Origin of the sequence: Cellulosimicrobium sp. SJTW-1 (assembly GCF_047716875.1) — a bacterium.
In the GTDB taxonomy this organism is placed as follows: Bacteria; Actinomycetota; Actinomycetes; order Actinomycetales; family Cellulomonadaceae; genus Cellulosimicrobium; species Cellulosimicrobium funkei.
The window spans coordinates 569,524-684,286 of sequence record NZ_CP136680.1 but is presented as its reverse complement, the minus strand read 5'-3'; the positions used below and the strand labels follow the sequence as shown (position 1 = coordinate 684,286).

Genomic DNA, 114,763 nt, shown 5'->3' with positions numbered 1-114,763 from the left:
GCTGAAGTGACGCGCCGTCGCGAGGTCGTGCGTGATGTAGAGGACGCCGAGGTTCTCCTCGCGCTGCAGTCGCGCCAGCAGGTTGAGCACCCCGAGCCGGATCGACACGTCGAGCATCGACACGGGCTCGTCCGCGACGAGGAACCGGGAGCCGGGCGCGAGCGCTCGGGCGATCGCGACGCGCTGGCGCTGACCGCCCGACATCTCGTGCGGACGCTTCTCCGCGAACGTCCCCGGGGGCGTGAGGTTCACGCGGGTGAGGAGCTCGTCGACGGCCGCGTCGAGCTCGGCGGCCGTCTTCGCGAGCCCGTGGATCCGCAGCGGCCGCTCCAGGTGGTGGCGGATCGAGTGGAACGGGTTGAGCGACGCGAACGGGTCCTGGAACACCATCTGGACGTCGTGCCGGTACTCGGCCAGGCCACGGCCACGTCGGGCGGACGGGACGCCGTCGAGCAGGATGTCACCGGACGTCGGCGTCTCGAGCTTCGCGATCATCCGCGCGACTGTCGACTTCCCGGAGCCCGACTCACCCACGATGGCGATCGTCTTGCCCGGCTCGAGCGTGAACGACACGTCGTTCACCGCGCGCAGCCGCGACCGCTTCCACCCGTTGCGGATGACGAAGTCCTTGGTGAGGTTCCGGATCTCGAGCGTGCCCATCAGGCCACCCCTCCCGTGCTGTCGGCGGTGTCCTCGCCGGACCGGACGAACCCGCCCCGGTCGCCCGTCAGGCTCGGGAACGACCCGAGCAGGCGGCGCGTGTACTCGTGCGCGGGCGCGTTGTAGATCTCCTCGGCCGTGTTGAGCTCGACGATCTCGCCGCGGAGCATGACCGCGATCCGGTCGCTGATCTCCAGCAGCAGCGGCAGGTCGTGCGTGATGAAGACGACGGCGAAGTCGAACTGCTCGCGCAGCCGCATGATCTCGCGCAGGATGCCGCGCTGGACGACGACGTCGAGCGCCGTCGTCGGCTCGTCCATGATCATGACCTGCGGCTGGAGCGCGAGGGCCATCGCGATCATGACGCGCTGGCGCATGCCGCCGGAGAGCTCGTGCGCGTAGCTGTCGAGCCGGTTCGGGTCGACGCCGACGAGCTCCAGCAGCTCACGGCTGCGCTCGAGCTTGTCCTTCGCGGACATCCCCGGGCGGTGCGTCGCGAAGACGTCGAACAGCTGGGCCTTGATGCTGATCACGGGGTTGAGGGAGTTCATCGCCCCCTGGAAGACCATCGAGACCTTGTCCCAGCGGAACGCCCGCAGCGCGTCCCCGGACAGGGCGGCGACGTCGATGTCGTCGCCGTCCTTGTCGTGGAGGACGATCTCCCCGCTCGTGCGCAGCGCCGGCGGCTTGAGCAGCTGGTTGAGCCCGTACGCGAGGGTCGTCTTGCCGCAGCCGGACTCGCCCGCGAGGCCGAGGATCTCGCCTCGGTGCAGGGTCAGGGACACGTCCTTCACGGCCTGCACGACCGGGTTCACCTGGTACTCGATCGAGACGTTCCGCGCCGTGAGCACGGGGACCGCACCGGGCGGGGCCCCGAAGTCGCCCGCAGGCTTCGCGGTGAGGGTCGGTGCGCTCATGACTGGACCTTCTCGTCGTCGCGGGCGGGGGTGTCGGCCGCGGTGCCCGCCGTGCCGGCCTTGGCGGTGCTCGGCGCGGTCGCCGCCTGGAGCTTCGCGCGCTGCTTGCGCGCGAGGCGGACGTTCTTGACCGCGGCAGGGGCCGTCCGCAGCTTGGGGTTGATGATCTCGTCGATGCTGAAGTTGATGAGGGCGAGCCCGCAGCCGAACAGCGCGATGAGGAGGCCCGGCGGGACGAACCACCACCAGCGCCCGTACGCCATCGCGTTCTGCGTGCTGGCCTCGTTGAGGATGGTGCCCCACGTCACCGACCCGGACGGCCCGAGGCCGAGGTACGAGAGGCCGGCCTCGCTGAGGATCGCGAGGAGCACGGCGCCCAGGAAGTTCGCGGTGAGCAGCGGCAGGAGGTTCGGCAGGATCTCGACGAGGACGATGCGCGGCGCCTTCTCGCCCGCGACCTTGGCCGCGTAGACGTAGTCGCGGCTGCGCAGGGACCGGGCCTGTGCCCGTAGCACGATCGCCGCCCCCGCCCACCCGGTGATGCCGAGGATCAGGGCGACGAGGAAGAGCGAGCGGGACTCGAGGTAGGCGGAGATCACGATGATCAGGGGGAGCCCGGGGATCACGAGCATGATGTTCGTGACGAAGGACAGGATCTCGTTGGTCCAGCCCCCGACGTAGCCGGCGATGATGCCGAACAGGAGCGAGAGGACCATCGCGATCACGCCCGCGAGCAGTCCCACCGTGAGGGAGCCGAGGCCGCCGTGCGCGACCTGGGCGAAGATGTCGACGCCGATGTTGTTCGTGCCGAGCAGGTGCTCGGTGCTCGGCGGCAGGTACGCCGGGTTCGACGTCGCCCGCGGGCTCTGGCTGAACAGCGGCGCCACGACGGAGAAGAGCACGATCCCGAGCGTCAGCACGAGGCCGACGACGAGCTTGCCCGAACGGCGCGGGAGCATCGCCCGGATGCCGCGCTTCGGCGCGGTGCTCTTCGGGACGGGCTCGCCCGCGACGACGGCCTCGGGCGGGGCGATGGGCACGTCCGGCACGATGCCGGCGGTCCGGTTCTCGGGCGGCAGGCCGTCCACCACCACGGAGGCGGCAGGAGCGGCGTCGGCCGCGGGAGTCACGGTCTCGGCGTCACGGGTGGGGTCAGCCATTGTTCCGCGTCCTCGGGTCGATGATGCCGTTGATCAGGTCCATGAGGAAGTTCGCCGCGAGCACCACGACGGTGATCACGAGGAAGGCGCCCTGCATGAGCGCGTAGTCCTTCGCCTGGACCGCGGTGAAGAGCAGCTTGCCGATGCCGGGGTAGCTGAAGGCCTGCTCCATGACCACCGACCCGGCGACGACGAAGCCGAGCGCGATGCCGAAGCCCGTGACCGACGGCAGGACCGCGTTCCGCGTCGCGTACGTCAGCGCGACCCGGAAGGGGCGCAGGCCCTTGGCCTCGGCCGTCGTGACGTAGTCCTCGGCGATCGTCGAGACCATCATGTTGCGCATCCCGAGGAGCCAGCCGCCCATCGCCGACAGGATGATCGTCACGGCCGGGAGGGTGCCGTGGTAGATCACGCTGCCCACGAAGTCCCACGACCACTCGGGACCGCTGTCGAACTCGAAGATGTCGTACGCGCCCACGATGGGGAACCAGCCGAGCGACACCGAGAAGATCGAGATGAGGACCAGGGCGAGCCAGAAGTACGGCACCGCCTGGAGGAAGGTCGACGCGGGGATGATGTGGTCGACCCACGTACCGCGCTTCCACCCGACCCATGCGCCGAGGCCGACGCCGAGGAGGAACGCGATGATCGTCGCCAGCCCGACGAGGCCCACCGTCCAGGGGAGGGCCTCGCCGAGCAGCTGGCTGACGGGTGCCGGGAAGTACAGGACCGACGTACCGAGATCACCTGTGAAGATGTTCTTCCAGTACGTGAGGTACTGCTCCCACAGCGAGGCGTCGTCACTGCCGAAGAGGATGTCGACACTCTGGATGAGGCCCGGAGTCAGCTCACCGTTCTTCCGGAGCAGGGTGTCGAGGTAGATCTGCTTGGGATCACCGGGGATGGCCCGCGGGAGAAGGAAGTTGAGCGAGACGGCGGCCCAGAAGGTGACCACGTAGAACGCGATCCGCCGTGCGTAGTACCTCATTGAACCGACTCCTCGTTCACCCGAGCTCCTCTTCGGCAGTGCGACATCAGCTCGCGGGCTTGAGCTGGGAGAGGATCACGCCGTTGCTGATCGTGGCCCACGACGGCGGGAAGGCGTACATGTCGTCCTCCGACGGCCAGCCGGTGTAGTCCTTCGTGTTGACGAACGACATGGTCGGGTTCACGACGAGGGCGATGTAGGGGAGGTCGCGGGCGATCTCCTTCTGCACCGTGGCGTACGCGGCCTTCTTCGTGTCCTCGTCGTTGGTGCCGGCGGCGGTGGCCACGGCCTCGTCGACGAGCGGGTTCGAGTAGCGCGGGAAGTTGAAGCGGCCGGCCTCGATGGTCTCGCCCACCGGCGTCGTGTACTCGGTCGTGAGCCACTGGCGGTAGATGGCGAACGGGTCGTCGAGCGACGTGCCCGTGATGCCGCTGATCATCATCTGGTAGTTGCCGCTGGTCCGGGCGTCGGACATCTCCTGCTGCGTGATCTTCACGTGGTTGATCTGCACGCCCGCCTCGAGCGCCTGCTGCGCGATGAGGTCACCCGCCGCGTTGTGGTCGCTCCAGCCGTCGACCGAGATGAGGTCGACCGAGAGCTTCTGGCCGTCCTTCTCGAAGATGCCGTCAGCACCCTTGGTGTAGCCCGCCGCCTCGAGGACCTTGGCCGCCTCGGCCGGGTCGCCCTCCTGCGGGCTCTCCTTCTCGATCTCGGAGGAGATCCAGCGGTCGTCACGACCGACGAGCGCGAGCGACGGCGACGCGACGGCCGCGTGGCCCGAGAACGCCTTCTCGTTGATCTCGCCGCGGTCGACGAGCAGGTTGACCGCCTGGCGGACGGCGAGGTCCGTCTGCGGGCCCGCGCAGCCGAGCGCCGCGTTCGAGCACGACATGATCGTGGTCGGGTCCTGCGGGGTGTTGAGCAGCGAGACCTGGCCGCCGCCGGTGACCGTCTCCGGGTCCGCGATGAACATCGTGGTCCAGTCGATCTTGCCGGTGGCGAGGAGGTCCTGGGCGCTCTGGTTCTTGTCGAGCGCGAGGAAGCGGACCTTCCCGAGGCTCGGCTCGCCGCCCCAGTAGTCCTCGTTCGGGACGACGGTGTAGGTCGCGTTCGTGATGGTGTCGAGCGTGAACGGCCCGGTGCCCACCGGCTCGTCGTTCGTGAACGTGATGAGGTCCGACACCTCCTTGAAGAGGTGCTCGGGGACCATGAGCGTGGTGCCGAGGATCTGCACGGCGCTCGTGAACTGCGCGCCGTTGAACGTGAACTTGACGGTCGACTCGTCGACCTTCTCGATCGTGTTCAGGTAGTCGCGCTTCGCCGCGTCGTTGGTGTACGAGAAGATGACGTCCTCGACCGTGAAGTCCTCGCCGTCGGACCACTTCACGCCCTCGCGGATCTTGACGGTCAGCTCGGTGCCGTCCTCGCTCCACTCGTAGGACTCGCCCAGGCGGGGCGTCGGGTCGCCGGCCTCGGCGCGGTTGTAGAAAAACAGCGGCTCGTAGATGCCACCGTTCGTCACGTGCAGCGGGTTGGGCGCGTACGGGTTGAAGTTCGCGACCATGGGCGTCTGGGTGCCGGCCCAGACGTTGAGGACACGGGCCTCACCGCCGTTGCCCTCACCCTCGCCATCGCCCCCGCCGGTGCAGGCGCTCGCGAGCAGCGAGACGCCCGTCACGAGTGCCGCGGCCGTGAGCAGACGCTTGCGCGCCGTGCTTCGAATCATCTTCGGTCCTTTCGCATGGACGACGCGTCCTCACGTCGTACTTCGGCGCCCGCAGGCGTGTGGCAGGAACACTAACTAATAGCCACCGGCCCTCCTACGAATACGACAGGAAAGTTACCTAACTGAGACATCGATACCAGGATCGCGCCGCGACGGGCTCGGCCGGACCCCGTGGAACGGGGTCCGGCCGAGGTGCCGAGGACGGTCAGGAGGGGGTGGGGCGGCCCGTGGCCGGTCCCGGCGCAGCGGGTCGTGCGGGGCGCAGCGCGTCGCACGGGCGCAGCAGGCCGCGCTGGCGGGAGCGGTCGGGGACGGGGTCGGCGGCGGGACGGCGGCAGCGCCGGCGGCGAGCCGGGAGCGGGGTCAGCGAGCGGCGTCCAGCGCGGCACGCGCGGCCCGCGCGACCTCGGGGTCGGTGACCTCATAGCCGGCGTCGCCGCCGCCCCCCGGCCCGGCGTCGTCCGCGACGACGCGCTTGGCCGAGAGGTGCACGGCGTCGACGCCCGCGGCCACCAGGGCCCCGACGTCCTGCGGCCGCACTCCCCCGCCGGCCATGACCTGCACACGCCCGCCGAGCGCGTCGCGCGCGTGCGCCGCCATGGCGCGCAGCCGGTCGGTGCCGTCGATGCTGCGCGACGCACCGCCCGACGTGAGCACGCGCACGACCCCGGCCCCGGAGAGCGCGTCGAGCGCGGCGAGCGGGTCGGCGACGACGTCGACGGCGCGGTGGAACGTGACCTCGCGCCCGTCGGCGGAGTCCACGAGGGCGCGGACGGCGCCGACGTCGACCAGGCCGTCCGGGGTGAGCGCACCCACGACGACGCCGCGCGCCCCGGCCGCCACCGCGGCCCGGACGTCGCGCACCTGGACGTCGAGGTCGGTGGGCGTGAGGACGAAGCCGCCCGGGCGCGGGCGCACGAGCACGTGCACCTCGACGCGCGGCCCCGGACCGTCGGCCTCCGCCGCGGCGGCGACCGCGGCCTCGACGAGCCCGGCGCTGGGCGTGAGCCCGCCCGTCGCGCCGAGCCCGACGCACAGCTCGACCCGGTGCGCACGCACGGCCGCGGCCACGCGGACGCCGTCGGGGTCCTGGACCGCGAGCTCGAGGGCCACGTCGCGGGCCGCGGGCGCCGCGCCCCCCTCGGGGTGGGTGGTCGTCATGGCGCTCTCCCGTCGTCCGGTCCGGCGGCCGTCGCGTCGCGCGACCCGCACGACGGCGGCCGTCGGCCAGGGTAGACGACTCCGGGCGCGGGCCGGGCGCGGGAGCTCAGGCCGGCGTCGGCCGTCCCGTGGCGACGGCGGCGAGGCACGCGGACCGCAGGGTCGCGGCCACCTCGTCGGGGTCGCCGAGGTAGCCCGCGACCATGGCGCCGTCGCGCAGCATCATGAGCTGCGCCGCGGTCGCGTCGGCGTCCGTGACGCCGACCGCGGCGGCGAGGCGGGCGAACACGTCCCGCGTCCAGCGCCGGTGGCGGTCCACGACGACGCGCACCGGGTCCTGCGGGTCGGGTGTCTCCGCCGCGGCGTTGATGAACGGGCAGCCGCGGAAGCCCGGCACGCAGCTCACGGCGCCGATGGCGCCCGCGAGGGCGCTCAGGGCGTCGAGCGGCTCGGCGTCGCGGAGCGACTCGTCGACGACGGCACGGTCGCGTGCGGCCTGCGCCTCGAGGTAGGCGACGACGAGGTCGGACTTCGTGCGGAAGTGGCGGTAGAACGTCACCTTGGTGATGCCGACCTGCTCGATGACGCGGTCGGCGCTCGTCGCTCGGATGCCCTGGGCGTAGAAGAGCGCCGAGGCTGCCTCGAGGATGCGGCGGCGCGTGTCGGCCGCGGTGCCGCGGCCTGTCGCCCCGGGCGTCGGCGAGTCGTCGACCATGCCCCCTCCTTGTCTCCGCCCTTGCGCGCGGTCGGCCGCCAGTCTAGGTTCTCCGATGTAGACGTACTAGTAACTCTACTTCGATCCCGACTCTCGAGAGGCACCTCATGGCTGACACCCTCTACACCGCCGTGGCCACCGCGACCGGCGACGGTCGCGCCGGAGGCCGCGCCGTGTCCGACGACGGCCAGCTCGACGTCACGCTCGCCGTCCCGCGCCAGATGGGCGGCCCCGGTGGCGGGACGAACCCGGAGCAGCTGTTCGCGGCCGGGTGGTCGTCATGCTTCCACTCGGCGCTGAAGATGGTCGCGGCGCAGCGCAAGGTCCCCGTGGCCGACTCGGCCGTCGTCGCCGAGGTCGACCTCGTCCCGACCGGCGACGGCGGCTTCTCGCTCGGCGCGACGCTGCACGTCGAGCTCGGGGGCGGCGTCACCCAGGACGTCGCCGAGGAGCTCGCGGAGGCCGCGCACGCCGTCTGCCCGTACTCGCTCGCGACCCGGGGCAACATCCCGGTCACCGTCCGCACGACGGTCGCGTAGGGCACCCCTCGGCACGACCGCCGGGGCCGGCTGGCGGAGCGGTCCGCGGGTCGGCCCGGCGGTCAGTCCAGGCAGAACTCGTTGCCCTCGACGTCCTGCATGACGATGCAGGACTCGTTCTCCTCGTCGGCGACCATCACGCGCACGCACGTCGCGCCGAGCGCGACGAGCCGGTCGCGCTCGGCCTCGAGCGCGGCGAGACGCTCGGCACCCACGAGCCCGGTGCCGGCACGCACGTCGAGGTGCACGCGGTTCTTGACGACCTTGCCCTCGGGGACACGCTGGAAGTACAGGCGCGGACCGGCCCCGGTGGGGTCGCTGCACGCGGACCACTCGTCCCGCTCTGTGGCCGGGAGGGAGGCCTCGGCGTCGTCCCAGGTGCTGAAGCCCTCCGGGGGCGGCGCCGGGACGTAGCCCAGCACCTCGCACCAGAACCGGGCGACGCGCCGTGGCTGCGCGCAGTCGAACGTGACCTGGACCTGCCTGACCGCCGCCATCCGGCCACCCTAGGCGCCCGACCCTTCTCGGCCGGAGGGCTTTTCACGGGCGCACGACGGCCGCCGATGCCACCGCTCCGCGCGGGGCACCGACGGCCGTCGTCGTGCGGCTCGGGTCAGATGACGCCGAGCGCGAGGATCGCGTCGGCGACCTTGGTGAAGCCCGCGATGTTGGCGCCGAGCACGTAGTTGCCGGGCGTGCCGTACTCGTCGGCCGTCTCGACGCAGCGGTCGTGGATGCCCGCCATGATCTGCGCGAGGCGGTCCTCGGTGTACTCGAAGGACCACGCGTCGCGCGACGCGTTCTGCTGCATCTCGAGGGCCGACGTCGCGACGCCGCCCGCGTTGGCGGCCTTGCCCGGCGCGAAGAGGACGCCCGCCTCCTGGAGCAGCGCGACGGCGCTCGGCGTCGTGGGCATGTTGGCGCCCTCCGCGACCGCGACGACGCCGTTCGCGACGAGCTGCTTGGCCGCCGCCTCGTCGAGCTCGTTCTGCGTCGCGCACGGGAGCGCGACGTCGCACGGCACGTCCCAGATGGACCCGTCGGTGACGACGCGGGCCCCGGGACGGCGCGCGGCGTAGTCGGCGACGCGCCCGCGCTCGACCTCCTTGATCTGGCGCAGGAGCTCGAGGTCGACCCCGGCCTCGTCGACGACGTAGCCCGACGAGTCGGAGAACGCGACCACGTTCGCGCCGAGCTGCTGCGCCTTGGCCGTCGCGTAGATCGCGACGTTGCCCGAGCCCGAGACGACGACGCGGCGCCCGTCGAGCTCCTGCCCGCGCGTCTCCAGCATGTTCTGCGCGAAGAGGACCGTGCCGTAGCCCGTGGCCTCCGTGCGGACGAGCGAGCCGCCCCACGAGATGCCCTTGCCCGTGAGGACGCCGGACTCGTACCGGTTGGTGATGCGCTTGTACTGCCCGAAGAGGTAGCCGATCTCGCGGCCGCCCACGCCGATGTCGCCCGCGGGGACGTCCGTGTTCTCGCCGATGTGCCGGTAGAGCTCCGTCATGAACGACTGGCAGAACCGCATGACCTCGCCGTCGGACCGCCCGCGCGGGTCGAAGTCGGAGCCGCCCTTGCCGCCGCCGATGGGCATGCCCGTGAGCGAGTTCTTGAAGATCTGCTCGAAGCCGAGGAACTTCACGATGCCGAGGTAGACCGACGGGTGGAACCGCAGGCCGCCCTTGTACGGGCCGAGCGCCGAGTTGAACTCCACGCGGAAGCCGCGGTTGATCTGCACGCGCCCGGTGTCGTCCACCCACGGGACCCGGAAGATGATCTGGCGCTCCGGCTCGCACACGCGCTCGAGGACGGCGGCCTCGACGTAGCGCGGGTGCTTGCGCAGCACGGGGCCGAGCGAGTCGAAGACCTCGCGCACGGCCTGGTGGAACTCGGCCTCGCCGGGGTTGCGACGCAGGACCTCGTCGTAGACGGACTGCAGTCGGCTGTCCATGGGTACTCCTCGTCTGACGCGGGCGGAACTCCTGCTGACGGTACGCCTGTGCCAGAAGCTCCCGTCACACCGTCTCACTCCGCGCGCACCGGCACGGGCGGCCGCAGCGCAGGAGCGACCGCACGGGGCGGCACAGGAGTCACCGACGACGACACATCCGTCCACCCACTGAGAAACCCTACCGATCCGGTGCAGTTTCTCGGGGCGGTTGCTATACCCGTCCCCAGGTCACGAGCGCCAGCGCCAAGCCCCGGCTCGCTGGCTGGCAACCCCCTGTCACGGCGGGGTGCTCCGGGAGATGACCAGGCCGGGCCCGGCCTGCCCCGCCACCGGCGAGGACGGCCCGCACGGCAAGCGTGATCGACGACTACTGCGAGGTGCACATGACCCACCACCCCACCCACCCGACGGTGCTCGCCGTCTCGGGCAACCCGCGGCCCGGCTCGCGCACGCTCGGCGCCGCCGAGACGGTCGCGCGCCGCGTCGCCGACCTCCTCGGCGCGGACGACGTCGCCACGGTCGACCTGGCGTCGCTCGCCGGCGAGGTGCTCGCCGCCGACCATCCGGCGGCCGACGCCGCCCGTGAGCAGCTCGCCCGGGCGACCGTCGCCGTCGTGGCGACGCCGGTCTACAAGGCGTCCTACACCGGGCTGCTGAAGGCCTTCCTCGACCTCTACGGCCCCGACGGGCTCGCGGGCGTCGTCGTGGTCCCGCTCGTCGTGTCCGGGAACCCGGCGCACGCGCTCGTCGGGGAGGTGCACCTGCGGCCCGTGCTCGTCGAGCTCGGCGCCGTCGTCCCGACCCGGTCGCTCACGGTCACCGAGCCGCAGCTCGCGGACCTGGGACCGGTGGTGGACGCGTGGCTCGCGCGCGCGGGCGACGCCCTGCGCCGCGCCACGGCACCGCTCCCCCCGGCGGAGGACCGCCCGTCGGCCCGCACCGACGCAGCCGTCGCCGACGCGTTCGCGGGGGTGGCCCGATGACCGCCGAGCTCACCCACCTGGAGGCCCTCCTGGCCGAGCAGGACGAGCCCCAGCTCTCCCCCGACGAGTACAAGGCCGTGTTCCGCGGCCACCCCGCGGGCGTCGCCGTCGTCGCGCTCGAGCACGGCGACCGCCTCGTCGGCTTCACCGCGACGTCGGTCATCTCCGTCTCGGCCGCGCCCCCGCTGCTCGCGTTCTCGCTCGCGTCCACGTCGTCGTCGTGGCCCGCGGTCTCGACCGCGCGCACGCTGACCGTGAGCTTCCTCGCGGACCACCAGGACGACGTCTCGGCCCGGTTCGCGACGAGCGGCATCGACCGGTTCGCGGACGGCGGCTGGTCGCGCCTGCCGACGGGCGAGCCCGTGATCGACGGCGCGCTGTCGTGGGTGCGCGGGCGGGTCGTCCAGCGCACGCCGGTGGGCGACTCCTACCTCGTCTCGCTGCGCGCGCTCGCGTCGAGCGTCGGCACCGCGCCCGGGGCGCCCCGGGAGGCGGCGGCGTCGCCGCTCGTCTACCACGACCGCACCTACCACCGGATCGGCGACCACTCCGCGCTCTGAGCGCACGACGGGCGAGGGGCCCGACGGCGGAGGTCCCGCCGTCGGGCCCCTCGCCCGTCCCGTGCCGCCCCTCACGGGTGGTCCGTCACCAGCTCCAGCCGCGCGCGCTGAGCTCGAGCTCCTCGCGGAACCGCTCGTCGTCGCCGGTGCGGAAGCCCGCGCGCAGGGGCGCGTCCGCGACCGGGAGCCCCGTGAGCCGGCAGGCCTCGCGCAGCAGCGCGTCGTAGGCGCCCTGGACCGCGAGGTAGTGGTGGGCACGCGCGTAGACGTCCGGGTCGGCCTCGATGCGCCGGAGCTCCGCGGCGAGCGCGGTGAGCCGCACCTGGAGCGCGAGCGTCGTGAGCGGGTCCGGTGCCGCGGCGGCACGACGGCGCCCGCCCGCCCGGTGGCTCGGAGGTCGCCCGGCCCGGCGCAGCACCCACCACGCGGCGGCGGCCGTGCACGCCGTCGCGCACCAGATCATGAGCAGCCACGACATCGGAGCCGACCTCTGCGCGGGGAGACCCACAGGACCTCTCCAGTCTAGGTCTCCCCGGCCCCGCGAGGCAGGGTGGGCGGCCACCTGTCCTCGCCGCCGGCCCGCGCGGCGGGTCAGCCGTCGAGGAGGTCCGGCTGCGGGTGCCGCACGCCCTGGACGGCCGCGCGCGGGATCGCCGCGCCGATCGTCGCGACGTCGTCCGGCGTGAGCTCGACCGCGGCCGCCGCGACGTTCTGCTCCAGGTACGCGACGCGCTTCGTCCCCGGGATCGGGACGACGTCGTCGCCCTGCGCGAGGAGCCACGCGAGCGCGAGCTGCGCCGTCGTGACGCCGCGCTCCGCGGCGAGCTGCTCCAGGGAGCGCACGAGGCCGCGGTTGTGCTCGAACGCCTCGCCGGCGTACCGGGCGTGGGCGCGGCGCACGTCGTCCTCCGCGAAGCCGTCGGTGGCGTCCACGGTCCCGGTGAGGATGCCCCGGCCGAGCGGCGAGAAGGGCACGAAGCCGACCCCGAGCTCGCGCAGCGTCGGCAGCACCTCGTCCTCCGGGTCGCGCGTCCACAGCGAGTACTCGCTCTGCACGGCCGTCACGGGGTGCACGGCGTGCGCGCGGCGCACGGTCGCGGCGGACGGCTCCGAGAGACCGATGCCGCGGACCTTCCCGGCCTCCACGAGGCCGGCGAGCGCGCCGACCGTGTCCTCGATCGGCACCTGGGGGTCGACACGGTGCAGGTAGTACAGGTCGAGGCGGTCGGTGCCGAGGCGGCGCAGGCTCGCGTCGACCGCGGCACGGACGTACTCGGGGCGGCCGTCGACCGGACGCCCGTCGGGGTGGCCGCCCGCGGGCGGGAGCCCGAACTTCGACGCGAGGACGATCTCGTCCCGGTGCGGCCCGAGGACCCGGCCGAACAGCTCCTCGTTGCGGCCGTGACCGTAGACGTCGGCCGTGTCGAAGAGCGTCACACCGAGCTCGAGCGCGCGGCGCAGCACGGCCTCCGCCTCCGCGGCGTCCGCGGGGCCGTAGGCGTCGGTGACGGACATGCCGCCGAACCCGACGGCGGAGACGGCGAGCGCCGCCTCGCCGGTGCCGAGCGTGCGCGACGGGAGGGTGCCGGGGGCGGGGGTCCGGGAGGTGTCGGTCATGGCCCCAGCGGACCACCGCGCGCCGCCGGGGGCAAGGGCGGACGCCGTCCTCTCACCTGGCGAGAGGACGTGACGCGCCGTGCCGCGGGACGAGCCCCGCCGCAGGTCAGGCACGCCTCTCCTTGCTGGCGGGCGCGCGGAATGCGACCTAGTCTGGAATCGTTCAAGTGAACGGCACCGACGGAAGCCGGGTGACCGCCGCACGATTCCGGGCGACCCCCGAGAGAGCGAGGAGCACCATGTCCGCACCCACCATCCACCGCACGACGGCCCGCTTCGAGGCGTCGGAGAAGCTCCGCGCCCACCTGCAGCGCGTGCTCGTCGCGCTCGTCGACCTGCACGTCCAGGGCAAGCAGGCCCACTGGAACGTCACGGGCCGCGGGTTCCGCGACCTGCACCTCCAGCTCGACGACGTCGTGGACGCCGCGCGCGAGCACAGCGACACCGTCGCCGAGCGCATGCGCGCGCTCCAGGTCGTGCCCGACGGCCGCACCGAGACCGTCGCGACGACGACGGACCTCTCGCCGTACCCGGCCGGCCTCGTGTCGGTCGGCGACACCGTCGACGCGGTCGTCGAGCGCATCGCGCAGACGGTCGAGGTCGTCCGCGCCGTGCACGACGACGTGGACGCCGAGGACCCGACGAGCGCCGACATCCTGCACGAGATCATCGCGGACCTGGAGAAGCAGGCCTGGTTCCTCTCCTCGGAGAACCGCGAGGCCTGACCCGGCCCACCGCCGCGAGGTAGAACGGCCCGTCGCGAGGTAGAGCACGCCGTGTGCTACCTCGCGACGGGCCGTTCTACTTCGCGGTGCGCCCCTGGTGCGCGCGGCGGCCGGGGATGGCCGCGACGAGCTCCCGCGTGTACTCCTCCTGCGGGTCGAGCAGGATCTGCTCGGCCGCCCCCTGCTCGACGACGCGCCCGCGGTGCATGACGCCGACGTGGTCGGACACCTGCCGCACGACGGCGAGGTCGTGCGAGATGAACAGGTACGCGAGCCCGTGCTCGGCCTGGAGCCGCACGAGCAGCTCGAGGATCTGCGCCTGCACGGACACGTCGAGCGCCGAGACGGGCTCGTCGAGCACGACGAGCGCCGGGTTCAGGGCGAGCGCCCGCGCGATGGCGACGCGCTGGCGCTGCCCGCCCGAGAGCTCGCGCGGTCCTCGGCGGAGCACGTCGGGCGGGAGCGCGACGTCCTCGACGAGCGCACGCGCCCGGTCAGCCCGCTCGGACGGCGACCCGACCCGGTACGCCCGGAGCGGCTCGGTGACGATCTGCTCGACGGTGAACCGCGGGTCGAGCGACGCGTACGGGGACTGGTAGACCACCTGGAAGCCGCGGCGCAGCGACCGCAGCCGCTCGCCGCGCGCCGTCGTGATGTCCTCGCCGGCGAACTCCACCGTGCCCGCGGTGGGCCGCTCGAGCCGGAGAGCGAGGCGCGCCGTCGTGCTCTTGCCGGAGCCGGACTCCCCCACGAGCGCGTACGTCTCGCCGCGCCCGACCGCGAGGCTCACGCCGTCCACCGCGACGAGCGTCCGGTGCGCCGACCCGCGCGGCAGCGTGAACTCCTTGCGCAGGTCCCGCACCGCGAGGACGGGCGCGCTCGCGGTGTCCGGGCCGGCGGCGTCGGGCACCGCGATCCCCTGGTCGACGGCGCGGCTCGCGACCGCGGCGCGGCTCGCGTCGGCGCGCGGGACGACGCCGTCGTTCGGCGCCGTCTCCGGGGTGCCGCCTGCGACGAGGCGCGAGCTCGCGAGGCTCGGCGCCGCCGCGATGAGCTGCTGGGTGTACGGGTGGCGGGGGTCGTGCAGCACCTGGTCGGCCGTGCCCTCCTCGACGACGACCCCGTGCTCCAAGACGACGATGCGGTCGGCGCGGTCCGCCGCGACGCCGAGGTCGTGCGTGATGAGCAGGACGGCGGTGCCGAGGTCGCGCACGAGTCCGTCGAGGTGGTCGAGGATGCGGCGCTGGACCGTCACGTCGAGCGCGCTCGTGGGCTCGTCCGCGACGACGAGGCGCGGCCGGGCCGCGACTGCGATCGCGATGAGGACGCGCTGGCGCATCCCGCCGGAGAGCTGTGACGGGTACTGCCGCGCGCGGGCCTCCGGGTCGTCGATCCCGGCCTGACGCAGCAGCTCGACCGCGCGCTCGCGCGCCTCCTTGCGCCGCGCGAGGCCGTGGATGACGAGCACCTCCGCGACCTGGTCGCCCACGCGCGTCACGGGGTTGAGCGACACCGTCGGGTCCTGCGGCACGAGCCCGACGTCGCGGCCCCGCACCTGCTGCCACTCCTTCTCGGAGAGCCGCCCGACGTCGCGCCCACCGAGGCGGATGGTCCCTGCCATCACCTCGCCCCCGCGCGCGAGCAGGTGCAGGGCCGCGTGCGCCGTCGTGCTCTTGCCCGACCCGGACTCGCCCACGAGCGCGACGACCTCGCCCGCCCCGACCGCGAGGTCGACGCCGCGGACGGCGGCGTACGAGCCGCCGTCGCGCGTGCGGTAGGCGACCTCCAGACCGCGGATCTCGAGCGCGGGCGCCTCGCCCGACGTCGGGCCGGGACGCTCCTGGGTGGTCGGCGTCGTGGCGGTCATGCGTCCCCTCCGGTCCGTTCCAGGGCCCGTGCGATGCGGTTCGCCGACAGCACGACGGCGACGATCACGAGGCCCGGCATGGTCGTGAGCCACCACGCGGTGGCCAGGTAGTCGCGCCCGCCCGAGACGAGCGACCCCCACTCCGGCGCGGGCGGCGGCGTCCCGTAGCCGAGGAAGCTCAGGGCCGAGATGGCGAGCACGGCCGTGCCGAGCTCGAGCGCGACGAGCGCGAGCACCGGTCCCGTCGAGTTAGGCAGCACGTGCCGCCCCAGCACGCCGTACCAGCGCACCCCCGACGCGCGGGCCGTCTCGACGTACACCGACGTCGAGGTGCGCAGGACCTCGGCCCGCATGACCCGGGCGAACGTCGCGACGCTCGTGATGCCGACGGCGATCGCGACCTTGACCGTCCCGAACCCGAGCGCCGTGATGATCGCGAGCGAGAGCAGGATGCTGGGGATCGCGAGCAGCACGTCGACGAACCGGCCGACGACGTCGTCCACCCACCCGCGCAAGAATCCCGCGAGCAGGCCGAGCAGCGACCCGGCGACGAGCCCGACCGCGACCGCGATGACGGTCGCGCCGAGCGAGGCCGACGCGCCGTGGACGACGCGCGCGTACACGTCCCGCCCCAGGTGGTCGGTGCCGAACAGGTGCGCGCCCGACGGCGGCTGCAGCCGGTCCGCGGGCACGCCCGTCAGCGGGTCGTACGACGTGAAGAGCTGCGGGACGACCGCCCACGCCGTGACGAGCAGGACGACGAGCACCGCGACGACCAGCCCGGGACGCCGCACGGCGTACCGCGCCCCGCGCCGCCACCGGCCCGCCGTGCCCCGGGTCCGCACGCGGCCGTGCCGGAGGATCGCGCGCGCGTCCTCGCGGTCCTCGACCTCGATCTCCGCGGGCGTGCGTCCCTCGGGCGCGTCGGCGGGCGGGGCGTCGGGGGCGAGCGCGCCCGACGGCGGCACGTCCGCCACCGCGGCACGGTCCGCGACCCGGGCCTCGTCCCGGAGCACGATGCGCACTCCCGGCCTGGTGCTCATGCGGCCACCGCCTTCTGTCGAGCGTCGATCCGGGGGTCGAGCAGGGGGTAGAGCAGGTCGACCACGAGCGTGACGACCACGAACACGAGCGCCGAGAGGACGACGACCGCCTGCACCACGGGGATGTCCTGCGCGTCCACCGACGTCACCGTGAGCCGTCCCAGGCCCGCGCGCGAGAACACCGTCTCGGTGACGACCGTGCCGCCGAGCAGCCCGCCCACGACGACCCCCAGCACGGTCAGCGCGGGGATCGCGGCGTTGCGCAGCGCGTGACGGAAGTGCACGCGCGCGCGGCTCGCGCCCTTGGCGCGCGCCGTCTCCACGTACGGCTCGCCGAGCGTCCCGCGCAGGCTCCGCGCGAGCACCTGGGCGAGCGCGGCGCTCGCCGGCACGGCGAGCGTGATCGCCGGCAGCACGAGGCTGATCGCGCCCTGGTTGCCGATCGCGGGGAACAGCGGGAGCTGGAAGGAGAACCACTGCAGCAGGAGGAGGCCCAGCCAGAACGGCGGCAGGGCGACGCCGAGCGGAGGGAGCGACGCGAGCGCGTGGCGCAGCCAGGCCGCGCGCGGGAACGTGCTCGCGATCGCGATGCCGGCGCCCGCCACGACGGCGAGGACGAGCGCCGCGGCCGTGAGCCGGAGCGTCTCCGGGAGCGCCTGGAGCACGAGCTGCGTCGCGGGCGCCCCGGACGCGTACGACGTCCCGAAGTCGAGCCGCAGCGCGTGCCACAGCGCGTCGGCGTACTGCACGAGCACGGGCCGGTCGAGGCCGTACTGGGCGCGCAGGGCGTCGAGCAGCGCGGGGTCCACCTGGTCCGCCTCGCCACCGCCGCTCGCCATGAGCGCGGCCGGGTCGCTGGGCAGCAGGTAGAGGACGAAGAACGAGATGGTGAACGCCGCCCAGAGCACGAACAGGCCCTGCCCGGCGCGACGCAGGACGTACCGGCCCATGGTCGGCCTCCTTCCGTGGGGGATGCCCGCCTGCCCGACGCCGCGGCGTCGGGCAGGCGGACCCGGCGGGTCAGCCCTGGGTGACCCAGGCGTCGTAGAAGTCGAGGCGCGACGACGCCTCGAACGTCAGGCCGTGGACCGTGTCGGCGGCCGCGATGGTCGTCGAGAGCTCGTAGACCGGGATCGCGTGCCCCTTCTGCACGAGCAGTCGCGACGCCTCCGTGACGAGCTCCTGCCGCTCGGCCGGGTCGGTCGCCGCGGCCGACGCGTCGAGCAGGTCGTCGACCTCCTCGGCGTCGCGCTGGTTGATGTTGCGCGCGTTCGCCGAGAAGATCGTGCGCAGCACGTCCGGGTCGGAGCGCGTGAGGTTGTAGTAGTCGAAGTCGAAGTCGCCGCTCTCCTTGATGGCCTGCGACTCCGCGACGGTCACGTGCTGGAGCTGGAGGTCCACGCCGATCTGCGCGAGCTGCTGCTGGACGAGCTCGAGCGGCTCCGGCACCTGCCAGAACGTCACGGTCGTGGAGAGCTTCTGGCCGTCCTTCTCGCGCACGCCGTCGGCGCCCTCGACCCAGCCCGCGTCGTCGAGGATCTTCTTCGCGCCCTCGGGGTCGTAGGCGAGCTCGTCCGCGACGCTCTCGTAGAGCGGCGTCGAGTGCGACAGCACGCTCGTGGCCGGCTCGTCCTGCGCGCTGAGCACGGTGTCCGCGATCTGCTCGCGGTCGATGCCCTGGAGGATCGCCGTCCGCACGGCCTCGTCGCCCGCGAGCGGGCTCGACTCGTTGGGGAAGAGGTTGAACACGACGCCCGGGTTGGCGCGGTACTCGAGCCAGAACCCGTTCCCGTCGAACTGCGGGAGGTCGACGGTCGAGATCGCGGCCGTGGCGTCGATCTGCCCCGACTGCAGGCTGCCGCTGCGCACGCTCGCCTCGGGGATGACCTTGAACGTCACCGTGTCGAGGTAGGCCTCGCCCTGGTGGTCGCTCGCCTCCGAGCCCCACGCGTAGCCCGCGACCTTCTCAAGCACGATCTCCTGGTCCTGCGTGTACGACTTCACGGAGAACGGGCCGGAGCCGACGAACTTCCCGGCGCAGCGGTCCTCGACGCTCAGGTCGGCCGAGGACGGGGCGAGGAGGCCGAGCGAGAACGTCGACGTCGCCTGGAGGAACTGCGCGCTCGGCTCCGCGAAGTCCACCGTGAGGGTCTGCGGGTCGGTGACGGTCGTGCCCTCGTAGCCGACGAGGTACTGCGACCCGAGCGACGCCGTCGCGCCGAGCGCGACGATCGCGTCGAAGTTCGTCTTCACCGACTCCGCGTCGATCGGCGTGCCGTCGGCGTACGTCGCGTCGTCGCGCAGGTGGAACGTGTAGCTCGACGCGTCGTCGTTCACCTCCCAGCTCTCCGCGAGCCACGGCAGGATCTCGCCCGAATCCGGGTCCTGCGCCGTGAGCGACGCGACGGTCTGGCGGGCCGCCGCGATGGCGTCGTTGTTGCCGACCTGCTGCGGGTCGATGCAGTGCGAGTCGACCGTGAGGGCGAACGTCAGGTCGCCGCCCGCCACGGGCTCGCCGGACGGGCTGGGCGACCCGTCGCCGTCGGACGCGCCGGAGCCGCCGCCCGCGCACGCGCTGAGCAGGAGGCCCGTCGCGGCGGCCGCCGCGGCGACGGTCAGGGACCGGCGTCGGTGAGGTGTGGGGATCATGTCGTGCTGCTCTCCTCGTGTGCCGGCTGAGGACCGGCGGTCGTCCGGCGCCGGTGGTCGTCCGCGGCGGGCCCAGGGCCGGCGCGGCGGGGGGTGCCCACCGGGGTGCCGTGCTTACCGCGCCGCGGGAGCGGCGCGGTCAGGTCGTTCCCGGAGCACCCCGTCACGTCGAAGGGTTGCTGGTCAGCGAGCCGGGCCTACGTGCTGACGCTCGTCACCTGGGAGCAGGAAAGACAATCTCGACTGGTTGAGTCAAGTATCGAGACGGCCGTCCCGCCAGGCGGACGGTTGTTTCCGCCGAGACGACGCGAGTCGCGGCCGTCTCGCGTGTTACCGCGCCGGGAAGGGCGACTCGGGAGGTGGGGTGGCGCCACGGACCGGGCGCGCTCGGACGGGCGCCCGACCTGCGGCAGCACGGACCGCCGCGACGCCACCGACAGCGAAGCGCGCGCCACGGGCGTCGACAGCGACGTCGTCGACGCCCGGACGTGCGCCGGCACGCCGAGCACGACGCGCCACCGGAGCCGTCGCGATCAGGCCCGCCGACCGTAGCCGGCACGCGAGAGACCGAGAGAGCGAAACTCCTCAGGGACCGTCAAGATCTGATGCGGTGATTCTCGCCGTCACTTCTCCCCGGACCACGAGGAGCCAGTCGCGCAGCGGCATTCCCACGGCCTCGCGATAGAGCTCGGCATGAAGCCGGCCGTTGATCCACTCGACGACCTGCTCGTCGGAACGGTAGCGGTCCAGGGTGCTGTCGATCTCGTCGACGAGTCCGTCGTACCTGCTGGGGCCGACCAGGTCCAGGAAACGCGCCAGAGCACCTGCGGGACTCCCGTAGTCCTCTTCCCAGTCCTGGTGGAAGAACGAGCCGAAGAACGCGTCGAGCGAGTAGTGGGTCGTCATGGCGCACCTCGCGGAGGGGTCGTCGCGTCAAGGAAGGGCGGCGTGAGTGCGAGAGCCTGCGTCGAGACCGGAGCTGCGCCCGGGACGCGACGCTACACCGTCGGCCTCTTCAGCAGGGGTGTTCTCAGCCTGCCGCCGGGCCCGCAGCGCAGCCTCCTCCATCATCCGCGCCGCCCAGCTCGAGGAAGAGCGAACCGGCCGTGGCGTCGAGGATGCCTCGTCAGGCCGCCGTGAACCCCGCCGCGCGGCGGGCGTCGGCCGGGCTCCACAGGTCCGTCTTCACCTCGGCCTGCACGACGGGCACGACCTCCTCCGCGAACCGGCGCAGCACGTCCTCCTGCTGCGCCGCAGGGATCAGGTGGTTCACCGAGACGGACTGCAGGTCGTGGCGGTACGAGGCGTGGTAGTCGAGGATCTTCTCCGCCACGCGCTCCGGCGACCCCACGAGCGCGGGCCCGCGCTCGACGGCGTCCTCGACCGTCCGGAAGCTCGGTGCCTTCCCGACGGCGTCCGGCCCGTACCCCCGGCGCGCCGCCGCCGCGACCTGGCCCTCGTAGATCGGGCGGTACTGCTCGATCGCCTCCTCCGTCGTGTCCGCGAGGAACAGCCCGCCCGAGCCCGACCCGACGAACCCGTACGCCGGGTCGTGCCCGTGCGCCGCGTACTGCTCGCGGTAGCGGTCGATGAGCACCTGGTAGTTCTCGCGCGGCTGCAACGCGTTGGCGCTGACGATCGGGTCCCCGTACCGGGCCGCGAGGTCGACCGCGAAGCGCGACGTCGCCGACCCGTGCCAGATCCGGAACGGCCCGGCGAACGGCCGCGGCAGCGTCGTCGCGTGCTCCAGCGCGTGGCGGTGCCGCCCGCTCCAGCTGACGTCCTCCTCCGACAGCAGCAGGCGCAGCAGCTCGTAGTTCTCCTGGAGGTACTCGTACTGCTTGTCGAGGTCCAGCCCGAGCAGCGGGTACTGCAGCACCTCGTTGCCCTTGCCGATGACGATCTCCAGCCGCCCGCGGCTCAGTTGGTCGACCGTCGCGAGGTCCTCGGCGACGCGGATCGGGTCGAGCAGGGACAGCACCGTGACGCCCGTGCTCAGCAGGATGCGCGACGTCCGCGCCGCGACCGCGCCGAGGATCACCGTCGGCGCCGACGACAGCACCTCTCCCGCGTGCCGCTCCCCCACCGCGAACGAGTCGAACCCGAGCTCCTCCGCAAGCACCGCCGTCTCGACGACCCGGTTCAACCGGTCGGACGGCGCGACCGCCTCCCCGGTCACGGGGTGGGGCGGGTTGAACACGATGTCGAGTACCTGGAACCGCACGGTCCTGCTCCTTGCTGTCGGTGTCGTCGTTCGGGGCCCCGGTACCCGCGCGTTCGGCAGCTCCGGGGCGGGTTCGGCACGCGCAGGTGCCGAACTCGACCGGAGCCGCCGACCCGGGGCGAGGTTGCCGATCTGTCAGGCCGCGGCGGCATCGGCGGCGACGGCGTCGCGCTTCGCCACTTCCTCGCGGACGAGCGGGATGACGTAGCGACCGAAGTCGACCGCGTCGTCGAGCAGGTCGTAGCCGCGCGCGGAGATGACGCGGACGCCGAGGTCGTAGTACGCGAGCAGCGCCTCGGCGACCTGCTCGGGCGTGCCGACGAGCGCGTTGGAGTTGCCGGCGCCGCCGGTGGCCTTCGCGGTCGCGGTCCACAGCGCGGTGTCGAAGCGCTCGCCCTGGGCGGCGATCTCGAGCAGGCGCTGGGAACCCGCGTTCTCGGGCTTGTCGATCGGGTGCCGACGGCTGAGCTGGCCCCCCGCGGCGGTCTTGCGCGCTTCGATCCGGTCGAGGATGCGGTGCGCCTTCTCCCAGGCGAGCTCCTCGGTCGGCGCGACGATCGGCCGGAACGCGGCGTGGATGCGCGGCGGCGTCGTGCGGCCCGCGGCGGCGGCCTCGGCGTGCACGCGCGCGATCTGCTCGGCGGTGCGGTCGAGCGGCTCGCCCCAGACGGCGTAGATGTCGGCCTCGGCCGCGCCGACGCGGAACGCGGCGTCCGACGACCCGCCGAACGAGATGGTCGGGGTGCGGCCCTCGAACGGCTTGGCGTCGAGCACGAAGTCGTCGAAGTCGTAGAACGGCCCGTGGTGGTCGAACGGCTCGGCGCTCGACCAGGCCTGCTTGACGATCTGGATGTACTCGTGGGTGCGCGCGTACCGCTCGTCCTTGGTCAGCGTGTCGCCCTCGCGGCCCTGCTCGTGGTCGTTGCCGCCGGTGATGAAGTGCACGGAGAGCCGCCCGCCGGAGAGCTGGTCGAGCGTCGCGAACGTCTTGGCGGCGTACGTCGGGTAGGACACGTTGGGCCGGTGCGCGAGCAGCAGCTCGATCGACTGCAGGCGCGCGGCGGTGTAGGCGGCGAGCGCGGCGGGCTCGGGGCCGGAGGAGCCGTACGCGAAGAGGACGCGCGTCCAGCCGTTGTCCTCGTGCGCACGCACGAGGCGCTCGAGGTAGGCGGGGTCGAACGCGGCGGTCGTGCGCTCGGTGGTCTCCGAGGCGTCGTTGGTCGTGGCGATGCCGAGGAACTCGACGGGCATGAGGGTCTCCGTGGTGTCGGTGCGGGTGGTGCGGCGAGCGGTGGTGCGGGGGCCGGACGTGCGGGGCACGGTCCGGCCGCCGGCTCAGGGCCGGGCGGGCGCCGTCGGCTCCGGCGACGCCGCGGGCGCGGCGGGCTCCGGGGCGGCCCCGACCGGGTCGGACGCCGGGAGGCCGGCCTCCTTCCACGCGGGGAAGCCGCCGTCGACGTGGGACACGTGCGTGTACCCGCGGCGCGCGAGCGCCTCGGCCACCGGCCCGGAGCCGTTCGGCGACCCGCACACGACGACGACGGGCGTGTCGAGCGAGATCACCGGGGCGTCGGCGGGGCCGAACAGCGCGTCGAGGTCGTCGCGGTCGGCGAGCGTGGCGCCGGGGATCTCGCCGTGCGCGGCGCGACCGCCGGCCGAGCGCACGTCGATCAGCAGCGCGCCGTCGGCGACCTGGGCGGCGGCGTCGGTCGCGGCCCGCAGGGGCGGGGTCGTGGTCATGGGTGTCTCCTTCGCGGGGTGGTGGCGTCAGCGGGTGGTGGCGAGGGCGGGTGCGACGTCGGGGGTGGCGGTCGTCGTGTCGCCGACGGCCGGGGCGCCCGCGAACCAGTGCTCGGCGAGCAGCGCGAACGAGCGTCGGGCGTCGTCGGCGTCGTGGGTCGCGGTGGTGACGAGCAGCTCGTCCGCGCCGGTCGCGCGGCGCAGAGTCTCGAGCCGCCGCACGACGGTCTCGGGGTCGCCGACGATGCGCGTGTCGACGCGGTCGGCGACGAGCGCGCGCTCCGCCTCCGGGCGCTCCTCCCACGCGGGCGACGTGCCCGGCTCCGGGTAGGCGATCGCGCCGTCGGCGCCGCTGCGGATGGAGAGCACCCAGTCCGCGAACGGCGTCGCGAGCTCGCGGGCCCGCTCGACGGTGTCGGCGACGAGCACGTCGGCGGACACGACGACGTAGGGCTCGTCGAGCACGCCCGGCCGGAACGCCTCGCGGTACGCGGCGACGGTGTCGAGCGTCGCCGACGGCGCCACGTGGTAGTTCGCGGCGAGCGGCAGCCCGAGCTCGCCCGCGACGCGCGCGCTCTCGCCCGCGCTCGACGCGAGGACCCACAGGTCCCAGTCGGCGCCCTCGACGGGCGGGCTCACGTACGGCGTCCCGCGCTCGTCGCGGTAGGTCCCTGCGCGCAGCCCGAGCACGAGCTCGAGCTCGTCGCGGAAGCTCGCCGGGGTGCGCGACGCCCCGACGATCCGCTTCTGCGCGAGGATGCGCTCGCGCAGCACGGAGTCGTTCGCGTCGGCGGGCGGCGCGCCGGGCACGTACAGCCCGTCGACGACCCGCTGCCCGGTGGCCGACCGGGATCGCCGCGGCGCCCCGGCCCCCTTCTCCCCCGTCGGCGGCGTGAACGCGCGGCCGAGCCCGAGGTCGACGCGGCCCGGGTGGAGCGCGGCGATCGTCCCGAACTGCTCGGCGGCGACGAGCGGGCTCGTCGTGCTGAGCAGCACGGCACCGCTGCCGACGCGGATGCGCCCGGTCCGGGCCGCGACGGCGGCGGCGAGCACGGCGGGCGACGCCGAGCCGACGCCGGGCGACAGGTGGTGCTCGGCGTACCAGACGCGGTGGTAGCCGAGCCGGTCGAGGTCGCGCGCGAGCCCGACGGCGCGGCGCACCGCGTCCTGGCCCGTCGCCCCCTCGGGGACGATCGCGAGGTCGAGCACGGACAGCGGGACGCGGCCGGACGCCGGTCGCGGCCCGCCGGGGGTGGCGGTCGGGTGCGGGTGCTGGTGGGACATGGCTTCCTCTGGTGGGGTGCGGTGGCTCGGGGCGACGCGGTCGCGCCGGGGCCCGCCGGGCTACTTGGACGGGAACCCGAGCGCGGCGAGCGTGGTGCGCAGGTGGGCGCGCCCGCGCAGGGCGCCGGGGACACGCAGGCGGTCGACGACGCGGTCGCGCCAGCCGCCGTCGAGCCCCTCCTCGCGGTAGAAGGGCGCGATGCGCTCCTCGTACGCCGCGACGTGCTGCTCCTGCCCGGCGGCGCGGTAGCGCTCGGTGTGCAGGACGGCGGCCTGCGGCAGCCGCGGCTTGACCCGTTCCCCGCCCGCGGGGTCGGGGTGCCCGACGACGAGCCCGACGACCGCGACGACGCCCTCGGGCAGGCCGAGCTCGGCCGCGACCTGGGCGGGGTGGTTGCGCAGCGCGCCGATGTACACGGTGCCGAGACCGAGCGACTCCGCCGCCACGACGGCGTTCTGCGCGGCGAGCGCGGCGTCGAGGAACGCGACGACCGTCGTCTCGAGGTAGTCGGTCGCCTCGAGCCGGACGCCCTCGCGCTCGCCGAGAGCGCGGGCCCGCGCGACGTCGGCGAGCCAGACGAGCAGCAGCGGCGCGGTGCGCACGTGCTCCTGGTCGCCCGCGAGCGCCGCGAGCCGCGCCTTGCGCACGGGGTCGGTGACGGCGACGACGCTCCAGAGCTGGAGGTTCGACGACGTCGGGGCGGACTGCGCGGCGGCGACGAGCGTCGGCACGACGTGGTGGGGCAGCGGGTCGGTGCGGTAGCGGCGCACCGTCCGGTGGCCCAGCTGCGTCGCGAGGACGGTGCCGGGACGGTCCGCGGCGGGTGCCAGGCCCGCGGCCGCGCCGAGCGCGACGTCCTCGACCGCGGCGAGGTCGACGCCGTACCGCGCCGCGAGCGCGGCGCGGGCCCCGCCGGTGTCGTGCGTGGCGTGCGTCTCGGGGCCCGCGGACGGAGCCGGTGCGTCCCCGGCGGTGGGTGCGGGAGCGATCGTCATGAGGCGGTCCTCTCGGGGAGTGCGGCGAGGCGGGCGAGCGCGAACCGCGCGGCGGCGGTGCCGCCGTCGGGCAGGGCGCCGGGGGCGGTCGCGAGGTCGGCGAGCACGCGCCCGACGGCCGGGGCGAACTTGAAGCCGTGGCCGGAGAACCCGGCGCCGACGACGACCGGACCGCGGCGGTCGAGCACGAAGTCGTGGTCCGGCGTCGTGGTGTACGTGCAGCTCACGGGGACGTAGGCGTCGGGGTCGAGGCCGGGCAGCCAGGTCCGCACGTAGTCGCGCAGCGCGGCGAGCTGGCCCGGCTCCGGCCGGTAGGAGCGCCGGTCGGGGTCGACGACGGGGCCGACGCCGTGGAAGCCGACCTTGACGCCCTCGCCCGGGGTCGCGAGCCCGTAGACGCCGCTCGGCCACGCGGTGCCGGGACCGACGTCGTGCGTGAACGCGGGCCACCCCGCGGGCGACGTGCCGGGGGCGAGCGCGAAGTGGGCGGGCTGCTCCTGCGTGACGACGAGCGGGAGCTCCTGCCCGAGCAGGCCGCCCGCCGGGGAACCCAGCAGACCCGCGCTCCACGCCCCGACGGTCACGACGACGACCCGCGCGACGACGTCGGCGCCGTCGGTGACGACGCGCACGCCCTCGGGGACGCGCTCGACGTGCCGGACGGCGACCTCGTGCCGCACGTCGGCGCCCTGGGCGGCCGCCGCCCCCTGGAGGGCCGCGACGGCGCGGTCGGCGTGGAGCCGGCCGGCCGTCGCGACCTCGTGCAGCACCCGGCCCTCGAACCGCAGCCCCGGCCAGCGCTCGGCCGCGGCCGCGGGGTCGAGCCACTCGTGCTCGATCCCCCGGGCCGCGAACGCGGCGCCGATCGCGTCGGAGCGGCGCTCGGCCGCGCCGTCGCGACGCCCGTGGCTCACGCCGCCGGTGACGTCGAGGAGCTCGGTCCCGGTCTCGTCCTCGACCTCGCGCCACAGGCGGAGCGCCTCCTGCGCGAGGTCGAGGTACTCGGGCTCGGCGTACGTCGTGCGGTAGATGCGCGACGTCCCGTGCGAGGCGCCGTGCGCGTGCCCGGGCGCGAAGCGCTCGAGCAGCACGACGTCGCGTCCGCGCCGCGCGAGCTGCCACGCGGCGGCCGAGCCCATGACGCCGCCCCCGACCACGAGGTGGTCGACGTGCTGGGTGCTGGTGGTCATGCGCGGGTCACTCCGTCTTCGGCAGGCCGGGCGGGTTGGTCTGCGACTCCTCGACGGCCTCGGACTCCAGGCCCCACCGCTGGAGCACCTCGAGGTACGTGCCGTCCTCGATGGCGTGGTTGATCGCGGCCGTGACGGCCGGGGCCGCCTCGTTGCCCTTCTTCGTGGCGACGGCGATCTGCGCCGTGTCGGGCCATCCGCCGTTGAGCGTGCCGACGACCTTGAAGTCCTGCGGAGAGATCGCCGCCTGGTACGCAAGCGACGCGTTGGGGCCGACGTACGTCTCGATGCGCCCGGACTGGAGCGCGAGCAGGACGTCGGAGAACTGCTCGTAGTACTCGGGCCCCTGGACGGGCTCGAGGCCGTCCTCCTGGTTGAGGCGGTCCCACTCGAGCACGATCTTCTCCTGGTTCGTCCCGGAGCCGACGGCGACGACCTTGCCCGCGATGTCCTCGCGCTTCGTGACCGACGTGATGTCGGAGTCGGCGCCCACGAGCCAGCCGAGCTCGTCGTTGCGGTACGTGGAGAAGTCGATGGTCTCCTTGCGCTCCTCGGTCACCGTGACGTTGGAGATCACGGCGTCGACGTCGCCCGAGCCGAGCGCGAGCGGCCAGTCGGCCCAGGCCTTGACCTCGAGGCGCAGGTCCTTGCCGAGCGCGTCGGCGACGAGCTGCGCGATGTCGGTCTCGTTGCCGATGGGGGTCTCGTCGTCGTCGGCGAGGAAGCCGAGCGGCGGCGCCGCGCCCGCGGAGATCGCGACGACGAGCTCGTCCTTGTCCTTCCAGGCGTCCGGGAGGAGCGCGACGGCCTCGGCCGACTCGGTCGTGCGGATGCGGTCCTGGTCGGGGCTCGTGCTCACGTCGAGGGCGTCCGAGACGGACGTCGTGCTCTCCGTCGTGCCGTCGGAGGACGCCGCGCCCTCGTCCGCGGCGGCCGGGGCCTCGGTGCTCACCCCGGAGCAGGCCGCGAGCGCCAGCAGGGGCACGACGGCGAGGGCGGCGAGCGCGCGGGGGGCGCGGGCGCGGGTGGTCGTTGCGGTCACGGGTGTCCTACCTCTCGGGTGGTGCGTCGGGGTGACGCAGGGAGTGCGGGTGTGCGGGACGGCCGGGCGGCCGGTCGCGGGTCACGACGGCGGGCGTCGGTGGAGGGCGGTGGTTCAGAGGACCTTTTGGAGAAAGGCCCGGGTGCGGTCGTGGCGCGGGTGGTCGAGCACCTCGGCGGGCGTGCCCTGCTCCACGACGACGCCGTCGTCCATGAACACGACGGTGTCGGCGACCTCGCGAGCGAAGCCGATCTCGTGCGTCACGACGACGAGCGTCGTGCCGGTGCTCGCGACGTCCTTGATGACCTCGAGCACCTCCCCGACGAGCTCGGGGTCGAGCGCCGAGGTGGGCTCGTCGAACAGGAGCACCTTGGGCCGCAGCGCGAGCGCACGGGCGATGGCGACGCGCTGCTGCTGCCCGCCGGAGAGCTGGCGCGGCCGGGCGTCGGCCTTGTCCGCGAGCCCGACGCGCTCCAGCAGCGCGCGGGCCTCGGGCTCCACGTCCTCGCGGCGCCGGCGCTGCGCCGAGACCGGCGCCTCGACGACGTTCTCGAGCGCCGTGAGGTGCGGGAACAGGTTGAAGTTCTGGAAGACGAACCCGATCTGGGTGCGCTGGCCGAGGATCTCGCGCTCCTTGAGCTCGCGCAGGGTGTTGCCCTTGCGGCGATACCCGATGAGCTCGCCGTCGAGCGAGATGAACCCCTTGTCGACCTTCTCCAGGTGGTTGATCGCGCGCAGCAGCGTCGACTTCCCGGAGCCGGACGGGCCGAGCACGACCGTCACGGACCCGGGCGGCACGGTGAGCGACACGTCGCGCAGCACCTCGAGCGTGCCGAAGCTCTTGTGGACGCCGTGGATCTCGACGAGCCCGGCGGTCGCGACGTCGGCGGTCATGCCGCACCTCCCGACGTGCGCGCGGTGCGGGTCAGCACGCCCACCCGGGCGCGGGCCGCGTACGCGGGCGGGACGGCGTCGGGCACGGGGCGGCCGGAGAGCCGCGACGCCCAGACGAGCACGGTCCACCGCGCCTTCTGCAGCGGGGTCGGGGGCAGCGTGCGCACCGCGCCCTTCGCGTAGTGCCGCTCGACGTAGTACTGCACGACGGTGATGAGCGTGGTGAGCACGAGGTACCAGATCGACGCGACGATGAGCAGCGGCACGACGCGGCCGTTGCGGCCGTAGATGACGCTGACGATGTAGAACAGCTCGCCGTACGCCAGCACGTAGACGATCGACGTGCCCTTGAGCAGCCCGATCACCTCGTTGACGGCCGTCGGGATGATGGAGCGCATCGCCTGCGGCAGGATGATGCGGCTCACCTGGCGGCGCTTGGGGATGCCGAGCGACGCGGCGGCCTCCTGCTGCCCCTGGTCGACCGAGAGGATCCCGGCCCGCACGATCTCGGCCGAGTACGCGGCCTGCGACAGCCCGAGGCCGAGGATCGCGGCCCAGAACTTGTCGATCACGGACAGCGTGTCGAAGTACAGGAACTCGGGCCCGAAGGGGATGCCGACGCTCAGGTACGGGTACAGGTAGGCGAGGTTGTACCAGAGCAGCAGCTGCAGCAGCAGCGGCACGGACCGGAACACCCACGTGTACGTCCACGAGACCGACTGCAGGAGCGGCGAGCGCGACAGCCGCATGAGCGCGAGCACGGTGCCGAGCGCGAACCCGACGACCGACGCGACGAGCGTGAGCCGGATCGTCGCCCACGCGCCCTCGAGGATCGAGGGCCAGGTGAGGTACTGCGCGACGACGCCCCACTCCCAGCGGTCGTTCGTCACGAGCGAGCTGACGACCATGGCGAGCAGCACGGCCACGCCGGCCGTCGCGACCCAGCGGCCCGGGTGCCGGGCGGGGACGATGCGCAGGCTCTCGAGCGGCAGCGCGTCCTCGACACCGCCGCGCGGGTCGGCGGGGTGCCGGCCCGACGGCGGCTCGAGCTGCCGGGACTCGTCCTGCGGGAGCGACACGGTGCTCATGGCGCGACCTCCAACCACTTCTCGAACGCGAGCGGGCCGATCTCCTCGGGATCGGTCCCGGTGTCGAACAGGGGCGTGTAACCGGTCGCGAGGTACAGCCCGGCGGCCTCGGGCTGGCGCGGGCCCGTCGTGAGGTACACGCGCCGGTAGCCGCGCTCGACGGCGCGACGCTCGAGCTCGACGAGCACGAGGCGCGCCAGCCCGCGGCGCCGGTGCGCCGAGTGCGTCCAGATCCGCTTGAGCTCGGCGGTGCGCACGGCGGGCGTCCCGTCGGCGCGGCGCGCGGCCGGCCGGGCGAGGCGCGCCGGGTCGCCGAGCTCCGGCTCGGCCCGACGGCGGAACGCGCCGCCCGCGACGGGCTCGCCGTCCTCCAGCACCAGCACGAGCTCGCCGTGCGGCGCCGCGAAGTCCTGCGCGGGGTAGTGCTCCATCTCGGCGCGGAGCTCCTCGGCGCTGAGCACGCGCTGGTACCGCGTCCAGTACTCGTGGGAGAGCTCGTCGAGCAGCGGCCGCACGAGCGGGTCGTGCATCGCGACGGACCGGACCTCGCGCGTCCCCTGCCCGGCGGGGCGCGCGGCGACGGCGGTCACCGGGGTGCCCTCTCGCCCGCGGTGACGGCGAACGGCACGTGGTTGCCCTCGACCGGCGCCGGGCACGTGCCGAAGTCGCTGAACGCGTACGGCAGGTTGACGGCCCGGTTGAGGTCGAGGCGCACGCTGCCCGCAGTGCCGGGCACCGCGTCGGCATCCACGCGCAGGACCCGCCAGGGGGCGACGCCGTCCGCCTCGTCGCTGAAGAGCAGCGTCACCGCACCGCCCGGCGCGCCGGTGAGGGCGAGCGTAGCGCCGCGCCGGGTGCCGTCGCGCTCGACGACGAGGTCGACCTCGCCGACCGTGCGCACGTGGTGCACGAGGCCGGGCCGGGCGGCGCCGACGACGACGGGCCGCGGCGCGTCGTACCAGCGCACCGGCGCGTCGACGACCCAGGCGGGGTCGTAGACGAACGTCGGGACGCCGTCGAACGCCGTCCGGGCCGGGGCGAGCGGGTCGCGCACGCGGACGGCGTAGCGGCCCGTGCGGCGCACGACCTCCACCGCGACCTCGCGCGTCTCGCCGCCGTCGGACGGGTCGCCCGCGTCCCGGCCGTCCGGGAGGAACGTGCCCGCGAGCGTCGACCCGCCCTCCGCGACGACGACGGTCCCGACGGCGCTGCTCGTCGTCCGGACGGCGCCGCCCTCGTCCGCGCGGTGGTGCGCGCCGTCGGCGTCGGCCCACCAGAGCCCCGGGACACCCGGGAGGGCGGCGGGCTCGGCCGGGAGCGCGTGGTACGCGACGAGGCTCAGCCAGCCGTGCGGCGGGCGCAGCCCGTCCTCGCGGTCGGCGTGCCAGGCGGCCCACGCGGCGGCGTCGGGCGACGCGGACGCGACGGGGTCGGCGGGTGCGGTGGCCACGGCGCCCGTGGCGGTCGGCGTGCTCGTGCTCATGGGTCCTCCGAGGTCGGTGCGGGTGGTCGGTGCGGTGGTCGCCGCGGTGCCGGCGGCGGTCAGCCGACGAGCTCGGCGGGGTGCGCCGTCGTGGGCTCGCCGTCGCCGCGCGTCGCGCCGGGGCGGGCGAGGCCGAGGTGCTCGCGCAGGGTCGTGCCCGCGTACTCCGTGCGGAACGAGCCGCGCTCCTGGAGCAGCGGGACGACCTGGTCGAAGACGTCGTCGAGCCCGCCCGGCATGAGGTGGGGCACGAGGATGAAGCCGTCGGAGGCGTCCTCCTGCACGTGGCGGTCGATGTCGTCCGCGACCTGCTGCGGCGTGCCGACGAACCCGCCGCGCGACGTCACCTGGATGACGAGCTCGCGGATCGACCAGCCGTTCGCCTCGGCCTGCTCGCGCCACGCCGCGGCGATCGCCGCCGGGTCCTTCGCGTGCCGCACCCGGCCGCGCGTGATCGACAGGTTCTCGGTGTCGGGGTCGACGTCGGGCAGCGGGCCCTCGGGGTCGTACGCCTCGAGGTCGCGGCCCCAGACCTGCTCGAGGAACGCGATCGCCGTCGGGCCCGAGACCTGCTGGAGCCGGATCTCCCGGGCGCGCTCCTCCGCCTCGGCGGGCGTGTCGCCCAGCACGACGACGGTCGCGGGCAGGATCTTCAGGGAGTCGCGCTCGCGCCCGTGCGCCGCGAGCCGCCCCTTGACGTCCTCGTAGAACGCGCGCCCGGCGTCGAACGTCGAGTGCGCGGAGAACACGACGTCGGCGGTCGCGGCGGCGAAGTCGCGCCCGTCGGCCGAGTCGCCCGCCTGGAACAGGACGGGGTGGCCCTGCGGGCCGCGCGGCGTCTCGAACAGCCCGACGACGTCCGCGTACGTCCCGTGGTGCGCGACCGGCCGCACCGCGCCGGGCCTCAGGAACTCGCCCGCGATCCGGTCGGCCAGCACCGCGTCGTCGTCCCACGAGTCCCACAGGGCGCGCGCGACCTCGACGACCTCGGCCGCCCGCGCGTACCGCTCGGGGTAGGGCAGGTACCCGCCGCGGCGGAAGTTGGCGCCCGTGAAGGCGTCGGGGCTCGTCACGAGGTTCCACGCCGCGCGGCCCTCGGAGAGCAGGTCGAGCGTCGCGAACTGCTTCGCGAGCTCCCACGGCTCGTTGAACGTCGTGTTGATCGTGCCCGCGAGGCCGAGCCGCTCCGTGACGGCGGCGAGCGCGGCGAGGACGGGCAGCGTGTCGGGGCGGCCGACGACGTCGAGGTCGTGGATGCGGCCCTTGTGCTCGCGCAGGCGCAGGCCCTCGGCGAGGAAGAAGAAGTCGAGCCTCGCGTCCTCGGCGCGGCGCGCGAGGTGCTCGAACGACGCGAAGTCGATCTGGCTGCGCGAGCGGGGGTCGCTCCACACGGTGGTGTTGTTGACGCCTGGGAAGTGGGCGCCGAGGTGGATCTGCTTGCGGGGTCGGGTGCTCATGTCGTTCCGTCCGGGCTCAGGCGATCGCCGCGTAGCGGTTCGCGGGGTGCGGGAGGCCGAGCGTGTCGCGCAGCGTCGTGCCCGGGTACGCGGTGCGGAACAGGCCCACGCCCTGGAGCAGCGGCACGACCCCGTCCACGATCGCGTCGAGGTCCGTGCTCAGCGACGACGGCCGCAGCAGGAAGCCGTCGGCGGCGCCGGCGTGCGCCCACTCCTCGACCGTCGCCGCGAGGTCGCGCGCCGTGCCCACGTGCGTCAGCGAGTCGGTGTCCCACGAGACGCCCTCGAGGTCCTCGAGCAGGTCGAGGCGGGCCTGCGCGCTCGCCCGCGTGTCGCCGACGACGACGTAGGCGTCCACGAGGACCCGGAGCGTGTCGGGGTCGCGCCCGGCCTCCGCGGCGGCGTCGCGCACCTGCGCCCGCAGCGCGACCGCCTCGTCCCGCGTCGCCGCCCGGACCCGCACGACGTCGGCCCGCCGGGCCGCGAGGTCGAGCGACGCCGGCGTGCTCGCCCGCACGACGACGGGCGGCTGGCCCTGCGGCGGGCGCGGCGTGATCGACGGCCCCTTCACCGCGAACCGGATGCCCTCGTGGTCGACGTAGTGCAGCTTCTCGCGGTCCACGAACCGGCCCGTCGCGACGTCGCGGATCTCGGCGTCGTCCTCCCACGAGTCCCAGAGCCGCGTGACGACCTCGACCGCCTCGTCGGCCTCGGCGACGGCGTCGGGCTCGTCCTGGGCGCCCTTGCGCCCGAAGGCCGCGGCCTCGGCCGGGGTCGTGGACCACCCGACCTGCCATCCCGCGCGGCCGGAGCTCACGTGGTCGATCGTCGCGACCGCCTTGGAGACGTGGAACGGCTCGGTGTGCGTGGTGGTGACGGTCGGGACGAGGCCGATGCCCGCGCTGCGCGGCGCGAGCCGGGACGCGACGAGCGCGGCGTCGAGCCGGCCGCGCACGGACCCGTTGCGGCCGGGCTGGAGGGTGAAGGCGTCGTCGAGCGTGACGAGGTCGAGCAGGCCGCGCTGGGCCGTGGCCACGAGCTCGACGAGGCGCTTGGCGTCGAACAGGCGCTGGGCCTGGGAACCCACGGTCCGCCAGGCGGCGGGGTGCGCACCGGCGTCGGTGAGGTCGACGCCCAGGTGGACGGTGCGGGCGGGGCGGGGGTCGGGCATCGCGAGGATCCGTTCTGGGACAGGCGCCGGCGGCGCGCTCAGGGCGCGGCGGGGTGCCGGGGGTGGGCAGGGTCGTCCCGCCGCGGGACGGCAGGGCGGGGCCGGGGAGGCCGGAGGGAGGCCCGTCAGGGCGTGCGCGCGGGAGCGCGCGGCGTCAGGAGCGGGGCGTCGTCAGAGACAACAGGTGACGCGCACGGGGGCGCCGACCGGACAGGAGACGACGGCCGCAGCGCGGACCGGACAGGGGCACGTCGGCGCGTGCGCGGTGCTCACCGCGGTGCTCGACTCTCGCCGGTCCATCGTCCGTCTCCTTCGTGCCCGTCTCCGGGCGCCGCGTGTTGCCCCGCACCGCGCAGGTCGCGCGACGCGGGACCTGGTCCTCACCCGGGGCACCCCGCCACGCGGGAGGGTTGCCGTCCGACGAGCCGGGGCTTCGCGTCGGAGCTCATGACCATGTCCTGTGCCGGGGTCCGTGGACCTCGGTTGCCGGGAACCTACGAGCGGTCGGAGAGGGTGTCAACGCACCGCCGGGACCTTCCCACATACTGGACTCGATCGGTCAACTTTGAGCAGCCGAGGCCCTCGTTTGCACCGAGTGCATCGATGCACCTAGTGTCAAGAGGTGCCTCTCCTCCCCGGACCCGAGCGCCCGACCGCGCCCGCGACGGACGCCGTGACCCCGGACGCGCCGAGCGCGGACGTCCCCGGCCCGGACGCCGCGGCTCCGGACCGTCGCGCGGCCCTGCGCGCACGCCACCGCCGCGCGATCGTCGCCGCCGCCGCGTCGCTCATGGAGGAGAAGGGCGGCGCGCGCTTCACCGTCGACGAGCTCGCGGCCCGGGCCGACGTCGCGCGCCGCACGATCTTCAACCACTTCGCGTCGCTCGACGACGTCGTGGTCGAGGTCTGCGAGGACGTGCTGGGCTCGGTCGTCGAGACGCTCGGGGCGAGCGCGGCCGAGCCGGGCACCGACCGCCCCACGCCCCTCGACGACGTCACCGCGGCGCTGCGCGGCACGGACCTCGTCGGCCCCATGGCCTACCTCACGCGCGCCCTCGGCGGTACCGCGACCGAGCCCACGCCGCGCGTCACGACGATGGTCGTGCGCACCTTCACCCACCTCGCCGAGCGCCTCGTCGCGGCGACCACGCGCCGGCACCCGGACGTCGACCCGCTCGAGATCGAGATGCTCGTGGGCGCGCTCATGGCCGGGGTCCTCGTCATCCAGCGGCGCTGGTGGGCCGAGACCGGCGCCGCCGACGACGACGCGTCGCGCGCGGTGTGGTCCGGCCTGCTCGACCGCCTCGTCGAACGGATCCGCGCCGGCTGGGCGGACCCCGTCTGACACGACCCGCACCCTCCCCGCCCTGTCCCGCCTCGCGACCACCTCTCCCGCAGCACCGCACCCGCCACCCCGTGCACACCCGCCGGACCCGGACCGGACTCCCACCGAAGGATCCTCATGGCTGAACTCCTCTACCGCCTCGGCCGCGCGTGCGCGCGCCGCGCGCGGACCGTCCTCGCCGCGTGGCTCGCGGTGCTCGTGCTCGCCGGGGCGGCGTTCGTCGCGTTCGGCGGCACGCTCGCCAGCAGCTTCTCGATCCCCGGCACCCCGACCGCCGACGTCACCGCGCGCCTCCAGACCGCGCTGCCCGAGGCGTCGGGCGGGAGCGGCACGATCGTCCTCGCGACGGAGGACGGCGCGCCGTTCACGCCCGAGCAGGAGGCGGCGATCGCGGACCGCTTCGCCGCGGCGGAGGAGGTCGACGGCGTCGCGTCGGTCGTCGACCCGTTCGCGACGCAGGAGGAGCTCGCCGACCAGCGGAAGCAGATCGACGACGGCCGCACCCAGATCGCCGCGGGACGCGAGCAGATCGAGGACGGCCGCGCGCAGCTCGCCGCCGCGCAGGAGCAGGTCGACGCCGCGCGCGCCCAGCTCGACGTGGGCCAGGCCGAGCTCGACGCCGCACGTGCCCAGGCGGAGGCCGCGGGCGCGCTGGAGCAGGCGGCGCCGCAGCTCGACGCGCAGCGGGCCGAGATCGACGCGGGCCGCGCCACGCTCGAGTCGCAGGCCACGACGCTCGACCAGCAGGTCACCGCGCTGGAGGACCAGAGCGCGACGCTCGAGGAGCAGTCCGCGCAGCTCGAGCTCTCCGCTCCCCTGCTCGACATGGCGTCCGACATCCGCCTCGTGTCCACGGACGGGAGCGCGGCGGTCGCGAACGTGACGTTCACCGAGCCGAACATGAGCATCGACCAGCAGACGAAGGACGACCTCGTGGCCGTCTTCGCCGACGACCCCGTCGACGGCGTCCAGACCGACTTCTCGTCCGACATCGCCCAGGGCGTGCCGCAGGTGTTCGGCGTGGGCGAGGCCGTCGGCCTCGTCGTCGCGGCGATCGTGCTCGTCGTCATGCTGGGGACGCTCGTGGGCGCCGGCCTCCCGATCCTCACGGCCCTCATCGGGGTCGGGATCGGCGCGCTCGCCGCGATGTCGCTGTCCGGGGTCGTGGAGATGTCGTCGGTGACGCCGGTGCTCGGCCTCATGCTGGGGCTCGCCGTCGGGATCGACTACTCGCTGTTCATCGTCAACCGGCACCGACGCCAGCTCAAGCAGGGCGACGAGCTGCACGAGTCGATCGCGCTCGCGAACGGCACGTCGGGCAACGCGGTCGTGTTCGCCGGGGCGACGGTGCTCATCGCGCTGCTCGCGCTCAACGTGACCGGCATCCCGTTCCTCGGCCTCATGGGCACGGTCGGTGCGCTGTGCGTCGCGATCGCCGTGCTCATCGCCGTCACGCTCACGCCGGCCCTGCTCGGCATGATCGGCCCGCGGATCCTCAGCCGCCGCGAGCGCGCCGCGCTCGCCGGGCCCGCCGCGACGACGGGCGCGTCGACGGGTGCGGCGGCCGGCGCGTCGGCCGGGACCGCGTCGTCGGAGCCGGGCGCCGCGGGCGGCCTGCCCGCCGCGGAGCCCGTGCGCCCCATGTCGACCGTCCGCGCGGTGGGGACGGCGCTGCTCTCCGTCGTCGCGCTCGGCGTGATCGCCCTGCCCGCGCTCGACCTGCGGACCAACCTGCCCGACGGCTCGTCCGAGGCGCACGACTCCACGCAGTACCGCGCGTACTCGACCGTCGCCGAGGAGTTCGGCGAGGGCACGAACGGGCCGCTGCTCGTCGTCGCCGACCTCCCCGGCGAGCCCACCGAGGCCGAGGCGCTCGAGTACCAGGTCGGCGTGGCCGAGGAGCTGTTCGCGCAGGACGACGTCGTGGCGGTCGCCCCGATCGGGACGTCCGAGGACCGCACGGTCGCGGCGTTCCAGGTGATCCCGGCCGAGGGTCCGACGAGCGAGTCGACCGAGGAGCTCGTGCACGCGCTGCGCGCCCTCGAGCCGCTCGACGGCGAGGTCACGCTCGGCGTCGCGGGCTCCGCCAGCGGCAACATCGACATCTCCGAGAAGCTCGCGCAGGCGCTGCCGATCTACCTCGCGGTCGTCGTCGGGCTGTCGCTCGTCATCCTCGTGCTCGTGTTCCGGTCGATCTTCGTGCCGGTCGTCGCGACGCTCGGGTTCATCCTGTCGTACTTCGCCGCGCTCGGCGGGGTCGTCGCGATCTACCAGTGGGGCTGGCTCTCGGGGGTGTTCGGCGTCGAGACGCCGGGCCCGATCCTCAACTTCCTGCCCACGATCCTCGTCGGCATCCTGTTCGGCCTCGCGATGGACTACCAGCTCTTCCTCGGCTCGGGGATGCGCGAGGCGTACGCGCACGGCGCCCCCGCGCGCGTCGCGATCGTGCAGGGCGTCCGGGCGGGCCGGGCCGTGGTGACGGCCGCGGCGATCATCATGATCTCCGTCTTCGGCGGGTTCGTCTTCTCGCACAGCGCGATGATCCGCCCCATCGGGTTCGCGCTCGCGTTCGGCGTCCTCGTCGACGCGTTCGTCGTGCGGATGCTGCTCGTCCCGGCGCTCATGCACCTCGTGGGCGACAAGGCGTGGTGGCTCCCCCGCTGGCTCGACCGCATCCTGCCCGACGTCGACGTGGAGGGCGCCGCGCTCGAGCGCCGGCACCCGCACCACCTCGACGGGTCGACCGACCCGGCGGCCCAGGGCGGCGCGCCCGACGCCGGCACCGAGCCGGGCACCACCGGCCCGGACCCGGCCGCGCCGGAGCCCGCGCGCGGCTGAGGCCGCGGAGCCCCGCACCGGACCCGGTGCCACCGGTCGACGAGCGCACCCGCTCGTCGGCCGGTGGCGCCGGGTCCGCCGTCGTCAGGGACGGGGCACGTGCACCGTCGCGACGATCGCGCGGTGGTCGCTGCCCACGACGTGCAGGGAGCCGACGTCGGTCACGGCGTTCTCGCGGTCGGTCACCACGTGGTCGAGGTTGAGCACCGGCGGCACGACGCCGGGGCGCGGCGACCACGACAGGTCGAGCCCGCCGCCCGAGGCGCGCGACGCGTCGTGGAACCGGTCGCCCAGCAGCCGGCGGAACGTCGCGTGGTCGTGGGTGGAGTTGAAGTCGCCGACGAGCACCTGGGGCAGCGGGTCGCCGTGCGCGCGCTCGGCGAGCGCGTCCGTCTCCTCGTGCCAGATGTCGACGTACTCCGGGATCGGCGGGATCGGGTGCACCGCGGTGACCCGCACCGGGACGCCGTCGACCTCGACCGTCGCCGACGGCATCGCGTCGTTCGAGAACGGCTCGACGTCCACGTCGCGGAGCGGCAGCGCGCTCCACAGCCCGCTGCCCATGGCGCCGCGCCCGACCTTGCCGTCGGCGCTGTACGGCAGCACGTCCTCGATCCCCGCCGCGACGAGCCGCTCGCGCAGGTCCGTCGTGAGCTCCAGCACGGCGAGCACCTGCACGTCCTCGGTGCGGACGAGGTCGACGAGCGCCTCCGCGTCCGCCGTGCCGTACCAGGTGTTGGCGCCCATCACGCGCAGCGTCACCGCGTCGTCGGACGGCGCGGGGCCGGGCACGAACGCGGGCACGAGCCACACCGCCTGGACGGCGACGCAGACCGTGAGCAGCGCCGCGAGCAGCCACCGGCGCGCGAGCAGCGTGAGCACGAGCCCGACGGCGGCGCCCAGGGCGACGAACGGCGTGAAGCCGACGAGCTGCGCGACGGGCGTCCACGCGTCGTCGGGCAGCATGCGCACGAGCGTGAGGAGGAGCACCGCCACTACGCCCGTGGCGAGCACGACCGTGAGGGGTCGACCGCCCGGTCGGCGCCGCGTCGTGACGCGCGCGGGCGGGAGGCGCGTGGTGGCCGAGGTCATGCCCAGACTCTCGCAGCGCCGGCCCCGCCGCCGCGACCCGCCCCACCGGCCCGCCCGGCGATCTCCACGGAACCCGCCCACCCGCCCGTCCCGAGCGTCCCGCCCGTCCGCCGAGCACGAGGTTGCCGTCGTTCCGGCGTCCATGGCGACGGCAACCTCGTGCTCGACCGGGGGCTGGACCGGGAGACGGGACGACGACGCCCCGGTCACCGTGCGGTGACCGGGGCGTCGGTGGAGCGGGTGTCAGCCGAAGATGGCCGGCAGCGTGCCGCGGAAGGCCGCGTCCGCCTCGCTGAGCGGGACGGTGAACAGGCCCGCGACCTCGAGCGCCTCGCCCGACTCGGCGACGGCGCCGGGCTCGGTGCCCGTCTCGCCGATCTTCAGGACGGGGACGCCGCGCGCGACGCACGCGTCGACGAGCTTGGACTCCTCGCCGCGGGGCACCGCGACGAGCGCGCGGGCCGTCGACTCGGAGAACAGCGCCTCGAACGGGGTGACGCCGTCGCGCTCGGTCAGCGCGTCGAGCGACACGGTGGCCCCGACGCCGAAGCGCAGCGACGCCTCGAGGAGCCCCTGCGCGAGCCCGCCCTCGGAGAGGTCGTGCGCGGCCGACACGAGGTCGTCGCGGCTCGCGTTGACGAGGACGCCGGCGAGCGCCTTCTCGGCCGCGAGGTCGACCCGCGGGGGCACGCCGCCCAGGTGGCCGTGCTCGACGTCGGCCCACGCCGAGCCGTCGAGCTCCGCGCGCGTGGTGCCGAGGAGGTAGATGCTCTCCCCCGTCTCACGCCAGCCCGACGGCGTGGCGTGCGCGACGTCGTCGAGCACGCCGAGCACGCCCACGACCGGGGTCGGGTGGATCGAGGAGTCGATCTGCCCCGGCTCGCCGGTCCCGTTGTAGAGCGACACGTTGCCGCCCGTCACGGGGACGCCGAGCTCGCGGCACGCGTCCGCGAGGCCCTCGATCGCCTCGACGAGCTGCCACATCGAGTCGGGGTCCTCGGGCGAGCCGAAGTTGAGGCAGTCGGTCACGGCGAGCGGGCGGGCGCCCGTCGTCGCGACGTTGCGGTACGCCTCGGCGAGCGCGAGGCGGGCGCCCGTGCGCGGGTCGAGCTTGCCGTAGCGGCCGTTCGCGTCCGTCGCGAGCGCGACGCCGAGGCCCGTGCTCTCGTCGACGCGGACCACGCCCGAGTCGTCGGGCTGCGCGAGCGCGGTGTTGCCCTGGACGAACCGGTCGTACTGGTTCGTCACCCACTCCTTGGACGCGAGGTTCGGCGACGCGAGGAGGCGCAGCGCCGTCGCGCGGAGCTCGTCGCCGCTCTCGGGTCGGGCGAGCGCGTCGGCGGCCACGGTGCGAGCGTTGAGCCCGTCCTGCCACGACGGGCGCGCGTACGGGCGGTGGTACACCGGGCCCTCGTGCGCGACGGTCCGCGGGTCGACGTCGACGATGCGCTCGCCGTGGTGGTCGATCGTCAGGCGCCCGGAATCGTTGACCTCGCCGATGACGGCGGTCTCGACGTCCCACTTGGCGGTGATGGCGAGGAACTCGTCGAGCTTCTCCGGCGCGACGACCGCCATCATGCGCTCCTGCGACTCCGACATGAGGATCTCGCCCGCGTTGAGCGTCGGGTCGCGCAGCAGGACGTCGTCGAGCCACACGTGCATGCCGCCGTCGCCGTTCGAGGCGAGCTCCGACGTCGCGCACGAGATGCCGGCGGCGCCGAGGTCCTGGATGCCCTCCACGACCTGCGCCGCGTAGAGCTCGAGGCAGCACTCGATGAGGACCTTCTCCATGAAGGGGTCGCCCACCTGGACGCTCGGGCGCTTGGCGGGCACGCCGTCCTCGAACGTCTCCGAGGCGAGGATCGAGGCGCCGCCGATGCCGTCGCCGCCCGTGCGGGCGCCGAACAGCACGACCTTGTTGCCGACGCCCGAGGCGTTGGCGAGGTGGATGTCCTCGTGGCGCAGCACGCCGAGGCACAGCGCGTTGACGAGGGGGTTGCCCTGGTACGACGAGTCGAAGACGAGCTCGCCGCCGATGTTCGGCAGGCCGAGGCTGTTGCCGTACCCGCCGACGCCGCTCACGACGCCGTGCACGACGCGCGCCGTGTCCGGGTGGTCGACGGCGCCGAAGCGGAGCTGGTCCATGACGGCGACGGGGCGCGCGCCCATGGAGATGATGTCGCGCACGATGCCGCCGACACCCGTCGCGGCGCCCTGGTAGGGCTCGACGAACGACGGGTGGTTGTGCGACTCGACCTTGAACGTCACGGCCCAGCCGTCACCGATGTCGACGACGCCCGCGTTCTCGCCGATGCCGACGAGCAGGTGCTTCTTCATCTCGTCCGTGGTCGCCGCGCCGAACTTCGACAGGTGGACCTTGGACGACTTGTACGAGCAGTGCTCGGACCACATGACGGAGTACATCGCGAGCTCCGCGGCCGTGGGGCGGCGCCCCAGGATGTCGCGGATGCGCTGGTACTCGTCCGGCTTGAGGCCGAGCTCGGCGAACGGCTGGACCTCGTCGGGCGTGGCGGCGGCGTGCTCGACGGTGTCGAGCGACGACGCGGCGGGACGAGCCTCGGAGCGTGCGGAAGCCTGGGGTGCGGGGGCGGTCATCGTTTCCCTCGGGTGGGCGCTGAGCGGGGAGCGCACGACGGCGCGCGGCCAGTCTACCGGCGCCCGGGGAGAGGCCGTCCGGGCGTCTCGCGTCGCGGGCGACCGAGAAGTGAGACGAGCGTCTCGCCGTGCGGAAACCGGGTTTCCGGGTTCCGATGGAGGGGTGACCACCCTTCTCGAACCGACGTCCGGCACCGCCCGCAGCAGGACCAGCGACCTCCTCGACCCGCACCTGGAGCGGCTCGGCCACGAGCTCACGCTCGTCGAGCGCCAGCTCAACGGCTACTCCCGGCGCACGGGCTCCTACGTGGGCCGCGGGGCCGTCGAGACCGTCGAGCCGGCGGAGGGCCGCTACCGGGACGAGCTCGAGGCCGAGCGCGAGCGCATCCTGTCGCGCCTCGAGATGCTCAGCGCCATGCGCGTCGCCGCGTCCTGCTGACCACGACCCCGACCGCGACTCCGAGCGCGGCCACCGTGGGGCGCAGGACGGCTCAGAGCGTCAGCCCCAGCACGACCCCCAGCACGCCGAGCGCGGGCGGCACGAGCTGGACGAGCGCCGCCCGCGCCTTCGACGGCGACGACAGGATCAGCACGAGCCCCGCCGCGACCATCGACCCGGCCCCTACGACCACGAGCGTCAGGCCGACGTCCTGCCGGTCCGCCGCGTACAGGACGATGCCGAGCACGACGAGCACCGCGAGGAACAGGTTGTAGAACCCCTGGTTGAAGGCCATCTCGCGCGTGGCCGCCGCCTCCTGCGGCGACGTGCCGAACGTGGCGCGCGTGCGGTCGCTCGTCCACGTGAGCGACTCCATGACGAAGATGTACACGTGGATCGCCGCGGCGACCCCCGCGAGCGCCAGCCCGAACCCGATCATCGTCGGTCCCTCCCGGTCCGCGAGGCCGCACGGTGCGCGGACCCCGGCATACCGACCGGGTGTCGCTGCCTCAGCGCTCCTCAGCGTTCCACAGGAGCGGCTCGGCTGCCGCGAGCGCCACGGCCAGCGCGCCGACCACGAGCCCGACGCGCGTGTGCGGCAGCCGCACGCCGCGGTCGCGCAGCCGCTCCCCGCGCCGGTAGACCCACTTCTCGCCCGCGACGACGAGGGTCGTCGCGAGCGCGAGCCCGGCCGCCGCACCCGCGACGGCGACGCCCGCCGGCACCGGCGTGGTGTCGTCGTCGGTCGTCGCCCAGGTGTTGTCCTCCCGCGGGGCGCCGTCGGCGGTCGTGGTCCCGGACGTCGCGTCCGTCCCGCCCGCGTCCGCCTCGCGGGCGGCGTCGCGCAGGGAGCGCAGGCCCTCGCGCGCCTCGGTCCCCTCGGTCGTCGAGGTGAACGTCAGCGCGACGGCGGCCGTCGCGACGGCGGTCTTGGCGAGCGCGCGCGCCCAGCGCGGGCGGACGGCGTCGGGCACGGCGTACCACGCCACGGTGGACAGCCCCGCGATCGCCACGGTGCGCGGGTCAGCGGCCCGTCGGGTCGGCGCGTGCTCGGTCATCATGTCCCTTCGTCGGCAGGTGTGCTCACGGGGCCTAACGGCTCGCGGCCGTGCCGGGTTCCTGCGGCGCGCAGGCGTTCGCGCAGGTAGCGCACCGCGGGGGCGTCGGTCATGGTCGCGCGCCACACGATCGTGACCGGGCGGGTCGGGACGGGCTCGCGCACGGGCACCGCGACGACGCCGGCCGGCAGCGTGCCGCGCCCGAGGCGCGGCACGAGCGCGACGGCGAGGTCCTGGGCCACGACCTCGACCTGCGACGCGAACTCGAGGCACCGGAAGTCGATGCGCGGGACGCGCGGCTCGCGCGCGAACATGTGGCAGAACCACTCGTAGCAGATGGTGCCGTCGGGCGTGCAGACCCAGGTCTCGTCGAGCAGGTCCGACGGCGTGAGCGCGGCCCGCCCCGCGAGGGGGCTCGACGCGTGCACGAGCATGTCGGCCTCGTCGCGGAACAGCTCCTCGGCGCGCAGGCTCGGCGGGAGCGCGAGGCCGACGCCCTCCCAGTGGTGCACGAGCGCGAGGTCCAGCGTGCCCGCCGCGACGGCCGCGACGGCGTCCCACGGCTCGGTCTCCTCGACGACGAGGCGCAGGTCCGGCACGTCGTCCCGCACGCGCGCGAGGAGCGGGGCGACGACGCCGCGCACCGCCGTCGAGAACGAGCCGAGGCGCACGGTCCCGGTGGGGCGCGCCCCGGCGTCGTGCAGGCGGGCCCGGAGCGACTCGACCTGCTCGCGCAGCGCGCGGCCCTCCTCGACGACGCGCCGCCCCGCGGCCGTGAGCACGACGCCGCGCCCCTGGCGGTCGAGCAGGCGCGCGCCGAGGTCGCGCTCCAGGCGCTTCACCTGCTGCGAGACGGCGGAGGGCGTGTACCCGAGGTCGCGCGCCGCGGCGTGCACGGTGCCGGTGCGCTCGACGGCGAGCAGGGCGTCCACGGCGGCGAGGTCGATCATGCGACCGATGCTATCCGGAAGCGGCGCTACCGGGAACCGTGCACGACTGTGCGCTGGACGTGCACGATGCCGCGGGCGCACCCTCGATGCCATGCCGCTGCGCCCGTCCCTCCTCGCCGTCCTCGTCGCCGTCGTCTGGGGCGTGAACTTCGTCGTCATCGACCTCGGGCTCGGCGACGTGCCGCCGACGCTGTTCGTCGCCCTGCGCTTCCTCGTCGTCCTGGTCCCCGCGGTGTTCCTCGTGCCGCGGCCCCGCGCGCGGTGGCAGGACGTGCTGCTCGTCGGCACGTTCATGAGCCTCGGCCAGTTCGGCCTGCTGTACACCGCGCTCGCGCTCGGCATGCCCGCCGGGCTCGCGTCGCTCGTGCTCCAGGCCCAGGTCGGGCTCACCGTGGTGTTCGCCGCCGCGGCGCTGCGCGAGGTCCCGACGCGTGCGCAGCTCGTGGGCGTGCTGGTCGGCGCGGCCGGGCTGGTCGTCGTCGGCGTGGGCCGCAGCGCCTCGACGCCGGCCCTCGCGTTCGTCGTGACGCTCGCCGCCGCGGCGTCGTGGGCGGTGGGGAACGTCGTCGCCCGACGCGCCGGGAGCCGCCGCGACCTGGCCTCTCCCTCGCGTGACCAGGGCTCTACCCCGCGCGACCTGGGCTCTACCTCGCGCGACCGGGGCTCTCCCTCGCGGCCCGGGCTGGAGGGGCTGTCGATGACGGTGTGGTCGGCGCTCGTGGTGCCGGTCCCCATGCTCGGGCTGTCGCTCGCGCTCGACGGGCCGGACGCCGTCGGGCACGCGCTCACCCACCTCACGCTCGCGCCGGTCCTGTCGACCCTCTACACCGCCTGGCTCGCGAGCCTCGTGGGCTACGGGATCTGGAACACGCTCCTCGCGCGGTACCCGGCGTCGGCGGTCGTGCCGTTCACGATGCTCGTGCCGCCGGTCGGGATGCTCGCCGCGTGGCTCGTGCTCGACGAGGTGCCGAACGCGGCCGAGGTGGTGGGCGGCGTCGTGCTCCTGCTGGGTGTCGCGACGACGACGGGCGTCCTCGGGCGACGGCGCTCGCCCGGCACGGCGGTCGCGCCCGGCGCGACGGCCGTCCCCGGCACGGCGGTCGCGCCCGACGCGGCGGCGTCCTTCGTCGCGACCGACCCGCCCTCCGCTCCCGGGCGCCCCGACGCGACCGCGACCGACGGTCCGACCGGGACACGCGCGCGTTCGCGCTGACAGGACGCCCGCGCGGGGGTTCCATGGGAGTCCGGGACGTCCGAGACGCGAGGGAGCCTCTCATGAGCGAGACCGCGGGCCGCACGGAGGAACGGCAGCAACCGGAGCTCAAGCGCGTCATGGGGCCCAAGCTGCTCCTGCTGTTCATCGTCGGGGACATCCTGGGCACAGGCGTGTACGCGCTCACCGGCCAGGTCGCGGGCGAGGTCGGTGGGGCGGCGTGGCTGCCGTTCCTGCTCGCGTTCGTCGTCGCGACGATCACCGCGTTCTCCTACCTCGAGCTCGTCACGAAGTACCCGAGCGCCGCGGGCGCCGCGCTCTACACGCACAAGGCGTTCGGCATCCACCTGCTGACGTTCGTCGTCGCGTTCATGGTCATGAGCTCCGGGATCACGTCGGCCTCCACGGCGTCCAACGCGTTCGCGGGGTTCGTCTCCGACGGGTTCGGGCTCGAGCTGCCGACGGGCGGGGACGGGCGCCTGCTCATCGCCCTCGCCTTCATGGCCCTCGTCGCGCTCGTCAACCTGCGCGGGGTCGGGGAGAGCGTCAAGGCGAACGTCGTGCTGTCGCTCGTCGAACTGTCCGGCCTCCTGCTCGTCATCTTCGTGGGGCTGTGGGCGACGACGCAGGGCCGCGCCGACTTCTCGCGCGTCGTCGTGTTCGAGAGCGCCGACGACAAGAGCGTGTTCCTCGCCGTCACCGCCGCGACGACGCTCGCGTTCTTCGCGATGGTCGGGTTCGAGGACTCCGTGAACATGGCCGAGGAGTGCAAGAACCCCGTGCGGGACTTCCCGCGCATGATGCTCACCGGGCTCTCGATCACGGGCGCGATCTACGTGCTCGTCGCGATCACCGCCGTCGCGCTCGTCCCCGTGGGCGACCTCACGGACGACGCCAAGGGGTCCGCGCTCACGCAGGTCGTCGCGGCGGGCGCGCCGAACCTGCCGTTCGACACGATCTTCCCGTTCATCGGGATGTTCGCCGTCGCTAACTCCGCGCTCATCAACATGCTCATGGCGTCCCGCCTGCTCTACGGCATGGCGAACCAGGGCGTGCTGCCGCGCGCGTTCGGCCAGGTGCACCCGTTCCGCCGCACGCCGTGGGTCGCGATCCTCGTGACGACGGCCATCGCGTTCGCGCTCATCGTGTACGTCGTGCGGCAGTCCGGGACCGCGGCGGGAACCAACGCGATCGCCCTCCTGGGCGGGACGACGTCGCTGCTCCTGCTCGTCGTCTTCACGATCGTCAACGTCGCCCTCCTCGTGCTGCGTCGTGACCGCGTCGACCACGAGCACTTCCGCACCCGCACCTCGCTCGCGGTGCTCGGCGCCCTCACGTGCGCGTACCTCGCCGGGCCGTGGGCCCGCAGCGCCGAGCAGCAGGAGCAGTACGTCATCGCGGGCGCGCTCGTGGCCCTCGGGGTCGTGCTCTCGTTCGTCACGTGGCTCTACAACCGCTCGGTGCGCCACCGCCGGATCGCGTTCTCCGACGTGTCGCGCCTGGAGGACGACGTCGACGACGACGGCCCGGGGCGGTGACCGCCGTCGCGCATGATGGGCCCATGCAGATCCGCGTCGCCGCCTACGCCGTGGTCGTCCGCGAGGACGGCCGGATGCTCCTCCCCCACTGGAGCGAGGGGGACCGCGGCGGCTGGACGCTGCCCGGCGGCGGCATCGACCAGGGCGAGGACCCCGCCGCCGCGGCCGTCCGCGAGGTGCGCGAGGAGACCGGCTACGACGTCGAGCTCGACGGCCTGCTCGGCGTCGACAGCCTCGTGATCGACGCCGCCGACCGGATCCGGCCCGAGGACCGCGACCGGTCGCTGCACGCGATCCGCATCGTCTACCGGGCCCACGTGGTGGGCGGCGAGCTGCGCGTCGAGGAGGACGAGTCGACCGACGACGTCGGCTGGTTCACGCCCGACGAGGTCGACGCGCTGGATCGTGTCGGCCTCGTCGACGTGGCCCGCCGGTGGGCCGGCCTGCTCCCCGTGCCGTCGTGACCCGCCCGCGCCGGGTGGCCGGCGGGCGGCCCGGGACGACGGTGCTGGGCGCGCTCGCCGTCGCCGTCCTCGTCCCGGTCGCGCTCGCCGCGTGCACGCCCGGCACCCCGCCGCCGGACCCGGACGCGGTGACGTCCGCACCGGCGCAGGCCCCGTCCCCCGATCCCGGCGCCACCACGGAGGACGGCGGCGCCGCGGACGACCCGAACGGCGACCGGAGCGGCGGCGCCGAGCCGACGGCCGTGCGCGTCCCCGTCGGGACGGCGACGGTCGAGATCGCCGTGCCCCCGCCGACGTCGGGCGGGGCGACGCCTCCCCGCGTCACGGCCGACGCCGAGGGCGCGTCCGACGTCACGCTCACCCTCGCGGGCGCCCCTGCCGTGGTCTCGGTGGAGGGCGGCTCGCTCGTGCGCCACCCGGACGGCACGCTCACCGTCCTGGACGACGGCGGCACGCCCGTCGGCGGGCTCGGCGCCCCGCGCGTCGCGGGCCGGCACGGAGCGCCGGGCACGCCCGGCGCGGACGGCGCGGACGGCGCAAGCGGGGCGGCGAGCGGGACGGCCGACGGCGCGGACGCCGGCCCCGCGGCGAGCACCCCCGCGCCCGGGACCCCGCGCGTCCGGGTCGCGCTCGTCGACGCCCACCGCGCGGAGGTGACGCTCGTGGGGACCGCGGGGACGACGTCGGGCGCGGACGACGCGGCGGGCGCTCCCGCCGGGGACGCGGACGAGACCGTGACGACGGACGCCGCCGCGGCGTGGGACGTCGTCGTCCCGCTCGGTACGCGCGCGGTGCGGAGCACCGGCTGGGGCGAGCGCGAGGGCGGCCGGTCGCTCGCCGTCGACCCGACGGCGTGGGCCCGCGCCGCCGGGCAGGCGGGCCGTGAGCTCGTGTGGGCGCAGATCGTCGCCGCCGAGCCGGAGGCCGACACCCCGACGATGCACGACCAGCTCGTGTGCCACGCCGTCGGCGCCCCGGACAAGGCGACGTGGAACCTCGAGCCCTGGCGGCCCGACGTCGGGCTCCTCGCCACGATGTCCGCGCGCTGCAACCCCGCCTGACCGCCGCCGTCGTCCCGACTGCGGCCCGCGCACCGGCTCGGCCGCCGAGCACGACGTCCCTCAGCGTCGAGCACGAGGTTCCTGTCGGCATCCGCCTCGGAACGACAGGAACCTCGTGCTCGGCGACCGAGACGGAGACCGAGACGGAGACCGAGACGGCAACGGCCCGGGCGGCACGACGGCTGGTGGACGTCGTGCCGCCCGGGCCTGACCCTCGGCAGCGGTACCGCTCCGCCTGCGACGCCGAGGACGTTCCGGGGTGGCGCCGAAGAGGGCGCCGGGGTGGTCAGCGGGCCTGCGGGCCGCCCTTCGCGGCCTTGCGCAGCGACTTCTCGCTCCGCGGCTCGTCGCCGCTCGCGCGCAGGCGCCGGTAGTAGTCGCGCGCCTCGTCCTGGCGCTCCTTCTCGATGCCCGTCGCGATCGTCGCGCGCAGGTGCTCGGGGCCGTAGCCCCAGGCGTCCACGAGGTCCTGCGCGTGCGGACGCAGCCGGTCGATGAGGCGGTCGAGGTAGCTCGTCACCGTGCGCGCGCGCTGCGTCGAGAGGCGCCCGTTGAGCAGGTACCAGGCGAGGTGCCGCTCGACGAGGCTCAGGCCGAACAGGTCGCGCACCGTGGTGAGGACCTCGCGCGTGCCCGCGTCCTCGATCGTGTCGAGCGCCTGCGTGAACGCCTCCCAGCGCAGCAGCTCCGCGTGGGCGCGGGCCGCCTCGACGAGCTCGACCTGGTGGGCGTTGAACAGGTTCGTCGCCGTCTCCGGGTCGGCCTTCTGCGCGGGGCGCAGCGCCTGCGCGACGTCCGCGACCATCGTCTCGACCCGGTCGGTGAGCAGCGCGCGCTGCGTCTCGGGGTCGCGCAGGTGGCCGGCCGCACGGCGCGGGTCGCCGACGTCCGCGAGCGCCTGCGCGGCCCGCTTGAGCGGCGTGCGGTGCAGCGCCATGTCGCTCGCGCGCTCGACGACGACGCGCGCCATCTGGCCCGGGGTGATGCCCTTGAACTGCTTGCCGTAGTCGGCGAGCAGGCGCTTCGCGACGAGCTGGAGCAGCACGGTGTTGTCGCCCTCGAACGTCGCGTACACGTCGAGGTCGGCGCGCAGGCTCGTGATGCGGTTGGTCGTGAGGAACCCGGCCCCGCCGCACGCCTCGCGCGTCTCCTGGAGCACGTCGAGCGCGAACCGCGTGCTCGTGGCCTTGAGCGCGGCCGCCGTCGTCTCGAGGTCCTCGCGCTGCTCCGGGGTGTCCTCCTCGCCGGAGAACACCGAGTGGAACAGGTCGAGCAGGCGGTCGTGCGCGAAGTGCGCCGCGTAGGTCTCCGCGATGGGGACGATCAGGCGACGCTTGTGCGTGCCGTAGTCGAGGAGCACGACCTCCTCCGTCGGCGTCGCGCCCGTGAACTGGCGGCGCTCGTTCGCGTACCGCACCGCGATCGCGAGGCCGAGCTTCGCCGCGGTCACCGCGGCGCCGTCGAGCGACACGCGACCCTGGACGAGCGAGCCGAGCATCGTGAAGAAGCGGCGTCCGGGGCTGTCGATGGGGCTGGAGTACGTGCCGTCGGCGTCCACCGAGCCGTAGCGGGCAAGCAGGTCGGTGCGCGGGACCCGCACGTGGTCGAAGTGCAGGCGCCCGTTGTCGATGCCGTTGAGCCCGCCCTTCTGGCCGTCGTCCTCGCCGCCCACGCCGGGCAGGAAGGGCAGCCGGCCGAGCTCGTCGCGCTCGCCCGCGGTGTCGCGGATGGGCACGTAGAACGCGTGCACGCCGTGGTTGACGTTCTTCGTGATCAGCTGCGCGAACACGACGGCGGCCACGCCGTGCACGCCCGCGTTCCCGAGGTAGTCCTTCCACGCCCCGCGGAACGGGGTGTGGATGACGAACTCCTCGGTCTCCGGGTCGTACGTCGCCGTGGTGGCGATGCTCGCGACGTCGGACCCGTGGCCGATCTCCGTCATCGCGAACGCGCCCGGCACCGAGAGGTCCATGGCGCCCGGCAGGAGACGGTCCTGCTGCTCGGGCGTGCCTAGGTGCAGGATGGCCGAGCCGAACAGCCCCCACTGCACGCCCGCCTTGATCTGCAGCGACGGGTCGGCCGCGACGAGCTCCTCGAACCCGGCGAGGTTGCCGCCCGCGTCGTCCGCGCCGCCGAGGCGCTCCGGGTACCCGCGCCACACCTGGCCCTTGCCCACGAGCAGGTGCATCTGCTCCAGCACGCGCTCGCGGTGCTCACGCAGGCTCAGGCCCTCGATGCGCTGGAACGCCTCCTCGCCCGCGGTCGCGCGCGCCGCCGCGCGCAGGTCGGCCCAGCGGCCGAGCAGGATCTTCTCGAGCGCGGCGACGTCGACGCGGGCGTCGCCCTGCGACGTCGGGCCCGCGTCGCCGGCGCTCGTCGTGCGCGGTGCGAGCGCGGGACGGTCGGACGTGGCGGTCATGGCTTCTCCTTGGGGTCTGAGGCGGTCGCCGGGTGCGGAGGGCGGACGGCGTCCGGGCGGGTCGTGCCCGGGTTGTGGGAGAGGACGCCGACGGGGCCGGCCCACAGCCACGCGGCGACGCGCTCGGTGAGCTGCTCGCGGTCGGGGACGTCGGCGCGCTCGCGGTGGGCGAGCCACCACTCGCCGGCGCCCCGGACGAAGCCGACGGCGCCCGCGGCCCACGCCGCGGCGTCGGCCGGGGAGACGTCGGTGACCCGGGCGAACGGCTCGGCGACGAGCTCGATCACCGAGTCGAGGAAGGCGGCGAGCGGGGCGCGGTCGGCGCCGCCCGCGCCCTGGGTGAGGCCGCTCGCCGCGAGCTGGGCGGCGGGCTCCTCCGTCCCCGCGACGGCGCTCGTCCGGGTGACGAAGTAGTACACGTTGGGCGAGCTCTCGATCATCTCGAGGTACACGCCGACCATCGCGCGCAGCGCGCGCTTGGGCGTCTCGGCGGTCTCGGCCGCCTGGGTCAGGGCGTCGTGCATCTGCCCCACGACGGCGGAGCCCAGGGCGACCTGGAGCCCGGTCTTGTCGTCGAAGTAGCGGTAGATGATCGACTTCGACGTGCCCGACGCCGCCGCGATCTCGTCCATGGAGACCCCGGGGCCTCCCCGGTGCACCGCCTTGCTCGCCGCCCGGATGAGCTCCGCGCGGCGCGCCGCCCGGTGCTCGTCCCAGCGGGTCGACCGACCGTCGACCACCGCGGCCGGCTGCACCCGCCCTCGGGTGACCGGTCGCGCGTCGGCACCTGCGTTCACGTCGTCCTCCGTTGCGCCCGACCTCGATGTCGTCGGCACCTCGTCACGGGTGCCGTGCCGGGGCAGGGCACAGCCCTGTGACCCGACTCACGAAACCGAGAGTATCAGGTACTCTTGGTATTGGACACCAACCGGTCCTCTCCCCCGCCTCGCGCACGCCGTGCCGAGGCGCTCTCCCGGGCCGGCACCGAACGCAGCGCAGCGAGCACGGACAGGAAGTGAGGCACAGTGGCCACCAGCACCAGCCCCCGCCCGACCCCCGGGCAGTCCCCCCGGGAAGACGCCCCTGCGGGCGCTCCCCGCGACGCGTGGGTCGTGGGCGGGAACCGCATCCCGTTCGCCCGCGCCGGCAAGAAGTACGCGTCCGCGAGCAACCAGGAGATGTTCACCGCCGCGCTCGAGGGGCTCGTCGCGCGCTTCGGCCTCCAGGGCGAGCGGCTCGGGGAGGTCGTCGGCGGCGCCGTGCTCAAGCACTCCCGCGACTTCAACCTCGTGCGCGAGTCGGTGCTCGGGTCGTCGCTCTCCCCGCAGACCCCGGCCTACGACCTCCAGCAGGCGTGCGCGACCGGCCTGGAGGCGACCATCGCCGTCGCGAACAAGATCCGTCTCGGCCAGGTCGAGTCGGGCGTCGCGGGCGGCTCCGACACCGTGTCCGACGCCCCCATCGCCGTGAGCGAGGGCCTGCGTCGGGCGCTGCTCGAGGCGAGCCACGCCAAGACGTTCGGCCAGCGCGTCAAGGCGTTCGCGAAGGTCCGCCCCGCCGACCTCGCGCCCCTCACGCCCGCGACCGACGAGCCGCGCACCGGCCTGTCGATGGGCGAGCACCAGGCGATCACGACGGCCCGCTGGGACATCTCGCGCGAGGCGCAGGACGAGCTCGCGCTCGCGAGCCACGAGCGCCTCGCGGCCGCGTGGGACGCCGGGTTCTTCGACGACCTCGTCACCCCGTTCCGCGGGCTCGTGCGCGACGACAACCTGCGCGCCGACTCGTCGCTCGAGAAGCTCGCCGCGCTCAAGCCGGTGTACGGCAAGCGCCTGGAAGGCGTCACCCCGACCATGACGGCGGGCAACTCGACCCCGCTCACCGACGGCGCGTCGACCGTCCTCCTCGCCTCGGCCGAGTGGGCGCGCGAGCGCGACCTGCCGCTCCTCGCGCGCGTCGTCGACGCGGAGACCGCCGCCGTCGACTTCGTGCACGGCCACGAGGGCCTGCTCATGGCCCCCGCGCACGCGGTCCCCCGCCTGCTCGCCCGCAACGGGCTCACGCTCGGCGACTTCGACCTCTACGAGATCCACGAGGCGTTCGCGTCGACCGTGCTCACGACGCTCAAGGCCTGGGAGGACGACGAGTACTGCCGCACCGAGCTCGGGCTCGACGGCGCGCTCGGCTCGATCGACCGCTCGCGGCTCAACGTCAACGGCTCCTCGCTCGCCGCGGGCCACCCGTTCGCCGCGACCGGCGGGCGCATCGTCGCGACGGCGGCCAAGCTCCTCGCGCAGCGCACCGCCGATACCGGGGCGCCCGCGCGTGCGCTGATCTCCGTGTGCGCCGCGGGGGGCCTCGGCGTCGCCGCGATCCTCGAGTCCGTCCCCGCGACCGACGCCGCCTGACGCCCCGACGACCGAGAGGAACACCGTGACCGACTCCTACGTCCAGGCCGTCAACTCCGGCTTCACGAAGACGCTCGCCAAGAAGCTCGGCCTCCCGCGCCCCGCGGTCCTGCGCCGCTTCCGCGCGGGCGACCCGCTCACCGTCGGGCCCGTGCTCGTGCTCGGCGGCACGCCCGGCGTGCGCGACGACGCCGACCTCGTCGCCGAGGCCCTGCTCGGCTGGGACCTCGACGTCCGCCAGACCCCGGACGACACGACCCGCTGGGGCGCGGTCGTCGTCGTGCTCAGCGGGATCGAGCGGCCGCAGGACGCGTCCGCGCCCGTCATGGCGCTCTCGGCGACGCTCCGCCGCCTCGCGCCCAACGGTCGCGTCGTGACGATCTCCCGCGCCCCCGCCGACACCGACTCGCCCGAGCTCGCCGCCGCCCGCGAGGGCGTCGACGGGTTCCTGCGGTCCGTCGCCAAGGAGCTGCGCTACGGAGCGACCGCCAACGGCATCCAGGTGACCGACGACGCCCCCGTCGACAGCCCGAGCGTCCTCGCGACCCTCCGCTTCTTCCTGTCCGCCAAGTCGGCGTTCGTCGACGGCCAGCTCCTCCGGGTGGGCCCGAGCGCGACCGACGGCGCCTCTGGCAACAGCTCCGCCGACCTCGACCAGCCGCTCGCCGGCAAGGTCGCGGTCGTCACGGGCGCGGCCCGCGGCATCGGGGCGCAGGTCGCCCGGACGCTCGCGCGCGACGGCGCGAAGGTCGTCGTGGTCGACGTGCCCGCGGCGGGCGAGGCGCTCGCCCGGGTCGCGAACGAGATCAAGGGCACGGCGCTGCAGCTCGACGTGACCGCCGACGACGCGGGCGCCCGGATCCTCGAGCACGCTCGCGCACGGCACGGCGGGCTCGACGTCCTCGTGCACAACGCCGGCATCCTCCGCGACAAGCTGCTCGCCAACATGTCGCCCGACAAGTGGGACGCGGTGGTCGCGGTGAACCTCGCCGCGCAGCTGCGGATCACGGAGTACCTGCTCGGCGCGAACGGGTTCTCCTCCGCGCCGCGCGTCGTGTCGCTCGCCTCGACGAGCGGGATCGCGGGCAACCGGGGCCAGGCGAACTACGCGTTCTCGAAGGCGGGCGTCATCGGGCACACGCGCGCGTTCGCCCGCCTGCTCGCGGCGCCGGGCGGTCCGGGCGGGACGGCGAACGCCGTCGCGCCGGGCTTCATCGAGACGGACATGACGGCGTCGATCCCGTTCGTGCAGCGCGAGGTCGCGCGCCGCGTCGCGTCGCTCCAGCAGGGCGGCCAGCCCGTGGACGTGGCCGAGGCGATCGCGTTCCTCGCGTCGCCCGCGGCCGGGGGCGTCAACGGGCAGGTGCTGCGCGTGTGCGGGCAGAACGTGGTGGGCCGGTGACGGCGCCCGCGGGCGCCCCGGCGCGCGTCGAGACGCTGCCCGCCGTCCCGGGTCTGGGCGGCCTGTACGTGCGCGGGCTCGCGGCGTCGGGCCGGATCGCGGCGGCGCACCGGCTGCCCGTCCGGGGCGACCGGACGGAGCTCACGCTCCCGGACGTCACCTACCGGGTCGCGGCCGTCCCGACGGGCGACGACGCGGCGCCGGACCACGTCGGCAGCGCCGCGCACCTCGCGCGGTACGCGCGGCTCGTGGGCGAGGCGCCGTCGGACGTCCTGCCCGCCGGGTACCTGCACGTGCTGGGGTTCCCGCTCGCGACGGCCGTCATGGTGCGGGCCGACTTCCCGCTCCCGCTGCTCGGCATGGTGCACCTCGCGAACTCGGTGTCCGTGCTGCGCCCGGTGCGGCTCGGGGCCGTGCTCGAGGTCCGCGCGTGGGCGCAGGACCTGCGCCCGCACCGTCGCGGGGTCCAGGTGGACCTCGTCACGGAGGTCTCGGTGCTGCGCACGGACGACGAGCGCGCCGCGGGGAGCGGGCTGGCCGCGACGACGCTCGCCTACCGGGGCGTCTCGACGTACCTCGCGAAGGGCGCGTCCCTCCCGGGCGGCCCCGCCCCGGCCGACGCCGACGGCCCGCCCGCGTTCGTCCCGCCCCTGCCCACCGCACGGTGGGCGCTCGGGGCGGGGACGGGCCGCGCGTACGCGGCGGTGTCGGGCGACCGCAACCCGATCCACACCTCGGCACTGGGCGCCAAGGCGTTCGGGTTCCCGCGGGCCATCGCGCACGGCATGTACACCGCGGCGCGGGCGCTCGCCGAGGCGGGTCCCGGTCGCGGCGACGCCTACGACTGGACCGTCACGTTCGCCAAGCCGGTGCTGCTGCCCGGCACGGTCGACGTCGCGCTGCGCCCGGCGGGCGACGTGCCCGCCGAGGTGCGGGACGCCGTCGGGCAGGTCGCGGCGGCCGTGCCCGACGGCGCGGGCGACCCGGGCACGGGCGTCGCCTACCAGGCGTGGGACGGCAAGGGCCGCCTCCACCTCGCGGGCCGCGTCACCCCGCGCCCCTGACCCTTGCCGCCGAGCACGGGGTCGGTGTCGTTCTCGAGCGCATGACGACACCTACCCCGTGCTCGACGCCGCGCAGGCTCGTGCTCGGAGCGCCGAAAGGTCAGGCCAGGCGGGCGAGCAGGCCGGCGCGGACGGTCGGCCACTCGTCGCGGAGGACCGAGAAGTAGGCGGTGTCCTGGCGGGAGCCGTCGGGCGCCACGCGGTGGCTGCGCAGGACGCCCTCCGTCACCGCGCCCAGGCGTCGGATCGCCCCGATGGACCGGCTGTTGCGGGCGTCGGCGCGGAGCGCGACGCGCGCGACCCCGAGGTCCTCGAACGCGTGCCGCAGCAGGAGGTACTTGCACGCCGGGTTCGTCGTCCCGCCCCACCACTCGCGCGCGTAGAACGTGGACCCGAGCTCGACCCGGCCCTGGGAGGGCACCCACTCGTAGAGCGACGTCGAGCCGCGGACCGCGGCGTCGGCGGTCGCGCCGTCCGCACCGGGAGCGCTGGAGGCGCCCAGGACCGCGAACGCGAGCCGGCCCGGCGCGGCGACCGCGTCGCGCACGTAGCCCTCCATCGCGTCCGTGCCGCGCGGGACGGCGCTGGACATGCCCGCCCAGATGCCGTCGTCGACGAGGGCGCCGAGCGCCGGCGCGTGGGTCGCGGCGAGCGGTTCGAGGCGGACGCCGAAGCCCTCGAGGACGGTGTCGTGGTGCACCCGCACATCCCACCACACCGCCGGTGCCCCGACCGCGTGCGAACCCGGCCGACCGTGGTTACGGTCGAGAGGTACCGACGAGAGGAGCACCCATGGGACTCGGAGACAAGGCCAAGCACGCCGCTGAAGAGGCGGGTGGCAAGCTCAAGGAAGGCGCGGGCAAGCTCACGGACAACGAGCGGCTCGAGGCCGAGGGCCAGGGCGACCAGGCCAAGGCCAACGTCAAGCAGGCGGGCGACGACGTCAAGGACGCGTTCGACCGCTGACGTGCTCCACCGTTCTGCCCACGAGGGCTCCGCTCCGGCGGGGCCCTCGTGGCGTCTCGGGACCGTTCGCCCGGGACGCCACGACCGGGATGCGACGACCAGGACGCGACGACCGGGGCGCGACGACCGGGAGCGGCGACGGTCAGGACGCGGCGAGCGGCCGGACGTCGGCCGACGGCGCCGGGGCGAGCACCGGCACGACGCGCGGGGCGGTGATCCGCGCGAGGAGGCCCACCTCGACCCCGGGCCACTCGGGCGCGAGGATCGAGAACAGCACGGAGTCGGCGCGCGTCCCGTCGGGCGCGGTGCGGTGGCCGCGCATGACGCCCTCCTCGTAGGCGCCGAGACGGCGCATGGCCCCGAGCGAGCGCTCGTTGCGCGTGTCGACGCGGAAGCCGACCCGGTGCACGTCCCACGTCTCGAACGCGTGGCGCAGCAGGAGCCACTTCGTCACGGGGTTGACGAGGCTCCCCCACGTGGTGCGCGCGTAGAACGTGCGGCCCACCTCGACGCGGCGGTCGACGAGCGACAGGTCGCGGAACGCGGTGCTGCCGAGCACGGCGCCGGGCGCGCCGTCGGGGTCGACGGCGCGCACGACGAAGCCCGTGAGGTCCGGGGCCGCGCGGGTCGCGGCCACGAGATCGGCCATCCCCGCGACCCCGTAGGGCAGGGGGATGCTCATCCCTGACCACATCGCCTCGTCGACGAGGCCGGCCAGCGTCTCAGCGTGCTCCAGGGCCAGCGGTTCCAGCCGGAAACCGTGCCCCGAGAGGACGACGTCGTGCAGCACAGCGCATATCAGAGCACACGCGGAACACCGCGCCAAGAGGGTCCGGCGACGCGGTGGACAACGCTCGGCGACGACCCGGTGAACAGGCTGCCGCGTCGGCCGCCGGTGACGGTCAGACGGCCGGTCCGCAGCCCGCCGCGTCGGCGAGGAAACCCGCCGCCGCGGTCGCGAAGAGCCCCTCCAGGCCGGACCCCGCGGGGACCGGGCGCGGGTCGTCCACGACGGCCCAGCAGCCGTCGACGACCTCGTACCGGGTGGTCGGTCCCTGCTCGACGTACGCGCGCACGGCCTCGACGAGGCGCACGACGTCCGCACCGGTCGTCCCGACGCCCACCGAGGCGCGGATCGCGCCCGCGTCGTAGCCGAGGCGCGCGAGCAGCGGGTGCGCGCAGAACCGGCCGTCGCGCACGCCGATGCCGTGCTCGGCCGAGAGGTAGGCGGCGACGAGGCCCGGGTCGTGGCCCTCGACGGCGAACGTCACGACGCCGACCGGGTCGACGGCGTCGTCCCACACGCGCACGACCCGGACACCCGGGACGGCCTCCAGGCCCGCGACGAGGGCCGCGCGGAGCGCCGCCTCGTGCGCGTGCAGGTCGGCCGGGTCGAGCGCGGCGAGCGCGTCGCACGCCGCCGCGAGCGCCGCGGCGCCCACCACGTTCGGCGAGCCGGCCTCGTGGCGTGCGGGCGCCGTCTGCCACTGCGTCCCGGTCACCGCGACCTGGCGCACGGCGCCGCCGCCCGCGAGGTAGGGGGTGCCCGCGTCGAGCCAGTCGCGCCGCCCGACGAGCGCCCCCGCGCCGAACGGCGCGTAGGTCTTGTGCCCCGAGAACGCGACGTAGTCGACACCCGACGCGGCGAGCGAGAACCCGCGGTGCGGGACGAGCTGCGCGCCGTCGAGCACGACGCGCGCCCCGGCGTCGTGCGCGGCGCGGACGACCTCGGCGACGGGCAGGGACTCGCCCGTGACGTTGGAGGCGCCGGTCACGGCGACGAGCGCGTACGGGAAGCGCGCGAGCTCGGTGCGCAGGCCCGAGAGCGTCTCCGCGACGGACGCGCCGCCCGCGAGGACCGTCGCGCCGCCGGCGCGCTGCCACGGCAGCAGGTTCGCGTGGTGCTCGACGTCGAGGACGAGCACGCGCCCGGGCGTGCCGTCCGGGTTCGCCGGGACGCAGCCCGCGAGCAGGTTGAGCGAGTCGGTCGTGTTGCGCGTGACGACCGTGACGTCGTCCTCGCGCGCGCCGACGAACGCGCCGATCGTGCGGCGCGACGCCTCGTAGAGCGCCGTGGAGACCTGCGACAGGTAGCCCGCGCCGCGGTGCACGCTCGCGTAGAGCGGCAGCACCTCGGTCACGCGGTCCGCGACCGAGCGCAGCGCCGGGGCCGACGCCGCGACGTCGAGGTTCGCGTACGGCACGCTGCGGCCGTCGACGAGCGGGACGAGCGTGTCCCCGCCGACGACGGGCAGGAGCGCGGGCGCGTCGACGAGCGCCGCGAGGTCAGGGGCCGGGGCGTCGGTGGGACACGAGACGTCCGCGAGAGCAGTCATGGCACAGTCCTCCAGGGTCGTCCGGGGAGAACCTCCCCGCGCTTGCCGCCCGCCGGTCGGCGTGCGGCCTGGTCGTCACCCGGGGCACCCCGCCGCGAGAGGAGGGTTGCCGGCCAGCAAACCGGGGTTTCGCGCTGGCACTCATGACCTGCGGACCAGGATGTCCGCGCGGACGGCGGCGTGTCAACCGGTGGTCACGGCGTCTCGGATGGCGGGACGCGGCGCTCCGCGTCATAAGCCCGCGCGTCGGAGCCACGCGACGTCGGGCACCTCCACCCCGGGCCGCTCCCCGAGACGGGCGTTCCGCACGTCGGACGCGTGGCGTACGATCCGAGCCAACCATCCGGAGCGGCCGAGTGACGTGGCACGTCGACGCCGCAGCAACCCCCCGGACCGCCTCGGCGGCCGGGCGCAGGGTGCTACTGCCACGGTCGATGGAGGAGGACTCTCATGAGCGACCAGTCCCAGCAGGCGTCGGCACCCCGGCCGGCACCCCCCGAGGCACGTCCCGCCGTCGGCTACGCCGGCGACCTCACCCCGCAGCAGGCGTGGGACCTGCTCGCGCACGACGAGCGCGCCGTGCTCGTGGACGTCCGCACCGAGGGCGAGTGGCGCACCATCGGCGTGCCCGACGCCACGGAGCTCGGCCGCGACGTCCTGTTCGACGAGTGGGTGACCCCGGCGGGCCCGAACCCGCGGTTCCTCGACCGGCTCGTCGAGGCAGGTCTGACGCCCGGCGACGAGCGTCCCGTCGTGTTCCTGTGCCGCTCGGGCCAGCGGTCGATCGGCGCGGCGCGCGCGGCCACGGCCGCCGGGCTCGGGCCGTCGTACAACGTGCTCGAGGGCTTCGAGGGCGCCCAGGGGTTCTCGGGCCTGCGGGACGTCGAGGGCTGGAAGGTCCGCGGGCTGCCCACCACGACGTTCGACGAGGCCGCCCGGTGAGCGCGGTCGTGCCCGGGAGCGTGCCCGGCGGCTCCGGCCGCAAGCCCCTGCCCGCGAGCGCCCGCCCCGCGACGCTCGCCGTGCGCGGCGGCCACGCGCGCACCGAGTTCCAGGAGACGTCCGAGGCGCTGTTCCTCACGCAGGGCTACACGTACGACCGCGCGGCCGACGCCGAGGCCGCGTTCAAGGGGGAGCTCGACCGGTTCGTCTACTCGCGCTACGGCAACCCGACCGTGCACACGTTCGAGGAGCGCCTGCGCCTCCTGGAGGGCGCGGAGGCGTGCTACGCGACGGCGTCCGGCATGTCCGCCGTGTTCACGGCGCTCGCCGCGCTGGTGCGGTCCGGGTCGCGCATCGTCGCGGCGCGCGCGCTCTTCGGGTCGAGCCTCGTCATCTTCGACGAGATCTTCGCGAAGTGGGGCGTGCGGACGGACTACGTCGACGGCCACGTGCTGTCGCAGTGGGAGGAGGCGCTGTCCACCCCCGCGGACGTCGTGTTCTTCGAGACGCCGTCCAACCCCATGCAGGACATCGTCGACGCGCGGCGCGTGAGCGAGCTCGCGCACGCCGCCGGCGCGGTCGTCGTGCTCGACAACGTCTTCGCGACGCCGCTGCTGCAGCGTCCGCTCGAGCTCGGTGCCGACGTCGTCGTCTACTCGGCGACCAAGCACATCGACGGGCAGGGCCGCGTGCTCGGCGGCGCGATCCTCGGCACCGAGGAGTACGTCACCGGTCCCGTGCAGACGTTCATCCGCAACACCGGGCCGTCGCTGTCGGCGTTCAACGCGTGGGTGCTGCTCAAGGGCCTCGAGACGCTGCCCGTGCGCGTCGCCGCGCAGAACGCCGCCGCGGAGCAGGTCGCGGAGGCGCTGGAGCAGCTCCCCGGGATCGGCCGCGTGCGCTACCCGTTCCTCGCCTCGCACCCGCAGCGCGAGCTCGCGCGGTCGCAGCAGAGCGGTGGCGGGACCGTCGTGACGTTCGACCTCGCCGTGCCCGAGGGCACCGACCCCGAGACGGCGAAGAAGCGCGCGTTCACGTTCCTCGACGCGCTCCAGGTCGTCGACATCTCGAACAACCTCGGCGACGCGAAGTCCCTCGTCACGCACCCGGCCACCACGACGCACCGCAAGCTCGGCCCCGAGGGCCGCGCCGCGGTCGGCATCGCGGAGACGACCGTGCGCCTGTCGGTGGGCCTGGAAGACCCGCAAGACATCATCGAGGACGTCGCCCAAGCCCTGAACTCCTGACCCCGCCTCCCGCCGAGCAGGCGGTATCGGTTCGTCCCGGCGCCGGGACGAACCACGACCGCCTGCTCGGCGGGCAGGTGGGGCGTGGGCCCGACAGCGGCGGGTCCCTTTAGCCTGACCGGGTGACCGCCTACGTCCGCCCGCCGATCCTGCGCCAGGTGTTCCACGACGCCGACGGGGTGCCGTTCGAGTACGGCGGGCGCTGGGACCATCTCGACGGGCCGCCCGAGGACACGTACTCCGTGGACTCCCACCCGGAGCGGTTCGCGCCGCTCGCCGACGTCGCTGACGCGCTCGTGCGGCACCTCGCGGCGACGTACGCCGTCACGGTCGAGGACGTCGACCTGCGTGGCGTCGACCTGGCGTCGCACACCGCGGTCGGGCCCGCGCACCCCGTGCTCGCGGGGGTCCGGAACGTCGGTCCGGACGCCGTGCGGGCGGTGCGCGTCACGCCCGCGTCCGACGACGCCGCGGCGCTGGCCCTCGTCGTGACGGACTACCCGGGAGTCGTGGTGCGCGCCGGGGTGCTGCACGAGGACACGTTCCCGTCGTGCGGGTGCGACGCGTGCGACGACACGGCGGCGGGCGCAGCAGAGGCGCTCGAGGACCTCGTGCTGGGGGTGGCGGCGGGCCGGTTCTCGGAGGCTGTGCGGCGGGCGCTCCCCGGTCGTCACGAGTGGTGGGTGGCGCACCGCCTCGACGAGCCCGACGGCGGGTACTCCGCGGGCGAGGGCCGCACCCGGCTGGCGCGCGGCGTCGGGCAGCAGGCAAGACGGCGCCTCGCCACCCTCCCGGGCGGGCTCTGGCAGCCCTGGCCCGCCGCGGACTGAAACCCTCGCGCCGCGAAGGCGGACTCGCGTCGTCCGGGGACCGGAACGGGCCGCCACCGCGCGCTCGGCGGCCGGGCGCGCCTGATCGAAAGACGTGGCTCGTCGCCCGGGGTGCGGCCTACGGTCGTCGGGTGCCCGACGCCGTCTTCGACGACCCCCGCCTCGCCGCTCTCTACGACCCGCTCGCCCCGGACCGGTCCGACCTCGACGCCTACGTCGCGATCGTCGACGAGCTGGGCGCGCGCCGAGTGCTCGACGTCGGGTGCGGCACCGGGACGTTCGCGTGCCTGCTCGCGCAGCGCGGCGTCGAGGTGGTGGGCCTCGACCCGGCGGGTGCGTCGCTCGACGTCGCCCGCACGAAGCCGGGCGCCGAGCGCGTGCGCTGGCTGCACGGCGACGCGACGACCCTCCCCCCGCTCCAGGTCGACCTCGCGACGATGACGGCGAACGTCGCCCAGGTGTTCCTCACCGACGACGCGTGGGCCGCGACGCTGCGGGGCGTCCACGACGCGCTCGTGCCGGGCGGGTGGCTGGTGCTCGAGACCCGTGTCCCCGCCCGTCGGGCCTGGGAGGGGTGGGTCCGCGAGGCGACGGTCACGCGCGTGGAGGTGCCCGACGTCGGCCCGGTCGAGTCCTGGACCGACCTCACCGACGTGTCGCTCCCCTTCGTGTCCTTCCACGACACGACCGTGCTGCCCGACGGCACCACGCTCCACTCCGACTCGACGCTGCGCTTCCGGGAGCGCGAGGAGGTCGAGACGTCGCTCGTGGCGTGCGGGTTCGAGGTCGTGGACGTCCGGGACGCGCCCGACCGCCCGGGTCGCGAGTGGGTCTTCGTGGCGCGGCGCGGCTGAACCGCGCAGCGCTCCCGCGCGCGTCAGCCGCGACGGTCGCCCAGCACGACGACGTCCTCCGGGCGTCCGCCCGACCGTGCGACGTGCGACCGGACCGCGTCCAACTCCTCCGGGAGCAGGAGGAAGGTCACCGACGTCCCGGTGTCGTTCACGTCCCAGAGCAGCGTCCCGTCCTCGTCGAAGCCCGAGCCGCAGATCGTGAAGGGGGCGACGGCGAGGGCGAGGTCGAGCTCGCGGTCGTCGCGCGGGTCGAGCTCGAGCGAGATCGGGGGCTCCCAGCCGAAACGCCGGGCCAGGTGTCCGCGTCGTGCGCGGCGCAGCTCGTCCAAGGCGTGCACCGCGTCCGTCGCGTCCGGTGGCCACGGCTCGTCGGAGTACACGTCGACCTGGAGCCGTGCCACCCGGTCGCGCAGCGCCTGGAGCGCGCCGCGGCACGCGGCCGCGACGGTGCCCGGCGCGGCGCCGTCGGCGATCGTGCACAGCACGGCCGTCGTCCTCCGCTGCCGCATCGGGCCTCCCCCGGGTGCCGGTTCCGCCGCCGCCTCCGCGCGCGTGCGGTGCGGACACCGTAGTCCCCGGGCCGCCTGTGGACGGCGGTTCGACGGTGTGGGTCGCACCTCGTAGATTCCTCGTAGCGCACGGCCACGGGCCGGGCACACGATCACGCCACCACCACCGACAGGGGTCCTCTTGCTGCACGTGCACCGCTCCGAGCGTGCCGAGGCGCTCGTGGCGCCGCTCGCCGCCGTGCTCGCGGAGGTCCCGGCGGACCCGTTCACGCCGGACGTCGTGGCGGTCCCGACGCGCGGGGTGGAGCGGTGGCTCGCGCAGCGGCTCTCGCACCACCTGGGCGCGGGCGAGACGGCGGGGATCTGCGCGAACGTGGACTTCCGGGGCCCGCGGCGGCTCGTCGAGCAGGTCGTGGCCGACCTCACGGACCTCGACCCCGACGACGACCCGTGGCGGCCCGAGCGGCTCGCGTGGTCGGTGCTCGAGGTGCTCGACGCGCACCTCGCCGAGCCCTGGGCGGCGCCGCTCGCGCGCTACGTCGGCGACCCGGGCGACGAGGTGCGGCGGGGTCGGCGGCTCACGCTCGCGCGACGGCTCGCGGACCTCCTGGTCGACTACGCCCGCCAGCGGCCCGAGGTCGTGCTCGCGTGGTCGGCCCCGGTCACGGGGACCGCCGTCGCGCCGGACGACCTCGCGTGGCAGCCCGAGCTGTGGCGTCGCCTGGTGGAGCGCGTCCCGGCGACGGACCCGGCGCGGCGCGTGACGGAGGCGGTCGCGGCGCTGCGTGCGGACCCGGCGGCCGTCGACCTGCCGCCGCGGCTGTCCGTGTTCGGGCCCACGCGGCTCCCCGAGGACGAGCTCCGGGTCCTGCGCGCGCTCGCCGAGCACCGCGACGTCCACCTGTGGCTCGTGCACCCCTCGCCGGCGCTGTGGGCGACGGTCGCCGCGTCCGCCGGCGACCCCTCCACGGGCGGCGCGGAGCCGGGCTCGGACCACGCGGGCGCGCCCGTCCGGCGTCGCGCGGACCTGCCGACGTTCGCGCGCCACCCGTTCCTCGCGTCCACCGGCCGGGACACGGTCGAGCTGCAGCTCCGGCTGGCCGCGGGCGAGGCGCGCGAGACCCACCACGAGGCCGCGCCCCCGCCGCCGACCCTGCTCGGCGCGCTGCAGTCCGCGCTGCGGGCCGACGATCCGGACGGCGCGCACGTGCTGGACCCGACGGACCGCTCCGTGCAGGTGCTCGCGTGCCACGGCCGCGCCCGGCAGGTCGAGGTGCTGCGCGAGACGCTCGTCGGCCTGTTCTCCGCCGACCCGACGCTCCAGGCGCGCGACGTCATCGTCCTGTGCCCCGACGTCGAGACGTTCGCGCCGCTCGTCACCGCGACCTTCGGCGCCGTCCCCGAGCTCGGCGACGACGCGCACCCGGGCCAGCGGCTGCGGGTCAGCCTCGCGGACCGCGGCGCCGGGACGACCAACCCCGTGCTCGCGCTGCTCGCCACGCTGCTGCGCCTCGCCGACGGCCGCGTCACGGCGTCCGAGGTGCTCGACCTCGCGGCGAGCGGCCCGGTCCGCCGCCGGTTCCGCTTCTCCGACGACGACGTCGACCGCCTGCGGCAGTGGGCCGTCGAGGCGGGGGTGCACTGGGGCGAGGACGGCGAGCGGCGTGCCCGCTTCGGGATCGACGGGCACGTGCGGCAGGGCACGTGGGACGCGGCGCTCGACCGCATCCTGCTCGGGGCCGCGATGGCCGACGAGGACGCCCGGTTCGTCGGGCCCGCGCTCCCGCTGGACGACGTCGGCTCGACGGACGTGGACCTCGCGGGCCGGCTCGCGGAGCTCGTCGCGCGGCTCACGGAGATCCTGCGCGACCTCGACGGCGTGCACCCGCTCGCGCACTGGCTCGACACCCTCGACCGCGCGCTCACGCTCCTGGCGGAGGCGCCGCCGACGGAGGCGTGGCAGATCGGCTCCGCGCGCCGCGTGCTGGGCGACGTCCGGGCGGCGGGTGCCGCGCACGGCGGCGTCGCGCTGCGGCTCGCGGACGTGCGGGCGCTGCTCGACGACCGCCTGGCCGGGCGCCCGACGCGCGCCGGGTTCCGCACGGGCGCGCTCACCGTGTGCTCGCTCGAGCCGATGCGCTCGGTGCCGCACCGGGTCGTGTGCCTCCTCGGGCTCGACGACGGCGTGTTCCCCCGCACCGCCGCGCCCGCGGGCGACGACCTGCTCGCCCGGCACCCCGAGATCGGCGAGCGCGACGCGCGCAGCGAGGACCGGCAGATCTACCTCGACGCCGTCGCCGCGGCGGGCGACCACCTCGTCGTCGTGCACACGGGTGCCGACGAGCGCACCGGGGCGCCGCGCCCGCCCGCGGTCCCCGTGGCGGAGCTGCTCGACGCGCTGGACCGGGTGGCGACCACGGCCGACGGGCGCGCCGCGCGCGAGCACGTCGTCGTGCAGCACCCGCTCCAGACGGTCGACGAGCGGAACTTCACGCCGGGCGCGCTCGGCGTCCCCGGACCGTTCAGCCACGACGACGCCGCGTTCGCCGGGGCCCGCCAGGCGCGCCAGAAGCGTGAGCCGGTCGGGGCCCTCGTCGGCGCACCGCTCTCGCTGCCGACCGGTGCCGCCGTCGGCTCCGTAGAAGGACCGGGGTCGCCCACGGCGACCGGGGGCCGCGCGGACGTCGAGCTCGACGACCTGGTCCGCCTGCTCGAGAACGCACCCCGCTGGTTCGCGCAGCACACGCTCGACGTGGGTCTCGTGCTGGAGGAGGAGGACGTCGAGGACCGGCTGCCCCTCTCCCTCACGGGCCTCGCGGGCTGGGGCGTGGGCGACCGCGTGCTGCGGGCCGCGCTCGCGGGCGTCGACCCGAACCGCGCGATGCAGGCCGAGTGGCGCCGCGGTCAGGTCCCGCCGCGCGAGCTCGGCCGGTCGGCGCTCCAGGAGGTCGTCCGGGCCGTGGGGCCGCTCCGGGTCGCGGCCGTCGAGGCCGCGCGCGAGGCCGACGTCGCGGCCGGTCGTCCCGTGAGCCAGGACGTGCTGAGCTCCGCCGAGACGGTCGACGTGCGGGCCACCCTCCCGGACGGCGGCACGGTCGTCGGCAGCGTGCCGGGCGTGCACGGCGCGCGCGTGGTGCGCACGGAGTACTCGCGGCTCGGACCGAAGCACCGGCTGCGCGCCTGGGTGCAGGCGCTCGCGCTGCGCGTGAGCGACCCGGACCGCCCGTGGGACGCCGTCGCGATCGGCCGGTCTCCCCGCGGCCCGGGCGTCGCGTGGTCGACGCTCACGCCGCCCGACCGCGACACGGCGGTCGCCGTGCTGGCCGATCTCGTGGCCCTGCGCGACGAGGCCGCCCGCGAGCCCCTGCCGCTGCTGCCCGAGGTCGCGCTCCGCTACGCCGAGGAGCGGCGCACCACCGACGCGCGCGACGCCCTGATGCGCGCCGGGTGGGCGTGGAACAAGGGCTTCGAGCGCAAGGATCCGTACGTCGTGCTCGCCTGGGGTCAGGACCCGGCGCTCCCCGACCTCGCGGGCCACGCGACGACCGCCGACCTGGGCCGCTTCCCCGACGACCCGACCCGCCTCGGCGCGCTCGCGCGCCGCGTGTGGGACCCCCTGCTGGAGCACGAGCTGCGAGGTGCGCGATGAGCGGCCCGACGTCCGCACCCGCCACGCCCGCCCCGGCGTCCGGACCCGCGGTGCCCGGACCCGTCGCGGGGAGCCCGCGGCGCTTCGACCCGTTCGGCGACCTGCCGCGCGGGACGGTCGTGCTCGAGGCGAGCGCCGGCACGGGCAAGACGCACACCATCGCGACCCTCACGACGCGCTACGTCGCCGAGGGCGTGGCGGCGCTGCCCGAGATCATGCTCGTGACGTTCGGCCGGGCCGCGACGTCGGAGCTGCGGGACCGCGTGCGCGAGCGCCTCGTCGCGACCGAGCGCGCGCTGCGCGGGCCCGACCCGGCGCACAGCACCGACGAGCTCGTCGCGTTCCTCGCCGCGGTCGACGCCGACGAGCTCGCCCGCCGTCGCGAGCGCCTGCGCGTCGCGCTGTCCCAGCTCGACGCCGCGACGATCACGACGACGCACGGGTTCTGCCAGCAGATGCTCACCGCGCTCGGGACGGCGGCCGACGTCGACCTCGCGACGAGCTTCCTGCCCGACGTGGCCGACCTCGTCGAGGAGGTCACGGACGACCTGTACGTGAGGCGTTTCGCCGACCAGAGCGAGCCGATCCTCTCGCCGCGCGACGTGCGCGCGGTCGCCCGCGCGGCGGTGAGCGACCACGGGGCGGTGGTCGCGCCGTCGGACGCGGCCGAGGGCTCGGTGGCCGCGGCGCGGTACGAGGTCGCCGTCGCCGCCCGCCGCGAGGTGGAGGCGCGCAAGCGCGCGATGCACCTGCTCGACTACGACGACCTCCTCGTCCTGCTGCGCCGCGCCCTCACCGACCCGGAGCACGGTGCGACGGCGACGCAGCGCGTCCGGTCGAGGTTCCGCGTGGTCATGGTGGACGAGTTCCAGGACACGGACCCCGAGCAGTGGGCGATCCTGCGCACCGCGTTCCACGGGCGGCCCGACGAGAGCAGCGCGCTCGTCCTCATCGGGGACCCCAAGCAGGCGATCTACGCGTTCCGCGGCGCGGACGTCGTGACGTACCTGCAGGCCGTCGAGGACGCGACGGACACCGCGACGCTCAGCACGAGCTGGCGCAGCGACGGCCCGCTCCTTGCCGGCCTGCACGCGCTGCTCGGCGAGACGGCGCTCGGCGACCCGCGCATCGTCGTGCGTCCGATCGACGCGGCGCACCCCGAGTCGCGCTTCTCCGGCGGCGCGCCGGTGCGGCTGCGGCAGGTGACGCGCCGCGCCTACCGGCTGGGCGCCTCGTCGGCGCCGTCGGCCCCGGACGCGCGCGGCCTGCTCGCGAAGGACGTCGCGGCCGACGTCGCGAGCCGCCTCGGCACCGCGTCCGGCGGCGGCGACCGCGTGCGCGACGACGGCGGCGGGGCGGCGGGCGACGCGGCGCGCTGGCGCCCGCTCGAACCGCGCGACGTCGCCGTGCTGACGCGCACGAACGCCCAGGCCGAGGCGGTGCGCTCGGCACTCGTCGCGCTGGGCGTGCCGGCGGTCGTGTCGGGACCGTCGAGCGTGTTCGGGTCGGCCACGGCGCAGGACTGGCTCACGCTCCTCGCGGCGCTGGAGCAGCCGGGCCTCCACCGGCGCGCGACGGCGCTCGCCCTCACGCCGTTCGTCGGCTGGGACGCACAGCGCCTCGCGACCGCAGGCGACGCGGACCACGACGAGCTCGGCGACACGGTCCGGGCCTGGGCGCGCCTGCTCGCCGACCGGGGCGTGGCCGCGGTCGCGGAGGTCGCCGCACGGCGCGGCGCCACCGCGCGCGTCATGGCGCGGGCCGACGGCGAGCGCTACCTCACCGACCTGCGCCACGTCACGCAGGCGCTGCACGAGGCCGCGACGACCGAGGGGCTCGGCACGGCCGCGCTCACGGCCTGGCTCCGGACCCGGATCGCCGAGGTCGGGACGGTCTTCACCGACGAGCGCACCCGCCGTCTCGAGACCGACGCCGCCGCCGTGCAGGTCGTCACCGTGCACGCCGCGAAGGGTCTGGAGTTCGGCGTCGTCTACGTCCCGTTCGGGTGGGAGCGGTTCGAGCCCGACGACCAGGAGCTGTTCGCGTTCCACGACGACCACGGGCAGCGCGTGCTGCACCTCGGCGGGGTCGGCTCCCCCGGGTTCGTGGACGCCAAGGCGCGCTGGCGCGACGAGGAGCTCGGCGAGGACCTGCGCCTGCTGTACGTGGCGCTCACCCGGGCTCGGCACCAGGTCGTCGTGCACTGGACCCCCACGAAGCGCAGCACCGGATCGGGACCGCTCACCCGCCTCCTGCTCGCCGACCGGATGCTCGGCGGCGAGCCCGGGCGCCACGCACGGCCCGACGCGATGCGCGACGACGCCGTCCGGTCCGCGTTCGAGGCGGTCGCGGCGCGGTCGGGCGGGACGGTCGTCGTCGAGCAGGTCGACGCCCGGCCGAAGGGCGAGCCCTGGTCGCCCGGCACCCGGTCGGGCACGGACCTCGCGCTCGCGACCGCGGTCCACCTCCCGGACCGCGACTGGCGGCGGGCGTCGTACTCGGCCCTGACCGCGGCCGCGCACCACGGCCCGGTCGGCGGGATCGAGAGCGAGCCCGAGGACCCGGGCGTGCAGGACGAGCCGGAGGAGACCACCGACGACGACACCGCCGCGCCCGCGCCCGCGACCTCGGCCCCGCGACCCGGCGCGGACGTGCCGTCCCCGTACGAGGGGCAGCCGGGCGGCACCGCGTTCGGCACGCTCGTGCACGAGATCCTCGAGTACGTCGACACCGCGGCCGACGACCTCGACGCCGAGGTGCGCGCCCGCTGCGCGCAGGCGGCGACGGTCCGCGTGCCGGGCGTCGAGCCCGTCGCGCTCGCGACGGCGCTCGGCCTGTCGCTGCGCACGCCGCTCGGCCCGATCGCGGGCGGGCTCACGCTCGCCGACGTCGACCCGCGGGACCGGCTGCCCGAGCTCGAGTTCGAGCTCCCGCTCGCCGGGGGCGACGAGACGGAGGGGGTGCGTCCCGCGACGCTGCGCGACCTCGCGGACGTCCTGCGGGCGTACCTGCCCGCCGACGACGCGTTCGCGCGCTACCCCGACCTGCTCGCGGCGCTGGCCGACGAGTCCGAGACCGGCACGGGCACCGGCGGCGTCCCGCTGCGCGGCTACCTCACGGGCTCGATCGACGCCGTGCTGCGCGTGCCCGCCCCGGGTCCCGACGGCGCTCCGGACGGGGATCCGGGCGGCCGCTACCGGTACCTGGTCGTCGACTACAAGACGAACCGCGTCGGGCCGCCCGGGGTCCCGCTCGCCGTGGGCGACTACCACCCCGACGCCATGCGCGACGCGATGCTCGCCTCGCACTACCCGCTGCAGCTCGTGCTCTACCTCGTCGCGCTCCACCGCTACCTGCGGTGGCGCGTGCGCGACTACGACCCGGACCGCGACCTCGCCGGTGGGGCGTACCTCTTCGTGCGCGGCATGGCCGGCCCGGACACGCCCCGCGGCCCCGACGGCACCCCGTACGGCGTCGTCGCCTGGAGCCCGCCGCCCGGGCTCGTCGTCGCCCTGTCCGCCCTGCTCGACGGAGGTCGCGCATGACCACGACCGCTCCCGGGTCGGCGACCCGGCCCACCGCTCCTCCTGCGGGCGACACGGTCGACGAGGGCGACCCGCGGCTCGCCGTCGGCGTGCCGGCGGGCCTGGCGCCGTTCAACGTCGCGCGCGTGGTCTCGGCCGCCGACGTGCGCGTCGCGCTGCGGCTCGGCCGGCTCACGGGCGAGCACGACGACCGGGTGCTGCTCGCCGTCGCGCTCGCCGTCCGTGCCGTGCGCAGCGGCTCCGTGTGCGTGCGCCTCGACGACCTCGGCTCCCTGGCGCTGCCCGAGGACGAGGAGGCCGCCCGGACCGACGCCGCCGACCTGCCGTGGCCGGACCGCACCGCGTGGGCCGACGCCGTCGCGCGCAGCCCGCTCGTCGCCGTCGGGGTCGACGGCGCGCCCGACCGCCCTGCGCGCTGGGTCGGGGACGCGCTGTACCTCGACCGCTACTGGCGCGACGAGCTCGCGGTCCGGCACGACGTCGACGGCCGGCTCGCGGCACCCGACCTGCCGGTCGACGCCGACCGCCTCGACGCCGCGCTGGCCCGCCTCTTCCCCGCGGCGGAGGACACGCGCCAGCGGCTCGCCGCCGCGCACGCCGCCACGCGCCGGCTCACCGTCCTCACGGGTGGCCCCGGCACGGGCAAGACGACGACGGTCGCGCGGCTGCTCGCCGTCCTGCACGACGCCGTCCCGCACGACGCTGCCCGCCCCGCGGCCGCGGTGGCGCCCGCTCCGTCGCGCCCGGGGACGAACGCCCCGTCCGACCACGGCACGGCGCTGCGCGTCGCGCTCGCCGCCCCGACCGGGAAGGCGGCCGCACGGCTCCAGGAGGCGGTGCGCGAGGTCGTCGCCGGGTTCGAGGACGCGGCCGACCGCGCGCGCGTCGGGACGCCCGTCGCGACGACGCTGCACCGCCTGCTCGGGTACCGGCCGGGCAGCAGCACGCGGTTCCGCCACGACGCGCACCACCACCTGCCGCACGACGTCGTCGTCGTCGACGAGACGTCGATGGTCGCGCTGCCGCTCATGGCGCGGCTGCTCGAGGCGCTGCGGCCCGACGCGCGGCTCGTGCTCGTCGGGGACCCCGACCAGCTCGCCTCGGTGGAGGCCGGCGCCGTGCTCGGCGACCTCGTGCACCGCGAGCCCGTCACGCCCCCGGCCACCGCACCGGCCGTGCTCGCGGCGGCCGAGACCGCGCTGGCCGACGCGCCGCCGCCCGCCGACGGCGAGGTCGACGACCGGGCGGTGCTCGGCAACGGGGTCGTCCGGCTGCGCACCGTCCACCGTCAGGACCGCGACTCGGAGATCCTGCCGCTCGCCGCCGCGATCCGGGCCGAGGACGCGGAGGCGACGCTCGCCCTGCTGCGCGCGGGGCACGGGTCCGTGGAGTTCCTCGAGACGCCCGACGAGGAGCCCGACGACTCGGTGCTGGCCGCGGTCCGCGCGGACGCCGTCGCGGCGGGGACCCTGCTCATCGAGGCCGCGCGCGCCGGGGACGCGGCCGCCGCGCTCGACGCGCTCGCGCGGCACCGCGTCATGGTGGCGCACCGGCGCGGGCCCGCGGGGCGCGGCCGGTGGGCGGCGCAGGTCGAGGCGTGGGTCGAGGAGGCGACCGGCCACCACACGACCGACTCCCCGTGGGTCGCCGGGCGGCCCCTGCTCGTCACGACGAACGACGCCGAGGTCGGCCTCTACAACGGCGACACCGGCGTGCTCGTCGCGGAGCCCTCGGGCGGGGTCGTCGCCGTGTTCGGGGACCCGCGCGCGCCGCTGCGCGTGCGCACGCACCGGCTGCCGCCCGTGGAGACCGTGCACGCCATGACGGTCCACCGCGCGCAGGGCAGCCAGTTCGACCGCGTCACGCTCGTCCTGCCGCCCGCGACCTCGCCGCTGCTCACGCGCGAGCTGCTGTACACGGCGGTGACGCGCGCGCAGTCGTTCGTGCGCGTCGTCGGCTCCGAGGACGCCGTGCGCACCGCGGTGACGAGCCCGGTCCACCGGGCGAGCGGGCTGCGGACTCCGCTGCCCGGCGGTCAGTCCTCGGTGCGCTCCGCCTGATCGCGCTCGCGCAGCTCCTTGAGGCGGCCCCAGGGTACGAGCACGATCCAGGCGACGGACGCGACGGCGGCGCCCATGATCATCGAGGGGACGTCCATGGCGACCATCTTGGCAGGCGTGCGCGGTCGCCCCGGGGAATGAGGCACGGGGGTGCCCGGTTGGCACCAGGGTGAGCACCCAGACCCCCCGCCTGTCCGTCCTCGACCTCGTGCCCGTCCGCTCGGGCCAGTCCAGCACCCAGGCGGTGCGAGCGTCGCTCGACCTCGTGCGCCTCGCCGACCGGCTCGGCTTCGAGCGCTACTGGTTCGCCGAGCACCACAACATGCCCGCGGTCGCGGCCTCGACCCCGCCCGTGATGATCGCCGCGGCGGCGTCGGTGACGGACCGGATCCGCGTCGGCTCGGGCGGCGTCATGCTGCCCAACCACGCGCCGCTCGTCGTGGCCGAGCAGTTCGCGGCGCTCGAGGCGATCGCGCCGGGGCGGGTCGACCTGGGCCTCGGCCGCGCCCCCGGCTCGGACCCGGTCGTCACGCAGCTCCTGCGCATCACCGGCCCCACGGCCGACGTCGACCGCTTCCCCCAGCACGTCACGGACATCCTCGCGCTCATGAGCCCGCAGGGCGCGACGCTGCGCCTCACGAGCGGGCAGGTCTACGACGTGCACGCGACGCCCGCCGCGGACGGCACCCCGACGGTCTGGCTGCTCGGGTCGAGCGACTACTCCGCGCGCCTCGCCGCCGAGCTGGGCCTGCCGTACGTGTTCGCGAACCACTTCTCGGGCCAGGGCGTCGACGAGATCCTCGCCCTGTACCGCGAGGGCTACCGCCCCAGCGAGGCGTTCCCCGAGCCCCGCACGTTCCTCACCCTCAACGCCGTCGTCGCGGAGACCGACGACGAGGCGCGCGCCCGGGCACTCCCCCAGGCCCGCATGATGGCGCGCCTGCGCACCGGGCAGGCGCTCACCGCGCTCGAGACCGTCGAGGAGGCGCAGGCCGCGCCGCTCGACGGTGCGGCCGGGGAGATGGTCGAGGACAGCCTGCGCCGCTGGGCCGTCGGGACGCCCGACGCCGCGGCGGCCGAGGTCCGTCGGCTCGCCGAGCGGCACGGCGTGGACGAGGTCATGGTCGTGCCCGTCGCCGCGTCCCGTGCGGACGAGGCGCTCGACGCGACGCCGGGCCGCGCGCGCACGCTCGAGCTCCTCGCGGAAGAGCTCGCCGCCTGACCCGGAACCGCCGAGCACGACGAGATTCTCCCGCCAGCGGGTACTTGCCACGCCGGGCGACTCAGTCGTCCTGCCCTACGCAAACACGACGGCGGACGCCGCCTACGACGGACACGACTGCTGACACCTTCAAGACCAACCATCGCGGTCCGGTGATGTTTGGCAGCACCGGACCGCGATGCTCGCTCTCCCCACCGTCTCAGGTGCACACCGGCACGACGACGTCCCGCGCGACCTCCTGGGTCGCTCTCCCCGGGCCGGTCGCTGTGACGGTCACGGGCACGTCCGCCCCCGTCTCCACACCGCGCACGGCGAACGACTGGTACGCGTGCGCACCGGCCGCCACCGCGGCGAAGGTCTTCTCCCCCGCGCCGGTGACGAGCGCGACGGCGACCACGCCGTCGGACACGTTGCGGGCGCGGACCGCGACGTACGGCGCCCCGGCGAGGCACCGCGCGGACGTCTCGACCTCGACGAGCGGCGCTGTCGGCTCGCCGACGACCTCGCCGTCCACGGTGAGCGTGCCGTCGGCGTTCACGACGACGTCCGCCGCCATGGCGGCCGCAAGGTCGAGGCGCTGCCACTCGGCCGCGCCCGCGACATCGAGCGCGTAGCCCGAGTCGAGCGCGGTCGCCGCGAGGACGAGCCGCCGCTGGTCGCCGGTGAGGTCGGGGAACGCCGTGCGCAGCAGGTCCTCGGCGCCCGCGGGCACCTGGATCTCCCGGCCCACCTCCCCGACCCGCGGGAACCCGTACGTGAGGCGCTGGTCATAGACCGCGAGCGCCTGGTCCGTCGCCAGGTACGGCACCTGGTCCTCGGCGCACACGGCGATCTCGTCGCCGCACGCCCGCTCCAGCACGGTGACGAGCTCGGTGCGCGCCTGTTCGAGGAGCACGCGGAACGCGGGGTCGGACCACCGGAGCTGCGCGATGTTCTGCCCGGCCATGCGGCCGCCCATGACGTCGAGCGGGTAGTGGAAGCCGAGCACGAGGCGGTTGTCGCCGTACTCGGACGCGCGCGCGAGGATCTGCGGCGCGAGCTCCGGCAGGAGGGTGGCGAGCACGGTGCCCTGCGCGTAGCCGTGGTTGGTGTGCCCGCTGGGGAACGAGCCGTTGTTGCGCAGCCCCTCGTAGCTGCCGGACGTCTCGAAGGCGTTGACGTGACCGCCGGCGGACGTGAAGCCGAGCCGGACGAACGGCCGCTTGTACTCGTACGCGGCCTTCGCGGGCTCGTGGTTGCCGACCGACTTCTCGACGCGCCCGGACAGCAGGGCCTTCGTCTTGGGGAGGCGGCCGTCGGCGAGCGCGTCGCGGTAGATCGGCCCCAGCTCGCTGCCGAGCGCGTCCGCCATGGTCTCGTACGCCGAGCCGCGCCCGTCGGTCAGTGCACGCTGGACCTGCGGGTCCCCGGCGACGTAGGCGTTGTTGCGCGCGAGCGAGCCGAGGTCGTTGGCGCTCGTGGGCTGGCCGGGCTCGTTGGGCGAGAGGATCTCGGGGTGGTTCGCCCGCAGGTCGGCGAACCCGCGCAGAGTCCAGGTGAACCAGTCCTGCCCGGTCGGGGCCGACGGCGTCGCGTCGGACGCGTAGGTCCGGTCGAGGACCTCCTGCGGGAACGGCATCGACGGGTCGTCGGTGGTGGAGAGCGCGAGGGAGAAGAAGACGTCCGAGCTCGTCTCGTTGCACTGGTGGATCTCGACCGCGATCGTGTTCTTGCCCGCGACGAGCACGTCGGCCGGGATGACGAGAGTCTCGCGCAGCGGCGCGGTCGCGCCGGCCTTGTCCTGGTACTGGAGGTTCCGGGTGATCATCGAGTCGCCCCAGCCCGCGACACGCTCGCCGTTGACGTAGACGGTGGCGGAGTCGTCGTAGACGAGCGTGCCGCGCAGGCCGGTGATCTCGTCGAGCGTGGCCTCGTCGAGGGTCACGGTCGTGCGGAAGAAGTACGCGGGCACGACGACCTTGGGCGTCTGGGTGATCCAGTAGCTCAGCAGCGTCGTGATGGTGTTGCCGCCGCCGATGCCGCTCGCGGTCCCGTTGACCGCGCCGAAGCCCGGTCGGCCGGTCTTCCACGCCGCGTCGTCGAACGCCGGGTCTGCCCACACGGTCCGGTCAGCGTTCCCCGCGGCCGGGTCGGTGTTGTCGTCCAGGTAGCGCCAGGTGGTGCCGGCGCCGACCACCTCGGTCGGCGTGAACGCCTCCGCCGCGCGCGCCGCCGGCGCCTGGAGCGCCGCGGCGAGCAGGAGCGCGAGCGTCGTGAGCGCCGCCAGCAGGGCGAGCGGCGCGGTGGTCCGGCGGTCGCGGGGTCGCGGGGCCGGGTACGTCGTCGTACCGGTCATGGGTCGTCCCTCTCGTCGTTGTCGGTCGTGCGTCGGTGCGGTCGGTGAGACCGGTCGTGCGGTCGTGCGGGTACAGCGGTCGAGCGCGACGGCGGGCACGCACCGAGCGCTCGGTGCGTGCCCCGCCGCCGGTCAGGCGCAGCGCGGGACGACGACGGTCTGCGTGACCGTCTGCGTCCCCTCCTCCCCCGTGGCCGTCACGGTGACGTCGACGTCCCCGGTCGCGCCGCGGGCGGCGAACGACTGGTAGGCGTTCGCGCCGGGGGCGACGGCCGTGAAGGACCGCGAGCCCACGCCCGTGGTGAGGTCGACGTCGACGGCCCCGGCGGAGACGTTCGCCGCGCGCACCGCCAGGTACGGGGTCCCGGCGAGGCAGCGCGGGGAGACCGTCACGTCCACGAGGTGCACGTCCGCGGCCGGCTCGGCCGCGATCGCGAAGACGTGCAGGTCGTCGACGTCGGGGAACGTCACCGCGACCACCCGCCGGCCCTCGGGCGCGGTGTACGGGGCGGTGGCGAACACGAACGCGCTGTCCTTGTCGCCGTTGCGCCGGTTCATCTGCGCGACGACGGAGTTGCCCTCCACGGGCGACCCGTCCGCGCTGGGCAGCACCCAGTCACCGAAGCCGATACTCGTGGACGCGGTGCTGCCGTCGTCGAGCGTGACGACCGCGGTCCCGCGGTGGGTCCCGTCGGTCGCGGCGCCCACGAACGCGAGCCGGCTCGTCGGCACGTCGAGCCGCACGGTCTCACCGGTGAGCGTGACCGAGTCCGGGCGCCCCACGGGCGAGGACGGCCACGTGAACGCCAGGCCGTCGACCTCGTGCACCGACCCGGGCGTGAGCCCGGCGTCGGCGAGCGCCTCGCGCGAGAACGAGTTGCCGGCCGCGTCGAAGTTCCCGACGCCGCGGTTCGCCTCGGGCGCGGTGCCGACCGTGTCGTACGCCGCGACGAGCGACCCGGGCGCGGCGACGAGGACGGTGAGCGGCACCTCGACGTCGTCGTCCCCGGCCGCGACCACGAGCCGCGCGTCGTGGTAGCCGGACGCGACGCCGGCACCTACCTGGACGGGGACCGTGCCGGTGAGGTGGCCCGAGCCGTCGTCGACGAGCGCGGGCTCGCCGACCCCGATGCCGTCGGGGGCGTCGACCGCGACGCGCACGTCCGCGGCGTCGGCGCCGAAGAGCTGCACGGCCACCGACGCGTCGGCCGACCCGCCGGGCGCGACCGTCACGAGGCCCGGGTCCGCCGCGGCGACGACGGCGGACTCGCCGTCGCGCCACGACGGCGGGGCGTCCGCGACCGCGGTCCCCCACGTGGTGTCGCGCTCGGTCGACATCGCGAGCTCGACGACGCCGCCCTCGTGCGCGATGTGGCGCGGCAGCGAGGTCCCGTCCCAGGCCGCGCCGTCGATGGTGACGCCGCTGATGTAGCGGGCGCCGGTCGAGGCGCCGGTGGCGCGCAGGTCGAGGGTCTCGCCCTCGCCGAGGTCGACCACGACGCGGTCGAAGCGCGGCGCGTTGAGCGCGAGCACGTCCGTGCCCGGCGTGGTCGGGTACAGGCCCATCGCGGCCCACACGTACCAGCCGGCCTGGGCGCCGAGGTCGTCGTTGCCGGGCTTGCCGTTCGGCTCGGGGCGGAACAGCGTGGACGTGAGCTCGTCGACGAGCTCGCTCGTGCGCCACGGCTGGCCCACGTAGTCGTACAGCCACGGGACGCCGAAGTTCGGCTCGTTGCCGATCCACAGGTACGGCTCGTTCGGGCCGGCGTTGTGCTGCGCCGTGAAGGCGTCGAGCCGCTCCGCGACGGCCTCGCGCCCCCCGAGCGCGTCGGTGAGCCCCGCGACGTTCTGCGGCACGAGCCACGTGTACTGCTCGGCGTTGCCCTCGTCGAAGCCCTCCTGCCCGAACCCGCCGCCGCCCTGCGACCGCACGAACGTGCCGTCGTCGTTCCGGGCGCCCGCCGTGCGGGTCACGGGGTCGTGGACGTTCTGCCACCACTGGCCGCGCGCGGCGTACTCGGCGGCGACGTCGTCCTGGCCGAGCGCGGCCGCGAGCTGCCCGATCGCGAAGTCGGCGATCGACCACTCGAGCGTGATGGACGCGCCCACGACGCGGTGGTCGCCCCGGAACTCCTCGGTCTGCGGCGCGTACCCGCGCTCGAGATACGTCTCGATCCCACGCCGCTGCACGTAGCCGTTCGCGGTCGGGGCGGCGCTCGTCGCGCCCTTGACCATGTGCGCGAGCGCCGACTCCGCGTCGAAGTCGCGCGCCCCGAACGCGTACATGCTCGCGATGAGCGGCACCGAGGAGTCACCGGTCATCTGGCCCGTGTGCTGGTTCGCGACCGGCCATCGCGGCAGCCAGCCGGACTGGTCGGCGACCTCGACGAGCGACTGCGCCATGTCCGACGCCCGGTCGGGCGCCAGCAGCGCCTGGAGCGCCCCGAGCGACCGGTACGTGTCCCAGTCCGAGAAGTTCGCGTACCGCTCGTGCCCCTCGGGTGCCTGGTGGATCTCGCCGTCGAACCCGACGTACCGGCCGTCCACGTCGGTGAACGTGTTCGGGTGCAGCAGCGAGTGGTAGAGCGACGTGTAGAACATCGTGAGGTCGTCGGCGTCCTCCCCCGCGACGCGGACCTTCCCGAGCAGGTCGGACCACGCGGCGCGGTTCGCGTCCCGGACGGCGTCGAAGTCGAAGCCCGGGATCTCGGCCGCGAGGTTGGCGCGCGCGCCCTCGACGCTCACGTAGGACATGCCGACCTTCGCGTGCACCGTCGCGCCGGGCGCGAAGGTGAGCCACGCGCCCGCGCCGTTGCCGTCGGCCGACGGGTCGCCGGGCGAGACGGTCGAGCCCTGCCACGTGCCGAACGCCTGCGCGTCCTGGTCGAGCTCGATCGCGAAGTACGTCGTGTGGGTGTTGTTCTTGCCGCAGAACCCGCCGCTCGTCACCGAGCCGGTGACCGTGCGCGCGTCCTCGACCTCGACCGTCGCGTTGCGCACGCTCGCGAGCGAGCCCGCGGCGTTGACGATCACCTGCGACGCGGCACCGCCCTCGGGGTAGTCGAACGTCAGCCCGCCCGAGCGGGTCGCGGCCGACAGCTCCGCCTCGATCCCCGACGACTGGAGCGCGACCGCGTACCGGCCGACCTCGGCACTCTCCGCGTCGTGGCTGAACGACTCCTTGCGGTCCCACGGGTACTGCCCGACGTCGCCCGTCACCGGGAGGATCGGGACGTCGCCGAAGATCCAGCACCCGGCGGCCGCGTGAGTCATGGAGAAGCCGCGGATCGCCTGGTGCGAGTAGCGGTAGCCCGCGTACGCCTTGTCGCCGTTGCCCACGGAGACCTGCGTGTCGGGCGAGAGCTGCATCATGCCGAACGGCATCGACGGCCCGGGGAAGTTGTTGATCTCCCCGACGACACCCGTCGCCTGACCGGTGCCGACGAACGGGTCGACGAAGGAGACGGGGTCCTCGACGAGGTCGGGTGCGGCCGCGACCGCCGGCACCGCGAGGCCGACGGCGGGGGCGAGCGAGAGGCCGGCGGCCAGGACCGCCGTGGCGGAGAGCGCCGCGACGGTGCGCCGCACCGTGGTGCGCGCAGGACGTGTTCGAGACATGCGGGTCCTCACAGGACGAAGGAGCGGGAAGGAGCGTGGAGGACGGTGGCGCGGGACCGTACGGCCCCGCGCCACCGTCGATCAGGAGCAGGCGGCGGCGTCGTACGCGGCCGTGACCTGCTGGGGCTCACCGTTGGGCGTCGTCACGGTCACCGTGACCTCGCCCGCCTCGACGGCGGCGGCGCGGGTGGCGAACGGCTGGTACGCGTTCGCCCCAGGCGCCACGTCACCGTAGAGCTTCGAGCCGTACGGGGTCGCGAGCTCGATCGCGGCGGGCCGCTCGCCGGTGTTGAGCGCGCGCACCGCGACGAACGCCTTGCCGCCGAGGCAGCGGGCCTGCGCCGTGACCTCGACCTGCGGCGCGGGGAGGTCCCCCGTCGCGTCGGTCGCGATCGCGAACACGTGGAACCGCTCGTCGCTCGGCAGCGTGACCGACGTCAGGACCTTGCCCTCGGGGATCGCGACGGGCGCGGTGGCGTAGAGGCCGCAGCCGATCTTCTGCACGTTCTCGCGGTCGCCGCGCGCCCCGGCCTTCGCGACCGTGATATTGCCGGGCTCGGGCGAGCCCGTGCACCAGTCGCTGAGGCGCACGTCGACGGTCTGCGACGAGCCGTCGGCGAACCCGAGGACGAGGCCGCCCCCGTGCGTGCCGTGCGTGCTCGTCCCGACCACCGAGAGGTGGCGGGCCGAGCGCAGGTGCTCGGGCACCTCGAGGACCTCGCCGCTCGCGGCGACGTTGTCGGGCGCGCCCGCCCGCGGGGCCCCGAGCGTGTAGGTGAGGTCCGTGCCCGGCACGGTGAGCTCCAGGCCCTGGACGGCGCCGAGGTCCGCGAGCAGGTCGCGCAGGAGGTAGGCGCCCGAGCCGTCGAGGTTCGCGTTGGCCGCCCCGGCGTCGCCGATGCCGACGTTGTCGAACGCGTCGGCGATCCACGACTCCCCGGACACGACGACCGAGACCTCGCGGACCGCCTCGGTCCCCGCGGCGTCGCGCACGACGAGCCGCACCGTGTGCAGACCCGGCTCGGCGTCGGCGGGAGCCTCGATCGTCACCGTGCCCTCGACCGTGGCCGGCAGGCCGTCGGACTCGGCGGTCCACTCGGCGAGGTCGGTCGTCGCGGTGACCGCGCCGTCGGACGTCACCTCGAGCGTCCCGCTGGACGTCCCCGCGCCCTGGGCGACGACCTGGACTGCGACCTCGGTCCGCCCGCCCGGGGCGAGGACCGGCTGCCGCGGCGTCGCGCCGACGAACAGCCGCTCCACCGTGCCGTCCGCGGGCACGACGGCGCCCGGCGACGCCTCGGGCGCGGTCGCCCAGGCCGACGGCTCGGAACCGACGGTGACGTCGACCGACCCCGCCGAGGTCAGCTCGTCGCCAGTCACCCACGCGCGGTCGAGCGGCTCGCCACCGAGCGAGACGGACTGCGTGTAGTGGGCGTCGGGGGCGACGCCGTCCGCCGTGAGGTGCAGCGCGTCCCGGTCGAACACGTCCGGGTCGAGCGTGACCGTGACGTCGTCGAAGAGCGGCGTCGTCAGGCCCCACAGGTCGGTACCGGGCACGATCGGGTACACACCGATCGAGGACAGCACGTGCCAGGCCGACATCGTGCCGAGGTCGTCGTTGCCCGTCACGCCGTCGGGACCGTCGGTGAAGAGCGTCGCCGCGGCCCGCACGACGTCCGTCGTCTTCCACGGCTGACCGGTCCACAGGTACACGTACGGCGCGTGAAGGTTCGGCTCGTTGTTCGGGTTGTAGGTCTCCCAGCCGTAGTAGTCGTACGTGCCGTTGACCCAGACCTCGCTCGCGACGCGCGCGGGGTCGGTGACGAGCTCGTCGTACGCGAAGAACGCGTCGAGGCGCTCGATCGCGGCGTCGGTCCCGCCCATGAGGTCGAACAGGCCCGGCACGTCCTGCGGTACGAGCCACTGGTACTGCACCGCGGTGCCCTCGTGAAAGCCGTCCGAGTGCGCAGGGTCGGGATCGCCCACGAAGAAGCCGTCAGCGTTGCGCGCCCGGAAGCTCTCCGTGCGCGGGTCGAACACGTTGCGGTAGCTCTGGCCGCGGGCCGCGTAGCGGTCGGCGTCCTCGTCGTGGCCGAGGCCGCGCGCCATCGTCGAGAGCATGGCGTCCGCGAGCGCGTACTCCATGGTCGCGGATCCGCCGTGCTGCAGGTCGTAGTCACCGGGCTTGCCGGACCGGGCCGGCTCGTGGGGCACGAAGCCGTCACGCAGGTACTCGACGTTCGCGGCGCGCCCGTTGAAGGGCGAGTCTCCGGGCGGCACGCCGTCCGCGTTCTGCCGCAGGACGGCGTACGCCTCGTCCTCGTGCCCGTCGAGCAGGCCCTGCTGCCACGCGCTGACGAGGAACGGCGTCGCCGGGTCGCCGGTCATGATGTTCGTCTCGACCGTGCCGTAGCCCCAACGCGGCAGCCAGCCGCCCTGCTCGGCCTGGCGCACGAGAGACAGCGCCATGTCGGCCGACTCCTTCGGTGCCAGCAGGTAGAGGAGCTGCTGCTGGGTGCGGTACGTGTCCCACAACGAGAAGTTCTGGTAGTAGGTGGAGGGCTCGCCCTCGACGCCCGCCGTGTGGACCTCCTGGTCCCAGCCGCGATACCGGCCGTCGACGTCCGACGCCGTGTTCGGCGCGAGAAAGCTGCGGTACAGCGACGAGTAGAACGTGCGCAGGTCGGTCTCGGCGCCCTGGGCGACCTCGACGAGGCCGAGACGGTCCTCCCAGGCCGCGCGCGCGGCGTCGTGCACGGCGTCGAACGTGCCGCCCTCCGCCCCGAGGTTCGCGGCCGCGCCGTCCGGCCCGACGTAGCTCATGGCGGTGACGGCCTCGACGTCGAGGTCGCCGGCGGTCGTGTCGAACGTGACGTAGGCACCGCGCCGCTGCTCGCCGCCGCTCGCGGCGTCGGACCCGGCGGAGACGGTGCTGCCGTCCCACGTGCCGTGCGCGACGAAGGGCCGGTCGAAGGTCGTGCGTGTCCAGATCGTCTGCGGCTCGGTGTCCTGGCAGAAGCCGCGCACGGTGATGCGAGTCTCGACCGTACGGTCGTCGACGACGCGCACGTCGGACTCCGTGACCCTGTTGAGCGCCTGGCCCGCGTTGAGCAGGACGTTGGCCTGTGCCGTCGCGGGGAACGTGTAGCGCTGGACGCCCGTGCGCGCGGTCGCGGTGAGCTCGGCCTCGATCGTGCCCTCCGGCGCCTGGAGACCCACGCGGTAGTAGCCGGGCGAGGCCTCCTCGTCGTCGTGCGTGAAGCCGAGGGCGTACTGGCCGTAGTCGGTCGAGGTGATCGCGCCCGTCGTCGGGAGCGTGGGGAGCGGGCCGCCGAGCCCGCAGCCGACGCCCGACAGGTGCACGAGGGAGAAGCCGCGGACCGACGTGCGGTCGTAGTCGTACCCGACGTTGTGGCCGTTGTCCGGCGAGAGCTGCACCATGCCGAACGGGACGGCTGCCCCCGGGTAGGTGTTGCCGTCGTCCTTGGTCCCGATGAACGGGTTGACGTAGTCGACCAGCGGGCCGTCGACGACCGCAGCGGCGGCGTCGGACCCCGTCGCTGACTCCGTCCCGGCGGTGGCCGTGGGCGACGTCGCGAGCCCGGGCGCCGCGTACGCGGTCAGCGGGAGCGCCAGGCTCACCGCGGTGGTCAGCGCGACGACGGCGCCCGCGCGACGCCGACGCCCGCCGGGACGCGACGGGCGAGAGCGTGACGGTCCGGTGCTCGAGAATAGATCGCGATCAGCGTTGACAGCGCTGTCTCTCCGCATGCGGTGCTCCCCTTGGGTCCCACGGCGGCGTGGGGTCGGTGGTCATCTATGACTCGGAGGCCGGGGCCTGGCCACGACGCCGGTCCCCGCGGCATACCCTCGCACAGGTTGACAGCGCTATCAAGGCCATCGCGACGACCCACCGTCGGTCGCCGCCATTCGACAGCCCACGGCCGACCACCGTCCGTGCAACGGCGCTGGCCCCGTCCGCACCGACGTGCACCCGCGCAGTCGGTGCCGCCTGCGTGGCCGCGCTGGTCGTGAGCGGTGCCGTCGCCTTCGCACTTTCTGCGTCCTCCTCACCAGGGCAGAGCGTCACGTCGCTGCGCTGCTCGAGGCCGAGGATTGACTGATGCCAGATCTTCCCCGAGCGGACGCCGGGCCGCCGGCCCCTTGCGGGTTGACCAGACGCAGGATCGGTCAAGGTAGCCCGCATCTCGACAGTCGTGGTGGGCGTCGGCGGCGTCGGCAGGACGCGGTAGCGTCGCGCGCATGACCACGAAGTACGACGACGCGTCCTGGCACTTCGACGGCGAGGGTTACCCGCCCGAGGCCGGTCCCGAGGCGGGCGCGACGCACATCGGCATGTTCCTCGCCTGGGCGGTGCTCGCGGGGCACGGGTCCCCGGAGCTCGAGGAGGACTCCGCGGACGAGCTCGCGGCGCTGCGCGAGCGCACGGTCACGCCGGGCGCGTTCGTGCACGAGTCGTGCGACGGCAGGCTCGTCGACCACGACCTCGACGACGTCGGCATTGCGTTCGCGAGCGCCTACTACGCGGGCGACGACGAGGACGAGGGCGACGGCGGCCTCTACCTCGAGGACTACGTGGACGCCGTGAGCCCCGGCGACGGGGAGCCCGAGGACGTGTACCGCGTCCCGGACACGTGGGAGACGTACGAGCTCGTCGCGCCGCTGATCGACACGCGGTTCGCTCAGTGGGACGACGAGGGCCGCCCGGCGGTCCTGCGGCACCGCGCGTGACATGAGCGCCCCGACGCCCGTCACGCGCCTCGCCGCCGTCCTCCGCGCCGACAACCCCGGCCCCATGACGCTCGACGGCACGCGCTCGTACGTGCTGCGCGCGCCGGGCTCGGCGTCGTGCGTCGTCGTGGACCCGGGGCCCGACGACGCGACCCACCTCGACGCGCTCGCCGCCGCCGGGCCGGTCGAGCTCGTGCTCGTGACCCACCGCCACGCCGACCACACGGCCGGGTCCCCCGGCCTGCGCGCGCGCACCGGCGCCCCGGTGCGGGCCGCCGACCCGGACCACTGCCACGGCGGCGCGCCGCTGCGCGACGGCGAGGTGATCGAGGCCGCAGGCCTGCGTGTCGTGGTCCTCGCCACGCCCGGCCACACCGCCGACTCGGTCTGCCTCGTCCTGCCCGACGACGGCCCGGTCGCCTCGACCGACGACCGCGCCCGCCGCACGGCGGACCCGGGCCCAGCGGGCTCCGGCACCGGCACCGCGGGCTCCGGGACCGCGGCGGACGAGGGCGCGCGGACGCCGTCGGGCACGACGATCCTCACGGGCGACACGGTGCTCGGGGCGGGGACGACGGTGATCGCGGCGCCCGACGGGTCGCTCGGCGCCTACCTCGCGAGCCTCGACGCGATCGAGGCCGTGGCGGGCGGTCCAGGCCTGGTGACCGGCCTCCCCGGCCACGGTCCGGTCGTCGACGACCTCGCGGCGCGCGTGCGCGCGTACCGGGAGCACCGTCACGAGCGTCTCGCCCAGGTGCGGGCCGCGCTGACCGCGCTCGGCCTGGCCCCAGACGCGCCGGGCGCGGTCGACGAGGTGGTCGCGCGGGTCTACGCCGACGTCGACCCTGCGGTGCGAGGAGCCGCCCGGCAGTCCGTCGCCGCGCAGCTCGCGTTCCTCGCCGGCCCAGACACCGACGCGGGCACCGGCACCGGCACCAGCACCAGCACCAGCACGATCGCCGACATCGGAGCGGACGCGGCCGACGACACCCCCGGCGCCCCGAGCCGCGACGGCTGACTGTCGGTGCCACGGTGCACGATGACAGGATGACGACACCACGGCTCGGTATCGCGTTCGTGCCCACCCACGCACCCGAGAGCCTGCGGCGGCTCGCGACGACGGCAGAGGACGCCGGCCTCGACGACCTCTGGGTGTGGGAGGACTGCTTCAAGCAGTCCGGACTCGCTTCGGCGGCCGCGGCCCTCGCGTGGACGGACCGCGTGCGCGTCGGCATCGGGCTCATGCCCGCCCCGCTGCGCAGCACGGCGATCACGGCGATGGAGGTCGCGACGCTCGCGCGGATGTTCCCCGGTCGCCTCGTCGCGGGCGTCGGGCACGGCGTCCAGGAGTGGATGGGGCAAGCGGGGGTGCGCGTCGCGTCTCCCCTGACGCTCCTGCGCGAGCACGCGACGGCGCTGCGGAGCCTGCTCGCGGGCGAGGAGGTCACGACGGACGGTCGCTACGTCACGCTCGACGCCGTCCGGCTCGACTGGCCGCCCACGGGTCCCGTCCCGCTGTGGCTGGGCGGGTCGGGGCCGCGGACGCTCGCGCTGGCCGGCGAGCTCGGCGACGGTCTCATCCTCACGAACGCGCTGACCCCCGACGACGTGCTGGGCGCGGCGGCCGTCGCGCTCGAGGGCGGCGCGGGCCCCGGGTTCGACGTCCACGCGACGCTCATCGCCGCGACGGGGCCGGACGCGCAGGCGCGGGTCGACCGCGAGCTGCCGGTGTGGGGCGCGGAGCCCGGTCGGGGCATCGGCGCTGCGGGCGACGCGCAGGCGGTCGCGGCAGGCGTCCTGGCTCTCGCGGAGGCGGGCGCGACGGCCGTGGCGGTCCAGCCCACTGCGGACGAGCCCGACGTCGAGGCGTTCGTGCGCTTCCTCGGGCGCGAGGTCGCGCCGCTGCTCAGCTCCCGGTGACGCGCCCGGTGCCCGCGGCGCCCGGCCGCTGCCGCAGGCCGTGGACGAGGGCGACCACCGCGCACACCAGAGCGACGGCGCCGACGGCGAGCGCGAGGCGGACGGGGAAGTCGGCGTAGAGGTCGGTGACCTCGCCGACCGGGAGGCCCCAACCCGCCGCGGTCTCCCGCACTTCCGCCGCGAGCGCACCGATCCGTCCAGGCACCCGCGTCACGGCTGCGGAGACCCACCCGAGCAGCTCGAGGACGACGGAGGCCACGGAGTGGGCGCCGGACGCGAGGGGGATCACCGGTCCACCCTAGCGGAACCGGACAGCGCGGTCATATGCGGCACGGCGTGTATCGCCTCAGGTCAGCGGCTTGGCGAAGCACAGCGCGACGTGGTTGTCGCCGTCGTAGGGCGGGAAGTGCGCGGCGGCACGGAAGCCGAGCGAGCGGTAGAGCGCGATGGCGCCGGGCTGGCGGATGCCCGTCTCGAGCAGGAGCGTGGAGACCCCGCGCTCACGCGCCGCCGTCTCCAGCCCGTCGAGGAGCCGACGCGCGGTCCCCGTGCGGCGCGCGCTCTCCCGCACGAACACCTTCTTCACCTCGAGCGCGTCCTGCGGCGCGCCGGGCTCGGGCCGTCGCAGCGACGCGCACCCGAGCGCCTCGCCGTCCCGGTACGCCACGAGGGTGACCACGACGTCCGCTCCCAGGCGCGCGTCCACGGCCTCGAAGCCTCCGGCGGAGTCGAGGCTGCCGAAGAGCTCCGGGTACAGGACGGCGGACGACGTCTCGTGCATCTCGCGGCGCAGCGCGGCCGCATCGGGGTCGCCCCACGGGACGGCTCGGAGCTCGACCGCCGCTCCCCCGACGACCGGGCCGCCCGCCGCGGCGCCGGATCCCGACCCCGCGCCGTCCGGCGCAGCGCCCCGTGGTCCGGTGGCGTCCGGCGCAGCGCCCCGTGGTCCGGTGGCGTCCGGCGCGGCGGTCCGCGCTCCGGCGGCATCCGGCGCAGCGGCGGGCGACACGCGCAGGTCGAGCGCGAAGCAGCGCGAGAGCGGCTGCCCGGCGTAGTGGCCGTACGACTCGATCGGCACGTACCCGAGCGCGAGATAGAGGTCGATGGACTCCGGCTGGAGCGTGCCCGTCTCGAGCACGAGCCGGTCGAGGCCCGCGGCGACCGCGCGCTCGTGCAGCGCGCGCATCGCGGTGCGTGCGTGCCCGCGACCCCGGTGGGCTGGCTCGACGTACAGGCGCTTCACCTCGCCGGTCCGCGCGGGATGCGCGCCGCCGCGTCCGTCGGGCGTGCCGGAGACGTCGCGCAGCGCGACGAACGCGACCGGCTCGCCGTCCTCCCGGACCACGACGTTCGCGAGCGCCGCCTCTGGGGCGAACGCGCCGGCGTCGGGCTCGCCGTAGCGCACCGCGAGCTCCGCCTGCTGCCGCGACCGCAGCCGCTCGGCCGCGGCGTCGTCCGCCGGGACCGTCGCCACGGTGACGACCCCGGTCCCGGGGCGCCCGACGGCGTCGGGCAGGACGCGCGGGAGCGTCACGCGCGGACGAGCGCGCCCAGGACGGACGTGAAGAACCCGAGGCCGTCGGTGCCGGCGCGCGGGCCGGCCTCGGCGGCCGGGCCGAAGCCGGGCTCGACGGCGTGCTCCGGGTGGGGCATGAGGCCGACGACGTTGCCCGCCGCGTTCGAGATGCCCGCGATGCCGCGGCGCGACCCGTTCGGGTTCCAGCCGTCGTAGCGGAAGACGACGCGGCCCTCGGCCTCCAGCTCGTCGAGCGTCCGCTCGTCGGCGACGAACTGCCCGTCCTGGTTCTTCAGCGGGATCGTGATGCGCTGGCCGGCCGTGTAGTCGCGCGTCCAGGCGGTGTCGGCGTTCTCGACCACGAGGACCTGCTCGCGGCACACGAAGTGCAGGTGGTCGTTCTTGACCATCGATCCCGGGAGCAGGTGTGCCTCGGTGAGGATCTGGAAGCCGTTGCAGATGCCGAGCACGGGCATGCCGCCCTTCGCGGCGTCCACGATCGACTCCATGACCGGCGCGAAGCGGCTGATCGCGCCCGCGCGCAGGTAGTCGCCGTAGGAGAAGCCGCCGGGCAGGACGACCGCGTCCACGCCGTGGAGGTCGGCGTCGGCGTGCCAGAGCGACACGGCCTCGCCGCCCGCGAGGCGCACCGCGCGCGCGGCGTCGCGGTCGTCGAGCGTGCCGGGGAAGGTGACGACGCCGACCCTGGCCGTCGCGAGCGCCGAGGCGGTCATCAGGCGAGACCCTGCGACGTGATCGTCGCGGCGGCGTCCGTCTCGATGTCGGCGACGCGCACGACGTCCTCGATGACGGGGTTCGACAGGAGCTTCACCGCGGCCTCCTCAGCGGCGGCGAGGACCTCCGGCGTCACCGGGCCCTCGACCTCGAGCTCGAACCGCTTGCCCTGGCGGACGGACGTGAACTGGGTGAAGCCGAGGCGCGGCAGCGCCCCGACGACGGCCTTGCCCTGCGGGTCCAGGATCTCGGGCTTGGGCATGACCTCGACGACGACGCGTCCCACGGGGGCTCCTTGGCGAGAGTGTTGGGAGGGCCGGGGCTCCGGGATCCCGGCCACGTCACGGGCGTCGAGGACGCCCGGGGGACGGGACGAGCGGGAGCCGACGGCGGGATTCCGCGCTCAGTCTAGCGGGCGCGCGCACCCGCCCGGTCGGGCGTCCGCACGGTGAGCGGGCGTGCTCAGCCGCCCGCGGCGCGGCGCCGGTCCGGGGTGTCGACCGGGATGTTGCCGTCGAGCACGTGCTTGCGCCAGGCCCGGTCGACGTGGGACCGCCGGAACAGGAAACCGCTCACGAGCGCAGCCGCGCACCACAGCGCACCCATCCACAGGTCCGGCCGGGTGACGTCGTACGAGAACAGCGCATGGCCCAGGACGGGCCACCCGTAGAACACCGCCAGGGCGGTCCCCACGCTGCCCAGGGTGACGCGCCACGGGTAGAGCGCCCCGTGGATGTCGTCGGCGACCCACCACCAGTACCGCGCGGGGAGCCGCAGGTCGAACCACCGGTAGAGCAGCCAGCGCCCGAGCGGCGGGTGCTCGCGCCACCGCAGCGCCCACCCTGCGCGCACGAGGCCCCACGCCTCGCGGGCGCCGATGCCGCGGGGAGCGGCGCCGGCGTCCGGCTCGGGCGCCAGGTCGAGCAGGACGGCGAGCGCCTCGTCCCCGTGCAGGTCGCGCCAGCGCCGGGGGTAGGCGCGCAGCCAGAACCGTGCGGACCGCTCGTACCGGTCGGCGCCGCGCGCCCCGCGGGCAGGGCGGCCGGGCTGCGCGCCGTCGGCGGCGGCCCGCCGCCCGGTCACGCGCCGCTCCCGGCGAGACCGTCGGCGGCACCCCGACCGGCACCGCGGGTGAGCGACCGGCGCGCGCGCTCCGCGAGCTCGGCGAGGCGGAGGGTCTCGGCGCGGGCTGCGCGGCGCCCGTCGTCGGTCGCGCGGTAGTAGCGACGCAGCCGGCCGTCGACGACCTCCTCGCCCGTCGGCTCGACGAGACCGGCCGCGACGAGACGGTCGAGGTTCCCGTAGAGGGTGCCCGCGCCGAGGCGGGTACGGCCGTCGGAGAGGTCGCGCACCGACCGGATGACGGCGTAGCCGTGGAGCGGCTCCCCGCTGAGGGCGAGGAGCACGAGGTACGCCTGCTCCGTCATGCGGAACGGGGCCGAGGAGACCATGGTCGATATATATCGCTCGGCGACCTATGCGCGCAAGCGCCCGGCGCGTGTCGGAGGGTGGGGCTAGTCTCGAACACGTGTTCGAGACGCACGCTCGAGCACGGTGCGAGGGCGGGGTCCTGCCCCTTCCCCGCCCTCGCACGACACCTCGCCCGACGACGCACGGAGGCTCCCCATGGACGCACCGGCAGCACCCGTCCCGACGATCGACCGCGGCCGTTCACGGCCCGCGCCGGCCACCGTGGCCCGCGTCCTCGCGCGCGACGGGACGTGCGTCTTCCCGGGCTGCCGCGTACCGGCGTTCCGCTGCGACCTCGACCACGTGGTCGCCCCGCGGCCGGTCACAGGCACGGGCACCGGCACCGGGATGGACGACGACGCGGAGTCCGCGCACGGGGCCGACAACCTCGTCGCCCTGTGCCGCCACCACCGGGTCGTCCGCGCACGCGACGGCTGGCGCCCGGCGCTGCTCGCCGACGGGTCGGTACGGTGGACCGCGCCGAGCGGGCACACCTACCTCCGGCCCGGCACCCTCCGGACCGCGTGAGGCGTGAGGAGAGGCGTCAGGAGAGAAGCGTCAGGCCTCAGGCGAGCGTCGACCCGGTGAGCCGCTCGTACGCCTCGAGGTAGCGCGCGCGGGTGCGCGCGACGACGTCGGCCGGGATCGACGGCGGCGGGGTGTCCGCGGCGCGGTCCCAGCCCGACGCGGGCGACGTGAGCCAGTCGCGCACGAACTGCTTGTCGAAGCTCAGCTGCGCGCGGCCCGGCTCCCACTGGTCCGCGGGCCAGAAGCGCGACGAGTCGGGCGTGAGCACCTCGTCGCCGAGCACGGTCTCCCCCGTCGCCGGGTCCACGCCGAACTCGAGCTTGGTGTCCGCGAGGATCACGCCGCGCTCGCGCGCGATCTCCTCGGCGCGCGCGTACACGGCGAGCGTGAGGTCGCGCAGGCGCGTGGCGTCGTCGAGGCCGATCTGCTCGGCCACGACGTCGAACGAGACGTTCTCGTCGTGCTCGCCCACGGCAGCCTTCGTCGCCGGCGTGAAGATCGGCTCGGGCAGGCGCGACCCGTCGACGAGGCCGTCGGGCAGCTGCACGCCGCAGACCTCGCCGCCCGCGCGGTACTCCACGAGGCCGGAGCCCGTCAGGTACCCGCGCGCCACGCACTCGACCGGGAACATGTCGAGGCGGCGGCAGATCATCGCGCGGCCGGCGACGACGTCGGGCACGAGGCCGTCGCCCGGCACCGCCGAGACGGCGGTCGAGACGACGTGGTTCGGCACGAGGTCGGCGAGCTGCTCGAACCACCACAGGCTGAGCTGCGTGAGCACGACGCCCTTGTCCGGGATACCGGGCGACAGCACGTGGTCGTAGGCGCTCACCCGGTCGCTCGCGACGACGAGCACGACGTCGCCCAGGGGGTGCACGCCCCCGACGGCCGGCAGGTCCGGCGTGTACAGGTCGCGCACCTTGCCGGAGTACGCGTGCGTCCAGCCGGGCAGGTCGAGCGCGGCCGTGTCGAGGGCGTCGGCCTCGCCGAGCGAGAGGGCCGAGCCGGGGTCCTGCGGGGTGTGGGTCACGGCCCCTAGTGTCGCACCATGCGACGCGAACCCGGCCCCTCGTCCATCTCGGGAGCCGCCCCCGGCGGCGCGCTCGACGGCACGCTCGACCAGGGCGAGGACGCCGAGCGCGCGACGCACGACCCGGGGGTGCGCGACTTCCTCGCCACCTTCTCGGCCTTCATGGAGACCGCCAACGAGCAGGCCCAGCGGCAGCGGACCGACGCCGGGCCGTCCGTCGCGGACGTGCTGCGCGAGCACCTCGGCACCGACCCGCGCTCGATCGCGGTCGTCACCGAGACGGTGTCCGCTCTGCGCGGCGTCGACGCGGACGTCGCGATCGAGGCCGTCGTCGCCCGCCACGGCGGTGGCCGCGTCGTCGGCGTCGGTGGCGGCGAGCAGCGGATGCACACGTCCTTCTCCGAGATCGTCGAGCACTCCGCCCTGTGGCGCCAGTTTCCCGTCGGCGCGGTGGACTACGCGCGCGCGGCGACGGGCCCCGAGAGCGAGCGCCGCACCGTCTCCTTCGGTCTGCACCTCTTCGCGTACGCGGGCACGCCCGTCGCGCTCCTGCAGCGCGCGGCGAACCCGCGGCACGGCGACGAGGGCAGCGTCGAGGTCATGTGTCCCCAGGAGGACGCCGCCCTGTCGCTCCTCGCAGAGCTCCGGGCGGCCATGGTCGAGCACAGCGTGCTGCGCGGCCAGGTCGTGACGTTCACGGCGTCGGACTACGGCGCGCAGGCCGGCGGCATGACGTTCCTGCCGCGGGACCGGGTCCCGGCGACCGACGTGGTGCTCCCGGACGGCACGCTGAGCAGGATCGAGCGTCAGGTGCTCGGCGTCGCGCGGCACCGCTCGGAGCTCCTCGCGGCGGGTCAGCACCTCAAGCGCGGCGTCCTGCTCTACGGTCCGCCGGGGACGGGCAAGACCCACACCGTCCGCCACCTCGTCGGCGAGAGCCCGGGCACGACCGTGATCGTCCTCGCAGGGGGTGCGCTCCGGCTCGTCCGGCTCGCCGCGGAGACGGCCCGTGCGCTCCAGCCCGCGATCGTCGTGCTCGAGGACTGCGACCTCATCGCCGAGGACCGCTCGTTCCACGACGGCCCGCAGCCCCTGCTGTTCGAGGTGCTGGACGCCATGGACGGACTCGGCAGCGACTCCGACGTCGCGTTCGTCCTGACGACGAACCGCGCCGACCTCCTCGAGCGCGCGCTCGCGCAGCGCCCCGGCCGGGTCGACCTCGCGGTCGAGATCCCCCTGCCCGACGCGTCGGCGCGGCTCCGGCTGTTCGAGCTCTACCGCGGCGAGCTGCCGTTCACCTCCGGTGCGCTCGCCGACGCCGCCGACCGCACGGACGGCGTGACCGCCTCGTTCGTCAAGGAAGTGGTCCGGCGCGCCGTCCTGCGCGCGGTCGAGGCGGGGCACGACGTGGGAGACGAGGACCTCGGGTCCGCCGTGCACGAGATGACCGCCGACGCCGAGCGCATCACGCGCTCGCTGCTCGGCTCGTCGCCGGACCTCCTCGCCGAGGAGACGTTCGAGCCCTGATCGGGCACCAGCCCGGCGCTCCCCGCGCCGGACGTCCTCCGCACCACACCCGTCGCGCGTGCCGATCGACCGGCGTGCCGCTAGCCTGCTCGTCAGGACGGCCGTGGGAGCGCTCTCCCGCCGTCAGGGGGCCGCACCGGAGCGACTCCTGCGGGGGCGCGTGCGCTGCTGTCCGGGCCTGCCGACGGCGGCGGGCCCCATCCGCACGGAGGAGGCAACGATGCACCACCGCACGATGCACCATCGCCTGACAGCGCTAGCGGCCGGAGTGGGGGTGGTCGTCGCGAGCGTGGGCCTCGCGACGACCGCGCACGCGGGCGCTCTCGGTGCCGCGGGCGCGCCCCTGTCCGCACCGAGCCCGACCCCGTCACCGACGACCGCGGGCGCCGCCGTCCCCGGCCCCGACGACCTGTCGGAGGGGCAGCTCCGCGCCTTCGAGCGTGACCTGGGGCTCGATGCCGCGGGCGTCGCCGACCGGCTCGCGCTCGACGCCGCGACGGCCACCGTCGAGCGCGCGCTCAGCGACGGGCTCGGGACGGCGTACGCCGGCACGTGGGTCGACGCCGCGGCGGGCGCCCCCGTCGTCGCCGTGACCGACCCGGCGGCCGTCGCCGACGTCGAGGCGGCCGGCGCTACGGCCGTCGTCGTGGAGCACGGCCTGGCTGAGCTCGACGACGTCGCGGCCCGGCTCGACGCGACCACCACCCCCGACGCCGTCCAGGCCTGGTACGTCGACGTCACCACGAACGAGGTGGTCGTCGAGTCGCTCGACCCCGCGGCAGCGCAGGCGTTCGTCGCCGCGTCCGGGGTCGACGCTGCCGCGGTGCGCACCGAGGTCCTCGCGGCGCCGTACGAGCTCACGGCCGACGTGCGCGGCGGCGACCGCTACATCACCCGGGACCCGGGCGCGTCGTCGGGCTCGGCCTGCTCGATCGGGTTCGCCGTCCAGGGCGGCTTCGTCACGGCGGGGCACTGCGGCGCGGCGGGCAAGGAGGTGCTCACCGCGAGCTGGGCGCGCATGGGGACGGTCCAGGCGGCGTCGTTCCCCGGCCACGACTACGCGTGGGTGCGCGTCGACGCCGGGTTCTCCCCCGTCCCGCGGGTGAACAACTACGCCGGCGGCACCGTCGACGTCGCCGGCTCGGCCGAGGCGCCCGTGGGTGCGTCGGTGTGCCGCTCGGGCGCCACGACCGGCTGGCGCTGCGGCGTCATCGAGCAGAAGAACATCACCGTCAACTACGGCAACGGCGACGTTCCCGGCCTCGTGCGCGGCAGCGCGTGCGCGGAGGGCGGCGACTCGGGCGGGTCGGTGATCTCCGGCAACCAGGCGCAGGGCGTCACGTCGGGCAGGATCAACGACTGCTCGAACGGCGGCAAGTTCATCTACCAGCCCGTCAACCCGATCCTGTCGGCCTACGGCCTGTCGCTCGTGACCACGGGCGGCGGGTCGGGCAGCGCGCTCGTCGGGCTCGCGGGCAAGTGCATCGACGTCCCCGGGTCCGACTTCAGCGACGGCAAGCGCCTCCAGCTGTGGACGTGCAACGGGTCGAGCGCGCAGCGCTGGACGTTCGAGGCCGACGGCACCGTCCGCGCGGGCGGCAAGTGCATGGACGTCGCGTGGGCGGCCACGGCCGACGGCACGGCGCTCCAGCTCGCGAACTGCAGCGGCAACGCGGCCCAGAAGTTCGTGCTCAGCGGCGCGGGCGACCTCGTGTCGGTGCTGGCGAACAAGTGCGTCGACGTGCCGAGCAGCAACAGCGCCGACGGCACCAAGCTCCAGATCTGGACGTGCAACGGCACTGCGGCCCAGAAGTGGCGCCGCGCCTGACGCCTCACCCCTGAGGTGCTGAGCACGGCACGGCGGTCGCTCCCCCGCGGAGAACGAGCGCCGTGCCGTGCTCGACGGCGGGGTTGTCAGCCCGCGAGCGTGACCTCGCCCGCGGCGGCCCGCGCCGCGATGTCGGTGCGGTGGTGCGAGCCCGGGAGCACGATGCGGTCGACCGCGGCGTACGCCCGGCGGCGCGCCTCGGCCAGGTCCGCGCCGCGCGCCACGACCGACAGCACGCGGCCGCCCGAGGCGACCAGGCCGCCGTCGTCCGCGCGCGACGTGCCGGCGTGCAGCACGTGCACGCCCTCGACGCCCTCCGCCGCGTCGATCCCCGTGATCGGGTCGCCGGCACGGACGGCGCCCGGGTAGCCGTGCGCCGCGACGACGACGGTGACGGACGCGTCGTCGTGCCAGCGCAGCGGGCCGACCTCGGCGAGCCGCCCCTGGGCCGCCGCGAGCATGACCGCGGACAGCGGCGTCGCGAGGCGCGTGAGCACGGACTGCGTCTCCGGGTCGCCGAAGCGCGCGTTGAACTCGACGACGCGCGTGCCGCGGCTCGTCAGCGCGAGGCCCACGTAGAGCACGCCGATGAACGGGGTGCCGCGCCGCGCCATCTCGTCGATCGTCGGCTGCGCGACGCGTGTGACGACCTCCTCGACCAGGCCCTCGGGCGCCCACGGCAGCGGGCTGTACGCGCCCATGCCGCCCGTGTTCGGGCCCGCGTCGGCGTCGAACGCGCGCTTGAAGTCCTGGGCGGGGGCGAGCGGCACGACCGTCGCGCCGTCGCTCACGCAGAAGAGGGAGACCTCGGGACCGTCGAGGTACTCCTCGACGACGACGCACGGGTCCTCGGGCGTGCCGTCCGCCGCGCGGCGGGACGTCGCGAAGCACGCGGCGGCGTGCTCGAGCGCGGCCTGACGGTCCTCCGTGACGACGACGCCCTTGCCCGCAGCCAGGCCGTCGTCCTTGATGACGTAGGGCGCGCCGAACGCGTCGACGGCGGCCGCGACCTCGTCGACGTCGCTGCACACGTGCGCGAGCGCCGTGGGGACCGACGCGGCAGCCATGACGTCCTTCGCGAACGCCTTGGAGCCCTCGAGCCGCGCGGCCTCGGCGCTCGGCCCGAACACGGGGACGCCGGCCTCGCGCACCGCGTCCCCGACGCCGGCGACGAGCGGCGCCTCCGGGCCGACGACGACGAGGTCGACGCCCAGGTCCGTCGCGAGCGCGGCCACCGCGGCGCCGTCGTTCTGGTCCACCGCGTGCAGCGTCGCGAGGTCCCCGATGCCCGGGTTCCCCGGGGCGGCGTGCAGCTCGTGCCGCTCCGCGCCCGGGCGGTCGGCCTCGTGCGCGAGGGCGTGGACGATGGCGTGCTCGCGGGCACCGGTCCCGACGACGAGGATCTTCACGGGCGCCGAGTCTACCGAGACGGCCCGGACGCCCCGCGGGGCGTCCGGGCCGTGGTCGGCAGGGGGCGTCGGCTCAGTGGATGAGGTCGTGGCGCGGGATGATCGCGTCGCGGCTCGGGCCGACGCCGATCGCGGAGATCCGCGTGCCCGACATCTCCTCCAGCGCGTGCACGTAGCGCTGCGCGTTGACCGGCAGGTCGTCGAACGTGCGGGCGCCGGAGATGTCCTCCCACCAGCCGTCGAGCTCCTCGTAGATCGGCTTCGCGTGGTGGAACGCCGTCTGGTCGAGCGGCATCTCGTCGTACCGGACGCCGTCGACGTCGTACGCGACGCAGACCGGGACCTTCTCGAAGCCGGTGAGGATGTCGAGCTTGGTGAGCACCATGTCGGTGATGCCGTTGACGCGGGTCGCGTAGCGCGCGATCACCGAGTCGTACCAGCCGCAGCGGCGCGCGCGGCCCGTCGTGACGCCGTACTCGCCGCCCTGCTTGAGCAGGTACTCGCCGTTCGCGTCGAACAGCTCGGTCGGGAACGGGCCCTCGCCCACGCGCGTCGTGTACGCCTTGATGACGCCGATCACGGAGCTGATGCGCGTCGGCCCGACGCCCGAGCCCGTGAGCGCGCCGCCCGCGGTCGCGTTGGACGACGTGACGAACGGGTACGTCCCGTGGTCGACGTCGAGCATCGTGGCCTGCCCGCCCTCGAAGAGGACGTTCTTGCCCGCGTCGAGCGCCTTGTTCAGCTCGAGCGCCGTGTCCGCGACCATCGGCTTGAGCCGGTCGGCGTACTCCAGCAGCTCGGCCACGGTCTCGTCCACGGTGATGGCACGGCGGTTGTAGACCTTCACCAGCAGGTGGTTCTTCTGGTCGAGCGAGCCCTCGATCTTCTCCGCGAGGATCTTCTCGTCGAACAGGTCCCAGATGCGGATGCCGACGCGGTTGATCTTGTCCGCGTACGCCGGCCCGATGCCGCGGCCCGTCGTGCCGATGCGGCGCTTGCCGAGGAACCGCTCGCTCACCTTGTCGATCGTGCGGTGGTAGCCGGCGATCACGTGCGCGGAGCCCGAGACGAGCAGGCGCGAGACGTCCACGCCCCGCGAGATCAGGTCGTCGAGCTCCTGGAACAGCACCTCGATGTCGACGACGACACCGTTCGCGATGACCGGCGTGACCCCCGGGGACAGGATGCCCGACGGCAGCAGGTGGAGCGCGTACTTCTCGTCCCCGATGACGACCGTGTGGCCGGCGTTGTTGCCGCCGTTGAACTTGACCACGTAGTCGACCCGGGACCCGAGGAGGTCGGTCGCCTTGCCCTTGCCCTCATCGCCCCACTGGGCACCGACGAGCACCACGCCTGGCATGGAATCCCCACTTTCGCGCTGCCTGTTCCTCGGGCCGGTCATGGTCGTGGGCGCGCACCGGCGTCCGGAGCGGAGCGGGCACGGCGTGCCCGACGGCGCCGGGCCCGCGGGCCCGAGGCGTCACCCGGGCGGCAGAGACCCGGGGACCGGCGCCGAGTTTACCGGTCGGATGGCGGAAATTGACCTTCGAGGCGGCTATCGACCGCGTCACGCCCGGGATGGGCAGAATGGCCTCATGAGCGACACCCACCCGAACCTCCTCGACGGCCCCGCACCCGTCCGCCTCCCCGACGACTACGCGCACGTCCGCGACGCCATCGCGGCCGACGGCGACCCGTACGAGATCGCGGGCCGCTCGCCCGCGAGCTCGCTCGCCTGGGCCTACCTCGCCGAGGACTTCCTCCACGAGAACGGCTCGCGCGGCGCGGTGACGGCCTACGCGTTCGCGCGCACCGGCTACCACCGCGGGCTGGACTCCCTGCGGCGCGCCGGCTGGCGCGGCCAGGGACCGATCCCGGCCGACCACGTGCCGAACCAGGGCTTCCTGCGCGCGCTCCTGGCCCTCGCCGAGTGCGCCGCGTACCTCGGCGAGGTCGAGGAGGCGGAACGCTGCGAGCAGTTCCTGCGCGACTCCGGGACCTCGGCCGACGAGGTGCGTGCGCTGCGCTGACCGGCCGCGCGTCCGCCCGGCGACCGCCGGGTGGGCGCGCGACGCACCCGGGCGGCGTCTAGAGTCGTGGGCATGATCGAGATCGCCACGTCCCCCGCGACGACGACCCTCGTCATCGCCGGAGACCTCGATCTCGCCGAGCGCGACCAGTTCCCGGAGATCGCGGCACGCGTCGTCGGCCTGCGCCGTCAGCTCCTCGTCATCGACATGTGCCGCGTGACGTTCATGGACTCCACCGGCGCGGCGTTCCTCATCTCGCTCGCCGACGCCGGTCGCAAGCGCGGCGGTGCGACGGTGCTGCGCGGCTGCGACGACCGGGACCTGTTCGTGCTCGAGGTGTGCGGCGCGCTCGAGCTGTTCCGCATCGACAACGACCACCGCTGCGAGCCCGCGACGCCGCCGTCCGGCTTCGCCAAGGTCGAGCCCCCGGCCTGACGCCCGCGGGCCGTCCTAGCGCCCCGAGGGCCGCAGGGTCGCCCACACGAGCTTGCCCGACGCCGTCGGGCGCCACCCCCAGTCGGCGAGCCGCTCGACGATCTGCATGCCGAAGCCGCCCATGCGGTTCGGGTGCCCGTCCGTCGGGACGGGCGGCGCGGGGTTGGAGTCCTCGACCTCGACGCGGATGCCGTCGCCCGTGTCGAACAGGCGCAGCGCGAGGTGGCCCCAGCCGTGCAGCACGCCGTTCGCGACGAGCTCCGAGACGACGAGCTCCGCGTTGGCGCTCTCCCGCACGCCCCACGCCTGGCACGTGCGCACGACGGCGTGCCGCGCCCGCCCGATCGACGCCGGCTCGCTCGGCAGGAGCCAGCGGCGGCTGCGCGGGCTGAGCACGACGGCGGACGCGTCCCGCTGCGGGTCGGGGATGCGCACGACGACGAGCGCGACGTCGTCCTCGGGGGCGTCGGCCAGGCGCGACAGCAGCTCCTCGCCCACGCCCGCGGCGTCGACGGCGGTGACCGCCTCGGACGCCGCGACGAGCGCCTCCAGCCCGACCCGCAGGGCGCGGTCGCGGCGCTCGATGAGGCCGTCGGTGTAAAAGACGAGCGTGTCGCCCGGCAGGAGCGTCGCGACGCCCGTCGAGCGGCTGCGGCCGCCGAAGCCGACGAGCGCTCCCCCGGCGTCGTCGAGCTGCGTCACGGTGCCGTCGCGCAGCAGGAGCGGCGGCAGGTGGCCGGCGCGCGAGTACTCGATCCGCCACGCGTCCTCGGGCTGCGCGGCGTCCGGCTGCGTGAGCGCCGCGTACACGAGGCTCGCGGAGCGCGGGATGCGCATGCCCTGGACGAGCTGGTCGACGCGCTCGAGCACGGGGCCGGGCGTCGTGAGCTCGTAGGCGTACGAGCGCACCACCGAGCGCAGCTGGCCCATGGCGGCCGCCGCCTCGACGTCGTGCCCCACGACGTCGCCGATGACGAGGCCGACGACGTCCGGCGCGATCTGCAGGACGTCGTACCAGTCGCCGCCCACCTGGGCGTGCTCGGAGTTCGGCGCGTAGTACGTCCACACGTCGAGGCCCGTGACGTCGGCCTGCTCGGGGAGCATCGCGCGCTGGAGCGTCTCGGCGAGGCGGTGCTCGCGCGCGTAGAGGCGCACGTTGTCGATCGCGGTGCCGGCGCGGCGGGCGATGACCTGCAGCAGCGTGCGCACGCCCTCGCGGGCCTCCGCGTCGGTGCCGAACCCCTGCGGCGGCGTGTCGGGCAGGTCGCCCGTGACGAGCAGGCCGAGGATGCGCCGTCGCCCCGGGACGGCGGACACGGTCACGGACCCCGGCCGCCGGGGCAGCCCGGAGAGCCGGTGGTGGAGGTCTCGCTGGAGCCAGCCCGAGGCGGACCACTGCGGGTACGTGGCGGAGAGGTCGAGCGTCACCGGCCCCTCGATGCGCCCGTCGAGCACGTCCTGGACGCGGTCGGGCACGTCCACGCGGACGCGCGGCACCGAGCCGGTGACGGAGGCCGAGTCGCCGAGCGCGTCGGTCGTGTGCACGCCCGGGGCGAGGGGCAGGACGCCGGGCGTGTAGCGGCCGTGCCGCTGGCCGCGCCCGCTCGGGGGCGCCGCCGTGTCGACGCCCTCCGCGTACCGCAGCCCGTCGTCGTTGAGGTAGAAGCCCGCCCAGTCGACGACGTACCCCGCGAGCAGCGCCGTGATGTCGCGCAGGGCGTACGGCTGGTCGAGGTCGGCGAGGAGGTCGGAGCTGCGGGCGACGACGTCGAGCACCGCGCGCTCGCGCCGCTCGAGCGCGAGCGACGCGACCTGGGCCGCGTACCGGTCGAGGTGCTCGGAGACGTCGACCTGCGCACCGACCCAGTGGGTCACCGTGCCGTCCGGGCCGGTGAGGGGCGCGAGCGAGAGCTGCGTCCACACCGCGACCCCGTCGCGCCGGAAGGTGCGCACCGTGTAGGTGAGCTCGCGCTCGTCGGCCACGGCGGCGCGGAGCTGCTGGGCGTCGACGGGGTTCGCGAGGAGCGACTCGAGGACCTGGGGGCTGCGGCCGAGCACCTCGGCGGCGGTGAACCCGGTCTGCCGCTCGAACGCGCGGTTGACCCAGACGATCGGCATCTCCGCCGACCGAGGGCCCGTGACGAACATCGCGACCCCGGTGGCGTCCATCGCGCGCGTGCACAGCTCCTGGACGTGCGCGGGCAGGTCGGTGCCGAGCCCCGGCGAGCTGCCCATCGTCACCTCCGACGGTCCGAGCGTCGATCGTCTGGAAACGGACGCCACGGTCGCGTTACTGTCCCGACTGGACATTCAACCGTAGATTGGTGCTTCCCGAGACCGGAACCGGTCCGGACCACGCCAGAGAGGAGCGCCGGTGCGCGAAGGTACACCCCCGGCCGCAGACCGCCCGGTCGGCGTCGCCGGCGACCCCGCAGGAGCGGGCGACCCCGCGAGCGTGCACGTCATCGTGGGCACGACGCGAGCCCGCATCGTGCTCTCGGGCGAGATCGACGCCGACCTCGGCGCCGACCTCCAGGAGGCGACCGCCGCGGCGGAGGATTCCGGCCTGCCCGTCGAGATCGACGCCCACCACGTGACCTTCATGGACTCGTCCGGTGTGGCGTTCCTCGCACGTCTCGCGTCGCGCGGCCCGCACCGCGTGCGCGTCCTCCGCGCCCCGCCCACGGTGCGGTTCCTGCTCGAGGTGACCCGCATCGGCGAGCTGCTCGACATCGTCGACGTGGACCCCGGCTTCGACCTCGACGAGCCTCCCGGCAACGGCGCGGGCACGACCGACTGACGCTCGTGGCCGCCTGACGCCCGTCGCCGGGCGCGCGCGGCCGCAGCACGACGAAGGCCCCCGGTCCTCACGGACCGGGGGCCTTCGTACGACGCGGGCCCGGAGCGACGCCGGGCCGTGCGGCGTCAGCGGATCTTGTTGCCCGCGGAGCGCAGCTGCTGCGACGCCTCGATGATGCGCGCGGCCATGCCGGCCTCGGCCAGCTTGCCCCAGGCGCGCGGGTCGTAGGCCTTCTTGTTGCCGACCTCGCCGTCGACCTTCAGGACGCCGTCGTAGTTCGAGAACATGTGGCCGACGACGGGGCGCGTGAACGCGTACTGCGTGTCGGTGTCGATGTTCATCTTGATGACGCCGAAGTCCACCGCCGCCGAGATCTCCTCGGCCGTGGAGCCGGAGCCGCCGTGGAAGACCAGGTCGAACGGGTTCTCCTTGCCGACCTTCGCGCCGACGGCCTCCTGGATCTCCTTGAGGATCTCCGGGCGGAGCTTGACCGCACCCGGCTTGTACACGCCGTGCACGTTGCCGAACGTGAGGGCCGTCAGGTAGCGGCCCTTCTCGCCCGTGCCGAGCGCCTCGATCGTCGCGAGGCCGTCCTCGACCGTCGTGTAGAGCTTCTCGTTGATCTCGGCCTCGTGGCCGTCCTCCTCGCCGCCGACGACGCCGACCTCGATCTCGAGGATCGTGCGCGCCGCCTGCGAGAGCTCGAGCAGCTCGGCCGCGATGGTGAGGTTCTCGTCCAGGGGGACGTCCGAGCCGTCGTACATGTGCGACTGGAACGTCGGCAGGCCGCCGTTCTTCACCTGCTCGGCCTCGATGGCCAGGAGCGGGCGGACCCAGGAGTCGAGGTTCTTCTTGACGCAGTGGTCGGTGTGGATCGCGATCTGCACCGGGTAGTTCTTCGCGACCTCGCGCGCGTACGCCGCGAGCGCGAGCGAACCGGCGATGCGGTCCTTGACCGTCGAACCCGAGCCGTACTCGGCGCCGCCCACGGAGACCTGGATGATGCCGTCGGACTCGGCCTCGGCAAAGCCCTGGAGCGCGGCGGTGATGGTCTGCGACGAGGTGATGTTGACGGCCGGGTAGGCGAACGAGCCTGCCTTCGCCCGGTCGATCATCTCGGCGTAGACCTCGGGGGTTGCGATGGGCATGCGGAGCTCCTGTGGAGTCGTGCGGGGTGGACTGTCAGGTCAAAGTCTGGCATGGATGACAGCGCGAGGTCAGGGCCGTTCGACCTGTGGTCCCCGGATGACCACGCCTCTACCTCGGCGGCCCTGTGGGCCCCAGGTGCTGCGCCGCCCAGGCGTGCAGGGCGATCGCGCCGGCGGCGCCGGCGTTGATCGAGCGGGTCGAGCCGTGCTGCGTGATGTGGAGCACCGCGCGGCACGCCGCGACCGCCTCGGGGGTCAGCCCGGCCGACTCCTGGCCGAGGAGCAGCACGCACGACGCGGGCAGCGCGTAGCCCTCGATCGGCACCGACCCCGGGACGTTGTCGACCCCGAGGAGCGGCAGCCCCTCCCCCGCCGCCCAGACCGCGAGGTCCGCCACCGACGCGTGGTGGTGCACGTGCAGGTAGCGGTCGGTGACCATGGCGCCGCGGCGGTTCCACCGCCGTCGCCCCACGACGTGCACCCCGGCCGCGTTGAACGCGTTGGCGGTGCGGACGACGGAGCCGATGTTCAGGTCGTGCGCCCAGTTCTCGATCGCGACGTGGAGCCGGCGGGCCGGGTCGCGGCGCGCGTCGAGGTCGGCGACGACGGCCTCGACCGTCCAGTACCGGTAGGCGTCGACGACGTTGCGGCGGTCGCCGTGCGCGAGCAGCTCGGGGTCGTACCGGGGGTCGAGCCGCGTCGCCCCGGGCGGTCCGGCGGGGTCCGGGACGCGGGGCCACGACTCCGGGCCGCCGGGCCACGGGCCCACGCCGACCTCGCGCTCGTCCGCCTCCCGCTCGCCCGACTCGCCCGCGCTGCTCGCCATGGCGCACATTCTGCCGGGACCTGCAGGCCCGCCGTCGCCGGACCTCCACGGCGGGTGCACACCCACCGCCGGGCCGCGCGGCCGCGCCCGGCTACGCTGGTGACCCGTGACCACCCTCGCCGAGCTCGCCTCCGCCCTCCCGGGGGCCGCGCACGCCGCGAGCCTCGGCGCCGCCGGACCGGTCGCCGCCCTGGGCCCGGACTGGATGGACCCGATGACGCTCATCGAGCGCTTCGGCGACGCCGCGCTCGTCGGGATCGTCGTCGTCATCTTCATCGAGACGGGCCTGCTCTTCCCGATCCTGCCGGGCGACTCGCTGCTGTTCACCGCGGGCGCGCTCGTCGCGCAGGAGTCGCTGCAGATCAGCCTGCCCGTGCTGCTCGTCCTGCTGTTCGCCGCGGCGTTCCTCGGCGACCAGACGGCGTACCTCATCGGACGCACCGTCGGGCCCAAGGTGTTCGACCGGCCCGACTCCCGGTTCTTCAAGCGCAAGTACATCGACCAGACGAACGCCTACTTCGAGAAGTACGGCGGCCGGACGATCGTCATCGCGCGGTTCGTGCCCATCGTGCGCACGTACGCCCCCGTCGCCGCGGGTGTCGGCAAGATGCACTACCGGCACTTCGTCGGTTTCAACGCGCTCGGCGCGCTGCTCTGGGCCGTCGGCCTCACGTGGCTCGGCTACCTCCTGGGGAATATCACGTTCGTCAAGGAGAACATCGAGGCGCTCGTCCTCCTCATCGTCTTCCTGTCCGTGCTGCCCATGGTCGTCGAGGTCTGGCGCGGGCGGCGGGCGGAGAAGCGGGCGGCGGCGCTCGAGGCGCAGATCGCGGCCGACGCCCAGCAGAGGACCGGGGTCGCGGAGGACGCGACCGCCGTCGGCCAGGCCGACACGGACGGGAAGGACGCCTGACATGACCCGAGAGATCACGAGCTGGCTCACCGACATGGACGGCGTGCTCGTCCACGAGGGCCACGCGATCCCCGGCGCACCGGAGTTCGTGCGCGCGCTGCGCGACAAGGGTCGGCCGTTCCTCATCCTCACGAACAACTCGATCTTCACGGCACGCGACCTGCGGGCGCGCCTCGCGACGTCGGGCATCGACGTGCCGGAGGAGTCGATCTGGACGTCGGCGCTCGCGACGGCGCAGTTCCTCACCGACCAGATCCCCCAGGGCAGCGCGTACGCCGTGGGCGAGGCCGGGCTGACGACCGCGCTCTACGAGGCCGGCTACACGCTCACCGAGTCCGACCCGGACTACGTGGTGCTCGGCGAGACGCGCACGTACTCGTTCGAGGCGATCACCAAGGCGATCCGCCTCGTGCTGGGCGGGTCGCGGTTCATCTGCACCAACCCCGACACGACCGGGCCGTCGCAGGAGGGCCCGCTGCCCGCCACGGGCGCCGTCGCGGCGATGATCACGTCGGCGACGGGCCGCAAGCCGTACTTCGTCGGCAAGCCCAACCCGATGATGTTCCGCTCCGCGCTCAACCGCATCGACGCCCACTCCGAGACGACCGCGATGATCGGCGACCGGATGGACACCGACGTCGTCGCGGGCATCGAGGCGGGCCTGTACACCTACCTCGTCATGACGGGGTCCACGACGATGTCCGACGTCGACCGCTACCCGTTCCGGCCGAGCAAGGTCGTCGACTCCGTCGCGGACCTCGTCGACCTCGTCTGAGGGCCGCCGGGCCGGTCCGGCCGGTCCGGCGCTCCCGGGAGCCCCGCACGCACGACGACGCCCGGTCACCGCGAGGTGACCGGGCGTCGTCGTGCCGGGGACCGGGTCAGGCGGCCGCGGCCACCTCCGCGCGACCGGCGCGGCGGCGGCGCACCGCCAGGAGGGCCGCACCGGTGAGCAGCAGCGTCCCGGCCAGGAGCACGAGGCTCCCGGCGTCGGAGCCGGTGGTGGCGAGGGCCCCCGAGTAGGCGTCGCACTCGACGTCGCCGCCGACCGGGAAGCTCACCGTCACCGGCGAGAGCGCGGTCCCGGCCTCGTAGAACCCGGCGAACGCCTTCGCGCCGGCGGCCGTGAGGGTCGCGGGGACGCCGCTCCACGTGATCGTGGAGCCCGACGTCGCCTTCTTCCCCGACAGGTCCAGGCTCGCGAACGCGACGCCCGTCGACGAGGACTTGTTGCCCTCCATGTCGCTGCTCTGCACGTCGACCACGAGCGTGCCCGACGAACCGTCCACGACCACCCGCGGGTTGCTGATCCGCAGGTCGAGGATGCCCTCGTGCCCGGAGAACGACACCGACCCGCCGAAGCTCGCGCGGCCCTTACCGAGGTCCGTGTTGAACGAGCCCTTGCCGCCGCTCCACGTGAACGCCGAGCCGCCGTCCCGCACGCCGTCCGTCGAGACCGAGCCCTTCGCGATCGGGCCGGTGACGTACGACCGGAACCGGTCGCTCACGCCCCACGAGAGGGTCGCGCCGCTGACGCCCTGCGCGAAGCACTGCTCGGCCGCGCTGCCCGACCCGGAACCGGTGCCGGTCGTGCCGGCGCCCACGATCGTGAGGGGCGCGGACGCCGTGTGGTCCGCACCGACGAGGAGGAGCGTGTGCTCGCCCGGCGCGACGTCCTTCGGGATCGTCACGGTCGAGCTCGCGGCGCCACCGGCGTTCGCGGTCGTGCCCGTCGCGAGCGTGCGCGGCGTGGAGCGGAGCTCCGTGCGGATGCCCGACTCGCGCGCACCGAACCCGACACCGCTGATCGTCACCTCGTCGCCCGGGCGTGCCTGCGCCACGGAGAGCGTCGCCTTCGTCAGGTCGGTCGTGCCACCCGGGAGCGGCACCTCGGTCCCGCCGCCACCGCCGCCCGGTGCGGTCGAGGCCGCGCCGACGGTGAACGTCACGGGCGCGAGAGGATCGCCCGCTGCGTAGAACCCCGAGAAGGCGGCGGAGCCCGCGGCCGTGAGGGTCGCCTCGGCGGCCCGGTAGGTGACCGCCCCGTCCTTCGCCGTCGAGGCAGGCGGGAGGGACAGCGTCGCGAAGGCGACACCCTTCTTCGCGAAGGTCGTCCCGTCGAGGTTCCTCGACGAGACGTCGAGGACCAGCGTCGCGGACCGCGGCCCGTCGATCCGCACGCGCGGCTCGGAGACGGTGAGGTGCAGCAGACCGCCGTGGCCCGAGAACCGCACCGTCCCGTGGTAGCCGGTCGTGGTGCCCGTTGCGGGCGCCGCCCACGGCGTCGACTGGCCGAACGCGAACGCCGACCCGTCGCGCGTGGCCCCCGCGCTCACCGCCACGTCGCCCTTCGCGACCGGGCCCTCGATGTAGTCCACGAACGAGCCGCGCACGCCCCAGGTCAGGCTCCCGACGGTCGTCGGGACCGCGGGCTGCGGGTCCACGGGAGGAACGACGACGGGCTTGGTGGTCACGGTCAGCGTGGTGCTGCCGGTCAGACCGAGCTCCGACGTGACGACGACGGGGACGGACCCGGCGGGGGTGCCGGCGGGGACCGTGAGCACGAGCGTCGCGCCGTCGCGGGAGTACGACGCCGGGGCGCCGCCGAACGTCACGGCCTTGACCGCGTCGTCCGCGCCGAGACCGCGCACCGTGACGCGGACCGTCGATCCGGCCTCCACCGTGGTCGACGCGGGCGTGACGGTGAGCGTGCCCGGCGCGTCGTACGCGACGGGGACGAAGAGCTCCTGCGCGGCGTTGCTCACGCCGCCCGCGCCGTAGGTGTAGACGCCGTAGCGCCCGCCCTCGAGCGCGGCGGGGTTCTTCACCACGAGACGCGCCTCGAACGTGCCGGCCGGCGTGATGTCCGTCCACTGCGCCCGGACCACCGACTGGTACTGCGCGGGGACCTGGTCGAGCACGGGCTCGGCGAGGGCCCACGCCTGCGAGCCGACCTTGCGGGTCGACGACGCGGCGCCCTCGGACGGCCGCCACTGCTCGGCGAAGCTCCCGAACACGACGTAGGTGCCCTGCGGGAGCGTCGCCGGGATCGGGACGCCGCGGCCGCCGACGTTCGCCGCCGGGTCGAAGCCGGTGCCCCGGACGACGATCGTGTCCCCGACCGCGACCGGGGTGTCGCCGAGCGGCGTCGTGCCGTCCGCGGCGAGCACGGTGATCTCGGGCTCCCAGACCGGCGCCGCGGGCTCGGTCGTGAACGCGACGGGCGCGTACAGCTCCTGCGCGGCGTTGACCGTGCCGCCCGCGGCGTACGTGTACACGCCGTACCGGCCGTCCTCGCGCTCGAGCTCGCCCGCGACGAGCTCGGCGGTGAACGTGCCGTCCGGCGCGAGCTCGGCCCACTGCCCGCGGATCGCGGGCTGGTAGCGCGGGTCCACCTGGTCGAGCGCTGCGGACGAGAGCGCCCACTGCTGCGAACCGGCCGTGCGCGCGCTCGACGGGGCACCCTCCGACGGACGCCAGTCGGCCGCGAAGCTGCCGAAGACCACGTAGGTGCCCGCGGGGATGCCCCCGGAGATGGGCGGACGGTTGCCGGCCGGTGCGACGTTCGCGTCCGGGTCGAAGCCTGAGCCCTTGACGACGATCCTGTCGTCCGGGCGGACGGGCGCGTCCCCGAGCGGCGTCGTGCCGTCGGCGGCGTAGAGGGTGATCTGGGGCTCCCAGACCGGCTCGGGCGCCGTGCCGCCCTGGACCGCGACGGGCGTGAACGTGTCGAGGCTGCGGTCGGTCGCCGAGAGCCCGTGCGCGGCGGACGTCGCCACCACGTACTGCTTCGCCGGGTCGAGCTTTCCGGCCGGGACGGTCAGCGTCGTCGTGAACGCGCCGTCGCGCACCTGCTGCGGCATGACCCAGCCCTGGGCGAGCCAGCCGCTCGCGACGAGAGGGCCGCTGCCGTCCCAGATCGAGGCGTCGCCGAGGAGCACGTACGCGCCGTTCGCGGCGCCCGCGCCGACGAACCCGGTGCCCTGGATCGTGAACGTGTTCTCCACCGCAGGGTCGACGGGCGCCGACGGCGACACCGTGACCGCGGGGTCGACGGCGGGCTCCGGCTCCGGCTCGGGCTCCGGCTCCGGCTCCGGGGCGGTCACCGTGTGCGCGACGGCCGCGGAGGTCGAGGCGACGAACGCGGCCGGGTCGGCGGGCGCGAAGGCGGCGCTCAGCTGGTGGCTGCCCGGGGCGAGGGCCGCGGTCTCGAGGCGCGCGACGCCGTCGGCCACGGGAGCGGTGCCGAGGGCGGTGCCGCCGTCGCGGAACTCGACCGTGCCCGCGGCGGCGGGCGCGACGGTCGCGGTGAGCGTCACGCTCGCCCCGGCCGCGGACGTGCCCGCGGGCGCCGCGGCGAGCGTGGTCGTCGTCGCCTGCGCGGGCGCCACGGGCTCGGGCGACACGACGCGGGCGGTCAGGGTCGACAGGGGCTTGCCCGCGTACGACGCGAAGTACGGCGAGACGTTCCCGAGCGTCCCGACGACGGTCCCGTCCGCCATGAACGTGACCTCGTCACCGGCCCGCGTCGCGGTCACCGTGACGTCGGCGACCTTGACGTCGTCGCCCACGCCGGGGTTCACCGTGCCCGCGAAGTCCGCGTAGACCGCGCCCGTCGTCGGGCCGGTGAGGTCGAGCCGCACGTCGGAGATCGTCACGTCGAGCGCGCCGTGGTGGCCCTCGTACCGGGTCGAGCCGCCGAGGCGGATCGAGCCCGTCCCGGACGCGGCGTCGTAGCTGCCGGACGCGGGGCCGTAGGACGCCTGGCCGCCCTGGAGCGGCGGGGTGATCGTGCCCTGGGCGATGCCGCCCGTGACGTACGACGTCCACGAGTCGACGAAGTTCCAGGTGGCCGACCCGCCAGTCACGTCGGCCGCGGCCGCCTGGGCCGGGGCGCCGGTGCCGGCGACGGTGAGGCCGGCGGCGAGCGCCGCGGCGAGGAACGAGGCGAGGGCGCGTCGGACGCGTCTCGACGATGAAGTGCGCACAAGGTCTCCCGTGCTGGTCCGGGCGAGGTCCCGGCGGGGAGCGGGACCGAGAGGGGAGCGTGCTCACGCTCCGCCGAGACGGACCATATAAGGGTCGCCTCACCAAAGCAAGGTAAGCCTGACCTATCGAGATGTGACGCGCGCCTCCTCCCGCCACGACGACGCCCCGCGGCCCAAGGGGCCGCGGGGCGGTGCGCCGCGTCGAGCGGCGGGAGACGGAGCGGGAGGGGCTCAGGCGAGGCCGAGGTCCTCCAGGCTGAACAGGAAGTGGTACGGCACGCCGAGCGCCTCGATCTTCGCGCCCGCACCCGTGGCACGGTCGACGATCGTCGCGACGCCCGCGACCTCGCCCCCGGCCGCGCGCACGGCCTCGATCGCCGTGATGGGCGAGCCGCCCGTCGTCGTGGTGTCCTCGACCACGACGACGCGCCGGCCCGCGACGTCGGGGCCCTCGATCTGGCGCTGCATCCCGTGCGCCTTCGCCGCCTTGCGCACCACGAACGCGTCGAGGTCCTGGCCGCGGGACGCGGCGGCGTGCAGGAGGGCCGTCGCGATGGGGTCGGCACCGAGCGTCAGGCCGCCGACGGCGTCGATCTCCGCCGTACCGAGCCCCTGCTCCTCGAGAAGGTCGAGGAGCTGGTGGCCGATGAGCGGCGCCGCGCGGTGGTGCAGCGTCACGCGGCGCAGGTCCACGTAGTAGTCCGCCTCCTTGCCCGAGGAGAGCGTCACGCGGCCGTGCACGACGGCGAGCTCACGGATGAGGCCGAGCAGCTGCTCGCGGGGGGTCGAGGCGAGCGTCGAGGCGGGGTCGGTAGTCACGACCGCCAGGGTATCGGGCCCGCCCCGTGCCTAGCGGTACTTGCCGATCGCGCGGACGGCGGAGCGCGGCATCGCGCGCAGGGCCGCCGACGCGACCCGGTACCGCACCGACGGCGTGGAGATGACGACGCCCCGCCGCACGTCCGCGAGCGCCTCGGCGACGACCCGGTCGGCGTCGAGCCACGCGAGGTCGGGGAGCACGGACTTGTCGATGCCCGCGCGGTCGTGGAACTCGGTGTGCGTGAAGCCGGGGCACAGCACGGTCGCCGTGACGCCCGTGCCGTGCAGCTCGACGGCGAGCCCCTCCGTGAACGACCGCACCCACGCCTTCGCCGCCGCGTACGTGCCGCCCGCGGTGAGGGCCGCGACCGACGCGACGTTGAGGATCGCGCCGCGCCCGCGCTCCGTCATCTGGCGCGCCGCCGCGTGCGACAGCACCATGACGGCGCGGACCATGACGTCGAGCGCCTCGAGCTCGACGTCGAGGTCGCCCCCGACGAAGTGCTGGTGCGTCGCGAAGCCCGCGTTGTTGACGAGCAGGCCGACCGGGCGCTCGTCCGGGCCGCCGGTCGTGGCGAGGCGCTCCGCGACGCGCGCGACGTCGTCGGGCACGGAGAGGTCGGCGCGCAGCACCTGGACGCGCACCCCGGCCGCGGCGCGGATCTGCCGTGCGGTCTCCTCGAGGCGCGCCTCGTCGCGCGCCACGAGGACGAGGTCGTGCCGCGCCGTGGCGAGCTGCCACGCGAACTCCAAACCCAGGCCGGCGCTCGCGCCGGTGATGAGTGCTGTCGCCATGGTCACAGCCTACGGGCGCCCGGGTGACCCGGGCGCCCGCAGGCGGGGTGGAGTCGTGTCACCGGGTCGGCGGCTTCACGGCGAGCACGGGGCACGCGGCGCCCAGCAGGATCTGCTGGGCGGTGGAGCCGAGCACGAGCTTGCCCACGGGGGTGCGGTGCCGCACCCCCACGACGACCAGGTCGGCGTCGACCTCGGCCGCGACACCGAGCACGACCTCCGCGGGCAGCGCGGAGGACTGCAGGTGCCGCACCTCGTGCTCGACGCCCGCCTCCTCGAGGATCGTGCCGACCTCGACGAGCTGGTCGTGGTCGGCCCAGCGCGGGTCGACGAGCCGGTCGCCGCGCGTCGTGTTGACCACGACGACGCCGGTGCCGAGCAGGACGGCCGCCCGGGCCGCGGCCCGCGTCGCGGCGGTCCCGAGCTCGCCGGGCGCGTAGGCGAGGACGACGGTCATCAGCGCACCTCCTGGTCCTGGGCCTCGACGCGGACGTCCTCCGCGAGCGCCGCGAGCTCGGCGCCGGTGCGGCGCTCGCGTCGGCGCAGCCAGAGGCCCGCGAGGACCACGACGGCGACGAGGGCGTAGGCCGTCGCGGCGAACGGGCTGGTGACGAGCGTCGTCAGGTCGCCCTGGCTGATCGCGAGCGAGCGGCGCAGGCGGTCCTCGGCCATGGGGCCGAGGATCATGCCGACGACCATGGGCGCGACGGGGTAGCCGTAGCGCCGCATGAAGAACCCGATCGCGCCGATGACGAGCAGGATGAGCACGTCGACCGGGGAGAAGTTCAGCGCGTACGAGCCGAGCGCGCCGAACAGCAGGATGCCCGCGTAGAGGTAGTGCCGCGGGATCTGGAGCACCTTCACCCACATGCCCACGAGGGGAAGGTTGAGCACGATGAGCATGAGGTTGCCCACGTAGAGGCTCGCGACGAGCGCCCACACGAGCGCGGACTGGCTCTCGAAGAGCAGCGGGCCCGGCTGGATGCCGTACGACTGGAACGCGACGATGATGATCGCGGCGGTCGCCGTCGTCGGGAGGCCGAGCGTGAGGAGCGGCACGAGGACGCCGGACGCCGCGGCGTTGTTCGCCGCCTCCGGGCCCGCGACGCCCTCGATCGCGCCCTTGCCGAACTCGTCCTTGTGCTTCCCGGCGGACTTGCGCTCGGCGGCGTAGGACAGGAAGGTCGCGACGTCGGCGCCGCCCGCCGGGATGGTGCCGACGGGGAACCCGATCGCCGTCCCGCGCAGCCACGGCTTCCAGGACCGCCGCCAGTCCTCGCGCTTCATCCAGGAGCGCCAGCCCTTCTCGACGGGGATGACGTGCACGGGACCGTGCCGCAGGCGCGACCCGACGTACAGCGCCTCGCCCACCGCGAAGAGGCCGACGGCGACGATGACGACGTCGATCCCGTCGGCGAGCGTCGGGACGCCGAACGTGAACCGCTGCTGGCCGGTGAGCGTGTCGGTGCCCATGAGCCCGAGGAACAGGCCGAGCGACAGGGACGCCATGCCGCGCGGCACCGACGACCCGAGCAGCGCGCCGACGGTCACGAACGCGACGACCATGAGCGCGAAGTAGTCGGGCTCGCCGAGCTGCACGGCCCAGCGCGCGACGTACGGCGCGACGAACGTCAGGGCGACGGTCGCGATGGTGCCCGCGACGAACGAGCCGATCGCGGCGGTCGCGAGCGCGGCCGCCCCGCGGCCCATGCGGGCCATCCTGTTGCCCTCGAGCGCCGTGACGATCGACGACGACTCGCCGGGCGTGTTGAGCAGGATCGACGTCGTCGACCCGCCGTACATGCCGCCGTAGTAGATGCCGGCGAACACGATGATGGCGGCCGTCGCGTCGAGCGAGTACGTGAGCGGCAGGAGCAGCGCGATCGTCATCGCGGGGCCGATGCCGGGGAGCACCCCGACCGCGGTCCCGACGAACACGCCGAACAGCGCGTAGAGCAGGTAGACGGGCTGGACGACGGTCGCGAACCCGTCGAGCAGCGCGGTGAGGTTATCCACGGAACCAGGTCACCCCCTCCAGGAGCGGGCCGGGCGGGAGCGACAGCCCGAGCACGCCCCCGAACAGGACCTGGATCACCAGGGCCAGGACGAGGCCGAGCACGGCGGCGCGCCACCACGGGCGAGCGCCGAGGACGATCGCGGCCCCGGCGAACAGGAGCGTCGCGGCGAGCGGCCACCCGACGAGGTTGATCGCGTAGACGTGCACGAACAGCACCGCGCCGAGGAGACCGACGGTCAGCCAGTCGGTGCGGGCGTCGGGGTCGACGTCCTCGCTGTCCTCCTCCTGGCCGCCGTGCCCCCGCCAGACGGCGCCGAGCAGCACGAGGCCGGTGGCGAGCAGCAGCGCGCCCACGAGGTAGGGGAACGCGCGGGGACCGAGCGTGTTCGACGAGCCCGGCACGACGATCGTCCCCGCGTCGAGGAGCACGAACACCCCGAGGGCGGCGGTGATGCCGGCGACGACGAGCTCGCCAGGTCGCCGCCGGGGACCCGCGGCGGGGGTGGCGCCTGCGGGGTCCCCGGCGGCCTGGCCGTCGGCGGGGTCGCCGACGGCCGTCGCCGGCGCCGGCCCGGGGCGGGGCTCGGCGTCGGACGGTCCTGGCTCGGGAGCCGCGGCGGACGACCCCGCGGACGGAGCCTCCGACGACCCCGGCTCGCGCGACGCGTCGGGTGGCGCGTCGCGCGAGGCGCGACGCCTGGTCACGGCGCGACCAGGCCGACGTCGGTGAGCGTCATCTTGATGTCGGCGATGTTCTCCGTGAGGAAGCCGTCGAACTCCTCGCCCACGAGGAACGCGTCGTCCCAGCCCTTCTCCTCGAGCGTCGCCTGCCACTCGTCGGACGCGACCATCTCGCTGACGAGCAGCTCGAGGGCGGCGCGGTCCTCGTCGGAGAGGTCGCCCGGCGCGACGACGCCGCGCCAGTTCGTGAGCTCGACGTCGTACCCGGCCTCGGTCATGGTCGGCACGTCGGGCAGCAGGTCCGTGCGCTCGGCGCCCGAGACCGCGAGCGCCCGGACGGTCCCCGCCTTGACCTGCTCCGCGTACTCGCCGACGCCCGAGATCCCGGCGCTGACCTTGTTGCCGAGCAGCGCGGCGAGCGACTCGCCGCCGCCCGAGTAGGCGACGTAGTTGAGGAGCCCGCCCACCTCGGCCGACGGCACGTCGGCCGCCTGGAGGAGCATCCCCGCGAGGATGTGGTCGGCCCCGCCGGCGGAGCCGCCGGTGATGGAGACGGACTTGCCGTTCGCCACGACGTCGTCGACGAGGTCCTCGAGCGTCTGGTACGGCGACGACGCGGGCACGACGACGACGAGGGGCTCCTCGGTGAGGCGCGCGATCGGGGTGGTGTCCTCGATGCGGGCCTGCGACTCGTTGGTCTCGACCGCGCCGACCATGACGAGGCCCATGACGAGCAGCGTGTGGGG

97 protein-coding genes and 4 riboswitches (2 of these 101 running past the window's edge) are annotated in these 114,763 nt (G+C 74.8%); of the genes, 34 read left to right on the top strand and 63 right to left on the bottom strand.

Annotated elements, in window-relative coordinates; translation table 11 throughout:
• From RSE42_RS03125 to RSE42_RS03095, 7 genes are all read right to left on the bottom strand, one after another.
• Positions 1-660, bottom strand: the 5' portion of a protein-coding gene (locus RSE42_RS03125) for an ABC transporter ATP-binding protein (RefSeq protein ID WP_144721493.1). Its footprint begins 225 nt before the window's first position; the window shows 660 of its 885 coding nt (coding positions 1-660); it begins with the start codon at positions 658-660; its stop codon lies off the left edge, out of view.
• Positions 660-1,577 (bottom strand): ABC transporter ATP-binding protein, encoded by a 918-nt coding sequence (locus RSE42_RS03120; RefSeq protein WP_415297851.1) that lies wholly within the window; start codon positions 1,575-1,577, stop codon positions 660-662. The genes RSE42_RS03125 and RSE42_RS03120 overlap by 1 nt, the downstream gene beginning before the upstream one ends.
• Positions 1,574-2,737 (bottom strand): ABC transporter permease, encoded by a 1,164-nt coding sequence (locus RSE42_RS03115; RefSeq protein WP_415297850.1) that lies wholly within the window; start codon positions 2,735-2,737, stop codon positions 1,574-1,576. Before RSE42_RS03115 ends, RSE42_RS03120 begins: the two co-directional genes overlap by 4 nt.
• Positions 2,730-3,725 (bottom strand): ABC transporter permease, encoded by a 996-nt coding sequence (locus RSE42_RS03110; protein WP_061268323.1) that lies wholly within the window; start codon positions 3,723-3,725, stop codon positions 2,730-2,732. The genes RSE42_RS03115 and RSE42_RS03110 overlap by 8 nt, the downstream gene beginning before the upstream one ends.
• 46 nt (positions 3,726-3,771) lie before the next feature.
• Positions 3,772-5,451: an ABC transporter substrate-binding protein gene (locus RSE42_RS03105; protein WP_076403549.1), complete on the bottom strand. Its 1,680-nt coding sequence runs from the start codon at positions 5,449-5,451 to the stop codon at positions 3,772-3,774.
• Positions 5,452-5,814: 363 nt separating this feature from the next.
• Positions 5,815-6,612, bottom strand: coding sequence for a copper homeostasis protein CutC (locus RSE42_RS03100; protein ID WP_415297849.1), 798 nt, complete (start codon positions 6,610-6,612; stop codon positions 5,815-5,817).
• A gap of 106 nt (positions 6,613-6,718) precedes the next feature.
• Entirely contained in the window at positions 6,719-7,327 is a 609-nt protein-coding gene (locus RSE42_RS03095; protein ID WP_082774605.1) for a TetR/AcrR family transcriptional regulator, read from the bottom strand.
• A gap of 107 nt (positions 7,328-7,434) precedes the next feature.
• Between RSE42_RS03095 and RSE42_RS03090 the strand changes: the two genes are divergently transcribed.
• Entirely contained in the window at positions 7,435-7,866 is a 432-nt protein-coding gene (locus tag RSE42_RS03090; protein ID WP_076403553.1) for an organic hydroperoxide resistance protein, read from the top strand.
• A gap of 62 nt (positions 7,867-7,928) precedes the next feature.
• Here RSE42_RS03090 and RSE42_RS03085 read toward each other — a convergent pair whose 3' ends face one another.
• Positions 7,929-8,363: a VOC family protein gene (locus tag RSE42_RS03085; RefSeq protein WP_415297848.1), complete on the bottom strand. Its 435-nt coding sequence runs from the start codon at positions 8,361-8,363 to the stop codon at positions 7,929-7,931.
• Positions 8,364-8,479: 116 nt separating this feature from the next.
• On the bottom strand, positions 8,480-9,817 hold the full coding sequence (gene gdhA / locus RSE42_RS03080) for an NADP-specific glutamate dehydrogenase (protein ID WP_021482903.1): 1,338 nt from the start codon (positions 9,815-9,817) through the stop codon (positions 8,480-8,482).
• Positions 9,818-10,043: 226 nt separating this feature from the next.
• Positions 10,044-10,146, top strand: a riboswitch (SAM riboswitch).
• Positions 10,147-10,200: 54 nt separating this feature from the next.
• Between gdhA and RSE42_RS03075 the strand changes: the two genes are divergently transcribed.
• Together RSE42_RS03075 and RSE42_RS03070 are read left to right on the top strand one after the other, a co-directional pair.
• On the top strand, positions 10,201-10,800 hold the full coding sequence (locus RSE42_RS03075; protein ID WP_396049415.1) for an NADPH-dependent FMN reductase: 600 nt from the start codon (positions 10,201-10,203) through the stop codon (positions 10,798-10,800).
• Positions 10,797-11,360 carry a flavin reductase family protein gene (locus tag RSE42_RS03070; RefSeq protein ID WP_043657326.1) on the top strand — a complete coding sequence of 188 codons (564 nt, stop codon included), beginning with the start codon at positions 10,797-10,799 and terminating at the stop codon, positions 11,358-11,360. The genes RSE42_RS03075 and RSE42_RS03070 overlap by 4 nt, the downstream gene beginning before the upstream one ends.
• A gap of 85 nt (positions 11,361-11,445) precedes the next feature.
• On the opposite strand, the gene RSE42_RS03065 is transcribed toward RSE42_RS03070, so the two are convergent.
• Together RSE42_RS03065 and RSE42_RS03060 are read right to left on the bottom strand one after the other, a co-directional pair.
• Positions 11,446-11,838 (bottom strand): hypothetical protein, encoded by a 393-nt coding sequence (locus tag RSE42_RS03065; protein WP_228074943.1) that lies wholly within the window; start codon positions 11,836-11,838, stop codon positions 11,446-11,448.
• 113 nt (positions 11,839-11,951) lie between these two features.
• Positions 11,952-12,977, bottom strand: a complete 1,026-nt coding sequence (locus RSE42_RS03060) for an aldo/keto reductase (RefSeq protein ID WP_114554006.1) — start codon at positions 12,975-12,977, stop codon at positions 11,952-11,954.
• Positions 12,978-13,216: 239 nt separating this feature from the next.
• Here RSE42_RS03060 and RSE42_RS03055 point away from each other — a divergent pair, with 239 nt between their 5' ends.
• Positions 13,217-13,702 carry a Dps family protein gene (locus RSE42_RS03055; protein WP_051028364.1) on the top strand — a complete coding sequence of 162 codons (486 nt, stop codon included), beginning with the start codon at positions 13,217-13,219 and terminating at the stop codon, positions 13,700-13,702.
• Positions 13,703-13,778: 76 nt separating this feature from the next.
• Here RSE42_RS03055 and RSE42_RS03050 read toward each other — a convergent pair whose 3' ends face one another.
• The 18 genes from RSE42_RS03050 to RSE42_RS02965 form a co-directional block, all read right to left on the bottom strand.
• Positions 13,779-15,569, bottom strand: coding sequence for a dipeptide ABC transporter ATP-binding protein (locus RSE42_RS03050; protein WP_415297847.1), 1,791 nt, complete (start codon positions 15,567-15,569; stop codon positions 13,779-13,781).
• On the bottom strand, positions 15,566-16,612 hold the full coding sequence (locus RSE42_RS03045) for an ABC transporter permease (protein ID WP_415297846.1): 1,047 nt from the start codon (positions 16,610-16,612) through the stop codon (positions 15,566-15,568). Before RSE42_RS03045 ends, RSE42_RS03050 begins: the two co-directional genes overlap by 4 nt.
• On the bottom strand, positions 16,609-17,562 hold the full coding sequence (locus RSE42_RS03040) for an ABC transporter permease (RefSeq protein ID WP_061268331.1): 954 nt from the start codon (positions 17,560-17,562) through the stop codon (positions 16,609-16,611). Before RSE42_RS03040 ends, RSE42_RS03045 begins: the two co-directional genes overlap by 4 nt.
• Before the next feature lie 70 nt (positions 17,563-17,632).
• Entirely contained in the window at positions 17,633-19,261 is a 1,629-nt protein-coding gene (locus tag RSE42_RS03035; RefSeq protein WP_114553322.1) for an ABC transporter substrate-binding protein, read from the bottom strand.
• A gap of 105 nt (positions 19,262-19,366) precedes the next feature.
• Positions 19,367-19,480: riboswitch (SAM riboswitch) on the bottom strand.
• Positions 19,481-19,846: 366 nt separating this feature from the next.
• On the bottom strand, positions 19,847-20,167 hold the full coding sequence (locus RSE42_RS03030; RefSeq protein ID WP_171467412.1) for a contact-dependent growth inhibition system immunity protein: 321 nt from the start codon (positions 20,165-20,167) through the stop codon (positions 19,847-19,849).
• Positions 20,168-20,387: 220 nt separating this feature from the next.
• The gene (locus RSE42_RS03025; protein WP_144681951.1) at positions 20,388-21,485 is read right to left on the bottom strand and encodes an LLM class flavin-dependent oxidoreductase; all 1,098 of its coding nucleotides are present in this window, start codon (positions 21,483-21,485) and stop codon (positions 20,388-20,390) included.
• A gap of 135 nt (positions 21,486-21,620) precedes the next feature.
• Complete coding sequence (locus RSE42_RS03020) at positions 21,621-22,736, bottom strand: LLM class flavin-dependent oxidoreductase (protein WP_415297845.1); 1,116 nt, start codon at positions 22,734-22,736, stop codon at positions 21,621-21,623.
• Positions 22,737-22,820: 84 nt separating this feature from the next.
• Positions 22,821-23,225 (bottom strand): rhodanese-like domain-containing protein, encoded by a 405-nt coding sequence (locus tag RSE42_RS03015; protein WP_415297844.1) that lies wholly within the window; start codon positions 23,223-23,225, stop codon positions 22,821-22,823.
• Positions 23,226-23,252: 27 nt separating this feature from the next.
• Positions 23,253-24,509 carry an LLM class flavin-dependent oxidoreductase gene (locus tag RSE42_RS03010; protein WP_415297843.1) on the bottom strand — a complete coding sequence of 419 codons (1,257 nt, stop codon included), beginning with the start codon at positions 24,507-24,509 and terminating at the stop codon, positions 23,253-23,255.
• 60 nt (positions 24,510-24,569) lie between these two features.
• A complete protein-coding gene (locus tag RSE42_RS03005) occupies positions 24,570-25,505 on the bottom strand; it encodes an NADPH-dependent oxidoreductase (protein ID WP_415297842.1) in 936 nt (311 codons plus the stop codon).
• Positions 25,502-26,695: an FAD-dependent oxidoreductase gene (locus RSE42_RS03000; RefSeq protein ID WP_415297841.1), complete on the bottom strand. Its 1,194-nt coding sequence runs from the start codon at positions 26,693-26,695 to the stop codon at positions 25,502-25,504. Before RSE42_RS03000 ends, RSE42_RS03005 begins: the two co-directional genes overlap by 4 nt.
• Positions 26,696-26,702: 7 nt before the next feature.
• Positions 26,703-27,737, bottom strand: a complete 1,035-nt coding sequence (locus tag RSE42_RS02995; protein WP_415297840.1) for an ABC transporter substrate-binding protein — start codon at positions 27,735-27,737, stop codon at positions 26,703-26,705.
• A gap of 114 nt (positions 27,738-27,851) precedes the next feature.
• Complete coding sequence (locus tag RSE42_RS02990; RefSeq protein ID WP_415297839.1) at positions 27,852-28,631, bottom strand: amino acid ABC transporter ATP-binding protein; 780 nt, start codon at positions 28,629-28,631, stop codon at positions 27,852-27,854.
• On the bottom strand, positions 28,628-29,719 hold the full coding sequence (locus RSE42_RS02985; protein ID WP_085386608.1) for an amino acid ABC transporter permease: 1,092 nt from the start codon (positions 29,717-29,719) through the stop codon (positions 28,628-28,630). Before RSE42_RS02985 ends, RSE42_RS02990 begins: the two co-directional genes overlap by 4 nt.
• Complete coding sequence (locus RSE42_RS02980) at positions 29,716-30,309, bottom strand: GNAT family N-acetyltransferase (protein ID WP_415297838.1); 594 nt, start codon at positions 30,307-30,309, stop codon at positions 29,716-29,718. The genes RSE42_RS02985 and RSE42_RS02980 overlap by 4 nt, the downstream gene beginning before the upstream one ends.
• Positions 30,306-31,202: a DUF1684 domain-containing protein gene (locus RSE42_RS02975; RefSeq protein ID WP_415297837.1), complete on the bottom strand. Its 897-nt coding sequence runs from the start codon at positions 31,200-31,202 to the stop codon at positions 30,306-30,308. The genes RSE42_RS02980 and RSE42_RS02975 overlap by 4 nt, the downstream gene beginning before the upstream one ends.
• A 59-nt stretch (positions 31,203-31,261) precedes the next feature.
• A complete protein-coding gene (locus RSE42_RS02970) occupies positions 31,262-32,659 on the bottom strand; it encodes an NtaA/DmoA family FMN-dependent monooxygenase (protein WP_415297836.1) in 1,398 nt (465 codons plus the stop codon).
• Positions 32,660-32,675: 16 nt separating this feature from the next.
• A complete protein-coding gene (locus RSE42_RS02965) occupies positions 32,676-33,830 on the bottom strand; it encodes an LLM class flavin-dependent oxidoreductase (protein WP_415297835.1) in 1,155 nt (384 codons plus the stop codon).
• Between the two features lie 345 nt (positions 33,831-34,175).
• A riboswitch (SAM riboswitch) is annotated at positions 34,176-34,283 on the bottom strand.
• Between the two features lie 169 nt (positions 34,284-34,452).
• Between RSE42_RS02965 and RSE42_RS02960 the strand changes: the two genes are divergently transcribed.
• On the top strand, positions 34,453-35,175 hold the full coding sequence (locus RSE42_RS02960) for a helix-turn-helix domain-containing protein (protein ID WP_415297834.1): 723 nt from the start codon (positions 34,453-34,455) through the stop codon (positions 35,173-35,175).
• A 117-nt stretch (positions 35,176-35,292) separates the two neighbouring features.
• Complete coding sequence (locus RSE42_RS02955) at positions 35,293-38,013, top strand: MMPL family transporter (protein WP_415297833.1); 2,721 nt, start codon at positions 35,293-35,295, stop codon at positions 38,011-38,013.
• Between the two features lie 84 nt (positions 38,014-38,097).
• On the opposite strand, the gene RSE42_RS02950 is transcribed toward RSE42_RS02955, so the two are convergent.
• Positions 38,098-39,105, bottom strand: coding sequence for an endonuclease/exonuclease/phosphatase family protein (locus RSE42_RS02950; protein ID WP_415297832.1), 1,008 nt, complete (start codon positions 39,103-39,105; stop codon positions 38,098-38,100).
• 243 nt (positions 39,106-39,348) lie between these two features.
• Positions 39,349-41,721: a phosphoribosylformylglycinamidine synthase subunit PurL gene (gene purL / locus RSE42_RS02945; RefSeq protein WP_415297831.1), complete on the bottom strand. Its 2,373-nt coding sequence runs from the start codon at positions 41,719-41,721 to the stop codon at positions 39,349-39,351.
• Between the two features lie 163 nt (positions 41,722-41,884).
• On the opposite strand from purL, the gene RSE42_RS02940 reads away from it, so the two are divergent.
• Positions 41,885-42,160 (top strand): hypothetical protein, encoded by a 276-nt coding sequence (locus RSE42_RS02940; RefSeq protein ID WP_034651373.1) that lies wholly within the window; start codon positions 41,885-41,887, stop codon positions 42,158-42,160.
• 52 nt (positions 42,161-42,212) lie between these two features.
• On the opposite strand, the gene RSE42_RS02935 is transcribed toward RSE42_RS02940, so the two are convergent.
• From RSE42_RS02935 to RSE42_RS02925, 3 genes are all read right to left on the bottom strand, one after another.
• Positions 42,213-42,599, bottom strand: coding sequence for a DUF1304 domain-containing protein (locus tag RSE42_RS02935; RefSeq protein ID WP_415297830.1), 387 nt, complete (start codon positions 42,597-42,599; stop codon positions 42,213-42,215).
• Positions 42,600-42,669: 70 nt separating this feature from the next.
• A complete protein-coding gene (locus RSE42_RS02930; protein ID WP_415297829.1) occupies positions 42,670-43,218 on the bottom strand; it encodes a hypothetical protein in 549 nt (182 codons plus the stop codon).
• Positions 43,218-44,168, bottom strand: a complete 951-nt coding sequence (locus tag RSE42_RS02925) for a LysR family transcriptional regulator (protein ID WP_415297828.1) — start codon at positions 44,166-44,168, stop codon at positions 43,218-43,220. The genes RSE42_RS02930 and RSE42_RS02925 overlap by 1 nt, the downstream gene beginning before the upstream one ends.
• 91 nt (positions 44,169-44,259) lie before the next feature.
• On the opposite strand from RSE42_RS02925, the gene RSE42_RS02920 reads away from it, so the two are divergent.
• From RSE42_RS02920 to RSE42_RS02905, 4 genes are all read left to right on the top strand, one after another.
• Positions 44,260-45,381 carry an EamA family transporter gene (locus RSE42_RS02920; protein ID WP_415297827.1) on the top strand — a complete coding sequence of 374 codons (1,122 nt, stop codon included), beginning with the start codon at positions 44,260-44,262 and terminating at the stop codon, positions 45,379-45,381.
• Positions 45,382-45,443: 62 nt separating this feature from the next.
• Complete coding sequence (locus tag RSE42_RS02915) at positions 45,444-46,919, top strand: APC family permease (protein ID WP_415297826.1); 1,476 nt, start codon at positions 45,444-45,446, stop codon at positions 46,917-46,919.
• Positions 46,920-46,942: 23 nt separating this feature from the next.
• The gene (locus tag RSE42_RS02910) at positions 46,943-47,383 is read left to right on the top strand and encodes an NUDIX hydrolase (RefSeq protein WP_415297825.1); all 441 of its coding nucleotides are present in this window, start codon (positions 46,943-46,945) and stop codon (positions 47,381-47,383) included.
• Positions 47,380-48,444 (top strand): DUF2599 domain-containing protein, encoded by a 1,065-nt coding sequence (locus RSE42_RS02905; RefSeq protein ID WP_415297824.1) that lies wholly within the window; start codon positions 47,380-47,382, stop codon positions 48,442-48,444. Before RSE42_RS02910 ends, RSE42_RS02905 begins: the two co-directional genes overlap by 4 nt.
• Positions 48,445-48,730: 286 nt before the next feature.
• On the opposite strand, the gene RSE42_RS02900 is transcribed toward RSE42_RS02905, so the two are convergent.
• Positions 48,731-50,863 carry an acyl-CoA dehydrogenase gene (locus RSE42_RS02900; RefSeq protein ID WP_415297823.1) on the bottom strand — a complete coding sequence of 711 codons (2,133 nt, stop codon included), beginning with the start codon at positions 50,861-50,863 and terminating at the stop codon, positions 48,731-48,733.
• Positions 50,860-51,660, bottom strand: a complete 801-nt coding sequence (locus RSE42_RS02895) for a TetR/AcrR family transcriptional regulator (RefSeq protein ID WP_415297822.1) — start codon at positions 51,658-51,660, stop codon at positions 50,860-50,862. The genes RSE42_RS02900 and RSE42_RS02895 overlap by 4 nt, the downstream gene beginning before the upstream one ends.
• Before the next feature lie 228 nt (positions 51,661-51,888).
• Between RSE42_RS02895 and RSE42_RS02890 the strand changes: the two genes are divergently transcribed.
• From RSE42_RS02890 to RSE42_RS02880, 3 genes are read left to right on the top strand one after another with little or no spacing between them, the layout of a single operon-like run.
• Positions 51,889-53,271, top strand: a complete 1,383-nt coding sequence (locus tag RSE42_RS02890) for an acetyl-CoA C-acetyltransferase (RefSeq protein ID WP_415297821.1) — start codon at positions 51,889-51,891, stop codon at positions 53,269-53,271.
• A 25-nt stretch (positions 53,272-53,296) separates the two neighbouring features.
• Complete coding sequence (locus RSE42_RS02885; protein WP_194521886.1) at positions 53,297-54,673, top strand: 3-oxoacyl-ACP reductase; 1,377 nt, start codon at positions 53,297-53,299, stop codon at positions 54,671-54,673.
• Positions 54,670-55,737 carry a MaoC/PaaZ C-terminal domain-containing protein gene (locus RSE42_RS02880; RefSeq protein WP_415297820.1) on the top strand — a complete coding sequence of 356 codons (1,068 nt, stop codon included), beginning with the start codon at positions 54,670-54,672 and terminating at the stop codon, positions 55,735-55,737. The genes RSE42_RS02885 and RSE42_RS02880 overlap by 4 nt, the downstream gene beginning before the upstream one ends.
• A gap of 100 nt (positions 55,738-55,837) precedes the next feature.
• On the opposite strand, the gene RSE42_RS02875 is transcribed toward RSE42_RS02880, so the two are convergent.
• The gene (locus RSE42_RS02875) at positions 55,838-56,437 is read right to left on the bottom strand and encodes a GNAT family N-acetyltransferase (RefSeq protein WP_415297819.1); all 600 of its coding nucleotides are present in this window, start codon (positions 56,435-56,437) and stop codon (positions 55,838-55,840) included.
• 92 nt (positions 56,438-56,529) lie between these two features.
• On the opposite strand from RSE42_RS02875, the gene RSE42_RS02870 reads away from it, so the two are divergent.
• A complete protein-coding gene (locus RSE42_RS02870) occupies positions 56,530-56,703 on the top strand; it encodes a CsbD family protein (RefSeq protein WP_034652831.1) in 174 nt (57 codons plus the stop codon).
• A 142-nt stretch (positions 56,704-56,845) separates the two neighbouring features.
• On the opposite strand, the gene RSE42_RS02865 is transcribed toward RSE42_RS02870, so the two are convergent.
• Together RSE42_RS02865 and RSE42_RS02860 are read right to left on the bottom strand one after the other, a co-directional pair.
• The gene (locus RSE42_RS02865; RefSeq protein ID WP_409141292.1) at positions 56,846-57,493 is read right to left on the bottom strand and encodes a GNAT family N-acetyltransferase; all 648 of its coding nucleotides are present in this window, start codon (positions 57,491-57,493) and stop codon (positions 56,846-56,848) included.
• A 112-nt stretch (positions 57,494-57,605) separates the two neighbouring features.
• Positions 57,606-59,039, bottom strand: a complete 1,434-nt coding sequence (locus RSE42_RS02860; protein ID WP_409141291.1) for an aminotransferase class V-fold PLP-dependent enzyme — start codon at positions 59,037-59,039, stop codon at positions 57,606-57,608.
• Between the two features lie 33 nt (positions 59,040-59,072).
• A riboswitch (SAM riboswitch) is annotated at positions 59,073-59,188 on the bottom strand.
• A 301-nt stretch (positions 59,189-59,489) separates the two neighbouring features.
• Here RSE42_RS02860 and RSE42_RS02855 point away from each other — a divergent pair.
• The 4 genes from RSE42_RS02855 to RSE42_RS02840 all read left to right on the top strand — a co-directional run bounded on the left by RSE42_RS02855 (position 59,490) and on the right by RSE42_RS02840 (position 62,912).
• Positions 59,490-59,981, top strand: coding sequence for a rhodanese-like domain-containing protein (locus RSE42_RS02855; RefSeq protein ID WP_085386624.1), 492 nt, complete (start codon positions 59,490-59,492; stop codon positions 59,979-59,981).
• Complete coding sequence (locus RSE42_RS02850; RefSeq protein ID WP_409141290.1) at positions 59,978-61,228, top strand: O-succinylhomoserine sulfhydrylase; 1,251 nt, start codon at positions 59,978-59,980, stop codon at positions 61,226-61,228. Before RSE42_RS02855 ends, RSE42_RS02850 begins: the two co-directional genes overlap by 4 nt.
• 122 nt (positions 61,229-61,350) lie before the next feature.
• Positions 61,351-62,058: a DUF6226 family protein gene (locus RSE42_RS02845; RefSeq protein WP_144721452.1), complete on the top strand. Its 708-nt coding sequence runs from the start codon at positions 61,351-61,353 to the stop codon at positions 62,056-62,058.
• A gap of 131 nt (positions 62,059-62,189) precedes the next feature.
• Complete coding sequence (locus RSE42_RS02840) at positions 62,190-62,912, top strand: class I SAM-dependent methyltransferase (protein ID WP_043654508.1); 723 nt, start codon at positions 62,190-62,192, stop codon at positions 62,910-62,912.
• A gap of 23 nt (positions 62,913-62,935) precedes the next feature.
• Here the strand turns inward: RSE42_RS02840 and RSE42_RS02835 are convergent, their stop codons facing one another.
• Entirely contained in the window at positions 62,936-63,421 is a 486-nt protein-coding gene (locus RSE42_RS02835) for a hypothetical protein (RefSeq protein WP_144721450.1), read from the bottom strand.
• 190 nt (positions 63,422-63,611) lie between these two features.
• Here RSE42_RS02835 and recC point away from each other — a divergent pair, with 190 nt between their 5' ends.
• The 3 genes from recC to recD are packed head-to-tail and all read left to right on the top strand — an operon-like array spanning position 63,612 to position 72,675.
• Positions 63,612-67,070, top strand: a complete 3,459-nt coding sequence (gene recC / locus RSE42_RS02830) for an exodeoxyribonuclease V subunit gamma (RefSeq protein WP_415298819.1) — start codon at positions 63,612-63,614, stop codon at positions 67,068-67,070.
• On the top strand, positions 67,067-70,615 hold the full coding sequence (locus RSE42_RS02825) for a UvrD-helicase domain-containing protein (protein WP_415297818.1): 3,549 nt from the start codon (positions 67,067-67,069) through the stop codon (positions 70,613-70,615). Before recC ends, RSE42_RS02825 begins: the two co-directional genes overlap by 4 nt.
• Positions 70,612-72,675, top strand: coding sequence for an exodeoxyribonuclease V subunit alpha (gene recD / locus RSE42_RS02820; protein WP_144721444.1), 2,064 nt, complete (start codon positions 70,612-70,614; stop codon positions 72,673-72,675). Before RSE42_RS02825 ends, recD begins: the two co-directional genes overlap by 4 nt.
• On the opposite strand, the gene RSE42_RS02815 is transcribed toward recD, so the two are convergent.
• Positions 72,651-72,773 (bottom strand): hypothetical protein, encoded by a 123-nt coding sequence (locus RSE42_RS02815; protein WP_021483523.1) that lies wholly within the window; start codon positions 72,771-72,773, stop codon positions 72,651-72,653. The genes recD and RSE42_RS02815 overlap by 25 nt on opposite strands.
• Positions 72,774-72,844: 71 nt before the next feature.
• Between RSE42_RS02815 and RSE42_RS02810 the strand changes: the two genes are divergently transcribed.
• On the top strand, positions 72,845-73,897 hold the full coding sequence (locus RSE42_RS02810) for an LLM class flavin-dependent oxidoreductase (protein ID WP_114553765.1): 1,053 nt from the start codon (positions 72,845-72,847) through the stop codon (positions 73,895-73,897).
• Between the two features lie 199 nt (positions 73,898-74,096).
• On the opposite strand, the gene RSE42_RS02805 is transcribed toward RSE42_RS02810, so the two are convergent.
• The 3 genes from RSE42_RS02805 to RSE42_RS02795 all read right to left on the bottom strand — a co-directional run bounded on the left by RSE42_RS02805 (position 74,097) and on the right by RSE42_RS02795 (position 83,492).
• The gene (locus RSE42_RS02805) at positions 74,097-76,232 is read right to left on the bottom strand and encodes an acid phosphatase (protein ID WP_415297817.1); all 2,136 of its coding nucleotides are present in this window, start codon (positions 76,230-76,232) and stop codon (positions 74,097-74,099) included.
• Between the two features lie 132 nt (positions 76,233-76,364).
• Positions 76,365-79,850: a GH92 family glycosyl hydrolase gene (locus tag RSE42_RS02800; RefSeq protein WP_415297816.1), complete on the bottom strand. Its 3,486-nt coding sequence runs from the start codon at positions 79,848-79,850 to the stop codon at positions 76,365-76,367.
• A gap of 81 nt (positions 79,851-79,931) precedes the next feature.
• Positions 79,932-83,492 carry a GH92 family glycosyl hydrolase gene (locus tag RSE42_RS02795; RefSeq protein ID WP_415297815.1) on the bottom strand — a complete coding sequence of 1,187 codons (3,561 nt, stop codon included), beginning with the start codon at positions 83,490-83,492 and terminating at the stop codon, positions 79,932-79,934.
• A 621-nt stretch (positions 83,493-84,113) separates the two neighbouring features.
• Here RSE42_RS02795 and RSE42_RS02790 point away from each other — a divergent pair.
• The 3 genes from RSE42_RS02790 to RSE42_RS02780 are packed head-to-tail and all read left to right on the top strand — an operon-like array spanning position 84,114 to position 86,522.
• Positions 84,114-84,602 (top strand): hypothetical protein, encoded by a 489-nt coding sequence (locus RSE42_RS02790; RefSeq protein WP_415297814.1) that lies wholly within the window; start codon positions 84,114-84,116, stop codon positions 84,600-84,602.
• Between the two features lies 1 nt (position 84,603).
• On the top strand, positions 84,604-85,620 hold the full coding sequence (locus RSE42_RS02785) for an MBL fold metallo-hydrolase (RefSeq protein ID WP_415297813.1): 1,017 nt from the start codon (positions 84,604-84,606) through the stop codon (positions 85,618-85,620).
• Positions 85,621-85,649: 29 nt separating this feature from the next.
• Positions 85,650-86,522 (top strand): LLM class flavin-dependent oxidoreductase, encoded by an 873-nt coding sequence (locus RSE42_RS02780; RefSeq protein WP_415297812.1) that lies wholly within the window; start codon positions 85,650-85,652, stop codon positions 86,520-86,522.
• Here the strand turns inward: RSE42_RS02780 and RSE42_RS02775 are convergent.
• From RSE42_RS02775 to RSE42_RS02750, 6 genes are all read right to left on the bottom strand, one after another.
• Complete coding sequence (locus RSE42_RS02775; protein ID WP_415297811.1) at positions 86,509-86,811, bottom strand: hypothetical protein; 303 nt, start codon at positions 86,809-86,811, stop codon at positions 86,509-86,511. The two genes, RSE42_RS02780 and RSE42_RS02775, sit on opposite strands and share 14 nt — an antisense overlap.
• 57 nt (positions 86,812-86,868) lie before the next feature.
• Positions 86,869-88,056, bottom strand: coding sequence for a GNAT family N-acetyltransferase (locus RSE42_RS02770; protein ID WP_415297810.1), 1,188 nt, complete (start codon positions 88,054-88,056; stop codon positions 86,869-86,871).
• Positions 88,053-88,772, bottom strand: coding sequence for a phosphoribosylformylglycinamidine synthase subunit PurQ (gene purQ, locus RSE42_RS02765; protein WP_144721434.1), 720 nt, complete (start codon positions 88,770-88,772; stop codon positions 88,053-88,055). Before purQ ends, RSE42_RS02770 begins: the two co-directional genes overlap by 4 nt.
• Positions 88,772-89,059, bottom strand: coding sequence for a phosphoribosylformylglycinamidine synthase subunit PurS (purS, locus tag RSE42_RS02760; protein WP_021483374.1), 288 nt, complete (start codon positions 89,057-89,059; stop codon positions 88,772-88,774). Before purS ends, purQ begins: the two co-directional genes overlap by 1 nt.
• 176 nt (positions 89,060-89,235) lie before the next feature.
• On the bottom strand, positions 89,236-89,856 hold the full coding sequence (locus RSE42_RS02755) for a hypothetical protein (protein ID WP_415297809.1): 621 nt from the start codon (positions 89,854-89,856) through the stop codon (positions 89,236-89,238).
• Positions 89,853-90,224: a PadR family transcriptional regulator gene (locus tag RSE42_RS02750; RefSeq protein ID WP_255437970.1), complete on the bottom strand. Its 372-nt coding sequence runs from the start codon at positions 90,222-90,224 to the stop codon at positions 89,853-89,855. Before RSE42_RS02750 ends, RSE42_RS02755 begins: the two co-directional genes overlap by 4 nt.
• A 175-nt stretch (positions 90,225-90,399) precedes the next feature.
• Between RSE42_RS02750 and RSE42_RS02745 the strand changes: the two genes are divergently transcribed.
• The gene (locus RSE42_RS02745; protein WP_034655283.1) at positions 90,400-90,771 is read left to right on the top strand and encodes an HNH endonuclease; all 372 of its coding nucleotides are present in this window, start codon (positions 90,400-90,402) and stop codon (positions 90,769-90,771) included.
• Between the two features lie 37 nt (positions 90,772-90,808).
• On the opposite strand, the gene RSE42_RS02740 is transcribed toward RSE42_RS02745, so the two are convergent.
• Positions 90,809-91,723, bottom strand: a complete 915-nt coding sequence (locus RSE42_RS02740; protein ID WP_255437997.1) for a phosphoribosylaminoimidazolesuccinocarboxamide synthase — start codon at positions 91,721-91,723, stop codon at positions 90,809-90,811.
• A gap of 96 nt (positions 91,724-91,819) precedes the next feature.
• Here RSE42_RS02740 and RSE42_RS02735 point away from each other — a divergent pair, with 96 nt between their 5' ends.
• Both RSE42_RS02735 and RSE42_RS02730 read left to right on the top strand, forming a co-directional pair.
• Positions 91,820-93,328, top strand: a complete 1,509-nt coding sequence (locus RSE42_RS02735) for an AAA family ATPase (protein ID WP_409141282.1) — start codon at positions 91,820-91,822, stop codon at positions 93,326-93,328.
• A gap of 274 nt (positions 93,329-93,602) precedes the next feature.
• Positions 93,603-95,156 (top strand): ricin-type beta-trefoil lectin domain protein, encoded by a 1,554-nt coding sequence (locus RSE42_RS02730; protein ID WP_415297808.1) that lies wholly within the window; start codon positions 93,603-93,605, stop codon positions 95,154-95,156.
• Between the two features lie 86 nt (positions 95,157-95,242).
• Here RSE42_RS02730 and purD read toward each other — a convergent pair whose 3' ends face one another.
• Positions 95,243-96,565: a phosphoribosylamine--glycine ligase gene (gene purD / locus RSE42_RS02725; protein WP_085386638.1), complete on the bottom strand. Its 1,323-nt coding sequence runs from the start codon at positions 96,563-96,565 to the stop codon at positions 95,243-95,245.
• 73 nt (positions 96,566-96,638) lie between these two features.
• A complete protein-coding gene (locus tag RSE42_RS02720; RefSeq protein ID WP_043653887.1) occupies positions 96,639-97,925 on the bottom strand; it encodes an adenylosuccinate synthase in 1,287 nt (428 codons plus the stop codon).
• A 235-nt stretch (positions 97,926-98,160) separates the two neighbouring features.
• Here RSE42_RS02720 and RSE42_RS02715 point away from each other — a divergent pair, with 235 nt between their 5' ends.
• Both RSE42_RS02715 and RSE42_RS02710 read left to right on the top strand, forming a co-directional pair.
• Entirely contained in the window at positions 98,161-98,595 is a 435-nt protein-coding gene (locus RSE42_RS02715; RefSeq protein ID WP_043653884.1) for a DUF3151 domain-containing protein, read from the top strand.
• 72 nt (positions 98,596-98,667) lie between these two features.
• Complete coding sequence (locus RSE42_RS02710) at positions 98,668-99,030, top strand: STAS domain-containing protein (protein ID WP_043653881.1); 363 nt, start codon at positions 98,668-98,670, stop codon at positions 99,028-99,030.
• Between the two features lie 15 nt (positions 99,031-99,045).
• On the opposite strand, the gene RSE42_RS02705 is transcribed toward RSE42_RS02710, so the two are convergent.
• Positions 99,046-101,265: a SpoIIE family protein phosphatase gene (locus tag RSE42_RS02705; protein ID WP_415297807.1), complete on the bottom strand. Its 2,220-nt coding sequence runs from the start codon at positions 101,263-101,265 to the stop codon at positions 99,046-99,048.
• Positions 101,266-101,404: 139 nt separating this feature from the next.
• Here RSE42_RS02705 and RSE42_RS02700 point away from each other — a divergent pair, with 139 nt between their 5' ends.
• A complete protein-coding gene (locus RSE42_RS02700; protein ID WP_021482033.1) occupies positions 101,405-101,830 on the top strand; it encodes an STAS domain-containing protein in 426 nt (141 codons plus the stop codon).
• Positions 101,831-101,955: 125 nt separating this feature from the next.
• Here RSE42_RS02700 and fbaA read toward each other — a convergent pair whose 3' ends face one another.
• Together fbaA and RSE42_RS02690 are read right to left on the bottom strand one after the other, a co-directional pair.
• On the bottom strand, positions 101,956-102,978 hold the full coding sequence (gene fbaA, locus RSE42_RS02695) for a class II fructose-bisphosphate aldolase (protein ID WP_074805350.1): 1,023 nt from the start codon (positions 102,976-102,978) through the stop codon (positions 101,956-101,958).
• Between the two features lie 109 nt (positions 102,979-103,087).
• The gene (locus RSE42_RS02690) at positions 103,088-103,804 is read right to left on the bottom strand and encodes a TrmH family RNA methyltransferase (RefSeq protein WP_415297806.1); all 717 of its coding nucleotides are present in this window, start codon (positions 103,802-103,804) and stop codon (positions 103,088-103,090) included.
• A gap of 205 nt (positions 103,805-104,009) precedes the next feature.
• On the opposite strand from RSE42_RS02690, the gene RSE42_RS02685 reads away from it, so the two are divergent.
• Both RSE42_RS02685 and RSE42_RS02680 read left to right on the top strand, forming a co-directional pair.
• Entirely contained in the window at positions 104,010-104,717 is a 708-nt protein-coding gene (locus RSE42_RS02685; protein WP_082774328.1) for a VTT domain-containing protein, read from the top strand.
• Between the two features lies 1 nt (position 104,718).
• Positions 104,719-105,492 carry an HAD-IIA family hydrolase gene (locus tag RSE42_RS02680; protein ID WP_021482670.1) on the top strand — a complete coding sequence of 258 codons (774 nt, stop codon included), beginning with the start codon at positions 104,719-104,721 and terminating at the stop codon, positions 105,490-105,492.
• Between the two features lie 106 nt (positions 105,493-105,598).
• Here RSE42_RS02680 and RSE42_RS02675 read toward each other — a convergent pair whose 3' ends face one another.
• The 7 genes from RSE42_RS02675 to RSE42_RS02645 form a co-directional block, all read right to left on the bottom strand.
• Entirely contained in the window at positions 105,599-109,705 is a 4,107-nt protein-coding gene (locus tag RSE42_RS02675; protein WP_415297805.1) for an HtaA domain-containing protein, read from the bottom strand.
• Positions 109,706-109,936: 231 nt separating this feature from the next.
• Positions 109,937-110,524, bottom strand: coding sequence for an orotate phosphoribosyltransferase (gene pyrE / locus RSE42_RS02670; RefSeq protein WP_051876890.1), 588 nt, complete (start codon positions 110,522-110,524; stop codon positions 109,937-109,939).
• Positions 110,525-110,554: 30 nt separating this feature from the next.
• The gene (locus RSE42_RS02665; protein ID WP_396049457.1) at positions 110,555-111,319 is read right to left on the bottom strand and encodes an SDR family NAD(P)-dependent oxidoreductase; all 765 of its coding nucleotides are present in this window, start codon (positions 111,317-111,319) and stop codon (positions 110,555-110,557) included.
• Positions 111,320-111,377: 58 nt separating this feature from the next.
• Positions 111,378-111,776, bottom strand: a complete 399-nt coding sequence (locus RSE42_RS02660) for a universal stress protein (protein WP_396049458.1) — start codon at positions 111,774-111,776, stop codon at positions 111,378-111,380.
• Complete coding sequence (locus tag RSE42_RS02655) at positions 111,776-113,335, bottom strand: tripartite tricarboxylate transporter permease (RefSeq protein WP_021482991.1); 1,560 nt, start codon at positions 113,333-113,335, stop codon at positions 111,776-111,778. The genes RSE42_RS02660 and RSE42_RS02655 overlap by 1 nt, the downstream gene beginning before the upstream one ends.
• Entirely contained in the window at positions 113,328-114,041 is a 714-nt protein-coding gene (locus RSE42_RS02650) for a tripartite tricarboxylate transporter TctB family protein (RefSeq protein WP_415297804.1), read from the bottom strand. The genes RSE42_RS02655 and RSE42_RS02650 overlap by 8 nt, the downstream gene beginning before the upstream one ends.
• Positions 114,038-114,763, bottom strand: the 3' portion of a protein-coding gene (locus RSE42_RS02645; RefSeq protein ID WP_076403647.1) for a Bug family tripartite tricarboxylate transporter substrate binding protein. It continues 345 nt past the right edge of the window; the window shows 726 of its 1,071 coding nt (coding positions 346-1,071); the start codon falls outside the window, past its right edge; it ends in the stop codon at positions 114,038-114,040. The genes RSE42_RS02650 and RSE42_RS02645 overlap by 4 nt, the downstream gene beginning before the upstream one ends.

Bases quoted from the DNA above. Each gene is read 5' to 3' on its own strand.
- RSE42_RS03120 (WP_415297851.1), bottom strand. From the start codon at position 1,577: ATGAGCGCACCGACCCTCACCGCGAAGCCTGCGGGCGACTTCGGGGCC.
- RSE42_RS03115 (WP_415297850.1), bottom strand. From the start codon at position 2,737: ATGGCTGACCCCACCCGTGACGCCGAGACCGTGACTCCCGCGGCCGAC.
- RSE42_RS03110 (WP_061268323.1), bottom strand. From the start codon at position 3,725: ATGAGGTACTACGCACGGCGGATCGCGTTCTACGTGGTCACCTTCTGG.
- RSE42_RS03105 (WP_076403549.1), bottom strand. From the start codon at position 5,451: ATGATTCGAAGCACGGCGCGCAAGCGTCTGCTCACGGCCGCGGCACTC.
- RSE42_RS03100 (WP_415297849.1), bottom strand. From the start codon at position 6,612: ATGACGACCACCCACCCCGAGGGGGGCGCGGCGCCCGCGGCCCGCGAC.
- RSE42_RS03095 (WP_082774605.1), bottom strand. From the start codon at position 7,327: ATGGTCGACGACTCGCCGACGCCCGGGGCGACAGGCCGCGGCACCGCG.
- RSE42_RS03090 (WP_076403553.1), top strand. From the start codon at position 7,435: ATGGCTGACACCCTCTACACCGCCGTGGCCACCGCGACCGGCGACGGT.
- RSE42_RS03085 (WP_415297848.1), bottom strand. From the start codon at position 8,363: ATGGCGGCGGTCAGGCAGGTCCAGGTCACGTTCGACTGCGCGCAGCCA.
- gdhA (WP_021482903.1), bottom strand. From the start codon at position 9,817: ATGGACAGCCGACTGCAGTCCGTCTACGACGAGGTCCTGCGTCGCAAC.
- RSE42_RS03075 (WP_396049415.1), top strand. From the start codon at position 10,201: ATGACCCACCACCCCACCCACCCGACGGTGCTCGCCGTCTCGGGCAAC.
- RSE42_RS03070 (WP_043657326.1), top strand. From the start codon at position 10,797: ATGACCGCCGAGCTCACCCACCTGGAGGCCCTCCTGGCCGAGCAGGAC.
- RSE42_RS03065 (WP_228074943.1), bottom strand. From the start codon at position 11,838: ATGTCGTGGCTGCTCATGATCTGGTGCGCGACGGCGTGCACGGCCGCC.
- RSE42_RS03060 (WP_114554006.1), bottom strand. From the start codon at position 12,977: ATGACCGACACCTCCCGGACCCCCGCCCCCGGCACCCTCCCGTCGCGC.
- RSE42_RS03055 (WP_051028364.1), top strand. From the start codon at position 13,217: ATGTCCGCACCCACCATCCACCGCACGACGGCCCGCTTCGAGGCGTCG.
- RSE42_RS03050 (WP_415297847.1), bottom strand. From the start codon at position 15,569: ATGACCGCCACGACGCCGACCACCCAGGAGCGTCCCGGCCCGACGTCG.
- RSE42_RS03045 (WP_415297846.1), bottom strand. From the start codon at position 16,612: ATGAGCACCAGGCCGGGAGTGCGCATCGTGCTCCGGGACGAGGCCCGG.
- RSE42_RS03040 (WP_061268331.1), bottom strand. From the start codon at position 17,562: ATGGGCCGGTACGTCCTGCGTCGCGCCGGGCAGGGCCTGTTCGTGCTC.
- RSE42_RS03035 (WP_114553322.1), bottom strand. From the start codon at position 19,261: ATGATCCCCACACCTCACCGACGCCGGTCCCTGACCGTCGCCGCGGCG.
- RSE42_RS03030 (WP_171467412.1), bottom strand. From the start codon at position 20,167: ATGACGACCCACTACTCGCTCGACGCGTTCTTCGGCTCGTTCTTCCAC.
- RSE42_RS03020 (WP_415297845.1), bottom strand. From the start codon at position 22,736: ATGCCCGTCGAGTTCCTCGGCATCGCCACGACCAACGACGCCTCGGAG.
- RSE42_RS03015 (WP_415297844.1), bottom strand. From the start codon at position 23,225: ATGACCACGACCCCGCCCCTGCGGGCCGCGACCGACGCCGCCGCCCAG.
- RSE42_RS03010 (WP_415297843.1), bottom strand. From the start codon at position 24,509: ATGTCCCACCAGCACCCGCACCCGACCGCCACCCCCGGCGGGCCGCGA.
- RSE42_RS03005 (WP_415297842.1), bottom strand. From the start codon at position 25,505: ATGACGATCGCTCCCGCACCCACCGCCGGGGACGCACCGGCTCCGTCC.
- RSE42_RS03000 (WP_415297841.1), bottom strand. From the start codon at position 26,695: ATGACCACCAGCACCCAGCACGTCGACCACCTCGTGGTCGGGGGCGGC.
- RSE42_RS02990 (WP_415297839.1), bottom strand. From the start codon at position 28,631: ATGACCGCCGACGTCGCGACCGCCGGGCTCGTCGAGATCCACGGCGTC.
- RSE42_RS02985 (WP_085386608.1), bottom strand. From the start codon at position 29,719: ATGAGCACCGTGTCGCTCCCGCAGGACGAGTCCCGGCAGCTCGAGCCG.
- RSE42_RS02975 (WP_415297837.1), bottom strand. From the start codon at position 31,202: ATGAGCACGAGCACGCCGACCGCCACGGGCGCCGTGGCCACCGCACCC.
- RSE42_RS02970 (WP_415297836.1), bottom strand. From the start codon at position 32,659: ATGAGCACCCGACCCCGCAAGCAGATCCACCTCGGCGCCCACTTCCCA.
- RSE42_RS02965 (WP_415297835.1), bottom strand. From the start codon at position 33,830: ATGCCCGACCCCCGCCCCGCCCGCACCGTCCACCTGGGCGTCGACCTC.
- RSE42_RS02955 (WP_415297833.1), top strand. From the start codon at position 35,293: ATGGCTGAACTCCTCTACCGCCTCGGCCGCGCGTGCGCGCGCCGCGCG.
- RSE42_RS02950 (WP_415297832.1), bottom strand. From the start codon at position 39,105: ATGACCTCGGCCACCACGCGCCTCCCGCCCGCGCGCGTCACGACGCGG.
- purL (WP_415297831.1), bottom strand. From the start codon at position 41,721: ATGACCGCCCCCGCACCCCAGGCTTCCGCACGCTCCGAGGCTCGTCCC.
- RSE42_RS02935 (WP_415297830.1), bottom strand. From the start codon at position 42,599: ATGATCGGGTTCGGGCTGGCGCTCGCGGGGGTCGCCGCGGCGATCCAC.
- RSE42_RS02930 (WP_415297829.1), bottom strand. From the start codon at position 43,218: ATGACCGAGCACGCGCCGACCCGACGGGCCGCTGACCCGCGCACCGTG.
- RSE42_RS02925 (WP_415297828.1), bottom strand. From the start codon at position 44,168: ATGATCGACCTCGCCGCCGTGGACGCCCTGCTCGCCGTCGAGCGCACC.
- RSE42_RS02920 (WP_415297827.1), top strand. From the start codon at position 44,260: ATGCCGCTGCGCCCGTCCCTCCTCGCCGTCCTCGTCGCCGTCGTCTGG.
- RSE42_RS02915 (WP_415297826.1), top strand. From the start codon at position 45,444: ATGAGCGAGACCGCGGGCCGCACGGAGGAACGGCAGCAACCGGAGCTC.
- RSE42_RS02910 (WP_415297825.1), top strand. From the start codon at position 46,943: ATGCAGATCCGCGTCGCCGCCTACGCCGTGGTCGTCCGCGAGGACGGC.
- RSE42_RS02900 (WP_415297823.1), bottom strand. From the start codon at position 50,863: ATGACCGCCACGTCCGACCGTCCCGCGCTCGCACCGCGCACGACGAGC.
- RSE42_RS02870 (WP_034652831.1), top strand. From the start codon at position 56,530: ATGGGACTCGGAGACAAGGCCAAGCACGCCGCTGAAGAGGCGGGTGGC.
- RSE42_RS02860 (WP_409141291.1), bottom strand. From the start codon at position 59,039: ATGACTGCTCTCGCGGACGTCTCGTGTCCCACCGACGCCCCGGCCCCT.
- RSE42_RS02855 (WP_085386624.1), top strand. From the start codon at position 59,490: ATGAGCGACCAGTCCCAGCAGGCGTCGGCACCCCGGCCGGCACCCCCC.
- RSE42_RS02835 (WP_144721450.1), bottom strand. From the start codon at position 63,421: ATGCGGCAGCGGAGGACGACGGCCGTGCTGTGCACGATCGCCGACGGC.
- RSE42_RS02825 (WP_415297818.1), top strand. From the start codon at position 67,067: ATGAGCGGCCCGACGTCCGCACCCGCCACGCCCGCCCCGGCGTCCGGA.
- recD (WP_144721444.1), top strand. From the start codon at position 70,612: ATGACCACGACCGCTCCCGGGTCGGCGACCCGGCCCACCGCTCCTCCT.
- RSE42_RS02815 (WP_021483523.1), bottom strand. From the start codon at position 72,773: ATGGACGTCCCCTCGATGATCATGGGCGCCGCCGTCGCGTCCGTCGCC.
- RSE42_RS02805 (WP_415297817.1), bottom strand. From the start codon at position 76,232: ATGACCGGTACGACGACGTACCCGGCCCCGCGACCCCGCGACCGCCGG.
- RSE42_RS02800 (WP_415297816.1), bottom strand. From the start codon at position 79,850: ATGTCTCGAACACGTCCTGCGCGCACCACGGTGCGGCGCACCGTCGCG.
- RSE42_RS02790 (WP_415297814.1), top strand. From the start codon at position 84,114: ATGACCACGAAGTACGACGACGCGTCCTGGCACTTCGACGGCGAGGGT.
- RSE42_RS02785 (WP_415297813.1), top strand. From the start codon at position 84,604: ATGAGCGCCCCGACGCCCGTCACGCGCCTCGCCGCCGTCCTCCGCGCC.
- RSE42_RS02780 (WP_415297812.1), top strand. From the start codon at position 85,650: ATGACGACACCACGGCTCGGTATCGCGTTCGTGCCCACCCACGCACCC.
- purQ (WP_144721434.1), bottom strand. From the start codon at position 88,772: ATGACCGCCTCGGCGCTCGCGACGGCCAGGGTCGGCGTCGTCACCTTC.
- RSE42_RS02750 (WP_255437970.1), bottom strand. From the start codon at position 90,224: ATGGTCTCCTCGGCCCCGTTCCGCATGACGGAGCAGGCGTACCTCGTG.
- RSE42_RS02745 (WP_034655283.1), top strand. From the start codon at position 90,400: ATGGACGCACCGGCAGCACCCGTCCCGACGATCGACCGCGGCCGTTCA.
- RSE42_RS02735 (WP_409141282.1), top strand. From the start codon at position 91,820: ATGCGACGCGAACCCGGCCCCTCGTCCATCTCGGGAGCCGCCCCCGGC.
- RSE42_RS02720 (WP_043653887.1), bottom strand. From the start codon at position 97,925: ATGCCAGGCGTGGTGCTCGTCGGTGCCCAGTGGGGCGATGAGGGCAAG.
- RSE42_RS02715 (WP_043653884.1), top strand. From the start codon at position 98,161: ATGAGCGACACCCACCCGAACCTCCTCGACGGCCCCGCACCCGTCCGC.
- RSE42_RS02710 (WP_043653881.1), top strand. From the start codon at position 98,668: ATGATCGAGATCGCCACGTCCCCCGCGACGACGACCCTCGTCATCGCC.
- RSE42_RS02705 (WP_415297807.1), bottom strand. From the start codon at position 101,265: ATGGGCAGCTCGCCGGGGCTCGGCACCGACCTGCCCGCGCACGTCCAG.
- fbaA (WP_074805350.1), bottom strand. From the start codon at position 102,978: ATGCCCATCGCAACCCCCGAGGTCTACGCCGAGATGATCGACCGGGCG.
- RSE42_RS02690 (WP_415297806.1), bottom strand. From the start codon at position 103,804: ATGGCGAGCAGCGCGGGCGAGTCGGGCGAGCGGGAGGCGGACGAGCGC.
- RSE42_RS02685 (WP_082774328.1), top strand. From the start codon at position 104,010: ATGGACCCGATGACGCTCATCGAGCGCTTCGGCGACGCCGCGCTCGTC.
- RSE42_RS02680 (WP_021482670.1), top strand. From the start codon at position 104,719: ATGACCCGAGAGATCACGAGCTGGCTCACCGACATGGACGGCGTGCTC.
- RSE42_RS02665 (WP_396049457.1), bottom strand. From the start codon at position 111,319: ATGGCGACAGCACTCATCACCGGCGCGAGCGCCGGCCTGGGTTTGGAG.
- RSE42_RS02660 (WP_396049458.1), bottom strand. From the start codon at position 111,776: ATGACCGTCGTCCTCGCCTACGCGCCCGGCGAGCTCGGGACCGCCGCG.